Annotated in this window: 81 protein-coding genes, 2 tRNA genes and 3 pseudogenes (1 of these 86 running past the window's edge); 48 read left to right on the top strand and 38 right to left on the bottom strand. The window is 73.6% G+C overall.

The window, feature by feature from the left end; genetic code table 11:
* On the bottom strand, nucleotides 1-102 hold the 5' portion of the coding sequence (mltG, locus tag AC5K6T_RS18680; protein WP_493210440.1) for an endolytic transglycosylase MltG. It extends 774 nt beyond the left edge of the window; only the first 102 of its 876 coding nucleotides appear in the window; its start codon is at nucleotides 100-102; its stop codon lies off the left edge, out of view.
* Between the two features lie 43 nt (nucleotides 103-145).
* Complete coding sequence (locus AC5K6T_RS18685; RefSeq protein ID WP_493210442.1) at nucleotides 146-1,954, bottom strand: ABC transporter ATP-binding protein; 1,809 nt, start codon at nucleotides 1,952-1,954, stop codon at nucleotides 146-148.
* Between the two features lie 124 nt (nucleotides 1,955-2,078).
* Here AC5K6T_RS18685 and AC5K6T_RS18690 point away from each other — a divergent pair.
* From AC5K6T_RS18690 to AC5K6T_RS18700, 3 genes and pseudogenes are all read left to right on the top strand, one after another.
* Nucleotides 2,079-2,507, top strand: a pseudogene (locus AC5K6T_RS18690) (MarR family winged helix-turn-helix transcriptional regulator); the annotation flags it as partial.
* A 606-nt stretch (nucleotides 2,508-3,113) separates the two neighbouring features.
* The gene (locus AC5K6T_RS18695; RefSeq protein WP_493210444.1) at nucleotides 3,114-3,578 is read left to right on the top strand and encodes a DUF5709 domain-containing protein; all 465 of its coding nucleotides are present in this window, start codon (nucleotides 3,114-3,116) and stop codon (nucleotides 3,576-3,578) included.
* 69 nt (nucleotides 3,579-3,647) lie between these two features.
* A complete protein-coding gene (locus AC5K6T_RS18700; RefSeq protein ID WP_493210446.1) occupies nucleotides 3,648-3,911 on the top strand; it encodes a type B 50S ribosomal protein L31 in 264 nt (87 codons plus the stop codon).
* A 65-nt stretch (nucleotides 3,912-3,976) separates the two neighbouring features.
* Here AC5K6T_RS18700 and AC5K6T_RS18705 read toward each other — a convergent pair whose 3' ends face one another.
* Nucleotides 3,977-4,771 carry a metal-dependent hydrolase gene (locus AC5K6T_RS18705; RefSeq protein ID WP_493210448.1) on the bottom strand — a complete coding sequence of 265 codons (795 nt, stop codon included), beginning with the start codon at nucleotides 4,769-4,771 and terminating at the stop codon, nucleotides 3,977-3,979.
* A gap of 145 nt (nucleotides 4,772-4,916) precedes the next feature.
* On the opposite strand from AC5K6T_RS18705, the gene AC5K6T_RS18710 reads away from it, so the two are divergent.
* Together AC5K6T_RS18710 and AC5K6T_RS18715 are read left to right on the top strand one after the other, a co-directional pair.
* A complete protein-coding gene (locus tag AC5K6T_RS18710; protein WP_493210450.1) occupies nucleotides 4,917-7,430 on the top strand; it encodes a DEAD/DEAH box helicase in 2,514 nt (837 codons plus the stop codon).
* A gap of 19 nt (nucleotides 7,431-7,449) precedes the next feature.
* Nucleotides 7,450-8,316, top strand: coding sequence for an acyl-CoA thioesterase (locus AC5K6T_RS18715; protein WP_493210451.1), 867 nt, complete (start codon nucleotides 7,450-7,452; stop codon nucleotides 8,314-8,316).
* 440 nt (nucleotides 8,317-8,756) lie between these two features.
* Here the strand turns inward: AC5K6T_RS18715 and AC5K6T_RS18720 are convergent, their stop codons facing one another.
* Entirely contained in the window at nucleotides 8,757-9,170 is a 414-nt protein-coding gene (locus AC5K6T_RS18720; protein WP_493210453.1) for a roadblock/LC7 domain-containing protein, read from the bottom strand.
* Between the two features lie 94 nt (nucleotides 9,171-9,264).
* Here AC5K6T_RS18720 and AC5K6T_RS18725 point away from each other — a divergent pair, with 94 nt between their 5' ends.
* On the top strand, nucleotides 9,265-9,693 hold the full coding sequence (locus AC5K6T_RS18725) for a PPOX class F420-dependent oxidoreductase (RefSeq protein ID WP_493210455.1): 429 nt from the start codon (nucleotides 9,265-9,267) through the stop codon (nucleotides 9,691-9,693).
* 40 nt (nucleotides 9,694-9,733) lie between these two features.
* Here AC5K6T_RS18725 and AC5K6T_RS18730 read toward each other — a convergent pair whose 3' ends face one another.
* The 5 genes from AC5K6T_RS18730 to AC5K6T_RS18750 all read right to left on the bottom strand — a co-directional run bounded on the left by AC5K6T_RS18730 (nucleotide 9,734) and on the right by AC5K6T_RS18750 (nucleotide 14,868).
* Nucleotides 9,734-10,339, bottom strand: coding sequence for a GTP-binding protein (locus AC5K6T_RS18730; RefSeq protein WP_493210457.1), 606 nt, complete (start codon nucleotides 10,337-10,339; stop codon nucleotides 9,734-9,736).
* Between the two features lie 247 nt (nucleotides 10,340-10,586).
* Nucleotides 10,587-11,000 (bottom strand): DUF742 domain-containing protein, encoded by a 414-nt coding sequence (locus tag AC5K6T_RS18735; RefSeq protein ID WP_493210459.1) that lies wholly within the window; start codon nucleotides 10,998-11,000, stop codon nucleotides 10,587-10,589.
* A 21-nt stretch (nucleotides 11,001-11,021) separates the two neighbouring features.
* Nucleotides 11,022-11,459 carry a roadblock/LC7 domain-containing protein gene (locus AC5K6T_RS18740; RefSeq protein WP_493210460.1) on the bottom strand — a complete coding sequence of 146 codons (438 nt, stop codon included), beginning with the start codon at nucleotides 11,457-11,459 and terminating at the stop codon, nucleotides 11,022-11,024.
* A complete protein-coding gene (locus AC5K6T_RS18745; protein WP_493210461.1) occupies nucleotides 11,456-14,041 on the bottom strand; it encodes a sensor histidine kinase in 2,586 nt (861 codons plus the stop codon). Before AC5K6T_RS18745 ends, AC5K6T_RS18740 begins: the two co-directional genes overlap by 4 nt.
* Before the next feature lie 59 nt (nucleotides 14,042-14,100).
* The gene (locus tag AC5K6T_RS18750) at nucleotides 14,101-14,868 is read right to left on the bottom strand and encodes an MHYT domain-containing protein (RefSeq protein WP_493210463.1); all 768 of its coding nucleotides are present in this window, start codon (nucleotides 14,866-14,868) and stop codon (nucleotides 14,101-14,103) included.
* Between the two features lie 150 nt (nucleotides 14,869-15,018).
* Between AC5K6T_RS18750 and AC5K6T_RS18755 the strand changes: the two genes are divergently transcribed.
* Nucleotides 15,019-15,618, top strand: a complete 600-nt coding sequence (locus tag AC5K6T_RS18755; RefSeq protein WP_493210465.1) for a class I SAM-dependent methyltransferase — start codon at nucleotides 15,019-15,021, stop codon at nucleotides 15,616-15,618.
* A 325-nt stretch (nucleotides 15,619-15,943) separates the two neighbouring features.
* Here the strand turns inward: AC5K6T_RS18755 and AC5K6T_RS18760 are convergent, their stop codons facing one another.
* Nucleotides 15,944-16,840, bottom strand: a complete 897-nt coding sequence (locus AC5K6T_RS18760) for an oxygenase MpaB family protein (RefSeq protein ID WP_493210466.1) — start codon at nucleotides 16,838-16,840, stop codon at nucleotides 15,944-15,946.
* Between the two features lie 408 nt (nucleotides 16,841-17,248).
* Here AC5K6T_RS18760 and AC5K6T_RS18765 point away from each other — a divergent pair, with 408 nt between their 5' ends.
* Complete coding sequence (locus tag AC5K6T_RS18765) at nucleotides 17,249-18,088, top strand: hypothetical protein (protein ID WP_493210468.1); 840 nt, start codon at nucleotides 17,249-17,251, stop codon at nucleotides 18,086-18,088.
* Between the two features lie 251 nt (nucleotides 18,089-18,339).
* Nucleotides 18,340-19,725, top strand: coding sequence for a tannase/feruloyl esterase family alpha/beta hydrolase (locus AC5K6T_RS18770; protein ID WP_493210470.1), 1,386 nt, complete (start codon nucleotides 18,340-18,342; stop codon nucleotides 19,723-19,725).
* Nucleotides 19,726-19,729: 4 nt separating this feature from the next.
* Here the strand turns inward: AC5K6T_RS18770 and AC5K6T_RS18775 are convergent, their stop codons facing one another.
* Together AC5K6T_RS18775 and xylA are read right to left on the bottom strand one after the other, a co-directional pair.
* Entirely contained in the window at nucleotides 19,730-19,912 is a 183-nt protein-coding gene (locus tag AC5K6T_RS18775) for a tail-anchor membrane protein (RefSeq protein WP_493210472.1), read from the bottom strand.
* A gap of 1,070 nt (nucleotides 19,913-20,982) precedes the next feature.
* Complete coding sequence (gene xylA, locus AC5K6T_RS18780; protein ID WP_493210474.1) at nucleotides 20,983-22,149, bottom strand: xylose isomerase; 1,167 nt, start codon at nucleotides 22,147-22,149, stop codon at nucleotides 20,983-20,985.
* A 335-nt stretch (nucleotides 22,150-22,484) separates the two neighbouring features.
* Here xylA and xylB point away from each other — a divergent pair, with 335 nt between their 5' ends.
* From xylB to exaC, 4 genes are all read left to right on the top strand, one after another.
* On the top strand, nucleotides 22,485-23,933 hold the full coding sequence (xylB, locus tag AC5K6T_RS18785; RefSeq protein ID WP_493210476.1) for a xylulokinase: 1,449 nt from the start codon (nucleotides 22,485-22,487) through the stop codon (nucleotides 23,931-23,933).
* Between the two features lie 259 nt (nucleotides 23,934-24,192).
* Nucleotides 24,193-25,404 (top strand): ROK family protein, encoded by a 1,212-nt coding sequence (locus tag AC5K6T_RS18790; protein ID WP_493210477.1) that lies wholly within the window; start codon nucleotides 24,193-24,195, stop codon nucleotides 25,402-25,404.
* 1,250 nt (nucleotides 25,405-26,654) lie between these two features.
* The gene (locus AC5K6T_RS18795) at nucleotides 26,655-28,064 is read left to right on the top strand and encodes a GAF domain-containing protein (RefSeq protein ID WP_493210479.1); all 1,410 of its coding nucleotides are present in this window, start codon (nucleotides 26,655-26,657) and stop codon (nucleotides 28,062-28,064) included.
* Nucleotides 28,065-28,280: 216 nt separating this feature from the next.
* Nucleotides 28,281-29,804 (top strand): acetaldehyde dehydrogenase ExaC, encoded by a 1,524-nt coding sequence (exaC, locus tag AC5K6T_RS18800; RefSeq protein ID WP_493210481.1) that lies wholly within the window; start codon nucleotides 28,281-28,283, stop codon nucleotides 29,802-29,804.
* A gap of 503 nt (nucleotides 29,805-30,307) precedes the next feature.
* Here exaC and AC5K6T_RS18805 read toward each other — a convergent pair.
* Together AC5K6T_RS18805 and AC5K6T_RS18810 are read right to left on the bottom strand one after the other, a co-directional pair.
* Nucleotides 30,308-30,526 (bottom strand): hypothetical protein, encoded by a 219-nt coding sequence (locus AC5K6T_RS18805; protein ID WP_493210483.1) that lies wholly within the window; start codon nucleotides 30,524-30,526, stop codon nucleotides 30,308-30,310.
* A 173-nt stretch (nucleotides 30,527-30,699) separates the two neighbouring features.
* Nucleotides 30,700-36,948, bottom strand: a complete 6,249-nt coding sequence (locus AC5K6T_RS18810) for a DNRLRE domain-containing protein (RefSeq protein ID WP_493210485.1) — start codon at nucleotides 36,946-36,948, stop codon at nucleotides 30,700-30,702.
* 929 nt (nucleotides 36,949-37,877) lie between these two features.
* Between AC5K6T_RS18810 and AC5K6T_RS18815 the strand changes: the two genes are divergently transcribed.
* Nucleotides 37,878-38,495 (top strand): hypothetical protein, encoded by a 618-nt coding sequence (locus AC5K6T_RS18815; RefSeq protein WP_493210486.1) that lies wholly within the window; start codon nucleotides 37,878-37,880, stop codon nucleotides 38,493-38,495.
* Nucleotides 38,496-38,640: 145 nt separating this feature from the next.
* Nucleotides 38,641-39,729, top strand: a complete 1,089-nt coding sequence (locus AC5K6T_RS18820; RefSeq protein WP_493210488.1) for a GNAT family N-acetyltransferase — start codon at nucleotides 38,641-38,643, stop codon at nucleotides 39,727-39,729.
* 166 nt (nucleotides 39,730-39,895) lie between these two features.
* Here the strand turns inward: AC5K6T_RS18820 and AC5K6T_RS18825 are convergent, their stop codons facing one another.
* On the bottom strand, nucleotides 39,896-41,887 hold the full coding sequence (locus AC5K6T_RS18825; protein ID WP_493210489.1) for a heavy metal translocating P-type ATPase: 1,992 nt from the start codon (nucleotides 41,885-41,887) through the stop codon (nucleotides 39,896-39,898).
* 157 nt (nucleotides 41,888-42,044) lie between these two features.
* On the opposite strand from AC5K6T_RS18825, the gene AC5K6T_RS18830 reads away from it, so the two are divergent.
* Entirely contained in the window at nucleotides 42,045-42,428 is a 384-nt protein-coding gene (locus tag AC5K6T_RS18830) for an ArsR/SmtB family transcription factor (RefSeq protein WP_493210491.1), read from the top strand.
* A gap of 148 nt (nucleotides 42,429-42,576) precedes the next feature.
* Here the strand turns inward: AC5K6T_RS18830 and AC5K6T_RS18835 are convergent, their stop codons facing one another.
* The gene (locus AC5K6T_RS18835) at nucleotides 42,577-43,629 is read right to left on the bottom strand and encodes a phosphatidylinositol-specific phospholipase C domain-containing protein (protein ID WP_493210493.1); all 1,053 of its coding nucleotides are present in this window, start codon (nucleotides 43,627-43,629) and stop codon (nucleotides 42,577-42,579) included.
* Nucleotides 43,630-44,022: 393 nt separating this feature from the next.
* Between AC5K6T_RS18835 and AC5K6T_RS18840 the strand changes: the two genes are divergently transcribed.
* The 9 genes from AC5K6T_RS18840 (at nucleotide 44,023) to AC5K6T_RS18880 (ending at nucleotide 58,633) form a co-directional block, all read left to right on the top strand.
* A complete protein-coding gene (locus AC5K6T_RS18840; RefSeq protein ID WP_493210495.1) occupies nucleotides 44,023-46,791 on the top strand; it encodes a helix-turn-helix transcriptional regulator in 2,769 nt (922 codons plus the stop codon).
* 696 nt (nucleotides 46,792-47,487) lie between these two features.
* A complete protein-coding gene (locus AC5K6T_RS18845) occupies nucleotides 47,488-49,272 on the top strand; it encodes a S8 family serine peptidase (RefSeq protein ID WP_493210497.1) in 1,785 nt (594 codons plus the stop codon).
* Between the two features lie 294 nt (nucleotides 49,273-49,566).
* A complete protein-coding gene (locus tag AC5K6T_RS18850; RefSeq protein WP_493210498.1) occupies nucleotides 49,567-50,172 on the top strand; it encodes a cyclase in 606 nt (201 codons plus the stop codon).
* A gap of 774 nt (nucleotides 50,173-50,946) precedes the next feature.
* Nucleotides 50,947-52,599, top strand: a complete 1,653-nt coding sequence (locus tag AC5K6T_RS18855) for an alkaline phosphatase D family protein (protein ID WP_493210500.1) — start codon at nucleotides 50,947-50,949, stop codon at nucleotides 52,597-52,599.
* Nucleotides 52,600-52,842: 243 nt separating this feature from the next.
* Nucleotides 52,843-53,610: a thioesterase II family protein gene (locus AC5K6T_RS18860; protein ID WP_493210501.1), complete on the top strand. Its 768-nt coding sequence runs from the start codon at nucleotides 52,843-52,845 to the stop codon at nucleotides 53,608-53,610.
* A 457-nt stretch (nucleotides 53,611-54,067) separates the two neighbouring features.
* Nucleotides 54,068-54,853: a pentapeptide repeat-containing protein gene (locus AC5K6T_RS18865; protein WP_493210861.1), complete on the top strand. Its 786-nt coding sequence runs from the start codon at nucleotides 54,068-54,070 to the stop codon at nucleotides 54,851-54,853.
* Nucleotides 54,854-55,064: 211 nt separating this feature from the next.
* Nucleotides 55,065-55,937, top strand: a complete 873-nt coding sequence (locus tag AC5K6T_RS18870) for a lysylphosphatidylglycerol synthase transmembrane domain-containing protein (RefSeq protein WP_493210862.1) — start codon at nucleotides 55,065-55,067, stop codon at nucleotides 55,935-55,937.
* Nucleotides 55,938-56,198: 261 nt separating this feature from the next.
* Nucleotides 56,199-56,963, top strand: a complete 765-nt coding sequence (locus AC5K6T_RS18875) for a crotonase/enoyl-CoA hydratase family protein (RefSeq protein WP_493210503.1) — start codon at nucleotides 56,199-56,201, stop codon at nucleotides 56,961-56,963.
* 578 nt (nucleotides 56,964-57,541) lie between these two features.
* On the top strand, nucleotides 57,542-58,633 hold the full coding sequence (locus AC5K6T_RS18880) for a mechanosensitive ion channel family protein (protein WP_493210505.1): 1,092 nt from the start codon (nucleotides 57,542-57,544) through the stop codon (nucleotides 58,631-58,633).
* A gap of 7 nt (nucleotides 58,634-58,640) precedes the next feature.
* On the opposite strand, the gene AC5K6T_RS18885 is transcribed toward AC5K6T_RS18880, so the two are convergent.
* A complete protein-coding gene (locus AC5K6T_RS18885; RefSeq protein WP_493210507.1) occupies nucleotides 58,641-60,173 on the bottom strand; it encodes a M1 family metallopeptidase in 1,533 nt (510 codons plus the stop codon).
* A gap of 451 nt (nucleotides 60,174-60,624) precedes the next feature.
* Between AC5K6T_RS18885 and AC5K6T_RS18890 the strand changes: the two genes are divergently transcribed.
* The 3 genes from AC5K6T_RS18890 (at nucleotide 60,625) to AC5K6T_RS18900 (ending at nucleotide 65,317) form a co-directional block, all read left to right on the top strand.
* Complete coding sequence (locus AC5K6T_RS18890; protein ID WP_493210508.1) at nucleotides 60,625-62,844, top strand: NADP-dependent isocitrate dehydrogenase; 2,220 nt, start codon at nucleotides 60,625-60,627, stop codon at nucleotides 62,842-62,844.
* A gap of 265 nt (nucleotides 62,845-63,109) precedes the next feature.
* Entirely contained in the window at nucleotides 63,110-63,967 is an 858-nt protein-coding gene (locus AC5K6T_RS18895) for an N-formylglutamate amidohydrolase (protein ID WP_493210510.1), read from the top strand.
* 126 nt (nucleotides 63,968-64,093) lie between these two features.
* Nucleotides 64,094-65,317, top strand: a complete 1,224-nt coding sequence (locus tag AC5K6T_RS18900) for a cytochrome P450 (RefSeq protein WP_493210512.1) — start codon at nucleotides 64,094-64,096, stop codon at nucleotides 65,315-65,317.
* A 147-nt stretch (nucleotides 65,318-65,464) separates the two neighbouring features.
* Here the strand turns inward: AC5K6T_RS18900 and AC5K6T_RS18905 are convergent, their stop codons facing one another.
* The 3 genes from AC5K6T_RS18905 to AC5K6T_RS18915 form a co-directional block, all read right to left on the bottom strand.
* Nucleotides 65,465-65,926 (bottom strand): hypothetical protein, encoded by a 462-nt coding sequence (locus AC5K6T_RS18905; protein WP_493210864.1) that lies wholly within the window; start codon nucleotides 65,924-65,926, stop codon nucleotides 65,465-65,467.
* Between the two features lie 218 nt (nucleotides 65,927-66,144).
* Nucleotides 66,145-66,783, bottom strand: coding sequence for an RNA polymerase sigma factor (locus AC5K6T_RS18910; protein WP_493210513.1), 639 nt, complete (start codon nucleotides 66,781-66,783; stop codon nucleotides 66,145-66,147).
* A 142-nt stretch (nucleotides 66,784-66,925) separates the two neighbouring features.
* Nucleotides 66,926-68,353 carry a S8/S53 family peptidase gene (locus AC5K6T_RS18915; protein ID WP_493210515.1) on the bottom strand — a complete coding sequence of 476 codons (1,428 nt, stop codon included), beginning with the start codon at nucleotides 68,351-68,353 and terminating at the stop codon, nucleotides 66,926-66,928.
* A gap of 149 nt (nucleotides 68,354-68,502) precedes the next feature.
* Here AC5K6T_RS18915 and AC5K6T_RS18920 point away from each other — a divergent pair, with 149 nt between their 5' ends.
* On the top strand, nucleotides 68,503-71,067 hold the full coding sequence (locus AC5K6T_RS18920) for a CHAT domain-containing protein (protein WP_493210866.1): 2,565 nt from the start codon (nucleotides 68,503-68,505) through the stop codon (nucleotides 71,065-71,067).
* 297 nt (nucleotides 71,068-71,364) lie between these two features.
* Here the strand turns inward: AC5K6T_RS18920 and AC5K6T_RS18925 are convergent, their stop codons facing one another.
* The gene (locus tag AC5K6T_RS18925; protein WP_493210516.1) at nucleotides 71,365-73,422 is read right to left on the bottom strand and encodes a LuxR C-terminal-related transcriptional regulator; all 2,058 of its coding nucleotides are present in this window, start codon (nucleotides 73,420-73,422) and stop codon (nucleotides 71,365-71,367) included.
* A gap of 338 nt (nucleotides 73,423-73,760) precedes the next feature.
* Between AC5K6T_RS18925 and absR1 the strand changes: the two genes are divergently transcribed.
* Nucleotides 73,761-74,846: a beta-glucuronidase AbsR1 gene (absR1, locus tag AC5K6T_RS18930; RefSeq protein ID WP_493210517.1), complete on the top strand. Its 1,086-nt coding sequence runs from the start codon at nucleotides 73,761-73,763 to the stop codon at nucleotides 74,844-74,846.
* A 403-nt stretch (nucleotides 74,847-75,249) separates the two neighbouring features.
* Here absR1 and AC5K6T_RS18935 read toward each other — a convergent pair whose 3' ends face one another.
* The 3 genes from AC5K6T_RS18935 to AC5K6T_RS18945 form a co-directional block, all read right to left on the bottom strand.
* Nucleotides 75,250-76,293 (bottom strand): hypothetical protein, encoded by a 1,044-nt coding sequence (locus AC5K6T_RS18935; protein WP_493210518.1) that lies wholly within the window; start codon nucleotides 76,291-76,293, stop codon nucleotides 75,250-75,252.
* Nucleotides 76,294-76,332: 39 nt separating this feature from the next.
* Complete coding sequence (locus AC5K6T_RS18940) at nucleotides 76,333-78,276, bottom strand: DNA/RNA non-specific endonuclease (RefSeq protein WP_493210520.1); 1,944 nt, start codon at nucleotides 78,274-78,276, stop codon at nucleotides 76,333-76,335.
* A 200-nt stretch (nucleotides 78,277-78,476) separates the two neighbouring features.
* On the bottom strand, nucleotides 78,477-81,746 hold the full coding sequence (locus AC5K6T_RS18945) for an ALF repeat-containing protein (protein WP_493210521.1): 3,270 nt from the start codon (nucleotides 81,744-81,746) through the stop codon (nucleotides 78,477-78,479).
* A 652-nt stretch (nucleotides 81,747-82,398) separates the two neighbouring features.
* Between AC5K6T_RS18945 and AC5K6T_RS18950 the strand changes: the two genes are divergently transcribed.
* Complete coding sequence (locus tag AC5K6T_RS18950; RefSeq protein ID WP_493210523.1) at nucleotides 82,399-82,947, top strand: hypothetical protein; 549 nt, start codon at nucleotides 82,399-82,401, stop codon at nucleotides 82,945-82,947.
* Between the two features lie 30 nt (nucleotides 82,948-82,977).
* Entirely contained in the window at nucleotides 82,978-84,855 is a 1,878-nt protein-coding gene (locus AC5K6T_RS18955; RefSeq protein ID WP_493210525.1) for an FG-GAP-like repeat-containing protein, read from the top strand.
* Between the two features lie 349 nt (nucleotides 84,856-85,204).
* Here the strand turns inward: AC5K6T_RS18955 and AC5K6T_RS18960 are convergent, their stop codons facing one another.
* Nucleotides 85,205-86,791 carry an IS1182 family transposase gene (locus AC5K6T_RS18960; protein ID WP_493204868.1) on the bottom strand — a complete coding sequence of 529 codons (1,587 nt, stop codon included), beginning with the start codon at nucleotides 86,789-86,791 and terminating at the stop codon, nucleotides 85,205-85,207.
* Between the two features lie 371 nt (nucleotides 86,792-87,162).
* Here AC5K6T_RS18960 and AC5K6T_RS18965 point away from each other — a divergent pair, with 371 nt between their 5' ends.
* The gene (locus AC5K6T_RS18965) at nucleotides 87,163-87,297 is read left to right on the top strand and encodes a hypothetical protein (RefSeq protein WP_493210526.1); all 135 of its coding nucleotides are present in this window, start codon (nucleotides 87,163-87,165) and stop codon (nucleotides 87,295-87,297) included.
* Between the two features lie 221 nt (nucleotides 87,298-87,518).
* Nucleotides 87,519-87,740: a hypothetical protein gene (locus AC5K6T_RS18970; protein ID WP_493210528.1), complete on the top strand. Its 222-nt coding sequence runs from the start codon at nucleotides 87,519-87,521 to the stop codon at nucleotides 87,738-87,740.
* Between the two features lie 245 nt (nucleotides 87,741-87,985).
* On the opposite strand, the gene AC5K6T_RS18975 is transcribed toward AC5K6T_RS18970, so the two are convergent.
* Nucleotides 87,986-88,059 (bottom strand) — tRNA-Pro (locus tag AC5K6T_RS18975).
* Between the two features lie 180 nt (nucleotides 88,060-88,239).
* On the opposite strand from AC5K6T_RS18975, the gene AC5K6T_RS18980 reads away from it, so the two are divergent.
* On the top strand, nucleotides 88,240-88,584 hold the full coding sequence (locus AC5K6T_RS18980) for a cupin domain-containing protein (protein WP_493210529.1): 345 nt from the start codon (nucleotides 88,240-88,242) through the stop codon (nucleotides 88,582-88,584).
* A 38-nt stretch (nucleotides 88,585-88,622) separates the two neighbouring features.
* Here AC5K6T_RS18980 and gad read toward each other — a convergent pair whose 3' ends face one another.
* Nucleotides 88,623-90,005, bottom strand: coding sequence for a glutamate decarboxylase (gene gad / locus AC5K6T_RS18985; RefSeq protein ID WP_493210530.1), 1,383 nt, complete (start codon nucleotides 90,003-90,005; stop codon nucleotides 88,623-88,625).
* 393 nt (nucleotides 90,006-90,398) lie between these two features.
* Nucleotides 90,399-91,061 carry an NUDIX domain-containing protein gene (locus AC5K6T_RS18990; RefSeq protein ID WP_493210531.1) on the bottom strand — a complete coding sequence of 221 codons (663 nt, stop codon included), beginning with the start codon at nucleotides 91,059-91,061 and terminating at the stop codon, nucleotides 90,399-90,401.
* A gap of 132 nt (nucleotides 91,062-91,193) precedes the next feature.
* On the opposite strand from AC5K6T_RS18990, the pseudogene AC5K6T_RS18995 reads away from it, so the two are divergent.
* Nucleotides 91,194-91,404: pseudogene (locus AC5K6T_RS18995) on the top strand (tyrosine-type recombinase/integrase); the annotation flags it as partial.
* A gap of 100 nt (nucleotides 91,405-91,504) precedes the next feature.
* Here AC5K6T_RS18995 and AC5K6T_RS19000 read toward each other — a convergent pair.
* Nucleotides 91,505-91,578 (bottom strand) — tRNA-Pro (locus AC5K6T_RS19000).
* A 103-nt stretch (nucleotides 91,579-91,681) separates the two neighbouring features.
* On the opposite strand from AC5K6T_RS19000, the gene AC5K6T_RS19005 reads away from it, so the two are divergent.
* Both AC5K6T_RS19005 and AC5K6T_RS19010 read left to right on the top strand, forming a co-directional pair.
* Nucleotides 91,682-92,206: a DUF309 domain-containing protein gene (locus tag AC5K6T_RS19005; protein WP_493210532.1), complete on the top strand. Its 525-nt coding sequence runs from the start codon at nucleotides 91,682-91,684 to the stop codon at nucleotides 92,204-92,206.
* A gap of 270 nt (nucleotides 92,207-92,476) precedes the next feature.
* Nucleotides 92,477-94,066, top strand: a complete 1,590-nt coding sequence (locus tag AC5K6T_RS19010; protein WP_493204997.1) for an IS1182 family transposase — start codon at nucleotides 92,477-92,479, stop codon at nucleotides 94,064-94,066.
* Between the two features lie 698 nt (nucleotides 94,067-94,764).
* Here the strand turns inward: AC5K6T_RS19010 and AC5K6T_RS19015 are convergent.
* The 3 genes from AC5K6T_RS19015 to AC5K6T_RS19025 form a co-directional block, all read right to left on the bottom strand.
* Nucleotides 94,765-95,400 (bottom strand): 4'-phosphopantetheinyl transferase family protein, encoded by a 636-nt coding sequence (locus AC5K6T_RS19015; RefSeq protein ID WP_493210533.1) that lies wholly within the window; start codon nucleotides 95,398-95,400, stop codon nucleotides 94,765-94,767.
* Between the two features lie 416 nt (nucleotides 95,401-95,816).
* Nucleotides 95,817-96,047 carry an acyl carrier protein gene (locus AC5K6T_RS19020; RefSeq protein ID WP_493210868.1) on the bottom strand — a complete coding sequence of 77 codons (231 nt, stop codon included), beginning with the start codon at nucleotides 96,045-96,047 and terminating at the stop codon, nucleotides 95,817-95,819.
* 101 nt (nucleotides 96,048-96,148) lie between these two features.
* Entirely contained in the window at nucleotides 96,149-97,015 is an 867-nt protein-coding gene (locus AC5K6T_RS19025) for a class-II aminoacyl-tRNA synthetase family protein (RefSeq protein ID WP_493210534.1), read from the bottom strand.
* A 424-nt stretch (nucleotides 97,016-97,439) separates the two neighbouring features.
* Here AC5K6T_RS19025 and AC5K6T_RS19030 point away from each other — a divergent pair, with 424 nt between their 5' ends.
* From AC5K6T_RS19030 to AC5K6T_RS19050, 5 genes and pseudogenes are all read left to right on the top strand, one after another.
* A complete protein-coding gene (locus AC5K6T_RS19030; RefSeq protein WP_493210535.1) occupies nucleotides 97,440-98,618 on the top strand; it encodes a phytanoyl-CoA dioxygenase family protein in 1,179 nt (392 codons plus the stop codon).
* Nucleotides 98,600-99,904: pseudogene (locus AC5K6T_RS19035) on the top strand (DUF6271 family protein); the annotation flags it as partial. The gene AC5K6T_RS19030 and the pseudogene AC5K6T_RS19035, both read left to right, overlap by 19 nt.
* Nucleotides 99,905-99,919: 15 nt before the next feature.
* Entirely contained in the window at nucleotides 99,920-101,641 is a 1,722-nt protein-coding gene (locus AC5K6T_RS19040) for a condensation domain-containing protein (RefSeq protein ID WP_493210870.1), read from the top strand.
* Complete coding sequence (locus tag AC5K6T_RS19045; protein ID WP_493210536.1) at nucleotides 101,638-102,927, top strand: MFS transporter; 1,290 nt, start codon at nucleotides 101,638-101,640, stop codon at nucleotides 102,925-102,927. The genes AC5K6T_RS19040 and AC5K6T_RS19045 overlap by 4 nt, the downstream gene beginning before the upstream one ends.
* A 273-nt stretch (nucleotides 102,928-103,200) precedes the next feature.
* Complete coding sequence (locus AC5K6T_RS19050) at nucleotides 103,201-104,436, top strand: phosphodiester glycosidase family protein (protein WP_493210537.1); 1,236 nt, start codon at nucleotides 103,201-103,203, stop codon at nucleotides 104,434-104,436.
* Nucleotides 104,437-104,714: 278 nt separating this feature from the next.
* Here the strand turns inward: AC5K6T_RS19050 and AC5K6T_RS19055 are convergent, their stop codons facing one another.
* From AC5K6T_RS19055 to AC5K6T_RS19080, 6 genes are all read right to left on the bottom strand, one after another.
* Nucleotides 104,715-104,909, bottom strand: a complete 195-nt coding sequence (locus AC5K6T_RS19055) for a hypothetical protein (protein ID WP_493210538.1) — start codon at nucleotides 104,907-104,909, stop codon at nucleotides 104,715-104,717.
* Nucleotides 104,910-105,064: 155 nt separating this feature from the next.
* Nucleotides 105,065-105,931: a phosphatidylinositol-specific phospholipase C/glycerophosphodiester phosphodiesterase family protein gene (locus AC5K6T_RS19060; protein ID WP_493210539.1), complete on the bottom strand. Its 867-nt coding sequence runs from the start codon at nucleotides 105,929-105,931 to the stop codon at nucleotides 105,065-105,067.
* Nucleotides 105,932-106,110: 179 nt separating this feature from the next.
* Nucleotides 106,111-107,196: an acyl-CoA dehydrogenase family protein gene (locus tag AC5K6T_RS19065; RefSeq protein WP_493210540.1), complete on the bottom strand. Its 1,086-nt coding sequence runs from the start codon at nucleotides 107,194-107,196 to the stop codon at nucleotides 106,111-106,113.
* Entirely contained in the window at nucleotides 107,193-108,374 is a 1,182-nt protein-coding gene (locus AC5K6T_RS19070) for an acyl-CoA dehydrogenase family protein (RefSeq protein ID WP_493210541.1), read from the bottom strand. Before AC5K6T_RS19070 ends, AC5K6T_RS19065 begins: the two co-directional genes overlap by 4 nt.
* Nucleotides 108,375-108,411: 37 nt before the next feature.
* Nucleotides 108,412-109,377 carry an NADPH:quinone oxidoreductase family protein gene (locus AC5K6T_RS19075; RefSeq protein ID WP_493210542.1) on the bottom strand — a complete coding sequence of 322 codons (966 nt, stop codon included), beginning with the start codon at nucleotides 109,375-109,377 and terminating at the stop codon, nucleotides 108,412-108,414.
* A 172-nt stretch (nucleotides 109,378-109,549) separates the two neighbouring features.
* The gene (locus tag AC5K6T_RS19080; RefSeq protein WP_493210543.1) at nucleotides 109,550-110,122 is read right to left on the bottom strand and encodes a helix-turn-helix domain-containing protein; all 573 of its coding nucleotides are present in this window, start codon (nucleotides 110,120-110,122) and stop codon (nucleotides 109,550-109,552) included.
* A 189-nt stretch (nucleotides 110,123-110,311) separates the two neighbouring features.
* Here AC5K6T_RS19080 and AC5K6T_RS19085 point away from each other — a divergent pair, with 189 nt between their 5' ends.
* The 5 genes from AC5K6T_RS19085 to AC5K6T_RS19105 all read left to right on the top strand — a co-directional run bounded on the left by AC5K6T_RS19085 (nucleotide 110,312) and on the right by AC5K6T_RS19105 (nucleotide 115,339).
* Nucleotides 110,312-111,310 carry an NAD(P)/FAD-dependent oxidoreductase gene (locus AC5K6T_RS19085; RefSeq protein ID WP_493210871.1) on the top strand — a complete coding sequence of 333 codons (999 nt, stop codon included), beginning with the start codon at nucleotides 110,312-110,314 and terminating at the stop codon, nucleotides 111,308-111,310.
* Between the two features lie 298 nt (nucleotides 111,311-111,608).
* Nucleotides 111,609-113,147 (top strand): ATP-dependent DNA ligase, encoded by a 1,539-nt coding sequence (locus AC5K6T_RS19090; protein WP_493210544.1) that lies wholly within the window; start codon nucleotides 111,609-111,611, stop codon nucleotides 113,145-113,147.
* The gene (locus tag AC5K6T_RS19095) at nucleotides 113,144-113,611 is read left to right on the top strand and encodes an NUDIX hydrolase (protein ID WP_493210545.1); all 468 of its coding nucleotides are present in this window, start codon (nucleotides 113,144-113,146) and stop codon (nucleotides 113,609-113,611) included. Before AC5K6T_RS19090 ends, AC5K6T_RS19095 begins: the two co-directional genes overlap by 4 nt.
* A gap of 77 nt (nucleotides 113,612-113,688) precedes the next feature.
* Entirely contained in the window at nucleotides 113,689-115,083 is a 1,395-nt protein-coding gene (locus AC5K6T_RS19100) for an NADP-dependent succinic semialdehyde dehydrogenase (RefSeq protein WP_493210547.1), read from the top strand.
* A gap of 25 nt (nucleotides 115,084-115,108) precedes the next feature.
* The gene (locus AC5K6T_RS19105; RefSeq protein WP_493210548.1) at nucleotides 115,109-115,339 is read left to right on the top strand and encodes a DUF6213 family protein; all 231 of its coding nucleotides are present in this window, start codon (nucleotides 115,109-115,111) and stop codon (nucleotides 115,337-115,339) included.
* Nucleotides 115,340-115,343: the final 4 nt, after the last annotated feature.

The raw sequence follows: 115,343 nt of genomic DNA on the forward strand, positions 1-115,343 counted from the left end.
CGCCACGGCGGTGCCGGCCACGACGGCCCCGGTCGCGATGAGGGCGATGCGGCCCCGGCGCGTCAGTCGGATCGTGCTCCGTGGCGGAGTGTTCGTCTGCATGCGGGCACGGTAACCCGCTATTCACCGCAAACCCGGCATATCGTCATCTTGTCGGCGCCAGTCGGGCGTCCCCTCGCACCAGTGCGGCGTACCGTCCGTCGAGCCGCAAGAGGTCCTCGTGCGTGCCCTGTTCGACCGCGCGGCCGGAGTCCAGGACCACGATCCGGTCGGCGCCCCGAATGGTGGACAGGCGGTGCGCGATCGTGAGCGTCGTACGGCCGGCCGAGAGCGCGTCGATGGCCTCCTGCACCGCGCTCTCGGTCCGCGTGTCCAGCGCGCTGGTGGCCTCGTCGAGGATCAGCACGGGCGGGTCGCGCAGGATGGTGCGGGCGAGGGCGAGACGCTGTTTCTCGCCGCCGGAGAAGCGGTGGCCCCGCTCGCCGACGACCGTGTCGTACCCGTCGGGCAGGGACGCGATGTGGTCGTGGATCTGCGCCGCCTTCGCCGCCGCGTGCAGTTCCTCGTCGGTGGCGTCGGGCTTGGCGAAGCGGAGGTTGTCGGCGACCGAGGCGTGGAAGAGGTACGTCTCCTGCGAGACGACCCCCACCGCCCGGGCGAGGGTGGCGAAGTCGAGGTCGCGCACGTCGACCCCGTCGATGGTGACCCGGCCGCCCGTCACGTCGTAGAGCCTCGGCACCAGGTAGCCCAGGGTGGACTTGCCCGCACCGGTGGGGCCGACCAGTGCGAGGCTGCCGCCCGGCGGGACGGCGATGTCGATGCCGTCCAGGACCGGGCGGCCGGTGTCCTCCCCGTCGTAGCGGAACTCCACGTCCTCGAAACGGACTTCTCCCCTGACGTGGTCGAGGTGGACGGGACGGTCGCGTTCGGTGATGTCGACCGGCAGGTCCAGGTACTCGAAGATGCGCTGGAACAACGCCAGCGAGGTCTGGATCTGCACCCCGGTGCCGAGCAGGCTCACCGTGGGCCGGAACAGGCCCTGCTGCAGCGAGACGAAGGCCACGATCGTGCCGAGGGAGACACCGGGGCCACCCAGGTGCAGGGCGAGGCCGGCCGTCCAGTAGATGACAGCGGGCATCGCGGCCATCACGATCGTGATCACGGCCATCCGCCAGCGACCCGCCATGCTGGAGCGGACCTCCAGCCCGACCAGGCGCTCGGACTCCTCGGAGAACGCCCTGGTCAGCGACTCCGAGCGGCCCATCGTGCGCCCCAGCAGGATGCCGCTGACGGACAGCGACTCGGTGACGGTGGCGGCCATCGCAGCCATCTGCTTCTGCCGCTCACCGGTGATCCTCTTGCGTTCGTCGCCGACCCGGCGGCTGATCCACACGAACACCGGCAGCAGAACCAGCGAGACGACCGTGAGCCGCCAGTCGAGGGCGAGCATGGCCACGACGGTGGCGACGACACCGGTCAAGTTGGAGACCAGCGAGGTGGCCGTGGAGGTGACCGTCGCCTGCATGCCGCCGATGTCGTTGGCGATGCGCGACTGCACCTCACCGGTGCGCGTGCGGGTGAAGAACGCGAGGGACATCCGCTGGAGGCGGCCGTAGACGGCGGTGCGCAGGTCGTGCATCACGCGCTGGCCGACGGTCGTCGAGATCAGCGTCTGCAGGACACCGAAGACGCTGGTGAGTACGGCACTGAGGATCATGCCCAGGGCCAGCAGGGTGAGCAGACCGGTGCGCTGCTCGGGGATCGCCGTGTCGAGGATCGCCTTCAGCAGGAAGGGGGTCGCGACGGACACCAGCGAGGAGGCGCCCACGAGCAGGCCCACCACGGTCAGCCGGCCGCGGTAGGGGCGGAAGAGGGACAGGATGCGGCGCACCTGCCGGGGCTGCGCCGCGGCGTCGGCGGGCGGCTTCCAGGCGGCTTCATGGTCGGGATGCATGGGCTCCTACGGAGGGAAGGGGGCCGGCGGCCGTGCTCACGGGACGGATGCCTACGGTGACTGACGGATCATAGCTCATTGTTACCTATGCTCACAATGAATGTTGTCCTGATATTGTTCCTGCATGACCTCCCCCGACCCCGAGGGCCTGCTCGCCGAACAGCTGCTGCGGCTCACCCGCCGGGTGCATCGCATCCAGAAGCGGCATCTGGAATGCCGCGACCTCGGTATCACTCCAGCCCAGTCGCGCCTCCTGCGCACACTGGCGCACTTCGGCTCCCCGCCGCGGATGGCCGATCTCGCCGAGCGGCTGGAAGTGGTGCCGCGCGCGGTGACGACCCTGGTCGACGGGCTGGAGGCGAGCGGCAGGGTGCGCCGTGTTCCCGACCCGGCCAACCGCCGCGTCATCCGGATCGAGGTCACCGAGGAGGGACGCGAGGCCCTGCGCGAACTGCGGCAGGCCCGACGGTCGGCGGCCGAGGAGATCCTCGCTCCGCTGACCCAGGAGCAGCGCGCGGCGCTGGGAGGGCTGCTGGACGTCCTGATGGACGGCTGCGCGGGCGGAGGGGCGCCCGGTGGTGCCCGGACCGAGGGTGTGCACGGCGCCGCCCGTGCGGGTGCCGCGCACGACGACGCCCATGGCGGAGGCGCCCGCGACGGGGGCGGGCCCGGTGACGCCCGGGGCGGTGGGCCGGCCGGCGGGCACCGGGGTGTGTCCGGCGCCGGGCACGGCGAGGCCGGGCACGGCGGCTGACCGGCCCGGCTCGGTCGGGGTGTCGGTGGAGCGGTGAGCACGCCTGCGAGGGCCGAAGCGCGTTCGGGCGGCTGATCACCGGAACGGGTTCGGCGTCGTGGTGGCCGGCCGCAGCGGGGCGCAGGGCGTGCGGGAGACCGTCGCGGGACTCGGAGACGGCGGGTGCCGGGGAGAACGGGGGTCGCGCGGAGCGGGGAGGGCGCCGCGGCCTGTGCCAGGTACCGCCGCTGCCCCTGTGGCGTTGCGCGGTCGCGAAGAACAGTGGAAGGCTGGAAGGCGGAACCGGCTCCGGAGAAGTCCGCGGGCCAGGTGACGCGGTGACGGCTCGGGGCCGCGCCCCGCGCGGCGACGACGCCCCGCGGCCCGAGGTGTGAACGGCACCGTGCCCACCCACTGGAGGTACTCGTGAACAGCGCCGACGGATGGGGAGACGACGTCTATCAGCCCGACGGGTCGGACGTGCAGGACGACGCGGGTCTGCTCGATGCCGAGGACACCCTGATGAACGACGGTGTCGGCGACCCTCTCGACCGCGGCTGGTCCCCTCCGGAGCGTCCGTGGGCCGTGGAGCACTCGGGTGTGACGGCGGCCGAGCGGACGCAGGGGGAGAGCCTGGAGCAGCGGCTGGCCGAGGAGGTGCCGGACGTTGCCGCGCCGGACGGGGACGGCATCGGCGACCGCGACACCGACGGAGAGCCTCTGGACAGCGAGGTCGGCGCGGTGCGCTCGGGCCGCCTCGTGGCTCCCGACGAGGGTGTCCACGAGGACGAGGAGAGCGCGCTCGTCGCCACGGACGTGGGCATCGACGGTGCGGCGGCCTCCGCCGAGGAGGCGGCCGTGCACATCGTCGACGAGGAGCTGTCCGGCTGACCCTCCCCGCGACCCCACTGCCCCACCGGACCAGCCCACCGGACCAGCCCCACCGGACCAGGAGGCCTCATGCCGCAGGACCAGCACCCCGACTACCGGCCCGTCGTCTTCCGCGACCGCGCCGCCGGGTACGCCTTCCTCACCCGGTCCACGGCGTCCAGCGACCAGACCATCGAATGGGACGACGGCGCGACCTACCCGGTGGTGGACGTGGAGATCTCGTCCGAGAGCCACCCCTTCTACACCGGCAGGGCCCGCACCGTCGATGCCGAGGGCAGGATCGCCCGCTTCGAGCGGCGCTACGGCGACGGCACGCCCGGCCGCACCGGCTGAGTCCCCTGCGCGCCCCACGCGCTGTCGCCCGGCGCCCGCGCAGGTGCGCAGGCCGCCCGGACGCCTCAGAGGACGTTGAGCGCGACGACCCCTCCTACTCCGCCGAGCACCATGAAGGCCGGCATCAGCACCTTCAGCTCCACCCAGCTGCCGGCACGGAACCGCATGCCCTTGGGCGGCCCGAGCGGGTACCAGCGCTTGCGGCCCAGCGGGATCGGCCACAGGATCGGGCATCCCGAAACGGTCAGGGCGTCCCCGATGTCGTGCACGAGCGCGCCGAGGACCACGGGCAGGCCCAGCCACAGGTACTCCTGGCCGGGCTCGGTGAACAGCCAGTCCGCACCGCTGCCCGGCTTGTCGAGCACTCCGGCGAGGATCCAGGCGCTGGTCGCGGCCAGCAGCCATACCAGCACGTCGCTGCTCGATCCCCGGGCCGCACGCCACAGCAGTCCCTCGATCGCCAGCACCATGTGCACGAAGAGGATCCCCAGCACCGCCCAGCGACCGCCGGTGATCGCCAGCACCGAGAAGGACGCCCCGATCAGCACCGCCCACAGCCAGGTGTGCGTCAGGGTGCGGTGCCCGCCCGAGCGGCGCGTGTCGCCCGGCTTCCGGGTGGCCTTGTAGACCGCGTAGGAGAGCTTGTCCACGATCTCGCACAGGCCGCGCGACAGCGGACCGAAGGCGCGCGAGATGGTGGCGGCCTTGTGGTCGAGGTCCGGGGCGAGGGCCGCTCCGGCGCAGATCAGGGAGCCGACGAGGAGCACCGGCCACGGCATCGGTGCTCCGGCCGCGGCGGCCGCCGCCCCGACGCCGAGCCAGGCCGCCGCCCCCGACAGTGAGTGTGCTGGTCCCATCATCGCCGGTTCCCGCCCCGTTCCTCGTGTGTCGCTGTCCTGTTGACCGCGTGGGCTGACGCCACGTCGGCGCCACAGCGTAGCGGTCCCGATCTTCACGCAGGCATCCGATTCCCCGCTGGGGCCACAGGCCAGGCAAGATGGGGGCGTGACCCTCATCGATCAGCTCCCGCCGACCGCCGACCCCGACGCCCTGTACGAAGCCTTCGAGTCCTGGACCCAGGAGCGAGGTCTCACGCTCTATCCCCATCAGGAAGAGGCGCTGATCGAGGTGGTGTCCGGCGCGAACGTGATCGTGTCGACGCCCACCGGCTCCGGCAAGAGCATGATCGCGGCCGGTGCCCACTTCGCCGCGCTGGCCCGCGACGAGGTCACTTTCTACACCGCTCCGATCAAGGCACTGGTGTCGGAGAAGTTCTTCGAACTGTGCAAGATCTTCGGCACCGAGAACGTCGGGATGCTCACCGGCGACGCGTCCGTCAACGCGGACGCCCCGGTCATCTGCTGCACCGCGGAGATCCTGGCCTCGATCGCGCTGCGCGACGGCAAGGACGCCGATGTCGGCCAGGTCGTCATGGACGAGTTCCACTTCTACGCCGAGGCCGACCGCGGCTGGGCCTGGCAGATCCCGATCCTCGAACTGCCGCAGGCGCAGTTCATCCTGATGTCCGCGACACTCGGCGACGTCTCGATGTTCGAGAAGGACCTCACCCGGCGCACCGGACGCCCCACCTCGGTGGTGCGTTCCGCCACCCGCCCCGTGCCCCTGTCCTACGAGTACCGGCGCACGCCGCTGACGGAGACACTCACCGAGCTGCTGCAGACCCGGCAGGCGCCGGTGTACATCGTGCACTTCACCCAGGCTCAGGCCGTGGAGCGGGCTCAGGCGCTGATGAGCATCAACATGTGCTCGCGGGAGGAGAAGGATCAGATCGCCGGGCTGATCGGCAACTTCCGCTTCACCACCAAGTTCGGCCGCAACCTCTCCCGCTATGTGCGGCACGGCATCGGAGTGCACCACGCCGGCATGCTGCCCAAGTACCGGCGGCTGGTGGAGAAGCTCGCGCAGGCCGGTCTGCTGAAGGTGATCTGCGGCACCGACACCCTCGGTGTGGGAGTCAACGTGCCCATCCGGACAGTGCTGTTCACGGCTCTCACCAAGTACGACGGGAGCCGGGTGCGCACACTGCGGGCCCGGGAGTTCCACCAGATCGCCGGCCGGGCCGGACGCGCCGGGTTCGACACGGCGGGCTTCGTGGTGGCCCAGGCCCCGGAGCATGTGATCGAGAACGACAAGGCACTCGCCAAGGCGGGCGACGACCCGAAGAAGCGCCGCAAGGTGGTGCGCAAGAAGGCGCCCGAGGGTTTCGTGGCCTGGAGCGAGGACACCTTCGAGAAGCTGATCGCCTCCCAGCCGGAGCCGCTGACCTCCCGGTTCCGGGTCACGCACACCATGCTGCTGTCGGTGATCGCGCGTCCCGGCAACGCGTTCGAGGCCATGCGGCATCTGCTGGAGGACAACCACGAGCCGCGCCGGCAGCAGCTGCGTCACATCCGGCGGGCGATCGCGATCTACCGCTCGCTGCTGGACGGCGGGATCGTCGAGAAGCTCGACGCACCCGACACCGAGGGCCGGATCGTCCGGCTCACGGTCGACCTCCAGCAGGACTTCGCGCTCAACCAGCCGCTGTCCACGTTCGCCCTGGCCGCCTTCGAACTCCTGGACCCCGAGTCGCCGTCCTACGCCCTGGACATGGTCTCGGTGGTGGAGTCCACCCTGGACGACCCGCGTCAGATCCTGGCCGCCCAGCAGAACAAGGCCCGCGGCGAGGCCGTGGCCGCGATGAAGGCCGACGGCGTCGAGTACGAGGAGCGCATGGAGCGCCTGCAGGACGTCACCTACCCGAAGCCGCTGGAGGAACTGCTCTTCCACGCCTACGACACGTACCGCAGGAGCCACCCGTGGGTCGGTGACCATCCGCTGTCGCCGAAGTCCGTCATCAGGGACATGTACGAGCGGGCCCTGTCCTTCACGGAACTCGTGTCGTTCTACGAGCTGGCCCGTACCGAGGGCATCGTGCTGCGCTACCTCGCCGGCGCCTACAAGGCCCTGGACCACACCGTGCCCGACGACCTGAAGTCCGAGGACCTCCAGGATCTGGTGGAGTGGCTGGGCGAGATGGTCCGGCAGGTCGACTCCAGCCTGCTGGACGAGTGGGAGCAGCTCGCGAACCCGGAGGAGATGACGGCCGAGGAGGCGCAGGAGAAGGCCGACCAGGTCAAGCCGGTCACCAGCAACGCGCGCGCCTTCCGGGTGCTGGTCCGCAACGCCCTCTTCCGGCGTGTGGAGCTGGCCGCCCTGGACCAGGTGGACGAGCTCGGCGATCTGGACGCCGGATCCGGCTGGGACGCGGACGCGTGGGGCGAGGCCATGGACCGCTACTGGGACGAGTACGACGACCTCGGCACCGGCCCGAACGCCCGTGGTCCGAAGCTGCTCGTCATCGAAGAGGAGCCGCAGAACGGCCTGTGGCGCGTCCGGCAGATCTTCGACGACCCCGCCGGGGACCACGACTGGGGCATCAGCGCCGAGATCGACCTTGCCGCCTCCGACGCGGAGGGCCGCGCGGTGGTCCGGGTGACGGACGTCGGTCAGCTGTGAGAACTGGAGGAACCCGCCCGTGACGAACCCTGCCGAGCGACTCGTGGACCTGCTCGACCTGGAGCAGATCGAGGTCGACATCTTCCGCGGCCGCAGCCCCGACGAGTCCCTCCAGCGGGTTTTCGGCGGGCAGGTGGCGGGCCAGGCGCTGGTGGCCGCCGGGCGGACCACCGAGGGCGACCGCCCCGTGCACTCGCTGCACGCGTACTTCCTCCGGCCGGGGCGGCCGGGCGTGCCGATCGTGTACCAGGTCGAACGGGTACGGGACGGACGGTCGTTCACGACGCGGCGGGTCACGGCCGTGCAGCAGGGCCGCACGATCTTCAATCTCACCGCCTCCTTTCACAAACCGGAAAAGGGGAGTTTCGAGCACCAGCTGCCGCCCGCCCGCCAGGTGCCGGGACCTGAGGCGCTGCCGACGGTCGCGGACGAGATCCGGGAGCATCTGGGCACGCTGCCGGAGCAGTTGGAGCGGATGGCGCGACGGCAGCCGTTCGACATCCGCTATGCGGACCGGCTGCGGTGGACCGAGGAGGAGATCGCGGGTGCCGAACCGCGCAGCGCGGTGTGGATGCGCGCGGTCGGTCCGCTGGGCGACGACCCGCTCGTGCACACCTGCGCGCTGACCTACGCCAGCGACATGACGCTGCTGGACGCCGTGCGGATCCCGGTCGAACCGCTGTGGGGCCCGCGCGGTTTCGACATGGCGTCGCTGGACCACGCCATGTGGTTCCACCGGCCGTTCCGCGCCGACGAGTGGTTTCTGTACGACCAGGAGTCGCCGGTCGCCACGGGCGGGCGCGGTCTCGCCCGAGGCAGGATCTACGACCTCGACGGCCGCCTGCTCGTCTCGGTCGTCCAGGAGGGGTTGTTCAGGGCGCTGTAGGCCCGCGTCCTGGGGCGGGGCCGCGGACGGCCCCGGTGGTGGACGCCGGCCCGCGCGCACGCGGCCGCGCCGGCACACCGGTGCGGACCGCCGGTGCCGTCCGCGCACCCGGTGGGCGCCGGCGTCCGGGCGGTACGGCCTTCCGAAGGCCTCCTCCGCCCTCGTCGGGCACGGTGTGGATCCGCCCGGGTCGGACCGCGGGACGGAACTCGTCGCGCCCGGAACCCAGTTCGCGGGTGGCCCGGCCGGGCGGGCCGGCGGCGTGGCCGGGCGTGCGGGAAGAGTGTTCGGAACCTGTGACGGTGTCGCCGGACATGAGCGGTCTCCCCCGTGGAGTCGGTGGCTCACGCGGTGTGCGTGGCCGTACGAAGACGGTAGCCGCTGCGGCCGCTCTCGCGGGACCCCTGTGGATAACTCCGCGGGAGAGGAGAGAACGCAGGTCAAGGCTCTAAGTGTGGCCCCCGGGCGGACTCTCGGACATCCACTGCGAGGTGCTCCCCGACCCGGTTGACGAGCAGGGTCATCTCGTAGCCGATCCGGCCGATGTCGGCCTCGGCGTCGCTCAGGACGCACAGGCAGCTGCCGGTGCCCGCGGCGGTGACGAACAGCACCGCCTCGTCGAACTCGACCATCGTCTGGCGGACCTGTCCCGCGCCGAAGTGGCGTCCGGATCCCCTGGCCAGGCTGTGCAGCCCGGATGCGACGGCGGCGAGGTGCTCGGCGTCCTCGCGGCGCAGCCCGGTGCTCGCCGCGGTGACGAGGCCGTCGGTGGACAGCACCAGCGCGTGCCGTACCGCGTCGACCCGCTCGGTCAGATCGTCCAGCAGCCAGTCCAGTCCGTGGTTCTGCGCCATGTTCCGGTCTCCCCGTGTGACGACTCCCCCTCCCCGGAGGAACTCTCCGCCAGCCTTCCCCACCGGCGGGCCGCCGGGCAAGGAGGATGGGGACATGGCACACAAGATGACCGACGGGGAATGGCGGGAGTTCGTCTCGTACGGCACCCGCACCGGCAAGCTGTCCACCGTCCGCGCCGACGGCAGCCCGCATGTGACGCCGGTCTGGTTCCTGCTGGACGGGGACGACCTGGTGTTCAACACGGGCAAGGACACCGTCAAGGGCCGCAATCTGGTGCGGGACGGCCGGGTCGCCGTGTGTGTGGACGACGACCGGCCGCCGTTCGACTTCGTGGTGCTCCAGGGGCGGGCCCGGGTCTCGGAGGACCCCGCGGAGTTGCGTCGCTGGGCCGCCCGCATCGCGGCCCGGTACATGGGCGAGGACCGCGCCGAGGAGTTCGGCGCGCGCAACGGGGTCCCCGGGGAACTGCTCGTCCGCGTGGCGGTCGACAGGGTCGTCGCGCAGAGGGCGGTGGCCGACTGAGGCGGGGGCTCTCACCCCTGCCGTGAGACCGGTCGTGCGGTCAGCCCACGGATTCGAGCAGCCGGGCCGTGTGCATCCGCCCGGCGTGCTCGACGAGGCGGATCAGCACGTCCTTCCCGGACTCCCTGTCCCGTGCGTCGCACAGGACGACGGGTGTGCCCGGGTCGAGGTCCAGGGCGTGTGAGACGTCGTCGGCGGCGTGCGCGCGGGCGCCGGAGAAGCAGTTGACGGCCACGACGAACGGGATGTGCCGGTGCTCGAAGTAGTCCACCGCAGGGAAGGAGTCCTCCAGCCGCCGGGTGTCGGCGAGGACGACCGCGCCCAGTGCGCCCTGGGAGAGTTCGTCCCACAGGAACCAGAAGCGGTCCTGCCCGGGAGTGCCGAACAGATAGAGGGACAGCCCGGAGCGGATCGTGATCCGGCCGAAGTCCATGGCGACCGTGGTGGTGGTCTTCCGGTCCACGCCGTCGGTGTCGTCCACCGACCGGCCGGCCTGGCTGAGCGGTTCCTCGGTGCGCAGCGGCCTGATCTCGCTGACCGCGCCGACCAGGGTGGTCTTGCCTGCGCCGAATCCGCCGGCGACCAGGATCTTCAGGGCCAGCGGGGCCGACTCGTCGCCGGGAGCGCAGGAGTGGTCGTGGGCCATGGATCACTTCTCTCAGGAGTTGCGGAATGCGGGCGGCGTGCGGGGACCGGCGCGCCCGGGCGGACGGACGCGCGGATGCGGAGCGGATGTACGAAGTCAGCATGATGACAAGAATGGCCCCTCTTCGGGGGATTGGACGGAATATGGAGTGATGTGACCACCTCGGACCCGTTCGATACGTGGTCGGTTCGCGGGGCGGCCGCGGCCGGTGTCCTTGTGGCGGTCCGCGGCTCCCGTCCGCGGTCCGCTACAGGGCCCGCAGGCCCGCGATGACCTCGCGCAGAACCCGTTCGTCGGGGAGCTGCGCGGGCGGCACCGGACGTCTGACGGTGACGGAGCCGAGTTCCAGGAGGTCGCCGAGGAGCACGCGCACCACACCGACGGCGAGGTCGGCGCCCGCCGCGAGCTCCGCGACGGACTGCGTGTCCGTGCGGCACAGGTCCAGCAGAGCCCGGTGCTCCGGCCCGAGCATGATGTCGTCCCCGGCGGCCGGCGCCTCCGGGCCGTGGGTGACGAGGGCGATCAGGTCGAGACGTACGCCGGCGGGCCCGGGCCGGGTCCGTCCGCCCGTCACGGCGTACGGGCGGACGAGGGGGCCCGCCTCCTGGTCGTACCACTGTCCGCCCGGCGGGCCGGGGGCGTCCTGCGCGGCATCGGTCATGGTCGGGACCGCCTTCTCGTGTCAGCCCGCGGCGGGCGGCTGTGCGGTCGCACGCGGGGGCGTGCGGAGGTGCTCGCCGACGCGCCGGACGAGTCGCGCCATCTCGTAGGCCACCAGTCCGATGTCCGCGGTGGCGGCGGTCAGCAGGGCCAGACAGGAGCCGTCGCCCGCGGCGGCCACGAAGAGGAAGCCGTCGTCCATCTCCACCATCGTCTGGCGCACCCCTCCGGCGCCGAAGTGCCGGCCGGTCCCCTTGGCGAGGCTGTGGAACCCCGAGGAGACCGCGGCGAGGTGTTCGGCGTCCTCGCGGCCCAGGCCGCTGGAGGCACCGACGGCGAGTCCGTCGCCGGAGAGCACCACGGCGTGCCGGACCTCGCGTACACGCAGTACCAGGTCGTCCAGGAGCCAGTCCAGTTCACCCGGCCGCTGCCGGGCCGTCGTGCCGGGGTCCTGCGTCATGTGGGATCTCCTTCTCTGCGGCCACCGGCCGGACGGTCGGCGGGGGCCGTGGCGCGGCCGGGCTGTCCGCCGCCGCCCCGGACCCAGCCGGCGCGGTAGGCGGCCATGCGGGCCCGTACGAGTTCGGGTGTGCGGTGGTCGTCGGCGTCCGGACCGGAGGCCGGGGCGGCCTCGTCGCGGGGTGCCGCGCGAAGCTGGGGTGCCAGGGAGGCCTGGCGGACCCGGCGCGGCAGGCCGGCCGCGGGTTCGGGCTCGTCCGGTATGCGGTGCGGGTGCAGGGCCGTCACTCCTGGTGGTGTGGTGTCGGGCGGCGCGGCCTCGGGCCGGGGCCTCTCGGACGGGGCGGTCCCGACCGGTACCGGGGTCCCCGGGGCGAGGGGAGCGGGCAGGTCCCTGGTCCCCGGCGCCGCCCGTTCGGGCGGGCACGCCGCGGGTACGCGTGCGTACCCGGCTCCGGCGGGGCGCGCGAGGCCGGTCACCTCACCGGCGGAACGTTCCGCCGCACCGTTCTGCAGCAGTGCGACGGGCAGCAGGACGACCGCCGTGGTGCCTCCGTAGGGTGAGGGCCTCAGATGGACCTTGACGCCCTGTCGCGCCGCGAGCCGGCTCACCACGAACAGGCCCAGCCGGTCGCTGTCGAACAGGTCGAGATCCTCGGGCCTCGCGATCCGCCGGTTGGCCTCGGCGAGGGTCTCCCGGCCCATGCCCAGGCCCCGGTCCTCGACCTCGACGGCGTAGCCGTTGCCGACGGGCTCACCGGTGATCCGTACGCGCGTGTGGGGCGGCGAGAACTGCGCGGCGTTCTCGACGATCTCGGCGAGCAGATGGGTGAGATCGGCGACGGCGGCCCCGGCCAGGAGGACCTCCGGCAGCCGGCGCACCTCCACACGCGCGTAGTCCTCGATCTCGGAGACCGCCGCGCGGATCACGTCGGTGAGCGGGACCGGTGCACGCCAGGCCCGCCCGGGTGCCGAGCCGGAGAGGATGATGAGGTTCTCGGCATGGCGGCGCGTGCGGGTGGTGAGGTGGTCCAGCCGGAACAGGTCGCTCAGCTCGTTCGGGTCCTCGGCCCTGCGCTCCATGGCGTCGAGCAGGCTCAGCTGGCGGTGGACGAGGACCTGGCTGCGGCGGGCGAGGTTCACGAACACCCCGGCGACACCCCCGGCGAGCTCGGCGCGCTCCACGGCCGCGTGCAGGGCCGCCCGGTGGACGGTGCCCAGGGCTTCGGCGACCTGGCCGGTCTCGTCCTCGGCGCGCGGCCCGGCCGGAGCCTCGGCTCGGATGTCGATCTCCTCGCCCGCGCGCAGCCGGCGCATGGCGTCGGGGAGTCTGCGGCGGGCGACCTCCAGGGCGCCGTCGCGCAGGCCGACCAGGTCGAGGACGAGGCCTCGTCCGATGCGGACCGAGATGACCAGGGAGGCTGCGACGGCGGCGAGGCCGAGGAGGACGGCAGCCCCGGCCGGGGTGAGCAGTCCGCGGGCGAAGGGGCCCGCGCGGCCGGCGACGTCGCGGGCCGGCGCCCGCTCGATGGCCCGCACACCGCTCAGCACGCGCGCGTGGGCGCTGGTCCACGCCTCCTGTGGGGCCGCCGCGAGGGCTGCGCTGCCCGGCGCTGCACGCAGGGCGCCGTCCTCCAGAGCGACCAGCGCGGTGTAGGCGTCATCGTCGGCAAGCTCCCGCCACGCGGTGCGCGCGGGGCCGCGCAGGTCGGGCGCTGCGGACTCGACGAGGGTGCGGCGCGTGTGCACGGCGCCGGTGAACAGGCGCAGCCGCTCGCCGGAGAGTTCCCCGGCCGGGCGCGCGCCGTCCATCAGTACGGCCTCGCGGGCCAGTGCCTCGCCCGCGAGGGAGAACTCGAGCCGCACGCGAGCGTCGGAGCCGGGTCCGGAGTCCTGGATTCCGCTGAGGGCTCCGCCCACGGTGAAGGCGGTCGCGATACTGCGGGTGTAGTGCTCGTAGGCGCCGCGCCAGTCGACCTCTCCGTCGGCGAGCCCGGCGCGGAGCGCGCCCAGCCGCTCCGTTCCGCTGACGAACTCCTCCAGGCGCCGTCCCACGGCGTCGGGCAGGTCCTGGCCGTCCGCGACCGTGTGGCCGGAACCGAGACGCAGTGCCCGCACCGTGCGCTCGGTGGTCCGGGCGAGCCGGTCGAGTTCGGTGGCGCGGGTCGCGGACGGGGCGGACGCCTGGCGCACCGCCGCGGCGCGTTCGGCCTGGAGAGCGGCGACGGCCGTGGTGAGGGGGGTGCGGATCTCCGCGTCCACCCGTTGCAACTGCCGCAGCCGGGACACGTCCTGGGCGGTGGTCACGGTGGCGTGGCCCCACAGCGCCAGCAGAGACACCACCGGCACCATCAGCAGGCTGATGACCCTGGCGCGCACGGTGCGGGGGCGTATGCGCAGTCGACGCGCGGGTGGGGGCGTGCCCTCCGGAGTGTCCCCCGCGGGCTCGTCGGGTCCTTCGTCGGCGGCGGGTCCGGCGTGGGCCCGGCGGCCGCGCGGGGGTGTGGGAGGCGGCGGCCCGGTGCCTTCCGCGAGGGTGCGGCGGGGAGGGGACGGCGGGGAGGGTGGGGCAGTTGGGGACATGGCCTCCTCGTTCGGACGGCGGGTCAGGGGCGTGTCGTGGGGGCGCGCGTCCGGCGCGCTCACCGGGCGAGCTCCGCCGGCCGCGGGGCGGCCACCGCCCCGTACCGTCCCGCGGCCGGTGACAGGGCGACGAAGGCCGAGGTCAGGAACAGGTACGACCCGAGGCCGACGGCGAGGGGGAAGATGAACTGCATCGCCGTCGCCCCGGGCAGTTCCTCACCGGAGGGCGTGACGTGCACACTCACCGCGAACATGGCCGTGTAGTGCATGCTGCTGACCGCCGCGCCCATCACGAGGGAGGCGACCGCGACCGCGGCCGGCGATCTGATGTTCAGGGCCGCCCACAGGGCGGCGGTGGCCGCGACCACGGCGATCAGGACCGACAGCGCGACCCGCACGGGGTCGTAGGTCGTCTCACCGTGCAGGCGTACCGCCGCCATGCCCAGGTAGTGCATGCTGGCCACGCCCAGACCGGTGGTGAACCCTCCGATCACGAGCGCCCGGCCCCGGTCGCGGACGTGGCCGACGACGAAGACACCGGCGGAGACGACGGCCATGGCGACGAGCAGACTGAGGACGGTCAGCGGCACGTCGTAGCGGATCTCGGTGCCGTGGACGGCGAAGCCGAGCATGGCCACGAAGTGCATCGTCCAGATGCCGGTAGCGATGGCCGAGGCTGCCGTCAAGAGCCAGTTGCGGCGCGAGCGCCCGGTGGCGCCGAGGGCGCGTACGGTGCAGCGCAGTCCGAGTGCGGCGCCGGTGCAGGCCATCACGTACGACAGCACCGGGGTCAGCCAGCCGAACGCGGCGTGGTCCATGTGTCCCATGGCCCAGGGACGCTAGCCGGGGCACGGAGTCACACAGGGGGCGCATTTCGAAAGCTGCCGCAATGTGACACGGAGAGGTCGTGGAACGATCGCGTCTCGTACGGACCTGCGCGCGAGTTGTTGCCCCTCCCGTAGGGGATCATGCGAGGCATGAGCGAAGACCGTACGCGCGTCCAGGCGTTCTTCACGGCGCGCGCAGCTGACTGGGACGCCCGCTTTCCCGACGACGGCCCGGCCTACGCGGCCGCCGTCACCGAGCTGGGGCTGCGGGCCGGGGACCAGGTGCTCGACGCCGGCTGCGGCACCGGCCGGGCGCTGGCCCCACTGCGCGCGGCCGTGGGCCCCTCGGGCGTTGTGGTGGGCGTGGACCTCACCGGGGCCATGCTGCGGTCGGCCGCCCTGGCCGGACGGCGCCGTGCGGCGTCCCTCGTCCAGGCGGACGTCGCCGCGCTGCCGCTTCGTTCGGCTTCCTTCGACGCCGTGTTCGGCGCGGGCCTGATCTCCCACCTCACGGAACCGGAGGTCGGTCTGAGGGAGTTGGGGCGTGTGGTGCGCTCCGGCGGCACCCTGGCCCTGTTTCACCCGCTCGGGCGAGCCGCCCTGGCCGCACGTCAGGGGCGGCGGATCACCTCGGACGACCTGCGGGCCGAGTCCGTTCTCGGCCCGCTGCTGGCACGTTCGGGCTGGCACCTGACGTCGTACGTCGATGAGGACGCCCGCTTCCTCGCACTGGCGGTGCGCGAGGGCTGAGCCCGGGCGGGCGGGGTGTGGAACAACCCGGCCGCTGAGGCAGCCTCCGCTGGGACGGTGCGGCCTGCGACGCCGCGTGCGCGGCACCCGGTGCGGCGCGCAGGCGTCGCGATCGGGTGCCGGGCCGCCCGACGTCGCGCCCGGACGCGGGATGCCGGGCCCGGACGCGGGATGACGCGGGATGACGCGGGATGACGCGGGATGACGGGCCCGGAACCCGGATGCCGGGTCCCGGAGGCCGGTGCGGGGCGAACGGGCGGGCATCGCTGCGGCCCCACGCCGGGCACGCGCCGCCGGGCACGTGCGGCCGGGCGGCTTGTCCGGCTCAGTCGGAAGCGGAGGTGTCCAGATGCCGCACAGGGCAGCCGCGCACACCGGGAACCGGCCGCGTCCCCAGTTCGTTCACTTCATAGCCGTCGGGATAGCCCTTGATCTCCCAGTTCTGTCGCGCGTGGTGGGGCGCGCGACGCGGGGGCATCAGCCGGACGGCCCGCCCGCGCAGCCGTACCGCCCGGCGCACGAGCGTGCGCGCGGCGGGAGAGGGAGGCGCGTAGCGGAAGGCCCGCAGCAGCGGGTCGTCGAGCAGCGCGAGCGTGGCCGTCCGCAGCAAGGGGGTGAGGACACGCGGATACCAGGAGGTCATCAGGCCGAGCGTGGCGTCGGAGACCCGGCGCCCCTTCTCGTCCCATGCGAAGTGGGCGGCCTCGTAGGTGTCGAGGAGGTCCGCGAACTCCTCGTAGGTCTCCGGCATGTCCTTGATGCCCATGTGCCGTCCCAGAGTGCGGAAGTGGACGGTTGCGGCCACCGTCTCGTGCCGTGACAGCCGGCGCCAGCCGTAGGCGTCGATCCATCGCCTGGGCATCACGATGAACGTGCTGAGGACGTACCGCATGTCGTCGTTGCTGATGTCGTAGCTGCGGTGCATCTGGTTGATGCGGCGGATGGCGGTACGGCCCTGCGTGCTGCCGAAACCGTGCTCCACGACGGCGTCGAGGAGCAGCGAGGTGTCGTCGTAGCGCTTCTGGGTGCGGTCGGTCAGCTCCGCGGTGTCGGCCAGCAGCCGTCCGATGGAGGGAACGGCGTACGTGCGGTACAGCGCGAGTTCCAGGGCCCGCGTGTAGTCCCACGGGAACTCGCAGGCCGAACTGAGCAGGTAGATCTCGGTCGCCTGCCCGTACGGGTCCATCTGCCGGATCTGTCCGAGCCTCTCGTAGCGCTTCACCGCGCCGTCCCCCTTCAGCCGTCGAAGCTCCGACTCTACGTCGAGCGGCAGCGGGTGGACGATCACCGGGGTCTGCCGGAGGAGGTGAAGGAGTAAGGGTGGCCGTAGGGGTGGCGGTGGCCGTGGCGGTAGAGGGGATGCCAGACCTCCGGACGGTGTGCGGCGCCCGGGGCGGTGGGTTGCGAGGGTGCCGGGCGGGTGGCTGTCCGGGGTGGTCGGCCTGGTCGCCGTATCGGAGGCCAGCAGGGCCGGCGGGTCCGGCGGTGGCTCGCGGGAACGTCCCGGGCTGTGGGCGTTTCGTCCCGGCGCGCCGGGAAACCGCAGCTCCGGGTGCACTCGGTGGTCGTGACAAGGGAGTGCGGCTCGCACTAGGGTGCGCGCGATCGGACGAACCATGGGGAGGCTGTCATGGCCGGGACGGACGAAGAGGCCGTCGCCGCCGAGGATGAGCTGTTCGTGCTCACGGCGGTGCTGCTGACGCCCGCGCAGTTCCCGAGCGTGCTGGGCGACGACTATCCGGAGGCCTGTGCGGCGCTGGGGCTGGCGCCGCTGGCCGACGGGTACGGCCTCGTACTCGGCCAGGACGGCGAGGGGGCCCGGTGGACCATCGCCACCGACGACGTCTCTCTGGCGGCGGTGGCCATCGCCTCCTGGGACTGCGGCATGGAGTACGACCTGTCGCCGGCGGAGCACACGGTCGTGGCCGCGCTGCCCGGCTGGCCGCTCGCGGTCGCCGTGGCGGCACCCGGAGTTCCGGCGCCTCATGATCCCGACCCGGAGCTGGTGGACATCACCGCGCTGGCCCCGCCGGACGCCGGCGTCTGGGGTCCGGCGCAGCGCCGCATGGGAGCGGACGAGGTCGCTCTGCAGTGGTCGGTGTGGCGGGAGCAGATCGACGACGACGCATTCGCCGCGGCGGGTACGGCGTCCGGTCGGGCGGACACGGAGGCCGGTGGCGGCACGGGGCGGAAGCCCGGCGGTCACAGCGGTGTGCGGAGAGTGCTCGCCGAAGCACGGGCGTACGTGGACTCGCCCCCACCACTCGGCCGTGTCCGGTCCTCCTTCGCGCCCGGCGACGCGCGGACGCTGCGCGCGGACGGTCCCGGCTGGTCGCTGGTGGCCAGGACCGACGACATCGCGTTCGTGCTGCTCGACGAGGCGCCGGGAGAGGTACTTCCGGTGGGCAGGGGCCCGGAGTTGCCGGGGCTGCTGGAGGCACTGGACAGACTGGCGGTACGCCCCAACTGACGCGGGACCCGTTTGTGGGATTCGGGCCACGATTCCCCGGTGTCCGGGGCGTCTTCCGGCTCCGGTCCTCCGCAAGGGCTGTCTGCGTGGTGTGTGCGGCTCGGGGTTGATGCCGTGTGTTGCGGCTCTACGTAGGGGTGCGCTGAGGTGTGGTGCGAGCCTGTGGCTGGGGGTGGGGCGCGGCTGCACGATGGGGCTGCCCGCGGCTGATTCGCCGTGTGGACCAGCCGTAGCCGCTCCGGAGGTCTGCCATGCGTCTGTCCCGAGGTGTCCCGCTGGTCGCCGCGCTGCTTGCGGTGACCGTCACCGGGCCCGCTCCCGCCGCCGGGGCGGTGACTGATCAGGGCTGTGCGCGCCGGGAGCGGGTGCACGTGCCGGGGGCGGAGTTCCAGCGGGCCGCATGCCTGGCCGACCTGACGACGACCGGCCTCGCCGGTACGCCGTACACCGACATGGCCGACCAGGCGGGGCTGACGGCGAAGAACACACACGGGCCGTCGGGGATTCCGGGGGTCCAGGTGGACGGCTATTTCCCGGACACGTCCGGCTTCAACACCACGCACGGGTGGCGGCATGACGCGCAGTTCGTGATCCGGCTGCCGGAGCGCTGGAACGGCGGTCTCGTCGTCACGGGGGCTCCGGGCACTCGCAGGCAGTACGCGACGGACCGGGCCATCTCGGATCGGGTGCTGGCTCTCGGGTACGCCTATGCCGCGACCGACAAGGGCAACAGCGGGACGGATTTCTACCGCGACGGGGTGCGCCCGGGGGACGCGGTCGCCGAGTGGAACGAGCGCACCACCCAGTTGACGCGCGCGGCCCGGCGTGTGGTGGCGCAGCGCTACGGGCGTGCCCCACGCCGCACGTACATGACCGGCGTCTCCAACGGCGGCTACCTCACTCGCTGGCAGTTGGAGAACCATCCGGAGTTGTACGACGGCGGCGTCGACTGGGAGGGAACCCTGTGGACGGCGCGCGGGCCGAGTCTGTTCACCGTCCTGCCGGCCGCGGTGGCGTGGTCGGCGGGATCCGCCCGGGACGAGGATCTCTACGCGGCGGGGTTCGCACGCGGCTCGGAGTTCCTGTGGCCCTATCACGAGAAGGCCTACTGGGGTGTGACGCAGAAGATCTACCGTGCCGAGTTCGACCCGGCGTACGACCGGGAGTGTCCCGGGCCGTCCGCGGGGGACACGCTGGAGGAGATCCTGGCGCCCTGCGCCTCGGACGCCTTCTACGACTACGCCGCGCGGCCCGCTTCGGTACGGCGCGCGGTGGCCCGGGTCGCCCTCAGCGGGCGCATCGGGCGGCCGATGATCACGCTGCACGGCGATATGGACGCGCTGCTGCCGAAGGCGGCGGACTCCGACGTGTACGCCCGTATGGTCGACCGGCGCGGACGGGGCTCTCTGCACCGCTACTACACGGTCCAGGACGGCACGCACGTCGACGGTCTGTACGACACCTATCCCGGCCGGCTGCGGCCGATCCTGCCCTGCTATCGCGCAGCGTTCGACGCGCTGGTGGCGTGGGTGGAGCGGGGAACGCCTCCGCCTGCCGATCACATCGTGACGAGGCCGGCAAGCGGTGACGTGGTCGACTCGTGCGCCCTGGACGACGGCGCCGCGCGCGGGCGGTAGCGCGTCAGCGGCCGATCTCTTTGCGGGTCACGCGGCGCAGGCGGCGCCGCTGTGCCGGGTCGAGCGCGAGGTACGCGGCGGCCGGGACACCCAGCACGATCAGCAGCGCGGCCCACCAGGGCAGCCAGATCAGCAGGATGAGCCCGACCGCCACGCCTCCCACGGCGATCTTCGCGTTGTTCGACATGGTGTCGCCTCCTTGGCGGGCACTGCGGTTGTCTGCTGTGAGAACGGTCCCAGCTTCTGCCGGAGTTCCGGAGGCTGACCCTGAGACGTCCCTGAGAAAAGGCCCCTACTCCACCCTGATACCCGCCCGGGCGCCCTCGATCGTGCCGACCCGGTAAGGATCTCCTCACACGGAGTGACCGCGCACCCACCCGGCGGGGCGGGGGCGGCCGGGCGTCAGAGGTGGCCTCCCGTAGGAGACTGCCTCCCGTCCCCCGTCGTACCCGGCCTCACGTGCCGGCGGGGCTGCCCCGTTCCGGGCGGGGCTGCCCGGTTCCGGGCGGTGGGCAGCGATCACCGGACCTATGACAGCAGGTCGTCGGCCCATGACGGGATCACCGGCCCCAGCCCGCCGGGAGAGTGACCGGGGACGCCTGTTGCCGGGACCGAGGGCGCCGGCGGCCGCGGCCACCCGGCCGACCCCGCCGGCCGGGCCGGAAGCCCCCCGGGCGAACTGCCGGGCAGACCGGTCGGGATCCCTGTCGGGATCCGCGTCGGCATCCGCGTCGACCCCCAGGTGGGGACCCCCGTCGGAAGCGCGTACGACGGCGCGGCCGAGGGGCGTGCCGAAGCGCTCGTGAGCGGCGCGCCCGGCGCACCGGGCGCCCGGTCCTCGGGGCCGGCGGGATCTTCGCCCGGCGTGCCCGCGATGACGACGGCGGCCACGGCGCCGGTAGCGGCCGCGAAGACCAGCAGACTGACGAGAAGAGGAAGGCGGCGGGGCCCGGGCGGCCCGTGGCCGCCGCCCCGGCTGCCGGTTCCGCCGGGCGGCGGTCCGAAGGCACCACGCGCGCGTGGGGTGGAGTCGTCCGGAGGACGGGGCGGTTCGGGCGGCGTGACCATACCGACAACCATCGCGGCGGGCACGCCGGAAGGCGACCCGCGTGCGGGAGCCGAAACCGAGGTATCACACGGGCGTCACGCCTCCCCCACGCCCCGGCGCCCGCCGCGCCGCCCACCCGGGGAGACCCGAACCACGGCACCCCGCGCGGGGGCCGGCGGTGCTCGGCCGGGCAGGGCGGCGGATGATCCTCAGTGCCGGGCACCCAGCAGGTGATCCATGGCGAGTTGGTCGAGCCGTTCGAAGGCCATCCCGCGGGCACCGGCCGCCTCCACGTCGAACTCCTCGAAGGCCGCGGGGTCGGTGAGAAGTCCCTGGAGGCCGTCCGCGGCGGTGGGCCGGGCCAGTTCGTCGAGACGGGAGGTGCGCAGGGCCTCCCGGACCTCGGGATCGGCCCGGAAGGCCGCCGCACGCTCCTTGAGGATCAGGTAGTTGCGCATACAGCCCGCCGCGGAGGCCCAGACCCCGTCGAGGTCCTCGGTGCGCGGCGGCTTGAAGTCGAAGTGCCGGGGCCCGGTGTAGCCGGCGGTTTCGAGCAGGTCGACGAGCCAGAACGCGGCGCGCAGGTCGCCGGCGCCGAACCGGAGGTCCTGGTCGTACTTGATGCCGGACTGCCCGTTGAGGTCGATGTGGAAGAGCTTGCCCGCCCACAGGGCCTGGGCGATGCCGTGCGGGAAGTTCAGCCCGGCCATCTGTTCGTGACCGACCTCGGGGTTGACGCCGTACAGCTCCGGCCGCTCCAGGCGCTCGATGAACGCCAGGGCGTGGCCCACGGTCGGCAGGAGGATGTCACCGCGCGGCTCGTTCGGCTTCGGTTCGATGGCGAAGCGCAGGTCGTAGCCCTGGGAGGTGACGTACTCGCCCAGAAGGTCGAAGGCCTCCTTCATCCGGTCCAGTGCCGCGCGGACGTCCTTGGCCGCGCCGGACTCGGCGCCCTCACGGCCGCCCCAGGCGACGTAGACCCCGGCACCGAGCTCGGCGGCCAGGTCGATGTTGCGCAGGGTCTTGCGCAGGGCGTAGCGGCGTACGTCGCGGTCGTTCGCGGTGAAGGCGCCGTCCTTGAAGACGGGGTGGGTGAAGAGGTTGGTGGTGGCCATCGGCACGGTCAGGCCGGTCGCGTCGAGCGCCTGGCGGAATCGCTTGACGCAGGCCTCGCGCTCGCCGGTGGAGGCCCCGGCGGGGATGAGGTCGTCGTCGTGGAAGGTCACCCCGTAGGCACCCAGCTCGGCGAGGCGCAGCACCGTGTCGACCGGGTCGAGACCACGCCGCGTGGCGTCGCCGAAGGGGTCCCGCCCCTGCCAGCCGACGGTCCACAGGCCGAAGGTGAATCTGTCCTCGGGGGTGGGCTGATAGCTCATGCCACGGCTCCTCGTTCTCACTCGGCCTATTTCGTCATGGCACTTTACAAACTAGTATGCCGACGCGCCACGGGGAAGAAGGCGGGAGACACGGCAGGCTGCGGCGGACGGACCACACCCGGACCGTCACCGCACCTCGCGAGCGAGGCTCCGCGGGCCCTTCCTGGGCCCTTCCTGGGCCCGGGCTCCCGCAGGCGTCCTGAGACCGGGCCCCGGAGCCGCAGGCCCCCCGCACCCCCGGCCCGGGACGAACGCGGGCCTGCGGGCACCGCCCGGGAAACAATCGAAGAGCGGCAGGCCGGACGCCGCAGAGCCGTACCGAGAGGGAGAGTCCGATGTCAGCAGCCGAGGGTCCGCTCGTCGTCGGCGTGGACACGTCCACGCAGTCCACGAAGGCGCTGGTGGTCGACGCATCGACCGGCCGGATCGTGGCGAGCGGACAGGCACCGCACGCCGTCTCCGCCGGGCCGGCCCGGGAGAGCGACCCCCGCCAGTGGTGGGACGCCCTCGGTGAGGCGCTGCGCCAGTGCGGCGACGCCGCCCACGAGGCGGCCGCCGTCTCCGTCGGCGGCCAGCAGCACGGTCTCGTCACCCTGGACGAGCACGGCGAACCGGTGCGCCCCGCCCTGCTGTGGAACGACGTGCGCTCCGCGCCCCAGGCCCGCCGGCTGGTGGGGGAACTGGGCGGTCCCGCGGCCTGGGCCGAGCGAACCGGAAGCGTGCCCGCGGCCTCGTTCACGGTCACGAAGTGGGCGTGGCTGACCGCGCACGAGCCGGACTCGGTCCGCGCGACCAGGGCCGTGCGGCTGCCGCACGACTACCTCACCGAGCGTCTGACCGGCGGAGCGACCACCGACCGCGCTGACGCGTCCGGCACGGGATGGTGGAACTCGGCGTCGGAGTCGTACGACGCCGAAGTCCTGCGGCACGTGGGGCTGGACCCGCTGCTGCTGCCGCGAGTGGCCCGGCCCGGTGAGGTGGTCGGCACCGTGCGCGACGGCCACGGGCTGCCCTTCTCCAAGGGGACCCTGGTCGCGCCGGGCACCGGCGACAACGCGGCCGCGGCGCTCGGGCTGGGACTGCGCCCGGGGGTGCCCGTCCTGAGCCTCGGCACGTCCGGGACGGTGTACGCCGTGTCCGCGCACCGCCCGGCCGACCCCGGCGGCACGGTGGCGGGCTTCGCCGACGCCCGCGGCGACTGGCTGCCGCTGGCCTGCACCCTGAACTGCACCCTCGCCGTCGACCGGGTCGCCGCGCTGCTCGGCCTGGACCGCGAGGCCGTCGAACCCGGCTCGGACGTCACCTTCCTGCCGTATCTGGACGGCGAGCGGACCCCGGACCTGCCGGACGCTTCCGGACTGCTGCACGGGCTGCGCCACGACACCACCGGGGGCCAGCTCCTCCAAGCCGCCTACGACGGTGCCGTGCACGCCCTGCTGGGCGCTCTCGACCTGGTGCTCGACCAGGACGCCGACCGCTCGACGCCCCTGCTCCTCATCGGCGGCGGTGCCCGCGGAACGGCCTGGCAGGACACCGTGCGCCGGCTGTCGGGGCGGCCCGTCCAGGTGCCCTCGGCCCGCGAGCTGGTCGCGCTGGGTGCGGCCGCCCAGGCTGCCGGCGTCCTCACCGGTGAGGACGCGGCCGCCGTCGCGCGCCGCTGGAACACGGCAGAGGGGCCCGTACTGGAGGCGGTGGAGCGGGACGAAGGAACCCTGGACCGGATCACCGGGGTACTCTCCGATGCGGCCCCGCTGCTCGAACGGGAAGCCGGCACCGCCGGGTGAGGCGCCCGGCCGCCGGGACGCCGAACGCAGGGACGGAGACCGGGACGGAACCCGGGACGGACGCTTCGACCGGGCAGCGGCACGGGCGCCGGACGAGGGGCGCGTACGCCGCCCGTGGAGTCCGTCCCCGGACACCGCCCGTACGGGGACTCGACCAGGCTCGGGGGCAGGCACAGGCACAGACACAAAGACAGGCACAGACACACACAGGGCAGGTGAGTCGACGACGGGAACCGAGGACTGGAGGACTGACGGAGGCATGACCGCACCACAGACAGCACGGCCCGGCGGTCCGGGGCGCGCACTGGCCGACACTCAGCAGGGCATGCGCCGGCGCAACCTCGCGCGGGTGATGCACACGGTGAGCGAGGAGGGGCAGCTGTCGCGGGCGGCGGTCGCCTCGCGCATCGGGCTGACCCGGGCGGCGGTGTCGACGCTCGTGGACGAGCTGATCCGGGCCGGTCTGCTCGAGGAACTCGGCCCGGAGCGCGCCGGGCGGCCGGGGCGGGTGGGGCGGCCCGGTTCCGCCCTCGCGGTCAGCGGGCACGGCCCCGCCGGGATCGGGGCGGAGATCGGCGTGGACCACCTTGCGGCGTGTGCGGTCGACCTGCGCGGGCGGGTGCGCGCCCGGGCGGTGCGGCACGGCACCAACCGCGGCCGCTCCCCCGAGCCCGTCGTCGCGGAACTCAGCGCGCTGGCCCGGGAGGTGATCGCCGAGGCGGACGAAGCGGGTCTGTGGCCCGCGGGCCTCGCCGTCGCCGTTCCCGGGCTGGTGGCCCGTGACGCCCGTACCGTCGTCCGGGCCCCGAACCTGGGCTGGCGGGACGTCGACCTCGGCACGCTGCTGCCGCGGGAGTACCCGCTGACCGTGGACAACGAGGCCCACTTCGGCGGCCTCGCCGAGCTGTGGCTGGGCACGGACACGCCAGGCGACTTCCTGCACGTCTCGGCGGAGATCGGCATCGGCGCGGCGGTGGTCGTGGACGGCCGGCTGTTGCGCGGAACGCGCGGCTTCGCCGGCGAGCTGGGACATGTGCCGGTGCGCCCGGACGGTCCGGAGTGCACCTGCGGCGGGCGGGGCTGCCTGGAGCAGTACGCCGGCGAGGAAGCCGTGCTGCGCGCGGCCGGGCTGGAGCCGCACGAGGACGGCATCGGCCAGTTGGCGGAGAGGGCCACGTCCGGTGATGCCGCCGTGCGCCGTGCGCTGCGCGACGCGGGCGAGGCGCTCGGCATCGCCCTGACCGGGGCCGTCAACCTGCTCGACCCGCGGAGTGTGGTGCTCGGTGGGGCGCTGGCCGCGCTCGCGCCTTGGCTGCTCCCGACGCTGGAGGCGGAGTTGGCGGACCGCACGGCCGGCCCGGCCTGCCCGGTGTCGGTCTCGGAGCTGGGTCGCGAGGGGCCCCTGCTGGGCGCGGCGCACTGGGTGGTGCGGGGGGTTCTCGACGATCCGGCGGGGGTCGCCCGGCGGTAGGGCGTGTACCGAAGGTGGCGTCGTCCGCCCGGAGGGCGGAGGCCCGCGGCGTCCGGTGGCGGGGGTACCTCCCACGCCCTTGATGCCCTGACGGGGGCACCGCAAGGCGGAGGGGCTTCGCGTGACGCGCGTACGCGGCCGGTCCTGACAACGAACGCGGCGAGGTGCCGGGCCGGCGCCGGGGGCCGGAGGCCGGGGGCCGGGGGCCGGGGGCCGGGGGCCGGGGGCCGGGGCCGGGGGCCGGGGCCGGGGGCCGGGGCCGGGGGCCGGGGGCCGGGCGGGACTTTCGAGGCACGCCCCGGCGGTCCGGCCGGCCGTGCGAGGCGGCGTCCGAGGCCGCTCACCCGTCCCGGTGCGGTCCCCCGCCGGGCTGCTGCGCTCACCGGACGGGCGGGAGAGCGGTGCGGAGTCGTGCGGCGTGGGATGCCGTCGTCCGAGGGCGGGTGCGGGGCGGACCGTCGGCAACCGGATGCGGCGGGGTCACCCTTCCGGGTGAGCGAGTTGTCCACATCGGCGCCGTCGTCCACGGAAGCCGGCCGGTTCGACGGGCCGAACGGTTACTCGCCGTACGGTGATTCACACGAGGCGCCCGTGGACCGACTGCCATATGAGGCACCGGTCGGGCACCTCCCACCCCTCACGCACCTCGCACGCCCGCCCACCGCGGTCTGCCGCAGAACGGAGCCGTACCTCCATGGACCTGCCCGACACTCCCACCACCGCCCTCGGCCCGGCCGCTGCTCCCGTGCCGCGGAGGGCCGGTTCCCGGGACGGCACGGCTCAGGCCGCGGCGCCCGCGTACAGGGCGCGGCCGCCATCCGCACCCCGGGCCCCTCCCGGCGCGGCCCCCTCCCCGCCCGGGAGCTCACTGGGACCGGGCGCGGTACCTGCGACTCGTCCAAAGCGGGCCGACGCGGGCCCACCCGGACCGACGCGGGCCCACCTGGGCCGACGGCCTGACCTGACACCCGCACCAGCTCACACCGCCGCCCCCTGGCGGGCCGCCGGCACGGGCTCTCCCGCCCGGCCGCGACCCGACCGGCTCACCCGTGGCACGGAGTGCATCAGCCACACACGTGGCATGGCGCTGCGGACATCGCGTCCCCCACCCGGAAGCCACCTGACTCGCCGCAACCGGACATACCGGCTGGAAGTCGAGTCACCGGCGGAGTGAGCCGCGTCGAAACGGTTGTCGGCGCAGACACCCGGAGTGACGATGTCCGCATCACGTCGCTTTCCGGGAGGCCGAGTTGGCGGATCCCTGGGTTGCCCTGGAGCCGGGGACGGACCCCGTCGAACACGCGCGGGCGCTGCGCCGGGCGTACCAGACGTTCACGGAGGCGGGCCGGGTACCGCGGCCGGTGCGGTCCGTGGTGGCGCAGTCGTGGCGGCGCTCGGCACGGGCCGGGGTCGGGCCGGACGGCACGGCGAGCGTGGAGCTGACAGAGGGTGCGCTGGGCACCTACCGGGCGGAGCATCCGCTGGCGCGGGTGATGCCCCTGTTCCGGGAGCTGATGGGCACGTTCGCGGTGGACGGAGAGCACCTGGTCGCGGTCTGCGACGCACAGGGCCGGCTGCTGTGGGTGGAGGGGCATCCGACGACGCGCCGCAAGGCGGGCCGGATGAACTTCGTACCGGGTGCGCGCTGGGCGGAGAGCGCGATGGGCACGAACGCGCCGGGCACGGCGGTGGCCGTGGACCGGCCGGTGCAGGTGTTCGCGGCGGAGCACTTCGCACGGCGGGTCCAGCCGTGGACCTGTGCGGCGGCGCCGGTGCACGATCCGCGTACCGGGCAGGTGCTGGGCGCGGTGGACATCACCGGCGGGAACGAGCTCGCGCATCCGCACAGCCTCGGCTTCGTGAAGGCGGTCGCGCGGGCGGCCGAGTCCCAGCTCGCGCTGCTGGCCCCGGATCCGCCCGCGGCGGAGGCCGATGTGCTGGAGCTGAGGGTGCTCGGCCGGGACGAGGCCCGGCTGCGCCGCGGGGGCCGTGTCGTCCGGCTGGGCCGGCGGCACAGCGAGATAGCGGTGTTGCTGGCCTGTCATCCGGAGGGGCTGACCGGGGACGAGGTGCTGTGCGCGCTGTACGAGGACGAGTCGGTGACGCCGGTGACCCTGCGGGCCGAACTGGCCCGGCTGCGCGGGGTGCTGGGCCCGGGGCTGCTGGTTTCGCGCCCGTACCGGCTGGCGCTGCCGGTGGAGTCGGACCTGGGGGTGGTGGAACGGCGGCTGGCGGCCGGGGCGGTCACCGCTGCCGCGACGGGGTACACCGGTCCCCTGCTGCCCGGATCCCGGGCTCCGGCGGTGGTGCGGCTGCGGCGCCTGCTCGCCGACGGGATGCGCGCGGCGCTCATCGAACGCGGGGACCCGGACCTGCTGGCGGACTGGGCGTACGCGTCCTGGGGCGAGGAGGACCTGGAGGTGTGGCGGGCGCTGGCCGCTCTGCGTCCGTCGGGGGCGGTGCGGGCCCGGCTCGCCGCGCTGGAGGCCGAACTGGAGGGCCCGGTCCCCACCGCGCCGGGTGCCGCCCGGCACGGGGTCCTCGGCCCGGCCCCCCGCTCCGGCGGCCGCACCCGCGCTCCCGCGCCCGGCGGGCCCCGCGGGCCGGCCGGTCCGCCACGTGGGTCCGCCGCCCCAGCGGAGCCGGGCGCACCTCCCTAGCGGGCGGCACCGGAGGGGAGCCGGAGACGGAGCGGCCGCAGGGGCGGAGTCCGGGGCCGGGCCGGGGCCGCTGTCCGTGCGTTCGGCCCCGGGCGCCCGGCCGCGTGCGCCCCGGCCCGCTCACCTCGTGTGCAACCTCCGTGCAACCTCGGCCTCCCTAGCCTCCCCCCGAGGCCGTCCAACGGCGGGCGGCGGTGCACCGGGAGGCGAGGGAAGATGACGCGTTACGCGGCACCCGGCAGTGACGGCGCGATCGTGTCGTACCAGGCGCGGTACGACCACTTCATCGGCGGGCAGTACGTGCCGCCGGTGCGGGGCCGGTACTTCGAGAACCCGTCTCCGGTGAACGGGCAGCCGTTCACGGAGATCGCGCGGGGCACGGCGGAGGACGTGGAGCTGGCGCTGGACGCGGCGCACGCGGCGGCTCCGGGCTGGGGGCGCACCTCCGCGGCGGAGCGCGCCGAGATCCTGCTGCGGATCGCGGACCGGATGGAGGGACACCTCGAGTCGCTCGCGGTGGCGGAGAGCTGGGAGAACGGCAAGCCGGTGCGGGAGACACTGGCCGCGGACATCCCGCTGGCCATCGACCACTTCCGCTACTTCGCGGGGGCGATCCGCGCGCAGGAGGGGTCGCTGAGCGAGGTCGACGACGACACGGTGGCCTACCACTTCCACGAGCCGCTGGGTGTGGTGGCGCAGATCATCCCGTGGAACTTCCCGTTGCTGATGGCGGCGTGGAAGCTGGCGCCGGCGCTGGCGGCGGGCAATGCGGTCGTCCTCAAGCCGGCCGAGCAGACCCCGGCCTCGATCCACTACTGGCTGGGTCTGGTGGCGGACCTGCTGCCGCCGGGCGTGGTGAACGTCGTCAACGGGTTCGGCGAGGAGGCCGGCAAGCCGCTGGCGTCCAGTGCGCGGGTGGCGAAGGTGGCCTTCACCGGGGAGACCTCGACGGGCCGGCTGATCATGCAGTACGCCTCGGAGAACATCAAGCCGGTCACCCTGGAGCTGGGCGGCAAGTCGCCGAACATCTTCTTCGACGACGTGTGGTCGGTGGACGACGACTTCCGCGACAAGGCGCTGGAGGGCTTCACCATGTTCGCCCTGAACCAGGGCGAGGTGTGCACGTGTCCCTCGCGGGCGCTGGTGCAGGGCGGGAGGTACGGGGAGTTCATGGAGGCCGCGGTGGCCCGCACCGAACTGATCACCCCGGGGCATCCGCTGGACACGGACACGATGATCGGCGCCCAGGCCTCGGGCGAGCAGTTGGAGAAGATCCTCTCCTACCTGGCCATCGGCCGGGAGGAGGGCGCCCGGGTGCTGACGGGAGGTGAGCGGGTCGAGTACGACGGTGAGCTGAAGGGAGGCTTCTACGTCCAGCCGACGATCTTCGAGGGCGACAACCGGATGCGGGTCTTCCAGGAGGAGATCTTCGGACCGGTGGTGTCGGTGGCGTCGTTCAGCGGGTTCGACGAGGCTGTCGGGATCGCCAACGACACGCCGTACGGCCTGGGTGCGGGCGTGTGGACGCGGGACATCAACACGGCGTACCGGGCGGGCCGTGCCATCCAGGCGGGGCGGGTGTGGACCAACTGCTACCACGCCTATCCGGCGCACGCGGCGTTCGGCGGCTACAAGCAGTCCGGCATCGGCCGGGAGACCCACAAGATGATGCTGGAGCACTACCAGCAGACGAAGAACGTGCTGGTGTCGTACTCGCCGAAGAAGCTCGGCTTCTTCTAGGGCGTGTTTCGCCCTAGGGGAAGGGGACGATCCGGTGTGATGCGCCGGACGGGGCAGGGCCCGGCGACCGGCACCCTGGCCGGGTGCCCGACCTGATCCGCCGGCCTGTCCGCCGGTCCGCCTCTCCCGCGGCTGGAAAGCCCGGCACGTTGACCGTGCACGGGTCCCGCGCTCCGCCCGCAGGCCGCCACCCACCGGAGCGTAGGCTCACCAGGAGTCCTGGCCGGGTGGTCGCGCCGGCTGCGGGCACCGGAGTGTCCCGAGCCTGACGGAAGCCGCCCCCGGGAGGACGGGGACAAGTCCGGAGACGGACGGTTCAGGCGGCGACGCCGCGTTCGACCGGTGCCCGTGGCGCGGCAGGGCCCGGTCGGCGCGTCGGCCGGTGGTTCACCGGAGGCCCGTCTCCACGACACGGACGAGTCGGATCCGCCCCGTCCGCGAAGGCGAATGGGATCCGCCCCGTCCGTGAAGGCACCGGGACGGACCCTCGGACGGCCCGGGTGTCACCCCTCCGGGTGCGGCGGGGTCCCGCGTTCCTTCGCGTTCGCCGTCTGGTGCCTCTTGCCGATGATTCCGATGCACAGCCAGGCCACGAAGAGAACACCCGCGGCGACGTAGCCGGCGGGGGAATCCGTGAACAGCAGCCCCAAAAGCACCAGGCACAGGACCACGAACCAGGGCCCGGACGACGTGACGGCGTCGATTCTCAGAATCCAGCGCATTCCAGTGGACGGGGAATCCGACGGGGACTTACCCATGAGCATCCTTGTCTCCCGAATTCGCCGCGGCCGCCGCGAGGCGCCCGCGTGTACGGGGGGACCGCCCGGGCGAGCCCGGCCGGTCCCCCTGCGAGGGTGCACCCCGGCGATTCACCGACGGTGTGTCACCGAGTGGTTCACCTGATCCAGCGGGTTCCGAATCCCCAGTGCACGTTCACCTTGCGGCGGTGCTTGCCCCAGCTCTTCTCCCGGCGGAAGTTGTCGATCCAGCGCTTCGGGCTCTGCGCTGCGCCGCGGAGCCGGAAGCGGGACCAGATGCCGGGTCCGACGACGGCCGCGGCACCGTAGATCATGTTCTTGCGGTATCCGGCGCGGGTACGCCGACTCTCGCTGATACGGTACCTCGCCGCGCCACCTGCCGCGCCGAGGGCACCGCCGATGAGCAGGCCGCCGGCTCCCGCGCAGATGCCCGCAGTGGCGGCGACGCAGGCTGATGCCGCGATGCCGATACCGATACCCGCGGCCCAGCCGTAGAACTGGCGGTTCCTCCTGATGTGCTGGCCGACGCTGCTCCGCTTGAAGCGGTTCCACTTCTTCTTGCACCAGCCGCAACTCCACTTGCCGTCCAGGTCGTAGCTGTTCAGCGGGTCCGCGTTGACGTAGTCGTACGCGTTGGCGCTGCCGCCGTAGACCGGGTCGAGGGAGAGGAAGCGGCCGGTGGTGGGGTTGTAGAGGCGGACGCCCATCATGGTGAGGCCGGTGAGGGTCTCCGTGGAGCGCTGCTTGGCCCCGAGCCAGTTGTAGCGGGTGGCGGCCTGGCCCGCGCGGGGGTTGCCGTACTCGTCGCCGTCCTGGGCGGTGGGGGCCTGGCCCGCGGCGAGCGGGAGCCGGAGCGCCACGTCGCCGTGGATGGTGGTCAGCTGCAGGACGGTGTCGCCGGTCTTGGTGGTGGTGGCGGCCAGGTCGCCGGACGCGGACTCCACGTTGCGGGTCAGGGCCCCGGTGGCGGTGTCCTCCACGATCCAGCGCGGGCTGTCCCCGTCGCCGTCGTAGTGGTTGAGCTTCGACCCGGTCTGGGTCCAGGTGCTGCCGCTGCCGGTCTCCGTCTTCCAGGAGCGGAAGCGGTGGTTGGCGTCGAGCTGCCAGGTCTGGCGCTTGCCGTCGGCGGTCTGCTGGTACGCCAGGTCGTTGACGTAGTAGCCGATCGTGCCGTTGCCGGGTGCGGCGGTGGTGCGGCCGAACGCGTCGTACGCGTAGCCGGTGTCGACCAGGCGGTCGGCGCTGTCGTAGGTGTGGCTGGTGGTGGTGCCTCCCGTGGCGGGGCAGTCGTTGCCGGGGGTGCCGGCCGCGGTGGTCAGCGTCTTGCGGTTGGTGCGGTTGTCGAAGGTGTAGGTGCGCTTGGTGCAGACCGTGTCGTAGGTGTCCTCGACGGCGGCCAGGCGTCCGACGGCGTCGTACCGGTGCTTCTGCTCGCCCCAGCCGGCGTGCGAGGTGACCTGGCCGTGGATGGACTCGGTGACGGTGTCGGAGTAGACGACCGTCCCGTCGCTGTCACGGGTGTAGGTGCGGTCGACGGCCGAGCCGGTGGTGTCCTCGGTCTGCCTGACCGTGTAGCCGCCCGGCAGCTTCTCCGAGCTGACCGAGCCGTCCGCGTCGTACGTGGCCTGGAAGCTGCCCGCGACGGAGTCGGTGGTCTTCGTGGCCAGGCCGCGCGGTTCGGCGGTGTGGTCGTAGGTGTAGGTGACCGTGGACGGGACGCTGTCGGTGGTCTTGACCGGGCGGTCGAGCAGGTCGTACTCGGTCGTGGTGGTGGCGCCGTCGGCGTCGGTGTACGAGACCAGGCGGCCGAGCTTGTCGTACGTCCGGCTGATCGTGCCGCCGGTCGGGGAGACGGTCTTGACGGCCTGGCCGGTGGCCGGGTCGTACTCGGTGGTGGCCTCCGGGACCGCCTGGCCGGTTCCGCCGGTGACGGCCACCTTGACGGCGCGGCCCGCACCGTCGTACGTGGTCGTGGTCGTACGGGTGACGCCGTTGGCGGTCTCCGTGACCTTGGCGGGGTTGCCCCACCAGTCGTACTCGGTGGTGGTGGTCGGCAGCTGGGCCGGGTTGGCACCACCGTTCGTGATGGCGCCGGCCGGGCCCGTGGAGCAGATCATGTCGGCCCATTCGGGGCGGCCCTGGCAGGTGCCGGTGCCGGTGCCGGACCAGTACGTCGTCACGCGGGTGGCGGCGTCGGTGCCGGTGGCACCGGGCGGCATCTGCTTGACGAGGCGGCCCTGGGCGTCGTACTCCATGCTGTCGGTGAGCGCCAGACCGCCGGGGTCCTTCACCGTCCTGGCCGGCAGGCCCTTGGCCCAGTCGTAGACCGTCTGGACCGCGCGGGTCTCACCGTGGACGGTCGGGTGCTCGCGCACCTGCGCGCCGGTGGTGGCCTGGGTGACCTGGTCCTTGATCTTGGCGGTGCCGTCGGTCGGGCGGCCCGCGTCGTACTCGTTGACCGTCCAGGTGCGGGCGGTCACCGAGGTGCCGGACGGAACCAGCACGGTGGTGCCCGACTTCAGGTCCGCGGTGAGGTCGATCCGCCGCAGCGGGCCGAACTCCTCCAGCTCGCGGGTGCCGGTCTCGTTGTAGAGCGACTTGGTGGCCAGCAGGTCGGCGCGTTCGGCGGCCGGCAGCGCGGCGATACCGAGGTCGGCCTGGACGGCCTGGTCGCCGGCGGTCAGGCCGAGCGCGACGGCCCGGTTGCCGGCCGACAGCTCGCGCACCGTGTTGCCGAAGCGGTCGTACTCCGTGGTGGAGATGTGACCGCCCGGGGTGGCGGTGTTGACCTCGCGGCCCGAGACGCCCAGGTACGTGATGCCCGCGCGCTGGTAGTCGGTGGCCCCGAGGGAGTCACCGGTGTGCGAGGCCGGGACGGCGTCGGCGGGGAAGACCGCGGCCGCGTCCGTGGGCGCGTCCAGCTGACCCCACGCCTTCACGTCGGCGGCGCCCAGCTTGTAGGGGGCCTTGGTGCCGGTCAGCGGGACGTCGTAGACGACGCTGGTGGCGGCGGTGCCGGACTCGGCACCCGTCGTGCCCTGCTGCAGGCCGGGGCGGGACGCCTTGAGCAGCATGCCCTCACCGGCCGTGGCGGCGTTGCCGGCCTTGCCGTAGACGAAGGTCCAGGGCAGTTGTCCCGGCGAGGTCAGGCCGGTGACCCGGCCCGCGCTGTCGTAGGCGTACTCCGTCTTCAGCGACGGGGTGATCAGCGGGCTCCATGCCTGGCGCAGGCGGCCCTGGTCGTCGTACGCGTAGGTCTGCACCGTCTTGGACGTCGCCGCGGCGGCGCCCAAAGTGGTGGACCAGGCGCGGATCTCCTTGACCTGGCCCGTGAAGTCGCCGTACGCGTTCGTGGTCGCGGTGGTGGCGGTGGCGTAGACGAACTCCAGGGCCCGGCAGCCCTTGGTGGCCGGGTCGCCGGTGCAGGCCGCGGCGGTGGCCGCCGAGGTCGGGGCGATGACCCGCCTGGGGCGGGACAGCTTCTTGCCGTCCACGGTCACCGTCTCGGAGACCACGGTGGTGGTGGAGTTGGCCAGGCCGTCCAGCAGGGTGCTGGAGACCTGCCAGGTGGTGGCGGCCGCGTCGGGCCTGGTGAACTCCGTCACCGTGCCTTCGGTGTCGGACAGGGTGAACGAGCCCGTGGTGCTGCCCTTCAGCGTCAGGGCCTCGGCACCCGGCTCGGGTATCCACCCGGTCCTGGCCGCGTTCGCGGTGAAGTGGGTCTCCTCGCCTTCGGAGTCCACGACCGCGACGGCGGTGTCGGAGACCTTGCGCAGGTGGGAGAAGTCCGACTCGGTGGCCTCCGCGGTGGTGCCTGCCACCCACTCCTTGCCGAAGATCGCCGCCTGGCCCTCCTGCTGCGCGCCCTTGTCCGGGGTACGGGAGGAAGCCGTGCGGGAGACCGACAGGTCGAACAGGGAGGCGTCGGTGGCCGAGAGGCTGTAGTCACCGGTCAGCAGGTTCACCGAGCCCGGACCCACCCCGCTCGTGGCTGCGCCGGAGGCGTTGCGGTCCACGACCACGGTCAGCGGCAGGGTGCTGCCCGAGGCGCTGTCCGGGCCGGTGAAGTCGGCCTTGATCTGCACCGTGCCGTCGGGGTCGACGGTGTTCGTGGCGTTCCACACCAGGGCGGCGTTCTTGCCGTTGGTGAGCGGGACGGGCCATGTGGTCAGCGCCGTGCCGCCGGCGGTGACGTCACCGGCGGGGATCTTCACCCACGCATCGGCCTCGGAGCGCCGCCAGGAGAAGGAGACCTGGTCGTAGGTGCCGGCATCGGCCTCGGCGACCAGGGGCAGGCGGCGGGCGGTGCGCTCGCCCTCGGTGGGCTGGATGAAGCCGCCCGGACCGGCGTGGAAGGTGTGGTCGACGGCCTCGGACTTGTTGTCGGCCTTGTCGACCTGCCGCACCTGCAGGGTGTGGGTGCCGTCCTTGGGCGGGGCGATGCTGATGGCCTTGGCGGCGGTGGAGCCGCCGGTGGCCACCTTGGTCCAGGTCACACCGTCCAGCGACCACTCGAGCCAGTTGTGGTCCGATCCGTTCGGGGTGACCGTGAAGGTGCCCGCCTGGCCCGCGCCCTTGACCCACTGCCCGGTCGGGTAGTCGGTGGAGGCGATGGACAGCGGGGCGGACGGGCCGGCGGTGTCGACGGTGAAGTACTTCCACTCCGACCAGCCGGTGTTGTAGTGCGTGCCGTCGTACGGGGAGGTGCGGAACCGGTAGGTCCTGCCGTTGGTCAGCACCCCGGCCGGGACGGTCACCGAGGCGACCTGGCCGGAGGCCACCCACGGCGAGACCAGCACGTTGCCGACCTGGGTGTTGGTGGCATCGTCGAAGATCTGGAACGTACCGTTGACCTTGTCGCCGTTGGCGTCGACGAAGGTGTCACGCAGCGTCGGCGCGGTGGTGTTGACCACGTACCGGCCGCCGTAGGAGAAGTACGGCGGGCCCGCCTCCTGCTTCGTGCCGGTCTTCGGCCGGTAGTTGTAGGTCACCACCAGCTTCGGCGGATTGGACGCCGCGTTCGCGGAGTTCACCCGCTTCCACTGCGCCACCACCGACTCGCTCGCAGCACGCAGTCCCATGCCCGAGTACGACCACTTGTTGTTCGCCCAGTGCTGGACGAGGTCGGTGACGTCGGCGTTGATCCAGCCGTCCGCCGTACAGGCCGGGTTGCCCTTGGTCTCGGTCGAGGTGGCCATCTTGGTCACCATCGACGGCTGGTTCGTCCACCGCGAGGACGTGGAGGCGTTGTTCGCCGTCCACACCTCCCACGGATACGCCTTGCAGTCGGTGTTGCCCGAGTGGAAGTTCCACAGCGACAGCGTCGCCTTGGAGACCAGCGCGTCCGCGACGGGCGCCGTGTTCCACGTGATGAACGACCGCGCCGTACGGTAGGTGCCGTCGGCGTTCTTCGTCCCCGGGTTGCCGAGGTCCAGCTCGGTGTCGGCCGACCAGTCGACCGTCTCGCCCTGCTGCACATAGGTGTCGAACAGGTTGCCCAGCGACGACGTGGACGGGTCGACGACGACCGGGTACTTCGTCTCCGGGTCGGCGAGGAAGTCCGCGTCCGGGGTGACGACCAGGTCGATCGTCGAACCCTTCTGGACCACCTTCATCGCCACCGGCACTCTGCGGGTGTGCTCACCCGACACCGGGTCGACGGTGGAGTCCCACATCACCGGTGCGGGCATCACCGCCCGCTTCTTGTTCTTCCTGTCGGTGAACACCACACTGCCGTCGGACTGCTGCTTCGCCCTCAGGTCCCGGGACTTCAGCGGCAGCGTGTAGGTGTAGCCGTCCGTCGTCGGCCTCTGCTTGATCTCGACGAACTGCTCGAACCCGGTACGGGTGGCCTCCACCACCACATCCGCGCCGGGCACGGCGTTGACGTACTCGGCTCGGTTGCCCTCCAGCTGCGGCGCGGGCAGCCCGCCCTTCCACTGCAGCGTGATCCGCTGGTCGCCCTCGCCCAGGGTGACCAGGTCCACCGGCTTGCTCTTCTGTGCCGCCCGAAGCGACTTCGCCGGGCCTCCGCCGGACCTGCCCGCCAGCGTCAGACCTTCCGGGTGCGCCTTCGGTTCGACGGCGCCGTCCGCGGTGACCAGGTCCAGGTCGACGTCCCGCCACCGGCCGGACGCCGAGTCCTCGAACCGGACCGGGCCGGCGGACAGCTCGGTGGTGAGTGAACCGTCCTTGTTCACCCACGTCGTCGACGTCTCCGTACGCTCCGACAGCGCCTCGACGCGCTTGCCCGACAGGCGCGCCGCCACCCGCGCCGAAGCGATGTCCGCCGCCTGTGTGGCCGCGGCCGCCTCCTGCGCCGGCTTCCTGCTGCTCTCCCCCGAGGGAGTGGCCACCGCCACGCCCTCAAGCAAAGTGATGGCCAAGGCCAGGGAGAGGCCCCCCGCGATATAGCGAAGGCTCCCCCCGGACCACAACCGCCCCCGTTCCTCGGGGCCGGATATGTGAACCGACATGCTTCCTCGGTTTCTTGATGCCCAATCGCGTCACGGTCGTGACACTGTCGTGAACATACCGAGGGGGTAATGATCTGAAAGCGCGTCAAGATCACCCAGATAGGGCGCCGTAAACCAACTCTGCCCCAGTGATCTGCGCCACAGAATACAATTCTGGAAGCGTCTACCCGACACTCCCTCAAGTAAACCTCAAATATGGCGCACGGGGCAATGTCCTTCCGTCATACTCGTGCGGGAACCCGCATACTCGTGCGGGACCCGACGGCCGCACGACGCCCGGAGGGCGGACCGGCCCTTTCCCGGCCGGCTCCCGTGCCGCCCGGTTGACCCCCACCGGCCGCACGCCGACCTCGCCGCCGACGGGAACGCCGCAGGGACTCCTCGCGTCCCGCCCCACCGGTACAGGTACCCCGTCGGCTCCGTGCACCGCCGCAGCGCACCGTTCGCCCGAGCCGGGACAGCGGTCGGGCGGAACGCTGGCCCGGCTGAGGTCCTTTCGGGTTCCTGTCGGGTTCCTGTCGGGTTCCTGTCGGATGCGCCGCGGATCCGTATCGGCCCCTCAGCGCACGGCCGTCATCGGCAGAGCAGTCCCGCCCGCAGCGGTGCCGCGTCAGGGGCGGACTCGTGAGGGTGCCCCGGCCTCCGGAGCGGACCGCGTGGCGCACCTTCCCGCCGGGGTCTGCCGCCCGGCGCGGACACGGAGCTGCCCGAGGTGCGGACCGGCGGCCGTCTGCCGTACGGCCCCACTCGCCCCGGTGACTCCTCGATCAAAGATCCCCATGCCCGAACTCTCCGTTCACCGGCGCGGGCGGAGCCCGTCCGCCCACCATGGAGAGATCATGACGGCACGCCCCTCGCTCCGGTCCCGGCCCGACCGTCCGCTCCTGAAGGGAGCGGACCGGCGGGGCAGGATGAGGGCCGCCCGCTTCGCCGTACCGGCGGCGGCCGTCGCCGGCATCGGATGCCACCCGGCCTTCGCAGGCAGGCCCGTGCCCGCCGTGAGCCTGGGGGCGGCACTCGTCCTGCTGGGGCTCGGGCTGACTCTGCCTGCCGGAACCAGGCCCCGGCCCGGGGACCTCGCCGCCGTGACGCTCGCTCCGGCGTCGGCCGGCTGCTGGGTCACCTGGATCGGCGCGGTGGCCGGCCGGCCGGCTCCGGGCCTCCACGGTGCGCACGGCACCGGGGTCTACGCCGTGGTGACGGTGGCGGGCACCTGCGGGCTGCACGCCGCCGCGTCCCTGCGGCCCTGGCCGGCCTGCCGGATCCGGCCAGGCACCCGCATGCAGCCGGGACCGGGCGCGGTCGCGCGGTGCTGTCGCGCTCTGGGGCTCGCGCTCGCCACTCCAGCCGTCGCGGCGGCGGTGGGCTTCGCGCCGGTCGCCCGCGACGACGGGGACGAGAAGGCCGCCGTCAAGGTGCCGCCCCCGGGAGCGACCGGGCGCCGCGGGCCTCCCTGAACCGCAGCGCGACTCCCCTGCCCGGCCCCTCCGAGCGCTGCCGCACCCTCGGGACGCCCGGGACACCCAACGGCAGTCGCCGCGCCGCCCGTCGGGGCACGGCCACGCTGCCCGCTCGCCCTGCGCACCGCATTCAGGAGACCCCTTGAACATCCGCATCGACGTCGTGCATCCCCGTGAACTCGCCTCCGCGGACCTCGCTCTGTGGAGCGAACTGCAGAACACGACCGCGAGTACGGCCCTGACCAACCCCTTCATGAGCGCCCGCTTCACGCAGGCCGTCGGCCGGGTGCGGCCCGACACCCAGGTGGCGGTGCTGCGCCGGGGCCACGAGACGATGGGCTACTTCCCCTTCCAGCGAGACCGCTGGGGACACGGCCGCGCGGTCGGCCAGGGCGTCTCCGACTGCCAGGGGGCCGTCCTGCGCCCCGACGCCCACCCCGATCCGCTGCGCCTGATGCGCGCCTGTTCGCTGAACGCCTGGGAGTTCAATCACCTCGGCAGCGGCCAGCGGCTCTTCCTCCCGTACGCGACGAGCCGGTTCGCCTCGCCCGCCGTCGACCTCACGGCCGGCTTCGCGCCCTACGAGGCCCATCTGCGCACGCACTCGCGCGGCTTCCTCAAGGCGGCACGGGCGCAGGAACGGCGGATGGGCCGCCGCCTCGGCCCGTTGCGCTTCGTCCACGGCGCGCAGGACCCCGCCGCCCTGAAGACCCTCATCGCCTGGAAGTCCGCCCACTACCGCCGCACGGGCCGTCGCGACCCGTTCGCACAGCCGTGGATCAACCGGCTCGTGCACCTGCTGTCCGGCAGCACCGACCCCGAGTGCTCGGGCGTCCTGTCGGTGCTCTACGCGGGCGAACGGCCCGTCGCCGCCCACTTCGGCCTCCGCTCGTCCACGGTCTTCTCCTGCTGGTTCCCCTCCTACGACAGGACGGCCGCCGCCTACTCGCCGGGCCGGGTGCTGTATCTGCGCATGATCGAGGCCTGCGCCGCGTCCGGTGTCCAGCTCTTCGACTTCGGACGAGGCGACGCCGTCTACAAGAACTCCTTCAAGACGAGGGACCTGTCCGTGCACGAGGGAGTCCTGCGCACGACCGGCCCCGGCGCCGCCCTGCACTGGCTCCGCCGCGAACCCGTCCGGGCCGCGCACGCTCTGGTGCGCGGCAACCCCGTACTGAAGAACGCCGTGCTGAGGACCTTCGAGGCGGCCGGAAAGCTCCGTATGCGGTGATCCCACGGCGACGGCGTGCGCGGGGTGCGCGGCGGGGCGCTGCCGGGCGGAGCGCTGCCGGCGGCCCGCGCACGGCGCGGACCGCGTCCTGCCGCCCGCCGACGGCGCCCCGGGGCGCGGGGACCCGAACCGGTGCGGCCGGCGGGAGCGGAGAGGCCTGCGGGGTTCAGCCGGCGGCCCTGCGCCAGGCCGACTCGCGGAGCAGGCGCAGGCCGTTGAGGCCGACGAGGACGGTGGAGCCCTCGTGGCCGGCGACACCGAGCGGCAGGGGCAGGTGCCCGGCGAGGTCCCAGACGACCAGCCCGGCGATGAAGACCCCGGCGACGGCGAGGTTCTGCACGACGAGCCGACGGGCCCGCCGGGACAGCGCGACCACCGCGGGCAGGGCGCCCAGTTCGTCCCGCACGATCACCGCGTCGGCGGTCTCCAGCGCCAGGTCGGAGCCCACCCGCCCCATGGCGGCTCCGCAGTGGGCGGCGGCCAGGGCGGGGGCGTCGTTGACGCCGTCGCCGACGAACAGGACTCTGCGCCCGGCCGCCTGCAGTTCCCGGACGGCGCGTACCTTGTCCTCGGGGAGCAGCCCGGCCCGCGCGTCCTCGATGCCGGCCTCCGCGGCGACACGGGCGGCGGCGCGCGGGTTGTCCCCGGTCAGCAGCAGGGGTGCGCCGCCGGTGAGGCCGGTGAGTGCGGCCACCGTGCCGGCCGCATCCGGACGAGGCCGGTCGGTGACACCCAGCACGCCGGCGGGGGCGCCGTCGAGGCTGACGAGGACGGCGGTACGGCCGCCGTCCTCCAGTTCCGCGGCCAGCTCTGCGGCCTCGGCCGCCGCGTGTGCGGACGCGGTGCCGCCGTCGGTGCCCGCGAGCCGGGCCGGCGCACCCACCGCGACCACGCGCCCGCCGACGACGCCCCGGACGCCGACGCCCGGTGCCGAGGCGAAGTCCCGTACCGGCACGAGGGTGATCCCCCTGTCCCGCGCCGCGCTGACGACCGCCCGGGCGAGCGGGTGCTCGCTGGGCTCCTCCACCGCGGCAGCGAGCGAGAGCAGCCCCTCCTCGTCCACACCGCATCCCGGGAGCGGGCGGACGTCGGTGACGTGCGGGTCGCCCGCGGTCAGCGTGCCCGTCTTGTCGAGCGCGACCGCGTCGACCTCGCCGAGCCGCTCCATGGCCACGGCCGACTTGACGAGCACCCCGTGGCGGCCGGCGTTGGCCATGGCGGACAGCAGCGGCGGCATGGTCGCCAGCACGACCGCGCAGGGCGAGGCCACGATCATGAACGTCATCGCCCGCAGCAGCGCGTCGGTGAACCCCGCGCCGAAGGCGAGCGGGACGAGGAGGACCGCGAGGGTCGCCACCACCATGCCGAGCGAGTAGCGCTGCTCGATCCGCTCGACGAACAGCTGGGTCGGCGCCTTGGTCCCGGAGGCCTCCTGCACCATCCGGACGATCCGCGCGATCACCGAGTCGGACACGTCCCGTTCGATCCTGATGCGCAGCGCACCCGTGCCGTTGAGCGAGCCGGCGAAGACCTCGTCGCCCGCACCCCGGGCCACCGGGAGGGACTCGCCGGTGATGGCGGCCTGGTCGACGTCGCTCGCCCCGTCGAGCACCCGGCCGTCGGCACCGATGCGCTCTCCGGGGCGTACCCGGACGGTGTCGCCGACGGCCAGTTCCCCGACCGGGACCACGCTCTCGGCTCCGTCGGCGCCGACGCGGACGGCGGTCGCCGGAGCGAGGTCCAGCAGACCGCGCACCGAGTCGGCGGTACGGGCGGTGGCCAGTGCCTCCAGGGCACCGGAGGCCGCGAAGATCACGACGAGGAGAGCACCGTCCATCACCTGGCCGATCGCGGCGGCCCCCAGCGCGGCGGCGATCATCAGCAGATCGACGTCGAGCGTCCGCTCCCGCAGGGCCCGCAGACCGGCCCGGGCCGGTTCCCAGCCGCCGGCCGCGTACGCCAGCGCGTACAGCGGGCCCCAGGTCCACGCCGGCGCCCCGGTGAGCTGGAGCGGCAGCGCCGCCAGGAACAGGAGCGCGGCAGCGGCGGCCCAGCGCACCTCGGCCAGCGCGAGGGCCCGGGTGCGCCCCCTGGAGCCTGCACCCGCACGGGAGGGCGCGGATCGGTCCGGCACGGGCCGGACAAGGGTTGTGGTCATCGCAGAAAGGCCCTTCGGAACGGCATCGCGGAACGGCATCGGGGGACGGCATCGCGGGACCTCCGCCCCGAGGACGCGGCGCCGCGCCACCTCACGATACAGGACCACATGAAGACTCATTCATGTGTTCATGATGCGGTCTCCGTAGGATGACTCCATGGGCCATGGAGCTGACGCCGAGACCACCGCGACCGCCCGCGAGCGCCTGGAGACGGTGGGCGCCGCCGAGGTGGCCGCCACCCTCCAGGCGCTGGCCACACCGTCCCGGCTGCGCATCCTGGCCCGCCTCCAGGAAGGACCCTGCGCGGCCACCGAACTCGCGGACGCCGTCGACATGGAGCAGTCGGCCTGCTCCCACCAACTGCGCCTGCTCCGCAACCTCGGCCTGGTCGTCGGCGAACGCCGGGGCCGCTCGGTGATCTACGCCCTCTACGACAACCACGTGGCCGAACTCCTGGAGCAGGCCCTCTACCACGTCGAGCACCTCCGCCTCGGCCTGCGGGACGCCCCCGCCGCGGCCTCGTCGGGCGAGAGGGCCTGACCGCGCCACGGGATCTCACCGTCCGTCACGGGCCGGCCCGCTGCGGGCGGCGACGTCCGCGCGGCGCCCGGGAGCCGGCGGGGCCGCTCCCCGGGAGCGGCGGCGGACGGCCGACCCGCCCGGCCACGCCCGGAGGGCGGCCACGGCGCTACGCCGACGGACCCCGCGGCAGGACGAGGGACTGGACGGCGGGGAGCGCGTGCCAGTCGCTGGTGACGATGCTCGCGTGCGCCGCGGCCAGTCGGGCCACCCGGGCTCGCGCCTCCTCCTCGGTCGGCCTGGTGCTGCTGATGGGCGGCTGGACGGCATGGGCGCTGGTCATCACCAGCACGTAGTGGCGGGTGTCGTACCACGACGTGTCCACCGAGCCGCCGAGCCAGGCCGAGGCGCTGGAGTCGAACAGCACGAACCAGGGCCGGATGCTGCTGTCGTAGGCCGTGCGGGGGTCGCCGGTCCCGAACCTCGCCGCGGGGAAGATCTGCGCCTCCGCGAGCCTCCCCTTCCCGGCGAGGTCGCGCAGTCGGCCCGCGTACTGCTCGTTGGTGGGCCAGAAGTCGAACGGGTTCCTGTTCTCGACGGTCCCCGGGATGACGGACAGCACCACCCGTCCGGCCAGCTGCCGCCGGGTGGGCCAGTTCCCGGCGCGCGCGGCCTCGTCGAGGGAGGCGTACGTGCCGCCGCCGGGCCTGGCCAGCAGGTCGGCGGGGCGGAAGACGCGCGACCCGAGGTGATCCCGGATCAGCCCGTCCAGCTGCGCCGGGCCCATACCGAAGGCCGTGGCGTACCCCAGCTTCAGTTCCAGCTTGATCATCAGCGGACCGCTGCCGGGGTGCGCTTCGAGCCAGACGCGCACGTCGTCCAGGCAGTGTTCGAGGTACTTGCTCGTAGCGCCGGTGTAGAGGTCGCCCGGACCCGACGCCGTGGTGCAGTTGTTGTCGTTGGCGAGCGGCTTCTCATGACTGACGTGCCATCGCCTCGTGAAGACGTCGGGCCAGGCGTCGATCTCGATGAGGCCGGTCCCCGTGTCCAGGGCCTGGGCGAGGTAGGAGAACGCGCTGCGCTCGTAGGTGTTGTGCATTCCGACGGTCGTGGCGGAGGTGAAGGGCACGTCGTCGGCGGGAGCACCCGCCGCCGACTGGGCGGGTAACGCCAGGGTGGCGATCGCCAGGACTGCGGCGACCAGGGCGCGACGGAGCAACATGGAGCCTCCTGGGGGGAGACCGGCACGGACAGCCGCAGAGCATAGGAGCAGCGGGCCGCATCCGACAGAGAACTGACATGGCCATGACTAAGATGGCGCGATGGTCAGCCTCCGTGCGACCCGGCCGCCGCTCGCCCGGCCGCAGGGGCACAGCTCACGGACCGCTCCGCGCGGCGGGCCGCCGGGGTGGCCGCGGCGTCCGAGGGCGGCTCTCCGGCCAGGGGCCCTGCGCGGCTCCGCGCCGGCGCCCGTCCCCGCACCGCCGGGGAGGGAATGCCCGCCGTGCCGGGCCCGGCACCGCTCCCCCGTCCGCACCGTGCCCCCGGTGAGGCAGACTTGGCGCCCGCGAGGGGCCGGGAGGCCCGGTGGACCGGCAGGAGGAGGACCGGACGCGTGGACACGCCGGGCTGGGAGCGCCGACTGCTGCGGACGCTCAGGGCGGAGACGGCCGACTCGGTGCTCGTCCTGGCGGCCGGGGCGGCCGGAACCGGAAAGAGCCGTCTCGCGGACCGGCTCGCCGGGCTGGCCCGGACAGCCCGCTGCGAGGTGCTCACCCGGACCTGCGGTGAGGCAACACCCCTGCCCCGGCCGGACGGTGACGGACCCGCCCTGCTGCTCGTGGACGACCTGCACCGGGCGACCGCCGCCGAAACGGGCGAGCTGCGCCGCCTGCTGGGCCGGCCGCGGCCCGCCCTCGCGGTCGTCCTGCTGTACCGGCCCGAGGAACTCGCCTCGGCCGGACTGCCGTTGGGCGCCCCGCCCGTGCGCTATCCCCGGGATCTGGTCGTCCTGGAGCATCAGGTCGCGCCGTGGACCACCGAGCAGGTCCGCGGCGCCGCTGCGGACGCCCTCGGCGACCGGTGCACGCCCGAGGCCGTGAGCCGGCTGCACGAACGGTCCGGCGGCGTGGCACAGGTGGTGGCCGACCTGCTGACCGTGTTGCGGGACCGGGACGCCCAGCGGTGCACGGCGGCCGACGTGGACGACGCGGGCGTGCCCGTTCGCCTCACCGAACTGGCGCTGAGCCGCACCGTTTCGCTGCCCGCCGCCCAGCGCCCCGTCGCGTGGGCGGCGGCGGTCCTGGACGAGCCGGTGACACGGGAGGTGCTGCTGGCCGTGGCCTCCGCGGCGACGCCCCACGGGCGCCCGCCCGGCGGGGCCCGGGACCGGGGACCGGCACCGGCGGGCAGGCCCGGGCAGGGCCCGGCGCTCGACGAGGCGTTGGTCGCGGCGCTCGACCTGGGCCTCCTCACCGAGCACCCCGGGAATCGGTACGGGTTCTTCGTGCCGCTGGCCGCCGAGGCCGTACGGCGGACGGTGCCGGGCCCCGTACGCCAGAGGCTGCACGCCAGGGCGGCCGACGTGCTCGTGCGCGGACAGCCCGTGCCCTGGGCGGCACTGGTGCGGCACCGTCGCGAGGCGGGCCGGGTGCGGGCCTGGCTGCGGGCCGTGGAACAGGCCGTGGCGCTGGCGACCGGCGCCGGCGACCACCAGACGGCGATCCGGCTCCTGGAACAGACCCTCGCCTCCCCCGGCGTACCGCGGCACGCACGGGCAGCGCTGGCTCCGCAGCTGGCCGACATCGCTGTCAACGGGCTGCGCTCGGACCAGACCGTCGAGGTCCTGTCGCAGATCGTGGAGGACGAGAGCCTGCCCGTCGTGCTGCGCGGCGAGATCCGGCTCGACCTCGGGCTGCTGCTGTGCAACCAGGTCGGGATGGGCGGTACCGGCTGGACCGAACTGGAGCGCGCCGCCGAGGAACTGCGCGGCGAGCGCCCCGCGTTGTCGGCACGGGCCATGTCGGCGCTCGCGATGCCCTACTGGCCCGCCTCCTCCATCGACGCCCACCGCGCCTGGCTCGAGGGTGCGCAGGCGGCCGCGGACGACAGCGGGGACGAGGTGGTGCGCGCCGCGGTGCAGGCCAACCGCCTCGGGCTGGCCATGAGTTGCGGCGATCCCCAGGCGTGGGACCTGCTGAAGTCGCTGCCGGCCGACCACCCCGAGCCCGCCATCCGACGGCACGCCGCCCGCGGGATGTGCAACGCCGCCGACTCGGCCGTGTGGCTCGGTCACCTCGGGCGGGCGGAGGACCTGCTGCGTGACGGGCTGGAGCTGTCCGCGCGCAGCGGTGCTCCGTACACGAAGCACACCGCACTCGGGGCGAGGCTGCTGCTGGAGTGGTTCACCGGCCGGTGGGCGGGCCTGGCCGAGCGCTGCGAGGAGTTCGTCGCCGCCACCGCCGACATGCCCGTCATCAGCGCCGACGCCCGTGTGGTCCGCGGGCTGCTGGCGCTCGCCCGGGGCGCGTGGAGCGCCGCGCTCTCCTGGCTGGCCGGTCCCGACGCGCCGTCGGCCGAGCATGCCGCCGCCCCGCTCGCGGCGGCCACCTCCGGCGCTCTGGTCCGGCTGGCCCTCGCCCGTCAGGACGTGCCGGCGGCGGCCGAGGAGGCCCGGCGCGGCTGGGCCAGGACCGCGGCGAAGGGAGTGTGGGCGTGGGCCGCGGAGCTGGCACCCTGGGCCGTCGAGGCGACGGCGCGGGCGGGAGACGGGGCGGCGGCGCGGACCATGGTCGAGGAGCTGGCGACCGGCCTGGCCGGAGTGGACTCGCCCTCCGCCGGCGCCGCACTGGCCTGGAGCCGGGCGGTACTCGCCGAGGTGACGGGCCGGCCGGGGGACGCCGCGGCCCGGTACCGGGAGGCGGCCGGGCTGTTCGGCCGGGCGACGCGGCCGTACGCCCGCGCCCTCGTGGCCGAGGGCGCGGCACGGTGCGTGCTCGGGGCCGCCGCCGCGGACGGGCCGGCCGCCGCGCACCGGGGCGGCGCTCCGGCGGACCGCGGCGGCACCGACGCCGTCGACGAACTGGAGCTCTGCGTCGCGGAGTTCACTGCACTCGGGGCGGTGTGGGACGCGGCGCGGGCCCGGGCGGAGCTGCGCCGCCACCAGCCGTCCCGGGAGGGCCGCCCGCCGGGCCGCCCCGCGTACGGGACGCAGCTCTCGCCGCGCGAACGCGAGGTCGCCGAACTCGCCGCCGCCGGACTCACCAACCGGGAGATCGCGGCGACCCTGCATCTGTCACCACGGACGGTCGAGCAGCACGTCGCCCGCGCCATGCGGAAGCTGGGCACCCCATCGCGTCAGGACCTCTCCCCGCACGGGAAGTGACCGGGCCGGACGCGCCGTACGGGACCGGGAGGCCCAACGGGCCGCACCGGGCAGGGCCACACCGGACCGAAGGACCGGACAGGGCCACACCGGACCGAAGGACCGCACGGGGCCACGCCGGACCGAAGGACCGCCGCGCGGCGGCGGGGCCCGCGGGACGCCGCAGCGGGGGTCCGGCGCGCGCCGGTGAGCGCGGGCCCGCCCCGGCCCGGGTGCGGACACGAGGCCGGACCGGACCGCATGCCCATCCGCCGCCCCACATGCCCACCTCCTTCCCGGGGGCGAAATACGCCGGTTCAGCTGCTCCGTCGGTGCCGCATTCCGTGATCAGCCGGACACGCAAGCGCTTGCTCAGGAATTAATCACGTATCCGTGGCCGCCCGGTCCCGGATATTCGCCCGCGGACGACGGCTGTACGTTCCTCCCACCCGACCGGCCGACCGTGCCTCTGCAGCGCAGAACCCGACGACGCACGCGACGGCCGGCCGGTGCCGGACGCAGGGGCACTCCCCAACTCCCCTGCCCGGCTCGGCCGCATCCCCCACCCTGAGCGGCCGCAGGGCCCGGCTTGTCATGCACTGACCACGACTGGTCCGTTCCGGTCGGCCGGGAACCAACCCGAAAGGCAGCACCTTGAGCAGATCGAGCAGATCGAGCAGAACAAGCAGATCGAGGTCTCTTCGCATAACCGCGCTCGTGGCGACCGCCGCGGCGCTGGTCTCCGCGGGCGCCGCGCCGGCCCTGGCCGCGCCGTCCGCCGCCGCGCCGGGGCCGTCGGCCCGCGCCGCCACGCCCGGCGCGCCCACCGCCGAGGTCCCCGTCGAGCGTCTGATCGTCGGCTACAGGCCGGGGGCGGCGGAGGCCGCTTCGAACTCCGCGGCCGGCCGGGACGCCACGGCCAAGGGCCGCAGGACCGGCAAGGACCTCGGCTTCGACCGCCGCCTGGGCACCGGCGCGGCGCTCGTGGACCTCGGTGACGAACTGGACGCGGACGAGGCGGCCGCCGTCATGGCCGCGTTCCGCGCCGACCCCGACGTCGCCTACGTGGTCCCCGACCGGCGTGTGTTCGCCACCGCCGTGACCCCCGACGACACCAGGTACAGCAGCCAGTGGGACCTCTTCGAGAGCACCGCGGGCATGAACGTCCCCGCCGCCTGGGACAAGGCCACCGGACGGGGCGTCAAGGTGGCCGTGATCGACACCGGTTACGTCGCGCACTCCGATCTGGCGGCCAACGTCGTCAGCGGCTACGACTTCATCTCGGACCCGTTCATCTCGCAGGACGGCGGCGGACGGGACAGCAACCCGGCCGACCCCGGCGACTGGACGCGACGGGGCGAGTGCGGCGTCGACGAGACCGGCCAGCCGTGGCCGCGGCAGGACCTCGACAACTCCTGGCACGGCACCCATGTCGCCGGCACCATCGCGGCGGTGGCGGGCAACGGCAAGGGCATCGCGGGCATCGCGCACGACGCGACCGTCCAGCCGGTGCGGGTGCTGGGCCGTTGCGGCGGCACCACAGCCGACATCATCGACGCCATCACATGGGCCTCCGGCGGCTCGGTGCAGGGCGTGCCGAGCAACCCCTACGCCGCCGACGTCATCAACATGAGCCTCGGCGGGCCGGGCAGCTGCGACTCCGGCACCCAGAGCGCGATCAACGCGGCCGTGGGCCGCGGCACGACGGTCGTGGTCGCGGCGGGCAACGACGCCGACGACGCCGCCGGGTACAACCCGGGCAACTGCGACAACGTCATCACCGTCGCCGCCGGCGACCGCCAGGGCAACAGGGCGTACTACTCCAACTACGGCAGCTCGGTCGACATCACCGCCCCCGGCGGCGAGACGGCGGTGTCCGGCAACGGCATCCTGTCCACGCTCAACACCGGCACCCGCAGTGTCGGCAGCGAGACCTACGTCGCCTACCAGGGCACCAGCATGGCGGCTCCGCACATCGCGGGTCTCGCCGCGCTGATGCTCGACGCCGACCCGTCGCTGACCCCGGCCCGGATCGAGTCCACGATCAAGAGCACGGCCCGCCCACTGCCCGGCTCCTGCTCCGGGGGGTGCGGGGCCGGCCTCGCCGACGCCGCGGCCGCGCTCGGCGTCGGCGGAACCACCACACCGCCCGCCGGCCCGACCGTCTTCAGCAACGGCACGAACGTCGGCATCCCCGACAACGGCACCTGGGTGACCTCGTCGGTACAGGTGACCGGCATCGCCGGCAACGCCCCGTCGGACCTCGAGGTCGCGGTGGACATCAAGCACCCGTACCGCGGTGACCTGGTCGTCGAGATCGTGGCGCCGAGCGGCGCCTCCCTGCGCCTGAAGGAGGCCTCGAACGACAGCGGCGCCGACCTGGTCACCACGTACGGCGTCGACGCCTCCGGGGTGGCCGCCAACGGCACCTGGAAGCTGCGGGTCGCGGACGCCTACCCGGGCGACACCGGATACATCGACTCCTGGAGCCTGACCTTCTGACGGTCGCGCCCCGGTGTGCCGGTGCCCGCCCCCGCGGGCACCGGCACACCGGCCTGTCCCGCGTCCGTCCGCGCCCTCGCGCCGTCCTCCCCTCCTCCGGTCCGCGACCGCGCCCCCGCACCGCCGCCCGCACCAGCGCCCGCACCAGCGCCTGCACGGCCCTGTACATCACACGCCGAAGGTGCTGTCATGCACGCGACATGCCGACGTCTCGTGCGCCGGCGCTCCGCCCGAGGCACCCGATCCCCGAGGAGGACGGTCATGAGCCCGAGACCAGCACACTTACGCCTGCCGATGGCAGCGGCCGCGGCTCTGGCACTCACCTGCCTGGCCATGAGCCCCGCCGCAGCGGCCGGCACCACCCTCGACATGGACTGCCAGGCCAGCCCGCCGATCGGCTCCGCGCAGCAGTTCGACCTCTCCGCCGGTGTCGACGCCGTGGCGCCGGACACCGTCGCCCCCGGCAGCGCCCTCTCCGTCACCCTGGCCACCGAGCCGATGACCGTGCCCGGCTCGGTCAGCGGCTACACGGTCAAGTCGATCAAGAACATCACCCTCAAGGCTCCCGTCCCCGCGAACGCGACGCTGACCGGCACCCGCCTCACCGGCGGTTCCGGACTCGGGTCGGGAACCCCCAGCGTGAAGGTGAGCGGCGGGGAGGTGGTCATGTCGGTGCCCGGTCCGATCGGAGGCGGGAAGACCTTCACCCTGCCGACGCTGACCCTGGACCTGACGGCCGCGGCCTCCGGTGTCATCGAGACCCGCCTCTCCGGCACGAGCTACGGCAGCCCCGGCCTGACCTTCACCGCCAGCGTCCCGATCCTCTTCGTCACCGTCAGCGTGCCGACGGCCTGCTACCCCTCTCCCAACCCGGTGCTCACCTCCACGGCCATCGGCTGAGCCGGCCGATCGGAGGCCAGGTCCGCGGGGCGCGGGGCGCGGCGTACGAGGCCGCGACCCGGGCGCGGAGGCGCCTTGTCGGGTCCTGGGCGGTCCTGGCGGCGCCCGGTCCGCCTCTGACGGGGCGGCGCCCCGGCCGTGGCGTCGGCCGCGCAAGGCGACCGGCGTCGCCGGACCGGGACGCCGGACCGCCTCCCGGCGGGCCGGCCGGTGTCCTCGGGGAGGGCGGTGAGCGGCCGCTCGTGCCGCGCGGTGCCCGGCCCGCTGCCGCGCCGCCCGGGACCGCGCTGCATCCCGTGCAGCGGTGCTCCGCCGGGCCGGCGGGGCACCTCCCGCCGCACCTCACGCCCCGTCCCCGGCCCGGCCCGGCGCGGCGGGCCGGGCCGCCTCCGGCGACACGGCGGTCCGCCGGCCGGCGGACGCCTCCCGGCCGCCCCACAGGCGACCCCGTGCCGGGCGGGGCCGGCCGGAAGGCGCTGCACGTCCCCGCCTCGCCCGGCACCGGCAGCGGACCTCCGGGGGCCCGCGGGCCGGGCCGCAGCACGGGAAGCGGTGCACGGCAGCACCTGCCCGACCGCCACGGGCGCCCGTCCCCGCTCCCGGCGGCGCGCCGCTCGACCCGCATCCGTGTGCCGCCGCGCCCGAAGGCGCCCGGCTCGGCGTCCAAGCGGCGCAGCCGAGGTGTCTTCAGCTTCTCGCGCGTCGCCGACGAGAAGGCGGACCCACCCCGCGTCGCCCACCAGTCGACCGATCCAGTCAGGAGCCTCACCGGACGTGAACAGCAGAGTCCGCACCACCACGAGCCGGCGCACGGTCGTCAAGGCCGCGGCCGGCACCGCCGTCGCCGGGTCCGTCATGGCCGGCACCGCTTCCGCCTCCCCCGCGCTCGCCGCCGAACCGGCCCCCGCGTTCCTCCACGGAGTGGCCTCCGGGGATCCGCTCCCCGACGGCGTGCTCCTGTGGACCCGGGTCACCCCGGCCCCGGACGCCGTGCCCGGTTCCGGCAGCGGCCCGGACACCGACGTGGACTGGGAGGTCGCCGAGGACAGCGGGTTCACCCGGGTCGTCGCCCGGGGCCGGACCACCACGACCGCCGCCGACGACCACACGGTCAAGGCGGACGTGCGAGGCCTCCGGCCGGCCACCGCCTACCACTACCGCTTCTCCGCCGGCACCGTGCGCTCCCCCGTGGGCCGCACCCGCACCGCGCCCGCCGCCGGATCCACGGCTCCCGGCCTGCGCTTCGGCGTGGCATCCTGCGCCAACTGGGAGTCCGGGCACTTCGCCGCCTACCGGCACCTGGCCGACCGTGCCGACCTGGACGCGATCATCCACCTCGGTGACTACATATACGAGTACGGGACGGGCCGCCTGCCCGCCGAGGAGTACGTCGTACGGCGACACGAGCCCCGGCACGAGATCCTGACGCTCTCCGACTACCGCATCCGGCACGGCACGTACAAGACGGACGCCGCCCTCCGGGCGATGCACGCCGCACACCCGGTCATCGCGATCTGGGACGACCACGAGACGGCGAACAACAACTGGTCCGGCGGTGCGGAGAACCACACCCCCGGCACCGAGGGCGACTACGCCGACCGCGCCGCGGCCGCCAAGCGGGCCTACTTCGAGTGGATGCCCGTCCGCCCCTCCACCGAGGGCACCGTCTACCGCCGCCTGCGCTTCGGGAAGCTGGCCGACCTGCACCTGCTGGACCTGCGCTCGTTCCGCTCGCAGCAGGCGTCCGTGGGCAGCGGCAGGGTCGACGACCCGGACCGTACGATCACCGGCCGCGCCCAGCTCGACTGGCTGAAGGCGGGCCTGGCCTCCTCGGACGCCACCTGGAAGCTGGTGGGCACCTCGGTGATGATCTCACCGCTCGCCTTCGGCTCGCTCCCCGCCCATCTCCTCGGGCCGCTCGCCGAGTTGCTGGGGCTCCCCGCAGAGGGGCTCGCGGTCAACGTGGACCAGTGGGACGGTTACACGGACGACCGCAGGGAACTGCTCGGCCATCTGACGCACCGGGGCATCGAGAACACCGTCTTCCTCGCCGGGGACATCCACACGGCCTGGGCGAACGACGTCCCGGTGAAGGCGGCGACATATCCGTTCTCGCGGTCGGCCGCCACCGAGTTCGTGGTGGCTTCGGTGACCACCGAGAACCTGGACGACCTCCTGCACGTGCCCCCCGGCACGGTCTCACCGGTGGCGAGCGCCGCCATCGAGCTCGCCAACCGCCATGTGAAGTGGACCGACCTGGACCACCACGGGTACGGCATCCTGGACGTGACGGCCGAACACGCGCAGATGGACTACTACATCCTCTCCGACCGGACGAAGGCCGACGCCACGGCCGCCTGGGTCCGCTCCTACCGGACCCGCAACGGCACACAGCGGGTCGAGCGGGTGGACCAGCCGGTGCGCTGACGTCCGCCACGGGTGGCGGTCCGGCCGGCCCGGCACGCCCGACCGCGCCGCGCCCCGCAGGGCGCACCCGGTGCCCCTCCCGCCAAGGCCCCGTACCGGGCACGTGTTCGACGTACCCGGCGGACGGGGCGGGCCCGCGCTGACAGCCGGATGTCAGCGCGGGCCCGCCCTGTCAGTGGGGTCCGGCCGCGTCGTACGCACGCTCTAGGGTGGTCGGCGACGTACGGCGGAGAGGAGCGGACCGTGACCGAGACGTCCCTGAGGAGTGCCTGGATCCGGCGCTTCCACCCGGCCCCGCACGCTCCCGTCCAGCTGGTCTGCTTCCCGTACGCCGGCAGTGCCGCCTCCGCCTACCACCCGCTGTCCCGCGCCCTGGCGCCCGACGTGCAGGTGCTGGCCGTCCAGTACCCCGGCCGCCAGGACCGCGCCGAGGAGCCGTGCATCGAGGACATCGGCGGCCTCGCCGACCGGGTGGCCGAGGAGCTGCCCGCCCGGTGCGACCGGCCGTTCGTCCTCTACGGGCACAGCATGGGGGCCGCGGTGGCCTTCGAGGTGGCCCTGCGTCTGCAGGAGCGCGGAACGCCGCCGCGGGGCCTGGTGGTGTCGGGACGCCGCGCGCCCTCGCTGCCCCGCGACCGGCGCATCCGGTTCGCCGACGACGCCGGACTGGTGGCGGAGCTCAAGCGGCTCAACGCCGACAACGACCAGGTGTCCCGGCTCCTCGCCGACGAGGCGCTGCTGCGGATGGTGCTGCCGACCATCCGCAGCGACTACCGCGCCATCGAGCGGTACCACAACCCGACGGCTCCGCCGCTGCCCTTCCCCGTCGTCGCGATGGGCGGGGACGCCGACCCCGTCGCGCCCGTCGCCGAGGTCGAGGCGTGGGCGCGGCACACGTCGGCGTCCTTCCGGATGCGGGTGTTCTCCGGCGGCCACTTCTTCATCGACGAGCACGCCGACGCGGTACGGGCGGAGATCCGCGAGCACATCGCCGCGGTCGCCGTGCGCTGAAGCCCGCCCGGCACGGCGGCCGGGACCGGCGGTCGTCGAGGGGGACACGGGTCCGGCCACGGCACGGCGGACGCACCGCGAGCACGTGAACCCGTGCAGGCCCACCACGGCAGGCGGCCCCGTCGGGGAAGCGGGGCCACCACGGCAGGCGGCCCCACCGCGCAAGCGGCTGCCACCGGTGAGACGAGCCGCCCGCGAGGAAAACGGCTGTCGCCGGAAGGGGGCCGGCTGTGACAATATGCGGCGTTCGTCCCCGGGCGTCGCGCGACGCGGCGCCCGCCTTCCCCCAGGAGCCCGCCCCGTGTCGTCCCCGCACCCTCCCCCTTCTCCCCCGGAAAGCCGCACACGGCCCTCCGCCTCCCGGAGGCCGGGCCGGACGACGGACGCCCCGGAACACACGGAACACACGGAGCGCACGGAGCGCACGGACCACGCCGTCCGTACGGACCGTACGGGCCTGCGCGCCGACTGCGCCGGCTGCTTCGGCCTGTGCTGTGTCGCGCTGCCGTTCGCCCGGTCCGCCGACTTCGCTGCGGACAAGCCGGCCGGGCGGCCGTGCGGGAACCTGGACGACGGATTCCGCTGCGGCGTCCACGCCCGTCTGCGGGAGGAGGGCTACCGGGGCTGCACCGTGTTCGACTGCTTCGGCGCCGGGCAGCAGGTGTCGCAGGTGACGTTCGGCGGAGTCGACTGGCGCCGGGCGCCCGCCACGGCGTCGCAGATGTTCGCCGTGTTCCCCGTCATGCGGCAGCTGCACGAGTTGCTCTGGTACGTCACCGAGGCGCTGGACCTGCCCGTGGCGCGGCCCGTGCACCCCGGGCTCCGTCGGGAGCTGGCCAGGCTGCGGGACCTCACCCGGGGCGACGCGGACGCGCTGCGGGAGCTGGACACCGACGCGCTGCGGGGCGAGGTGAACCTTCTGCTGGTGCGGGTCGGCGAACTGGTCCGCGGGCAGGTGCCCGGCCCCACCCGCCGGCACCGCGGGGCGGATCTCATGGGCGCCCGGCTGGCCGGCGCCGATCTGCGGGGAGCCTGTCTGCGGGGAGCCCTGCTGGTCGCCGCCGACCTGACCGGTGCCGACCTGCGCATGGCCGACCTGATCGGCGCGGACCTGCGCGACGCCGACCTCGGCGGGGCCGACCTCACCGGCAGCGTCTTCCTCACCCAGGCCCAGGTCAACGCGGCCCGCGGGAACGCGGCGACCCGGCTGCCCGGCGCACTGACCCGGCCCGCGCACTGGTGAGACACCGGCGAGGGAGCGGCGGGGCCGCGCGGGCGGGGGCGTCCGGTTCCGGTCGTGTAAGGCGCCGTCCGCGCGGTCGCAACCCGCAGTTGGCGCGGCAGGGAAAACCTGTCCGGATGTGACAGAGGTTCGCTTCTTTGCGGGACGGCTCGCCCGGCGCGTCCCCGTCCGCCAGGTCCTGTGCCTGCTCCCGGCCGCGCTGGTCGTCGTGATGGCGGTACGCCATCACGACGTGCTCGCCGACGGCTTCGGGCAGCTGGCGCACGCCCGGTGGCCGTGGCTCCTGGCGGCGGGCGGCGCCACCTGTCTGACCTGGGTCGCGGCGGCCGTCAGCCGGCAGGGCGCGGTCGTGGAACGGCTGCCCCGGCGGCGGCTGCTCGCCGCGCAGTTCGCCGCGGGTGCCGCCAACCACCTGCTGCCGACCGGGCTGGGCGCAGGCGCCGTCAACCTGCGGTTCCTGACCGTGTGCGGGCTGCCGCTGGCCCGTTCCTCGGCCGCGCTCGCGCTGTTCCTTCTCGCGGAGAGCGTGGCCCGGGTCGGGCTGCTCGCGATCCTGCTGCTGGCGTTCCCGCACGCGCTGCGGCTGGGCGGCCTGCTGCCCGAGGGGGCCGGGGGGCCGCTGCTCACGGTGCTGGGTGCCGGCGGACTGCTCGCGCCGGCGGTGGTGCTGCTGGTACCCCGGCTGCGGCGGGCCGTCCGCACGTTCCTGCGTACCGCGCTGGGCGAGGCCCGTTCGGTGCACACCCGGCCGGCGCGGGCGTTCGCCCTGTGGGGCGGCTCGCTCGCCTTCCCCGCCCTCCAGGCCGGGGGGCTCGTCGCGGTGGGCGTGGCACTGAAGCTGCCGGTGCCGCCCGCGCACATGGTCGTCGCCTATCTGGCGGCCACGGTCGCCGTGGCCCTGGTGCCCACCCCGGGCGGACTCGGTTCGGTGGAGGCCGCGCTGGTCCTCGCGCTGGTGGCAGCGGGCGGCCCGGCCGCCGTCGCCACGGCGGTCGTGCTGGCGTACCGCATCATCACCGTGTGGGTGCCGCTGGTGCCCGGGGCCCTGACACTGGGCGCGCTGGTGCGGCTGAAGGTCATCTGAGGTCCGGGCGGTCCGGGCGGTACGGCGGTACGGGCGGTACGGCGGTACGGCGGTACGGGCGGTACGGCGGTACGGCGGTACGGGCGGTACGGCGGTACGGCGGTACGGCGGTACGGGCGGTACGGCGGTACGGCGGTCCCCCGTGGAACACTCCCCCTGCGGTGCCGGGGCGGCGCTTCGGCGGTCCGCCGCCCGGCGGCGATCCGCCCTCCGTCCGACGCCCCGCGCCGCTCACTGCTCCCGAGCCGAAGGGAAACGCCCATGCCGGTCCGAGTCGAACGCCGGGGTCCCGTCACCACGGTCGTCCTCTCCCGCCCCGAGGTGCGCAACGCGGTGGACGGCCCGACCGCCGCGGAACTCGCGGCGGCCTTCCGCGGGTTCGAGGCCGACCGGCAGGCCCGGGTGGCGGTGCTGTGGGGCGAGGGCGGCACGTTCTGTGCCGGTGCGGACCTCAAGGCACTCGGCACCGAGCGCGCCAACCGGGTCACCGAGGACGGCGACGGGCCGATGGGACCGACCCGGATGGCACTGTCGAAGCCGGTGATCGCAGCCGTGGCGGGACATGCCGTGGCCGGCGGGCTCGAACTGGCCCTCTGGTGCGATCTGCGGGTCGCCGAGGAGGACGCCGTCTTCGGGGTGTTCTGCCGTCGCTGGGGCGTGCCGCTGATCGACGGCGGCACGGTACGGCTGCCGCGGCTGATCGGCACCGGCCGCGCCATGGACCTCATCCTCACCGGACGCCCGGTCCCGGCCGGGGAGGCCCACGACATCGGCCTGGTGAACCGCGTCGTGCCCGGCGGCGGCGCCCGCACCCACGCCGAAGCGCTGGCCGCGGAGATCGCCCGCTTCCCGCAGGCCTGTCTGCGCTCGGACCGGGCGTCCGTCCTGGACCAGCAGGGGCTGGACGAGGCGGCGGCCCTGCGGGGCGAGCTGCGGCACGGCTCCGGAGTGCTGGCGGAGAGCCTGCAGGGCGCGGCGCGCTTCGCCGCGGGCGCGGGCCGGCACGGGGCGTTCGACGGGCCCTGACCGCCGCGGCCGCACCGGCGGCACCGGCGGCAGCAGCGGACCCGGCCGCCGGTACGGCCGGGTCCGGCGCCTCGGACCGTCCGCACCCCGCCGGGCCGGACACTCCCGGACGGCGTTCGGCGCACCGCGCCCGCAACCGGGCGACGGCGCACGGTCGGGCGGCGCCGGGCGCACACGGCTGCCGGCTCACGCCGTACGCCGTCGCGGCCCCCACCGAGGACCGGTCCGGACCCGACGGTGCCGCGGCGTCCCCGGGCAGCCTGCAACGGGGGGGGCTTCCGCTCCGGGTCCGAAGCCGGGTCGGTACACCGGTCCGGGCCCGGGCGGGAGTCCGGACCCGGGCACCGCTCCGGGTCCGGGTCCGAGTGCCGGTACCGGTGCCGCTGCCGCTGCCGGCGGGACGTGTGCGCGAACCGGCCCCGCGGATACGGCAGGATGAGCGCTCGCGCCGGTCCGCGGCATGCCGTCCGGCCCGCGCACGCGCACATCCCGAGACGAGCAGGTGATCAGGTGACGACACTTCACATCCGGCCGTCGGCGGCCCGTTCCGCCGCAGAACGCGCCTCCGGAGGCGACCGATGACACGCGCGCTGGTCCTGGACGACTGCATCGTCGCCGGTATCGCCCTCGCCGCGGGCCTGCTGGCGGCGTTCGTGCTGCGCGTCGTGGTGCGCTGGCTGGGCCGGCAGGCGGACCGTACCCGCTGGGGCGGCGACGACGTCATCGTGGACGGTCTGCGCACCGTGCTGCCGTGGGCGGCGGTGCTGGGCGGTGCGGCCGCCGCGGGGGCCGTGCTGCCGCTCACCCGGACGGTGCAGCGGCATGTGAACCAGGTGCTGACCGTGCTGCTGATCGTCGCGGTGACGGTGGCGGCGGCCCGGGTGGTCGGCGGGCTGGTGCGCATGGTGACCCAGTCCCGGTCGGGGGTCGCGGGCTCGGCCACGATCTTCGTGAACATCACCCGGGTCGTCGTGCTGGCGCTCGGCTTCCTGGTGATGCTCCAGACGCTGGGCATATCGATCGCCCCGATGCTCACCGCGCTCGGCGTCGGCGGCCTGGCCGTGGCGCTGGCGCTGCAGGACACCCTCGCCAACCTCTTCGCGGGCATCCACATCCTCGCCTCCAGGACCGTGCAGCCGGGCGACTACATCCGGCTCAGCAGCGGCGAGGAGGGCTATGTCACGGACATCAACTGGCGCCAGACCACCATCCGTTCGCTGGCGAACAACCTCGTCATCATCCCCAACGGCCGTCTGGCGGGGACCAACATGACGAACTACAACCACCCCGAGCAGGAGCTGACGGTCCTGGTGCAGGCGGGCGTCGGCTACGACAGCGACCTGGAGCACGTGGAGCGGGTGACGGTCGAGGTCGTCGCCGAGGTGATGCGGGAGATCACGGGCGCGCTGCCCGAGCACGAACCCGCCGTGCGGTTCCACACCTTCGGCGACTCGCGGATCGGGTTCACGGTGATCCTGGGCGTCGGGGAGTTCAGCGACCAGTACCGGATCAAACACGAGTTCATCAAGCGGCTGCACCACCGGTACCGGATGGAGGGCATCCGTGTCCCGGCGCCGACCCGGGCGGTGTCGCTGGAGCCGGGCGGGGTGGTCATCCCGCAGCAGCGCGCGGGCGCGGCCGAGCCGGGCGAGGTGTCCCGGCTGGGCTGAGGGCGGCTCACAGGGTCGCCGAGTTGTCGCGGCCGTGCCCGCCCCCGCGCAGGTGCGGGACGGCGAACGGCCCGCCCACGGGTGCGACCCGCCAGTCCGGGTGACCGGGCATCCGCGGCGTCCTGGTGCCGTGCAGCCAGTCCCGCAGGAAGCCGGACTGGTCCTCGCCGGAGACCTGCGAGGCGACGGCGGCGTAGTCCTCGGTGGACGCGGTCCGGTGGCGGAAGCGCCGCAGGAAGGCGCGTTCGACGGCGTCGAAGGCCGCCTCGCCGATCCTTCGGCGCAGCGCGTACAGGACCAGGGCCCCGCCGAGGTAGCGCTGGCTGTCGAAGAGGTTCGCCGCGTCCGGTTCCGCGACCGGGCCCGACGCGGCACGCCACTGGTCGCCGCGGGCGTAGGTGTCCCTCATCCGGGCCTCCATCGTGGTGAGGCCGAGGGAGTCGGGCCAGCCGCGCTCGTAGCGGTACAGCAGCCCGTAGTAGTCGGCGTGGCCCTCGTTGAGCCAGAGGTCGGCCCAGGTGGCGGGGGTGACGCTGTTGCCGAACCAGGAGTGGGCCAGTTCGTGCACCATGTGCGCGGCGATCTCCCGCTCCGGGCGCAGCAGGAAGTCCGGCCGGTAGAGGGTGAGGGTCTGGGTCTCCAGCCCTGTGAAGCCGAACGCGTCCGGCACGTCGGTGTTGCAGGGCAGCAGGCCGTACGTCTCGAAGGGGTAGGCCCCGAGCCGCTCCTCCAGCCACGCCAGCAGGCCCGGGGTGAGCGACAGCGCGGGTTCCAGGGCGTCGGCACGGGCGGCCGGGACCACGTCCCGCAGGGGCAGGCCGTGCGGGCCGGGCCGCTCCCTGACCAGGTAGTCGCCGACGGTGATCTGCACCAGTTCGGTGGCGATCGGCTCGCGGGACCGGTAGGAGTACGCCGTCCGGCCGCCGCCGAGGTCCACGGCGGACACCAGCCGGCCGCTCGCCACGCCGCGCAGCGCCGCGGGGACGGTGATCCGCACCGTGAGGTCCGCCTTGTCCGACGGGTGGTCGTTGCAGGGGAAGACGGTGTGCGCCGTGTCCGGCTGGGGGCACACCGCGAAGCCGTCCGGGGTGGGCACCCAGGCGGTGCGCGGCAGGGCGCGACGCGGGTCGGCCGAGTAGGCCACCCGGACGTCGGCGGTCTCCCCCTCGCCCAGGGGCCGGGCCGGGGTGATCCGCAGCTTCTCCCCGGCCTGCCCGAAGGCCGCCGCGGCCCCCGAGACGGTCACCGCGCCGATGTCCAGACCGAGCGCGTCCAGGGAGAGCCGGCTCAGCGCCTGCGTGGTGGTGATCGTCAGTGCGGCGGTCCCGTCGACGCGCCGGGTGGTGGCGTCGTACGCGAGGTCGAGGTCGTAGGCCGAGACACGGTAGCCGCCGTTGCCCAGGCCCGCGAAGACGGGATCGCCCAGGGTCTCCGGGCCGGGGGCGCTCGCGGGGCGGGCGCGGGCCGGGGGCGCGGCCGCGGCGACGGCGGCCGCACCGAGGAGGGCGGCCGGGGCGGTGAGTCGGGTGCGATATCTCATGGCCCGCTTTCGTCGTGTCGTGGCCGTCTTCCGACCGCCGTGGCCGTCTTCGGCGCCTTCGGCGGCCTTCCGCGCTCCATGGCTGCTCTCCACCTGCTGTCGGATGCCGGACTGCTCGCGTCGACCGGTCCCGGACCACCCCGGACCACCCGGGACCACCCGGGACCACCCGGAACGGCCCGGAACGGCCCGGGACCGTCCGCGGGCCGCCCTCGGGCCGCCCTCGGACCGCTCCCGCTCTCGCGGGGGCGGGCGGCCGGTTCCGGCCGCCGGAGGACGACCCGGCGCTGGCCCCACTGGTGATCGTCGCGCATGACCGCGCGGAGCGCCCGTCCGGTCGCGCGGGGCCGTCCCGCTCCGTGGCCGGGTTCGGCCGGACCCCTGTCGAGACGGGGCCGCGCACGAGATATCTTGATATCGAGCAATGTTGCAGACGTGGAGCGGAGCACCGGTGACTGACTCGACCATCATCTACACGCACACTGACGAGGCCCCGGCCCTGGCGACGTATTCCTTCCTGCCGGTGGTCCAGGCGTACGCCTCGCAGGCGGGTGTCTCTGTGGAGACCCGGGACATCTCGCTGGCCGGGCGCATCATCGCGGTGTTCCCGGAGTACCTGAGCGAGGACCAGCGCATCCCGGACGCGCTGACCGAGCTGGGCGAGCTGGCCAGGACACCCTCGGCCAACATCATCAAGCTGCCGAACATCTCGGCGTCCATCCCGCAGCTCAAGACGGCCGTCGCCGAGCTCCAGGGCCAGGGCTACGCGCTGCCGGACTACCCGGACGACCCGAAGACCGACGAGCAGCGGGAGATCAAGGCCCGCTACGACAAGGTCAAGGGCTCGGCGGTGAACCCGGTCCTGCGCGAGGGCAACTCCGACCGGCGCGCCCCCGCCTCGGTGAAGAACTACGCCAAGAACCACCCGCACCGCATGGGCGCCTGGACCTCCGAGTCCCGGACGAACGTGGCGACGATGGGCGAGCACGACTTCCGCTCGACGGAGAAGTCCGCGGTGGTCGCCGAGGACGGCGCGCTCCGCATCGAGCTGGTCGCCGAGGACGGCACCACCACCGTGCTGCGCGAGTCGGTGCCGGTCCTCGCCGGTGAGGTCGTGGACGCCTCCGTGATGCGGGTCGCGCACCTGCGCGAGTTCCTCACCGCGCAGATCGCCCGCGCGAAGGCGGAGGGCGTGCTGTTCTCCGTCCACCTGAAGGCGACCATGATGAAGGTCTCCGACCCGATCATCTTCGGCCACGTGGTACGCGCCTTCTTCCCGCGCACCTTCGAACGGTACGGTGCGACACTGGCCGCGGCCGGCCTGTCCCCGAACGACGGACTCGGCGGCATCCTCAGGGGCCTGGACAAGCTGGCCGAGGGCGCCGAGATCAAGGCCTCCTTCGAGGCCGAGCTCGCCGAGGGCCCGGCCCTGGCGATGGTCGACTCCGACAAGGGCATCACCAACCTGCACGTGCCCTCCGACGTCATCGTCGACGCCTCGATGCCCGCCATGATCCGCACCTCCGGCCACATGTGGGGCCCGGACGGCGAGGAGGCCGACACCCTCGCGGTGCTGCCCGACTCCTCCTACGCGGGCGTCTACCAGGCCGTGGTCGAGGACTGCCGCGCCCATGGCGCCTACGACCCGGCCACCATGGGCTCGGTGCCGAACGTGGGCCTGATGGCGCAGAAGGCGGAGGAGTACGGCTCCCACGACAAGACCTTCGAGATCCCGGCCGCGGGCACCGTCCGCCTCGTCGACCGGGCCGGGCAGGTCCTGATCGAGCAGCCGGTCGCCGCGGGCGACATCTTCCGCGCCTGCCAGACGAAGGACGCTCCGATCAGGGACTGGGTGAAGCTGGCCGTCACCCGGGCCCGCGCCACCGGCGACCCGGCCGTGTTCTGGCTGGACGAGACCCGCGCCCACGACGCCGCCCTGATCGCCAAGGTCGACACCTATCTGCGGGAGCACGACACCGAGGGCCTGGACATCCGCGTCCTGGACCCGGTCGCGGCCACCAGGCTGTCGGTGGAGCGCATCCGCCGCGGCGAGAACACCATCTCGGTGACCGGCAACGTGCTGCGCGACTACCTCACCGACCTCTTCCCGATCCTGGAGCTGGGCACCAGCGCCAAGATGCTGTCGGTCGTCCCGCTGATGGCGGGCGGCGGCCTGTTCGAGACGGGAGCGGGCGGCTCGGCGCCCAAGCACGTCCAGCAGCTGGTCAAGGAGAACTACCTGCGCTGGGACTCGCTGGGCGAGTTCTTCGCGCTGGTGCCGTCCCTGGAGCAGTACGCCGAGGCCACGGGCAACACCCGTGCCAAGGTCCTGGCCGACACCCTCGACCGCGCCACGGCGACGTTCCTCAACGAGGACAAGTCCCCGACCCGCCGCGTCGGCGGCATCGACAACCGCGGCAGCCACTTCTACCTGTCCCTGTACTGGGCGCAGGAGCTGGCCGCGCAGACCGACGACGCGGACCTGGCGAAGGCGTTCGGCCCGCTCGCCGAGTCGCTCGCGGCGAGCGAGCAGAAGATCGTCGAGGAGCTGATCGCCGCCCAGGGCCGGCCCGCCGACATCGGCGGCTACTACCAGCCCGACCCGGCCAAGGCCGCCGCCGTGATGCGCCCCTCCGCCACCTGGAACGAGGCGCTGGCGTCCCTGAGCTGACGCTCCCGGACACCACCCGGTCACTCCCGGTTCCGCCCCGGCAGGCCCGCCGCCTGCCGGGGCGGACCCGTACCCGCGCGGACCCGTACCCGCGCGGACCCGTACCCGCGCGGGGCCGCACAGGAAGGACCCGACGCGGAGGGGCTGGGTTCCCGGGCCGGCCCGGGAAACGGCTGCGTCCCGGCCGGGCTGTGTGGCATCGTGATCATGTGCCAGGCCCGACCGCGTCCGATTCCGCCCCCGCCCTCACCCGGGGAGCCGGCCGATGACCTCCGCCGGACCGTCCCCCGCCGTGCCGTCCCCTGCCGGACCCCCCGGTGCCGGACCGTCCTCCGCCCGGCCGTCCTTCGCCGTCGAGCCCGGTGCCGCCGACTCGCCCGTGATCCTGCACGTGCCGCACTCGTCGCGGGAGATCCCGCCGGACGTGCGGGCCGGGATCGTGCTGGACGACGCCTCGCTCGCGCGGGAGCTCGACCACATCACGGACGCGCACACGGCGGAGATCGCCGCGGAGGGCGCCCGACGGGCGGCGCTGACGCCCTGGCGGTTCGTGAACCGCCTGTCGCGGCTGGTCGTCGACCCGGAGCGGTTCCCCGACGAGCGCGAGGAGATGCGCGCCGTCGGCATGGGGGCGGTGTACACACGGACCACCCACCGGGAGGTGCTCCGCGCGGGCGACGGCACCCCCGGTCCACTGCTCGACCGGTACTTCCGGCCCTACGCGGGCGCCATGACCGCCGCCGTCGCCGGCCGGCTGGCCGCGACGGGCCGGGCCGTGATCGTCGACGTCCACTCCTACCCGGCCCGGGCCCTGCCCTACGAGCTGCACGCAAGCGGGCCGCGGCCGCCGGTGTGCCTGGGCACCGACCCGTTCCACACGCCGCCGGAGCTGCTCGCGGCGGCGGCGGAGGCGTTCGCACCGGTCGGGGAGACCGGCCTGGACAGCCCGTTCGCGGGCACGTACGTACCGCTGGAGTTCCACGGACGCGACCCGCGGGTCTCCGCGCTGATGGTGGAGATCCGGCGCGACACCTACATGAGTGAGCCGGGCGGGCCGGCCGGCCCCGGTCTGGTCCGGCTCGCCGCCGCCCTGGCCCGCCTGGTGGACGCCGTACCGAGGTGACCGCACGGACCGTCCTCGCGGCCCGGCGGCCCGGCGGCCCGCACCGGCCGGTGGGACCGGACGCCCGGCCAGCCGCCTGGAGCACCACCGCGCGACAGGCGGCGCAGGGGCGGCGAGGGTGAGGTCATGACCGAGGAGACCACCACGCTGACCGGGCAGGCGCCGCCGCCCGTGCGCGACTGGCCCGCGCTGGACATGACCGGTACGGACTTCGATCCGGTGCTGGCCCGGCTGATGCGCGAGGGCCCGCTGACCCGTATCCGACTGCCGCACGGCGAGGGCTGGGCGTGGCTGGCCACGCGCTACGACGACGTACGGCAGATCACCAACGACCCGCGCTTCGGACGCGCGGAGGTGACCCGGCGTCAGGTGACCCGGATGGCCCCGCACTTCAAGCCGCGGCCGGGCTCACTGGCGTTCGCCGACCAGCCCGACCACAACCGGCTGCGCAGGGCGGTCGCGGGCGCGTTCACGGTGGGCGCGGCGAAGCGGCTCCGGCCGAGGGCTCAGGAGCTGCTCGACGAGCTGGTGGACGGTGTCGTCCGGGACGGCCCTCCCGCCGACCTGATCGAGCAGGTGCTGGAGCCGTTCCCGATCGCCGTCGTCAGCGAGGTGATGGGCGTGCCGGCGGCCGACCGCGAGCGGGTGCACACCTGGACCCGGCAGATCATCTCCACCGCCGGCGGTGCCGAGGCCGCCGAGCTGGCCAAGCAGGGGCTGTACGGGTGGATCACCGAGACCGTACGGGCCCGTGCGGACGGTGCCGGAGACGACGTGTACGCGCTGCTGGGCCGGGCGGTCGCCCGGGGCGAGGTGCGCGAGGAGGAGGCGGTCGGCCTGGCCGGGCCGCTCCAGATCGGCGGCGAGGCCGTCACCCACAACTGCGGCCAGATGCTGTTCCTGCTGCTCACGCGGCGCGACCTGCTGCGCCGGATGCGCGAGGAGCCGCAGGACCGCGGCCGGGTCCTGGACGAGCTGCTGCGGTTCGTGCCGCACCGCAGCAGCGTCGGCCTGGCGCGGATCGCGCTGGAGGACGTCGAGGTGGCCGGGCAGCTCATCGCCGCCGGGGAGCCGGTGTACGTGTCCTACCTCGCGGCCAACCGCGACCCCCGGGTGTTCCCCGACCCCGACCTGATCGACCCCGGCCGGGAGCCGAACGCGCACCTGGCCTTCGGCAACGGCCCGCACTTCTGCACGGGTGCGGTACTGGCCCGCATGCAGACCGAACTCCTCCTGGACACGCTGCTGGACCGGCTGCCGGGGCTGCGGCTCGCGGTCCCGGCCGAGGACGTGCCCTGGCGGACCAGGACGATGATCAGGGGGCCGCGCAGCCTGCCGTGCACCTGGTGACCGCGGCGCACCGGCTCCGCGGCCGGCCTCGCCGACGGGACCAGGCGCCCGCCGTACGAGCCCGGCGGGCGGTGCTGCCGGACCCGTACCGCGACACCGCCGCCGGGAGGGCCCCGGACGGGCGGGGCCGCCGCGCGCCGGTGCCGCTCAGGCCCGCAGCCACTCCGTGACCACGACCTGCCCGCCGGCCCGCAGCCGCAGGGCGAACGGCCCGGAGGGCGGCACCTCGCTGCTGAAGCGCCCCAGTTCGTCCGCCGCGAGCGTGCCGGGAGCGGCCGGGTGGGGGCCGCCCAGCACCTCGATGCCGGCCGGCTGGGGCGGCAGCACCTGCCCCATCAGGCCGTCCCCGGTGACCTCGACGTCCACGGTCAGGTCCCCCGCCCGGAAGGTCAGCATCCGCGGCGGGTCGGTCACTCCCCGGACCGGGATGGCGTCGACCAGCGAGTCGAAGGTGAGCTCGGCGATCCGGGCGTCGAGGTCGTGCAGGGCGAACGCCTCGACGGCGATCCGCCGCAGCTCTGCGGGAACCGGGTCGAGAACGGCCGCGGCGCGGCGCAGCTCCTCCTCCAGCAGGGCGGTGTCGTAGGAGTCGTCGGATGCATCGGACACATCGGATGCATCAGGTGCATCGGGTGCATCGGCTTCGTGGGAGCCGGCGGCGCGGACGGCGTCGGCGCGGTGGCCGGAGAGGCCGCCGGCCGGCACGTCGCGGCCGGCGCGGCTCACGCCGCTGTCCCGGTCGTCCCGGCCGTCCCGGCTGTCGCGGCCGGCGTTGTCGGCGTTGTCGGTGTGACCGCCGTGCTTGGCGTGGTCGTCGTGGTCGTCGTTCACAGCGCTCCCCGTGCGTCGATTCGGGCGCGCAGCCGCCGCAGGCAGCGCTGGCGCAGCGGTCCGATGCTGCCCACGGCGATCCCCAGGGCCGCGGACACCTCCTGGTACGTGGGCGGCGGCGAGGCCATGAGCACGCGCAGCAGTTCCCGGCAGCGGTCGCCGAGGGCCTCGAACTCCTGCCACATGCGGCGGATCCGCTCGGTCTCGGCGGCCGCCTCCTCGGAGTCGAGCACGGACTGCTCGGGGGTGCGGTCCTCGCTGACCCGGTCCAGCAGGTGCGGGTCGTCGGTGGGGGTCAGCCGCTTGTGGCTCTTGATGACCTTCAGGCTCTCGTGCCGCGCCGTGCTGGCCAGCCAGGAGCCGGCCTTCGCGGGTTCCCGCAGCCGCCCCAGATGCTGGGTGAAGCGGAACCACACGGTCTGGTACACCTCGTGCGCGTCGGCGTCCGACAGCCGGTGGGCGCGCACCACCGACCACACCAGCGGGCTCATGCCCTCCACCAACGCTTTCCAGGCCGCCGCGTCGCCGTCGGCGGCGGACTGGACGAGCGTGCCGACATCTGCTCGGTCCACGGCCCCACCCCTCGTGTACGGCCTGTCATGGTACGCCGTGGTGGGGCATGCTCCGGTCCACATCTGGTCCTCGTCGGGTTCTCTTCCGGCCGTGGTCCGAACGGCCTCGGGCCGTGCTCCCGCTCCGGCCGGCCTCGCCCGGTCCGCGGGTCCGGGGCCGCCCGTTCCGGCACGGTCTGCGAACGGGGCCCGTCCCCCACGCCGTTCACGAGGTGGCCGTGACCGGAACCGGGCGCCAGCCGGCCGGCCGCAGTGCGGGCACGTGTGCGCCCCGGACCTCGGCGAACCCGGTGTTCTCCGCGAGGAGCCGGAGCCGGGCGGCGCGCGGGTCCGGCTCCTGGCCGGCGGTCATCAGGGCGGCGATCATCGCGGCGGCGACCGGGGTGGCGAACGAGGTGCCGCTCCAGCTCGCGCACCCTTCGAACATCACCTGGTCGGGTTTGCCCGCGTTCTCGCTCCGGCTCTCCGACAGCACTCCGGTGTGACTGGGTGCCTGGCATGTGCAGGCGTAGGTGAAGCCGTAGCGGCAGGCGTCGTAGGTGGAGTGCTGGTAGACGTACGGCACCGGTGTGCCGAAGCCGGTGAAGGCGCTGACCAGCCGCTCGCCGGGGGCGTACGCCCGCACCCAGGAACCGTGGTTGGAGAAGCAGGCGCCGTGTTCGCCGTCGCCGCGCAGCGCTCCGACGGACAGCACGGCGTCCTCGTACTCGGGCAGTCCGGCGTAGGCGGCGGGCCAGAAGGGTGTGGCGCTGGCGTTGTTGCCGGCGGCGGCGACCAGCAGGGTGCGCTGTGCGCGCAGTTCGCGCATGAAGTTCTCGATGCCGAGGAGTCCGTCGGTGCGGCCGTTGGAGGTGCCGGCGGACAGCGAGAGGATGTCGGGCCAGCCGCCCCGGTCGACGGCCTCGAAGAGTCTCTCCCCGAACTCCGACTCCAGCACGGCGCCCGCGTCGGTCAGCGCGTTGCTCACGGTGATCTCGGTGTTGGGGGCGACGGCGGCGACGAGCCCGGCGATGAACGTGCCGTGGCCGACGTACTGCTGCAGGACGCCGTCGTCGTCCATCTCCCTGAGCTGGGCGTCGCCGTCGGTGTGCGCGAGGGGCGGGTAGGAGCGGTAGTCGTGCATCAGGCCGGTGTCGACGACCAGTACGCCGACGGCGGTCGCGGCGTCGTACGGGGTGCCGTCCAGGCCGGGGTTGGGGGTGTCGGTGGGTGCGACGGGCGCGGGCTCGTCGCCGGGGCAGGCGTTGACCGCGATGGACACGACATGGTTGCGGCTCACCAGCCGGCGTCCGGCACGGCCCTCGGTCTGCCGCAGCGCGCGCAGGGCCGCGGCGACGTCGCGGTCGGCGCCGAGGATGCCCTGCCCGGGGTCGCCGACCTGGATGCGGGTGATGCCGGAGCGGTTGGTCTGCGGCCCGGCCCGCCGTACCGTGTCGGCGGTCAGCGAGGGCGCCTCGGTGAAGTGGGCGCGCACGGTGTCCTCGACCAGCCGGGCCTCCTCGCCGTCGCGGGCGAGGACGACGCCCTTCTCGTAGATGAACTCGGCGGAGTCGTCCGGTCCCATGGCCAGGGGGACGTCCGGCAGCGAGCGTTGGATCTGGTCGAACTGCTCGTGGAAGCGCTGTGGTGCCATGGCGGATCCTCCCGGTGGGGCATCGGTCGTCAAAGAGAGCCGCGGGGCCGTTGCCTGATACAGACCCCGGCCCGTGTGACACGGTTCCACGGGCCACTACCATCCGTGGGGTGACGGCGGGAAGCGACTCGGTGCTGGAACTGCTGCCGATGGTGTTCGCCGCCCCGAAGGAGGCTCTGGCGCGGGCTCGGGGCGTGCTGGAGTCCGACGCGCCGCCGCTGCACGCCTCGGTCGCCCACCAGGTGATCGGCATCTGGCAGCGGGACTTCGGTGACATGCGGCTCGCCCTGCACCATCTGCGCCGGGCGCGGGACTGCGCGGCGCGCGCCGACTCGGCGGAGCGGGAGGCGGACGTGCTGGGCACCCTCGGGGTGGCCCTGGTGCATGCCGGGCGCACCCGGCAGGGGCTCGCCGCCTTCGAGCGGGGCATGCGGCGCGGCAGCGGGCACACCCGGGCACGGGTGCTGTACCGGCGGGCGTACGCCTGGTGGGTGCTGGGGCATCACCGGCAGGCGCTGGAGGACGTACGGCGGGCGGTGCCGGTGCTGCGGCAGGCCGATGACGTGATCTGGACGGCGCGGGCGCTGACGCTGCGGGCCACGGTGCACCTGGCGCAGGGGTCGGTGGACCGGGCGGAGGCCGACTTCTCGGCGGCGGAGGCGCTGTGGGACACCACCGGCCAGGAGCACGACAAGGCCGACGCGGTGGAGAGCCGGGGGCTCGCGGCGTTCCGCGCCGGGGACATCCCGGCGGCGCTGCGGCTGCTGGACGAGGCGGAGGGGCGCTATGCGGCGCTGGGCACGCCGACGTTCATGCTGGACATCCGTCGCTGCGAGGTGCTGATGGCGGCGGGGCTGGCGCCGGAGGCGCTGGCCGAGGCGGACGCGGCGATCGCCGCGCTGGACGGGATCGGCGGGCAGTCCACCCGCAAGGCGGAGCTGTTGCTGACGGCGGCCCGTGCGGCCCGGCTGGCGGGCGACGCGCACACCTCGACGGCGCGTGCGGCGCTGGCGGTGCGGCTGTTCGCCGGGCAGCGGCGGGTGTGGTGGGAGACGCACGCCCGGCTGGTGCTGATCGAGGCGCGGGTGGCGGCGGGGCGGCGTGCGGGGCGGCTGGTCGCGGACGCCGCCGCGGTCGCCGAGCGGCTGGAGTCGTTCGGGGCGCCGGCCGCGCCGGAGGCGTCGCTGCTGGCGGGCCGGATCGCGCTGGCGCTGGGCTGGCAGGCCGACGCCGAGCGGCATCTGGCGGTCGCCGCGCGCAGCCGGCACGGCGGTCCGCCGCTGGCCCGGATCACCGGCTGGGCGGCGCAGGCGCTGCGCGCGGAGGCGGCCGGGTCGGGGCGCGGGGTCCTGGAGGCGTGCCGGCGGGGCCTGGCGGTCCTGGACGACCACCGGACGACACTGGGCGCCTCGGAGTTGCGGGCCCGCGCCACCGAACAGGGCGCGGAGCTGGCGGCGTTGGCGCAGCGGGCCTCGCTGGCGGCGGGCGGGCCGCGGAGGCTGCTGGAGTGGAGCGAGCGCTGGCGGGCGACGGCCCTGTCGGCGCCGCCGACCCGGCCGCCGGCCGACCCGGCGCTGCAGCGGGAGCTGACCGCGTTCCGGGAGATCGCCGCCCGCGCGGAGGAGGCGCGCCGCGAGGGGCGGCCGGTGCCGGCGCTGGAGCGTGAACAGCGGCGCCTGGAACGGGACATCCGGTCGCGGACGCTGCGCATGCGGGGCGGCCGGTCCGGTGACGGGGGCCGTTTCGACGCGGGCCGGCTGCTGTCGGCCCTCGGGGAGACCCGGCTGGTGGAGCTGGCGGTGGTCGACGGCCGGGTGCATGTGCTGCTGTGCGGGGACGGGCGGGTGCGCCGCTTCGAGGCCGGGCAGCTCGCGCAGGCGGAGACCGAGGCGGAGCATGTGCAGGCGGCGCTGCGGCGGTTGGCGCATCCCGGTGCGGAGGCGCGGCTGCCGCTGGTGGAGGCGATGGGGCGGCGGCTGGAGGAGCTGCTGCTGGGCCCGGCCGCCGGCCGGCTGGGGGGTGGCCCGGTCGTGGTGGTGCCGCCGGGGCGGTTGCACCGGGTGCCGTGGGCGCTGCTGCCGTCGCTGCGGGAGCGGGTGCTGAGCGTGTCGCCGTCGGCGGGCAGCTGGCTGCGGGCGCGGGAGACGGCGCCGCCGCCGGGGGGCCGCCATGTGCTGGTGCGCGGGCCGGGCTTGGCGACGGGTGGTGCGGAGGTGCCGGAACTCGCCGGGCGCTACGGGGCGCCCACGGTCCTGGAGGAGGACGAGGCGAGGGCGCCGCGCGTGCTGGCGGAGCTGGACGGGGCGGCCCTCGCGCACATCGCGGCGCACGGCGCGTTCCGCGCCGACAGCCCGCTGTTCTCGTCGCTGCGGATGGCCGACGGCCCGATCGTGGTGCACGACTTCGAGCGGCTGGCGCGCAGCCCGTACCGGATCATCCTGTCCTGCTGCGACACCGCGCGGTTCGCTTCCGTCGGTGCGGACGAACTGCTCGGTCTGGTCACGGCGTTGCTGCCCCTGGGCACGGCGGGCGTGGTGGCGTGCACCGCTCCGGTGAACGACGAGGCGGTGGTGCCGCTGATGCTGGCGCTGCACAAGGGGCTGGCCGCCGGGCTCTGCCTGGGCGAGGCCCTGCGCGACGCCCGCGCCGCCGTCCCGGACGATGCCGTGCACCAGGCGACGGGGTGGGCGTTCACGGCGTTCGGCGCGGCGTGAGCGCGGTTCTGCCGCGGGGCGGGGAGTGGCCGGGGGCTGGTGAGGCCCCCGGCCGGCCCGTCACACCTCTCCTACCGGGGTGCCTTCTGTCGCAGCCGGTTCGCCGGCCTTCGCGGCAATGGGCTCGATGTTCCCGGATCCACCTGATCGGTCTCCCTCGGTTCATGCCCTCTGTGGGGCGGTGGGTTGAAGGGAGACCGGCACTTCGGCGCAGCGAGCGACTCCATTGTGCCCGTCCCGTCGGCGTCTTGTGCGGCATCCTCGCCGGCTTGCCCCGTACCGGAGATCACCCGTGTTTCAGGCCGGCTCGGGATCCTGCGGGGTCACCAGGCAGGGCAGGGCCCGGCGGTCGCCGCCGAGGCGGGTGTAGGCGCTGTGGAGGTGGTTGCCGACGGTCCGCACGGACAGGGTGAGGCGTTCGGCGATCTGCCGGTTGCTGAGTCCGGCGGCCGCCAGGGTGACGATCTGGCGCTGGCGGGCGGTGAGTTCGCCGAGCACCAGACCGGTGAGGGCGGGGGTGCGGGCGCCCTGGCAGCGGCGGGCCAGGGCGGCGGCGCGGGTCCGTGAGGTGCGGGCGGCGAGCGGGTCGCGGTGTGCGCGCACGGCCTGGGCGTGCGCCTCGGCGGCGAACAGCAGGAAGCCGCGCTCGGTGAACGCCTCGGCCACCCGGTCCAGGGCCGGTCCGTCGGCGCGTGCCAGCGCCCGCGCGTGCTGCGCGAACACGCCGTCCCGGGGCAGCCGTCCGACCGCGCGTTCGGGCGCGCCCAGGCGTACGGCGTCGTAGGGGCTGTCGTCGCCGAGAGCGGCGAGCGCGCCGTCCAGGTCACCTCGGGCGGCGGCGCGCCAGGCTGCCGCGGGCCGCGGGTCCGCCGGGCGGGTGCCGTGCGGACGGGCGGTGCACCGCGGGCGGGTGCCCTCGGGGGCGTGGGCGGGCCGCGCGGCCCGCAGCCGTCCGGCGGCGGCCTGGCCGGCGCCGTCGCGCCGCGCTCCGGGCCCGTTCCGGAGACCGTCCGGGTGCGGAGGGCGGGCGGAGGCCACGTCTGTCTCCGGGTCCGTCTCCCGGTCCGTCTCCGGACCCGTCTCCGCGTCCGCAGCCGGGTCCGCAGCCGCTGCCGGGTCCGTCTCGCCGACGGCGCCGGACTGAGCTGTGCTCAGGGCGAGTTCGAGGCGGCAGGGGCCGTCTCCGGGGGTGTGCCGCAGGCCCGCGCGGGCCCATGCCGCGGCGTCGCGCAGCTCGCCGCGCAGACGCGCGTACCCGGCTCGTACGGCGGCGTAGGCGGCGGGCACCGGTTCTCCCGCCTCGGTCAGCCGGTCCCCCACGGGCGTCGGCGTCTGCCGTACGTCGGCCCGGTCGATGCGCTGACGCAGTGCGGCGGCCTCCGAGGCGAGCGCGTGGCCGACGTCCTCGTGGGCGCGGGCGAGCCGTGCGGCCCGCAGCCGGCCGGCGGCGGCCCGCAGGGCGGGGCCGTGCAGGGGGTGGGCGAGCCGGACGGTGTGCCCGTCCCGGCCGGGTGTGCCGACGTGGATCAGCCCGTCGGCCTCCAGGCGTTCGAGGACGGCGAGATCGCAGCTGCCGGAGTCGAGCGGCAGGGGTTCGGCGAGGGCGAGCCGGTCGAGGGTCTCGCGCTCGGCGGCTCCGGTGCGGTGCAGCACGGCCGCGGCGTGCTCGCGCACGGCGGGGGTGAGCGGCGGCGGCCCGTCCCAGGTGTGTTCCCCGGTGTCGGGGTCGGGGAGGAGCGAGCCCTGGGCGCGGACCGCGCCGAGCAGCTCGCGCAGGAGCCTGAGGTCGCCGTGCGCGAGACGGTGCAGCCGGTGCGCGGTGAGCGGTGCGACGGGGCCGCCCGTGCCGGCCGCGAGGAGCACCGCGGTCTCGTCCCGGGGCAGCGGCTCCAGGGCGAGGCGGGGCAGGAGTTCGCCCGCCCACAGGCGTCGTACGGCGTCGGGGGCGGGGGCGTCGTCGGCGGCCAGCACGATCAGCCGGGTCGGGGCGTGCGCGGCGAGACGGTGGACGAGCGCGGCGGAGGCGTCGTCCAGGAGGTGGGCGTCGTCCACGACCAGCAGCCGTGTCCCGGAGAGCAGACGCGCGGCGCGGTGCAGGGTGACGGACTCGGGCAGCAGGTGGGCGAACGCGGCGAAGGGGATGTCCCGGGCGTCCGGGGTACCGGCGGCCCGGACGCAGCCGGTGCCCCGGACGGCCTCTTCCGCCAGGCGCGTCTTGCCGCAGCCGGCCGGTCCGGTGACGACGACGCCCGGCCGTCCCGCGGCCACCGACCGCCGGACCAGCTCCAGTTCCTGCTCCCGGCCGGTGAACGGCCAGGGCCGCTCCAGGGTCCGGGAGCCCGGCCCGGACGGCACTCCTCCGGGGGGCGCCGGTGCGTCACGGGGCGCCGGTGCGGACGGGCCGCCCCCGGACGGCGCGTCGCCGGAGGACACGGCCCCGGAGAACACGGCCCCGGAGGACACGGTTCCGCCGGGGTCCGGGTCCCTCATGGTGGTGCCGCGTGCTGTCCCGGGTGTCGTCCCGGCCGGGCGCGGCGCCGCCCCCGGGCGGGGCACCACGGTCCCGGAACACGGCACGACGGTGTCGAAAGGTGTCACGACAACAGGAGTCCGCCTGCTCACCTCTGATACAGCCCGACTTGAGTAGACCCCGACTCAGGCGCGGCCAGGCGCCCGGACGGCAGGCTTGTCCCATGACCGGACGCTACTGCGCGCTCACGCAGGCGTCGGCCCCCGTGCACGCGCCGGGGCTGACAGCCGAGCGGCTCGGCGCGCTCGTCGCAGGCCGGTCGATGTGGGTGAACGGCACCGTCCTGCACTACCACTTCTTCGACGGCGACTCCGACGGCTCCGTCATCCACGTGCCCGGCTCCGGCCGGACGCGACGGGTGTCCTGGGCCGGTTCCCAGGACCAGCGGGACGTGGTCCGCGCCTGCTTCGCCGAGTGGCGCGACCTCGGGACAGGGCTGTCCTTCACCGAGGTCGGGGAGCGTTCGGAGGCGGAGCTGCGGATCGGGTTCCAGTGCGGCGGCGGGTCGTGGTCCGCGGTGGGCAAGGACGCCCTGAGGGTGGGCATCCACGAGCGCACCATGAACTTCGGCTGGGACCTGACGGCGCCGGACGGGCACGGCACGGCGCTGCACGAGATCGGGCACGCGCTGGGGATGCGGCACGAGCACCAGAACCCGCACGCGGCGATCCACTGGGACGACGAGGCGGTCTGCGCGGAGCTGGCCGGCCCGCCGAACCACTGGAGCCGGGACACCACGTACGCCAACGTCCTGGACAAGCTGAGCCCGGCCGAGGCCGGCGGATCCGTCTGGGACCCGCAGTCGATCATGCACTTCGCGTTCCCGCCGGGTCTGATCCTGGAGCCGGAGGAGTTCCGCGGCGGTCTCACCCCGCCGGGGACGCTGTCGCCGCGGGACAAGGAGTTCGTGCTCCGCTGGTATCCGCCGCCCGGCCCGGAGCGGCCGCCGCAGCTGGTGCCCTTCCGGTCCGCCCCGCTGCGCCTCGGGCCGGGCGAGCAGGCCGACTTCACCGTCGAACCGGCCGAGACACGCGAGTACACGGTCGCCGTGTTCGGCGAGTGCGACACGGTCGCCGTGCTGTTCGAGGAGCGCGACGGCGAACCCCGCTACCTCGCCGCCGACGACGACGGCGGCACCTCGCGCACCGCCAGGATCGCGGCCCGGCTGGTCCGGGGCCGCCGCTATGTCCTCCGTGTACGCCTGTACTCCAGCCGGGGTCCGGGCGAGACGGCGGTCATGTGCTGGTGACGGCACCGCCGTCCGGCACGCCGCCGCACACGGGGCAACGGACCACAAGTCCGGCACCGGGGGGCAGCCGGGGTCCGTCTCCTTCGGGGGAGGGAGACGGACCCCGGCCGCACGCCCGGCCCAAGACGCCCTGCAGGCCGACGTCCGCGGTCCCCCGCCCGGCGCGCCCGGCCGGCTCCCCGCAGTCCGTCAGCAACCCCACTACTCCGGTTACACCGCTCGATTGACCCGCGCCGGTGACCGGCCTCGCCTACAGGGTCGCCGTTCCGGCCGCACCGATGGCTGATGCGTCGGCTTCGTGTCGGTGAGAGTACGTCAGTCGCGGTCGGGTGAAAAGGCCTGTTCTTGGAGGTTCGCGTCGCCAGGCCGGAGACAAGGGCATGGCGCGGCGCGACCGCTCGCTTCACGGGACCAGTGCGATGTGGGGGTGGGACGGGTCGGCCGGACAGGCCTGGAGCTGGAGGTTGTTGCCGCCGGAGATGTCGATCAGGGTGAAGTTACCGTCCCGGGCGCCCAGGGGAGGCGGGCCCGGGTTAGTCCGGTCATCCTTGGCGATCCAGGACTTGGTGACGCTGTCCCATTCCGAGGACGCGATGGTGAGCAGCGGGACCGTCTCCGCGCCGCACTCGGCGCAGAAGCCATCGCCGGGATCGGTGACGTCCCAGTTGGTCCAGCCACCGGTCTTCCAGCCGGGAGCAGTGGAGAGGTTGCCCAGGTAGAGCTCGCCCAGATCGTCCGTGTACATGCTGTACCGCGCGGGGTCGATTGTCTCCCACCGGCTCACGTCGTCCAACTGCTCCCGAAGCTCGTCGTCCAGATCCCTGGGACTGGGATATTCCGTGACCTGCTCCGGTGAGAACAGACACGGCTCCGGGAGGTAGTAGCTGCTCTGGACGATGGGCGGCTCGGGCGGTGTGCCGAAGACGTCAGTGACGGTGGTGGAGGAGCGCCAGAAGAGGGCGGTCCTGGGGTGGGCGTGTTCCGCGTGATCGAAGGGGCACCATAGGACCTGGAGGAGGTCTGCGCCGGACGGGCACGCGAAGGGGACGTCGCGACCGTAGAGTTGGGCGACGGGCAGAAGAGGGATGGGGCCGTCGAACCACGGGCGTCCCGCCTTGAGCCGTTCCAAGGCCTCCAGTTCCTCAGGGGTCCACTGGGCGGCCTCGGGATCGAGATGCAGCCGCTCGGCCGATGCGGCGTGGATGCGGCGTTGGAGCCGGATGTCGTCCGGTGAGTGGACCACCCGGGCCGCTCGGCTGTCGTGCGGCTCGTCGCAGTACGGCCACGGTTCGTCGGCGGGCCACAGGAGCGGCCCGCCGACCGAGCTGTCGTGCAAGGTTGGCGACCCCGGCCGCGGGTGCAACCGGGTCGCCGAGCGCGCCAACGGGGCCAGCTGAGGGAAGAGCGCGGTGACGTCGAACGGCCGCGGTGGGGTGGTGAAACTCATGCCGACTCCCGTGGGTGTGCAGTGGTGGATACCTGCGAATCAGTTCCCGAGGTTGAGCGTCCCAGTATTCATCAGGGTGTTGGTGACGTAGACGTTGGGGAACAGGTCCTCGGTCGTCCCGTTCGCCCGTTGGACGTCAGCACGCATCGTGACGCCCACCGGGATGGTGCTGTTCGCGTCCTTGTAGACGGGGGTCACCTGATAGAAGATCGCATCGTCCGCTCCGAGAGTGGAGTTGGGGTCCTGGACCATCCTCTGCGCGATGTCCTCGTAGGTTCGCATGCTGGGCGTGCCCGTGTTCATCCCGGACTGCCAGCAGGGAACCAGGTTGAAACGAGTCAGCGCAGTCGTTCCCTTTCCGCCGAGGATCCTTGCGATGAGATGGCACCGGGCCAGCCCGTTGGGGACTGAGTTCGCCTTCCTGAACTCCTCAGCGTCCCTCCACCCGGTGATGGGATCGCTGGTTCCGCTCCCCTTGGAGGTCTTCTTCCCCAGGCATGCCTGTGCCTGGGCCGGCCGCTTACCGGCCCCGCTCGTGGGGATGGTCTGGTTGACGAGGGGAACCGACTCGGTGGTGTTCTTGAACCAGCCGTCCCCGTTGGGAAGCGAGTTGGCCGGCGGGGGGCCGTCCAGACAGCTGGCCTGCGGGCCGGTGTCCGGTGTCGAGACCGTCAACTCAAACTGGTCGGCGTCGATCACCCGCTGGTCCGCGAAGCCGTTGGCGAGCTGCGTCTCGGCGAACTGCGCCTCGGCGGGGGTGACGTGGGCCTGCACGCACGGCGAAGTGGGGTCCAGAGCATGGCCGTCGTTGAGGACGTAGGTGTCCCATTCGCCATTGCCGAGGTTGGGGATCACCTCGACGCACCGGTCGCCGGGGGCACCACCCTCCTTGGCCTCGCCGAAGGGGAAGTCGCCGCAGCTATCCGCTTCGACGAGTTCCGTCTGCGCCAGGAAGCCGCTGCACGTGCTGGCGGTGCGGCTGGCCACTCCGCTCGTCGACCGGGTCAGGGGGGTGCCTTTCTTGCCCCAGGCGCCCTTGAGGTTCTTCTGGGCCCAGCCGTATGTGGCCACGGCGCCGCCCGCGTCCGCGCTCGTTGCCTTCATCGGCACGACGGCCATGACGGAGGGAACCGCACAGCCCGCCACGGAAGTGCCGCCGACGGAGTCGTCGCATCTGATCTGACGCGGGTTCTTCCACGACGCGTTCGGGTCGGTCGCCGTCGCGCCCGGGGACGTCACGTACATCGCGTACGCCGTGAGGAAGGAGACCGAGGAGCCCGGCGTCTGCGCCGAGGAGAAGGTGACGTTGCCGGTGAGGGTCTGGTTGAGAGTGATGGCACCGCCGTACCAGGGGGCGGTCCTGATGGCCGTGCAGCCGGCGTCGCAGGACGCGCGGAACTTGGCGTTCAGGGCCGTGACATCACCCGACGCGAACGTCATGGTGACGGAGACCTGCTCGTTCCAGGTCGTGGCGGTCGCGGAGAGGTCTGCGCTGGTGGAGACCGCCAGGATGCCCTGACCGATCTCCGCACCTCTGCTGTCGCGGAGGATGTAGGTGACGTTGATGCCGGTCACGCAGTACGAGAAGCGTTCGTAGCTGTAGTTGCCGGGGTTGGTGGTGTCGCAGCTTCCGGCGGCAGCGGCAGTTGTGGCAGGAGCGGCGCGGGCTGCGCGGGTCTTCGACCTCGCAGGGACGGGGGTGACCGTCACGCAGGACTCGACGGCACCGGCGCGGCCCTCCTTGGAACCCGGCGCGATAGCGGTGCAGCCCTCATAGGAGTTGGCCGTGAACCTGCTGGTCCCGGTGGTCTCTGCCCCGGGTGCCGCGGGCTTCGTGGTGGACGAGGTCTTCGTCGTCGCGGGCGGCTCGGCCGCCTGGCTCGTCGCGGCTGCCGTAAGGACGAGGGTCAGAGCCGTGAGGACGGTCGGGACCGTAGAGCGGGCGCGTCTTCTCGTGGCGCGCCCGCCACGTATTTCATGCATAGGAGCTGGACCTTTCATCGATTCATCGACAGGAAGCGGACGGGGTAGCCGCTCGATCGCGGCACCCCCGGAGAGGTGGGAGGGGAATCAGGCCGCAAGGTCCCAAGGGTTGCTGAGGCGCGAAGCCGCTGGTCTCCAACTGAGGGGAACGCCCATCTCGGGTGCCTGGGCGCTGCACACAAGGCCGGGCGGGATGGCGGTCAGAAGACTTTTGACAGTCCGCTGGTGATCGAGGACACGAGTTCCTTGCCTTCCTCCGCGACCCTGTTGACCACGGGCGACACTGCCTTCTTAGCGGCAGGGGCCAGTCCCTTGCCCATGCCGCGGGTGAATACGCTCACGGCGGTACCGATCGCGGAGTCGTAGAACTCACTGCTCGAGAAGCCGTGCTCGATCCCGGTGAACACGGAACTCAGCGCGGCAGCACCAAACGAGACGGCGCCGAAAACCGCCGCAGCCGCGCCCACGGGCGGGAAGACGAGGGCAGCCAGACCAAGGCCGACAGCGACGAATCCCGTTCCGATGCTGATGTAGCTGAAGGCATCGGCGTAGAACTGGGCGTCGTTCCACCACTCGTCGTTGTCGCCGCCGCTTCCGTTGGGGTTGACCTGGTCATGGGTCTCGCTGTCGGCCGGGTTACGCCCGCTCTCCCGGTCCTGCTTCGCCTTCTCGGCAGCCTCGCGAGCGGCCTCCGCGATCTCGGCCTGACGCGCCTGTGTGGCAACGGAGCGGGCCTCGCTGGCTGCGGATGCCGCCGCATTGGCGTCCCGGCCGGCGGCGAACGCGGACTGGCGGGCACTGGCTGCGGATGCCTGGGCGCTGTACGAGGAGTTCACGGCCGAGCGGGCGGCGTCGATGGCCCTGTTCGCCGAGTAGTTCGCTGACCGGGCCGCTCCGCGGGCGCTCGCCGCCGCGGATATCGCCTGGTTCGCCGAGGCCTGGGCATCCGCGGCGGACTTGTCTGCGGCGTCGGCATTCTGCCGCGCCTGCACGGCATAGTCGTCGGCCTGCTGCGCAGACGCCAGCGCCTTGTCTGCCCACTCCTGCGCCTCAGCGCCCGCCTGGCGGGCCTCAGCCGCCGTCTTCGACGCCAGCGCCGCGTTCTTCTGCGCGGTATGTGCGCTCTTGGCCGCGGCCGCGATCGCCCCGCGGATCGCGGCGATGTGAGTGGCGGAGTCGTGGTCGAGCTGCGCCGCCGTGTACTGCACGACCTGGACGAAGTTCCTGCGCATCCACGTCGGTCCCTCCAGGGCGACCTCCGCGTACGCCTTGGTGTACTCGCCGCCAGTGGCGAGCCGAGTCGAGGTGGTGACGGCGTCGTCCTCCTGTGCTGCTTCGGGGTAGGTGCGGTTGAAGAAGTCCTGCAGGGCCTCCGGGGTATCCGCGTCAAGAGCGTCATTGCAGGCCTTGGTAACGGCTTTGCCAGGCTTCTGAGTGAGGAGGCGGGCGATCTGCACGCGGTTGTCGTCCTTGGCGGCCCGGATCACTCCGGAGGTGATGAAGTCGCCCACCGCCACGGAACTGGAGCTCTCCAGAGCGGCCTGCGCAGCTTCCGCGACGGCGGGGCTGGATATCTGGGCGATGTAGAGGACGGTTTCGCGGTCGTCCTGGTGCTGGGCGATGCCCCGGTCCAGGTCGATCCAGGAGAGTACGTCGTAGTCGCTGCCGGCCAGCGCGAACTGGGCCGCCTCCCGCGTCCACGCTCCCTTGGCCCCGAGCAGGCCAGCGGCGGCCTTGCGACCCAGTGTGGCCGCGAGTGCGAGGTCGCCCGCCCACAGTGTCTGCTCGGCTTGGGCGATCAGGTCCTTGAGTGCCTGTTCGGTCTGTGCTTCCTGAGCTCGCTTGTTCTCGTACGCGACCCGCTCCTCGGTCTCGAGTTGAGACAGCAGCCGGGCCTCATCCAGGGCCTGCAGCTTGTTCTCTTGCAGGCGGGCCAGTTCGGCCTCCCGTGCTGCCTGCTCCACCGAGAGGGCGTTGCCTACGGCCTTGGTTGCGATGTTGGCAGCCTTCACGGCCTCGGCGGCTTGCGCAGTTGACTTGTTCGCGTAGTCGATGGCCTGGCCCGCGTACTTCACAGCCTCGTCTGCGGCGTCGGCTGCCACTTCCGCGTGGTCGGCAGCAGAGTTGGCGGCGTCTCGTGCGGTGCGGGCCGCGGAGGCCGCAGTGCTGGCGAGTGCCTGGGCGGTGGAGGCGGCGTCGGTGGCGCGGTTGGCAGCAGCGGTCGCGATGCTGGCCTGGCGCTTGGTCTCCGCAGCCTGCGACTGGGCGATACCGGCTGAGGCCGCGGCCTGCGCGGAGGCACTGGCCGCGGCAGCAGCGTTGTGGGCGGCGGCGGCGGCCGTGGAACCCGCGCGGGCGGCCTGCGCGGAAGCGGCCGCTGCGTAGTCGGCGGCCTTCGCCGCGGATCTGGCCTTCGCGGCGGAGTTGCGCGCGATGACCGCGGCGTTCTTGGCCGCTTCGGTCTGAGAGGCGTCCTTGGAGGCTGCAATGGCGGCGTTGTAGGCGCGGGCCGCGGCGGCGCCAGCGGTCGACGCAGCCTGGGAGGCCGCGGTGGCCGCCCACGAAGCACGGCGGGAGGCAGCCACCGCGGCGCTGGAGGCGTTAATTGCGTTTCGGGCGGCGTTGGCCGCGCCCTTGGCGGCACTAGCCCCCTTGCGGGCGGCGGCTGCGGACTTCTGCACGTCCTCCTTGGCGGCCGCTGCCTCTGCAGCGGCCGTCTCCGCCGCCTTCTTGGCCTCCTGGGCTGCGGCCTGGGCCCGCTCGGAGTTCTCGACAGCCATGGCGGTCTCGGCCTGCGCGCGCCTGCCCTCCCGCTCAACGACCGCGACGAGTTCCTCGATAGTCGCCGTCTCCTGGTCGCGGGCGCGGGCAATGTGCTGACCTGTATCGAGGAACCACTGGATGTCTGAAGCCGTGCCGCTCAGGGCGCGGTCCGCGTACTTGCGCACCTCGGGACCACCATTGAACAGTACGGTGGAGACTTGGACCCTGGCGTCCTCGAGACGGGCCGTGTACTGGCCTTCCGTCAGGAAGTCTTCCAGCGACTGCTGCGAGTCCGCGTCCAGAGCGGCGGACGCCTCCCGCTTGACCGCCTTGCCGCCCGTGGACGCCACAGTGGAGGCCGCCACGCGCAGGTCTTCCAGGAGAGCGGCCCTGAATCCGTCCTTGAGGAAGGAGGCGATGGCGCTGTCACCGTTGTCGAGGGCTGCGGAGGCCTCGCGGCGCATGCCCTTGCCGGCATGGGCGAGGGCGCTGGCGATGGCGACGCGGTTGTCCTCCAGCGTTACCTTCGGCAGTGTCTCGGCGAGAAAGGTCTGAATCTCGCCGTCAGTACCGAAAAGGGCGTCTGCCGCTGCCGCCTTGGTGGCCTTTCCGCCCGTCATCCACGCCTTGACCACCTTCGCCCGTTCGGTGTCCGGCAGCGCGAGCGGGTCGATCGCTTCACCTCCCTCAACGGCAGCGCGGGCCACGGGCGCCAACCCCGCAGGGGAGACAGCGACAGCCGTGGCGGCGGCGAGGGCTCCGAGGACACGGCGCCGACTCCAAAACATTGTCTGCATAGGGGAAGTTCTCCTCCAGTACTTGCCCGTCAGGCAGCGCAGTGAGCACTGCTGCGACACGCTCCTGCGTGTCCGAACTGCCACCTGCGGACGAATAAAAGGCATGCGCTGTCTGCGCATTGACGCGAGATGACAACAACACCCTTTCAAACATACGCCAATCAGCACTGCAAGAGAAAACTACACCGAGTGAAAGCAACGATGACGAGTCGTCAGGTATCACAGGGTCGGCCGACCAAAGAGCCTTCACACCTTCTTCACGTTTACATGTACAACCTTTTCAGAAGGTGCCGGAGGTCACAGCTGTGCCTACATTTTCGCCCAGTTTAGGCGGTTTTACGTAGTAGACAAAGATCAAGATGCAGGGTTCCATGGTGAAGCCGAGATGACTCCCGGAGTAAGGGTGAGGTCTTCTCTCAGCACACCACGCCGAAAAGGGAAGCCGCCAAAAGGACATGCCCGCGCCGAGGGCGAGAGGGCTCTATTCCGATTCCGGTCGACTCCACATCCCCTTGAGTCATGTTCGGCCGATCGACCAGAACCGACGATTTTAAGGGCTGTAATGAAGGCGCTTACCACACATGCAGCAAAGCCGCGGCGGAAGAGATTCATAGTACGCACCTTCAGCGCCGCGGCCGCAGCCAGCACCCTGGCATGGATCGCGCTTGCGGGCGGCGCCCCCACCGGGGCCAGCACCAACACCGAGGCCGCCAGCCCCGTCGCCGACGAAGCACCCGGCTATGCCATCGAGGACTTCGACTACCCCGGCGCAGACAGGATCCTGGCGGAGCGGAACATCGTGCTCAAGCGCGGTGACGGTCACATCACCTTGGCGGACTGCGCGAGCGGTACCGGGTTCATCGAGGTGCTGGCCCGCCAGCAGGCCCAGAAGACCTGCTTCAAGGTAGCTGGCAACTCCGGCTGGCTGACTCTGGAGATGCCCGCGGTCCACGCGGTCAGGGGCAATGACTACACGACGCAGATCGACATGACCGTCGGCGCCGAGGAGAAATCGTTCAAGATCGCCAAGAACGCCTGGACCGGGGTGGGCGAAAGCGCGGACGAGCAGGGACGCGATTTCATGCTCGTAGAGATCAGGTCCACCAAGTAGCACCCGGTCAGCACCACGCGAAGGAACCCCATGACCACTCATCGTCCGCGCCGGACCCTGGCCTCTGGCACACTTGCCGCGCTCGTCGCTCTGGTGGCCGCAGCCCCCGCCGATGCCCTTACCGGCACAGCGGCCGTGCAGCCCACCTTCATAGCCAAGATCAATATCGGCGAGCAGGCTGCCTGCACGGGCTCCCTGGTCGCCCCTCAGTGGGTATTGACCACCGCCACCTGCTTCGCCGCCGACGGCAAACCAGCTATCGGCAATCCGAACACGACCACCACCGTCACTGTTGGACTTACCAACCTGACGCAGGCCGGTGGAAGCGTCCAGCACGCCGTCGATCTCATCCCCCACCCTGACCGCGACCTTGTCCTGGTCCGTCTCGCCACTGCCATCACCGATCCGGCCATCAAGCCCGTCAAACTCGCCACCACCCCCGCTGCCGCGGGCGAGGAGCTGACGCTAGCCGGTTTCGGGCGTACCAAGACGGAATGGGTGCCGAACAAGCTCCATACCGGCACCTTCACCGTCACCTCCACAACAGTCACCGACGTCCACCTCAACGGCTCCGGCACCGCTACCGTATGCCGCGGCGACGCCGGTGGGCCGGCCCTGCGCACCGTCAACGGCGTCCCGGAGCTCGTCGCGGTCAACGCACGCTCCTGGCAGGGCGGCTGCCTGGGAACCGATCCCGACGAGACCCGTACGGGCGCGGTCGACACCCGGGTCGACGGTCTCGGGCCGTGGGTCGCGATGGCGACCGGCGCACGCTGGGGTCAGGCGAGCGAGGGCGCCGGCGCGTCGCAGGAGCTGTCAGGTGACTTCGACGGTGACGGCAAGACGGACACGGCAGTGCTGCACAAGTACGCGCCGACCACGAGCGGGGCGAACCACACCGCGCTGTGGAAGTTCACCAGTACCGCTACCGGTTCCTACGACCCGGTGCGCGGGTGGGACAGCGTGGCCGCGGGTTCTGGATCATGGGACTGGGAGCGGTCCAAGGCTGTCGCGGGCGACTTCAACGGCGACGGCAAGGATGACATCGGCATCCTCTACAACAACGGCCAGAACGCGCAAGGCATCAACCAGGTCCGGCTGTGGACCCTCAGCAGCAACGGCGCAGGATTCGACAAGCCGGTCGTCCAGTGGAACTCCACCTTCTCCTGGGACTGGGACCGTTCCGAGGCGTTCGCGGGCGACTTCAACGGAGACGGCAAGACGGATGTAGGCGTCCTCTACAACAGCGGAAGGGCCGCCGACGGCCGCAACATGACAACGCTGTGGACCTTCACCAGCAACGGCACAGAGTTCGCAGCGCCCGCCGCGAAGTGGACCTCCACCTACTCGTGGGACTGGAACCGGTCCCTGCCCATGTCCGGCGACTACAACGGCGACGGCAAGGACGACATCGGCATCCTCTACAACAACGGCCAGAACGCGCAAGGCATCAACCAGGTCCGGCTGTGGACCCTCAGCAGCAACGGCGCCAGCTTCGACGCCCCGGTCGAGCAGTGGTACTCAGGCGCGACGTCCTGGAACTGGAGCCGGTCCAAGCCGTTCGCCGGCGACTACAACGGCGACGGCAAGGACGACATCGGCATCCTCTACAACAACGGCCAGACCGCCGACGGCCGCAACCAGACCAGGCTGTGGACCAGCAACGGTGACGGCTTCGACGCTCCCGTCACCAAGTGGGAATCCGGCAACGGCTCCTGGGACTGGAACCGCTCCAAGCCCGTCACCGGCGACTTCAACGACGACGGCAAGGACGACATCCACGTCCTGTACGACTACGGCCAACAGGCCGACGACTCCTACCGCGCCGCCTGGTGGCGATTCACCAGCACCGGCCCCGGCTTCGACAACCCCTACCGCGTCTGGGACAGCACCAACATCACCCCCTGACGCGGACACCCGTCAACGACAGACCTCTGCCAGGGCGTGACCACCTACCCGGGGCCTCCAGGCAGCAGTAGCTGCCTGGAGGCCCCGGTCGCAGTTCGAAGCGCCCGAAAAACTTACCCGTCGGGGTGGTCCACAAGCCTCTCTCTACAGCCTCCGACGTCGGCCGCAAGTGGAGGCGCCGTTGGCGTGCGCCAGCCCTTCAATGCGCCCAGGCCATGGACGACGACGCCCGCTGGGCCACCGGCCGCCGTCTGCTGCACGACGACACCATCCGCACCGAAGACCGCCTAGAAGGCTGCTGAAAATCTTGTTGGGGGCTGTCCGGCCTGAGGCCGGATGGCCCCTTTCCCTATGCGGTGGCGGGGGTGAGGTGCCAGGTAGTGCTGGTCCGGGTGAGTCCGAGGTTGATCAGTCGGCGGAGGTTGAGGGCGGCGGCGCGGTGGTGGAGCCAGATGTTGTTGGCGATCACGCCGCGGTGGGGGACTCTGCGGTTGCCTTTGCCGACGAGCCAGGCGATGGCGCGTTCGACGGGGGGCCGCCATCGGCGGTATTCGTCCTGCCAGGCGGGGTCGGTGGCGGCCTGGTGGCGGGCGGCGGCCAGCAGTTCGTGCTGGGGGTGGACGTTCACGGTGCGTCCGGTCTTGGAGGTGGTGCAGCGTTCCCGCAGGGGGCAGTCGGCGCAGAGGCGTTTGAACTGGGCGGTGCGGGCGCCGTCTGCTTTGACCTGCCCGAGGTTGGCGGTGTGTCCGGCCGGGCAGGTCGCGGTGCCGGCGGCCAGGTCGAGGCGGAAGTCGTCGATGGTGAAGCCGCCGGGGACGGCCGTCCGGATCGGCGGCGGTTTGATCACCAGGGTGTGGCCCTGGCCTTGAAGGCGCTCGCGCAGTTCGCCGGTGCCGTAGGCGGAATCGCCGAGCACGGTTAACTCCGTGCCCTCTTCTTCGTCGGCCAGCAGGTCGGCGGCGATGGCGGCCTCGTGGTTGCCGGGCCCGTAGCCGCCGGTCAGGGCGACGGCGGTGAACAGTGCGGTCTCCGGCTCGAAGGAGACATGTCCTTTGAAGCCGTCCTGGTGGCGGGTGCGGTTCTTGTGGATGTGCCGGGCGTCGGGGTCGACGGTGGACACCGTCCGGTCGGGTGCTGTGCGCTTGGCGATGCGCCAGCGGCCGTCGCGGCCGTCGGAGTCCTTGGCGGGTTCCACGTCCTGTCCGGCGACCAGGGCCAGCAGGCCGACGGCGTCCGCCGCCTTCTCGCCCAGGTTCTGCTCGGGCAGGTGTCCGAGCAGGTTGAGGGCGTCGGTGACCAGCGCGTCGACCAGCGCGGCGCGGGCCGTCTCGTCGTCCCAGGCGATCCTCGGTTTGCCCGGGTTGGTGTAGTCGTGGGCCGTGCACCACCGGCCGGCCGTCTCCTGGCCGCCGGGAACCTCTCGGATCACCCGCCGGATCGCGGAAATGATCTGGGTGACGGTGTCCTGGGTGGCCACCGCGTCATCGAGGACGGTGGAGTCCAGCGCCCGCCGCTGCTTGCCCTTGAGCACCCCGGTCGCGGCCACGACCTCCTTGACCTTGGTGAAGATCCGCGTCGGATCGGCCGAGTTGCGCAGGCGGCGCCGGAAGTACGTCAACAACGACGGATCGAACGCGGTGTCGTGCAGGCCGAGCCCGCAAGCGGCCTTCCACCGCAGGTCACACCGCAATTCCTGAACGACCTCGAAGTCCGACAGCCCGTGCAGGCTCTGCAGCACCACGGTCGCGGCCAGGACCTGTGGCGGCAGACTTGGACGGCCGTTGGACGAGGGATACATGTCCGCGAACATCTCCGCCGGGAACAGCACCTCGCGGTGCTCGGCCAGGAACGCGAACACACTCCCCGCCGGGATCAGCTCCCGGCACGTCTCCCACACATCCGGCCCGACCGGCTCCCCGGCCCATTCCCCCTGCATGCCTACAAGACTGGCCCCGACTCCACGGAGCCGGGGCCAGAACACCAGATTTTCAGCAGCCTTCTAGTCGGCCTGCTGTTGCTCCTCTATGCCCAGTGGCCAGCGTCGATCTCCCGGCTGACCACCGGTCATATCGAGGAGACGGCGGCGACGGTCCGCATCCGCCTGGGTGATGTCGCAGTGGCCCTGCCTGGGCCCGTCGCCGAGCTGGCCCTGCAGTAGCTCTCCGCCCGCCGCAGCCACGCGGTCCTCGCCCAGACCGACTCGCCTCGGCTCATCACCGTCGCCGTCAAACGGCAGCGGGCCGCCGTCGGCGACCGGGCCGCCTACCGCCGCCGACGTCAGCAACCGCTCTCGAATGGCTCCAGCCCGTGACCTTCCAGGATCATCTCCGAACCCTTGCCGAGCGAGCGATCAGCTCGATCCCGGCCGGCGAGGCAGAGGACATCTATGTCATCTCGTTCTTCATCGACAACGAGAGGGACGACCACGACAGCCCACCCTGACCATCGGATACGACACCGAAGCCCAGTTCCGACGCACCATCGCGGACGCCTCCGACGAGGCGGAAGCCCGCTGGAACTACGCCTTGTGGCTACAGAACGAGCTCACTGTCATCGGCGACCTCACCCGAGACCCCGATGGAGCCGCAGCACGCCACCAATGGATCAGCGAACTCGGACTTTGGTAAGACGAGCCCACCCGTCCCGAGGACCGGACCGCAACCGTGGAGCCGACCGCCGAGCTGATCGAGGCCAACTTCAACCAGGCATGCGTCCAACTCGCTCGCGACCTCCACAACGACGGCGTCATCAAGAATGCCATCGGCAACCCAGTGCCCGTGATCCTCCACGAACTGGAGTACTGCGAGAGAATCGCCCGCCGGACCGAGGCCGCCAACCCGCCCGGACTCGCCGACGACTTCACGACCTGGGGCCACAGCGGCTGAGGCATTCGAGCAGTTCCAATACCCGACTCCACCATCACACGCGGACATACACAAGATCACGGCCGCCGGAGTAGCGCTCTCCGCACACCACAGTGTGCTCCGCGCGCCGCGCTCGCTGACGGGGACCGATCGTCATGGCTCGCTGACCTCGGTCACGGGCGTCGGTCCCCATCTGGTCCTCAAGAATGATCAAGGGCCGGTTTCGGATGCCTCCGAAACCGTCCCTGACCTGCGACTCTCTCGAGTCGGGACGACAGGATTTGAACCTGCGACCCCTTGACCCCCAGTCAAGTGCGCTACCAAGCTGCGCCACGTCCCGGTGCTGCGACCAGCGGGTTCGGCCCCTTGATCGCGCGGTCAAACCCTACCTCATGGCCACGGCCCGGCCGGTCGCGGCCGGCGCGTCGGGCCCGGGCCCGACGGACTGTCCGGTCAGGGGCGGCGACACCCCACACTCTGTCTGCGGCACGGGGCCCGGCAGGCTGGCTAGGGTCGCCGCATGACGCACAGCTTCGCTCTCCACATCCCTTCCGCCGAGCTCGAACCGGAGCCGCTCGACCCGGCGCAGATCGTGTCCGGCACGCCCGAGGTCACCGGCAAGGTGGTCTGGGAGTCGGCGGACGGACGGCAGATCCGGGGCGTCTGGCAGATCACCCCGGGGGTGGTGACCGACACCGAGGCCGACGAGCTGTTCGTGGTGGTCAGCGGCTCGGCGACCATCGAGGTGGAGGGCGGGGACACGTTGCGGGTCGGGCCGGGCGACCTGGCCGTCCTGCGCGCGGGGGACCGTACGACGTGGACGGTCCACGAGACGCTGCGCAAGGCGTACGCGATCTCCCTCTGAGCCGCTCGGGTGAGCCGCTCGGGCCCCGCCATCCGGCGTCAGTGGTGGAACACCGACCGCTCCTCCACGTGTCCGACCGGCCCGTGGCCGAGGTGCTCCACGGCCTCCCGCAGGTCTCGCAGCAGCAGGGCGATCTTGTCGTAGCCGATGCCGTGCCGGACCAGAACGCGTGCGATGACGGTGTCCTGGCGGTCGGCCGGCAGGGGGTAGGCGGGGACCTGCCAGCCGCGCCTGCGCAGCTGGTCGGTGAGGTCGTACAGGGTGAACGGGCTGGCAGCGGGGTCGGTGAGGGTCCAGGAGACCGCGGGCAGCCCGTCCCGCCCGTCGTGGAGCACGGTGAAGGGGCCCATCTCCGCCAGTTCGCGGGCCAGCATCCGGGCGCTCTGCGCGCACGCCCCGTGCACCTTGGCGTAGCCCTCGCGTCCCAGGCGCAGCAGGTTGTAGTACTGGGCGACGACCTCGCCGCCGGGCCGGGAGAAGTTCAGGGCGAAGGTGGGCAGGTCGCCGCCGAGGTAGTTGACGCGGAACACCAGGCCCTCGGGCAGCAGCGCCGAGGAGCGCCACACGATCCAGCCGACGCCTAGCGGAGCCATGCCGTACTTGTGTCCGGAGGCGTTGATGGAGGCGACCCGCGGCAGCCGGAAGTCCCAGACCAGGTCCGGCTGGAGGAAGGGTGCGACGAATCCGCCGCTGGCCGCGTCGATGTGCAGGGGGATGTCGAGGCCGGTCTCCTGCTGGATGCGGTCCAGTTCGGCTGCGATCTCGGCGACGGGCTCGTAGGCGCAGGTGTAGGTGACGCCGAGGATGGCGACGACGCCGATGGTGTTCTCGTCGACGTAGTCGCGCAGCTGGTGGGGGCGCAGGCCGACCGCGCCCTCCTCCATGGGGACCTGGCGCAGTTCGACGTCGAAGTAGCGGGCGAACTTCTCCCAGCACACCTGGACCGGTCCGGCGACGATGTTCGGCCGGTCGGTGGGCTTGCCCTCGGCCCTTCGCCGTTCCCGCCAGCGCCACTTCAGGGCCAGGCCGCCGAGCATGCCGGCCTCGCTGGAGCCGGTGGTGGAGCAGCCGACGGTGGCGCCGCCCTCCGGGGAGTTCCACAGGTCGGCGAGGATGTGCACGCAGCGGTTCTCGATCTCCGCGGTCTGCGGGTACTCATCCTTGTCGATCATGTTCTTGTCGAGGGACTCGTCCATGAGCTCGTGCACCTCGGACTCGGCCCAGGTGGTGCAGAACGTGGCGAGGTTCTGTGAGGCGTTCCCGTCGATGGTCAGCTCGTCGTGGATCAGCGCGCGGACCGCTTCGGCGTCGTTGGGGCCCTGCGGAATCCGGTAGCGCGGCAGCGCCTGTTCGCTGATGGGGAGGGAGTACACATCGTCGAACGGTCCGGCGCCCGGGCCGTTCGTCTGGTGCAGTGCCATGCGGAGGTCACCCCCGGTCGAGGACGTGGTCGAGGGAGGCCGGAAGCGATCGCCCGAGCAGCACATGTGGACTGCGTCGCCGCCACCGGCCCCCTCTTGTCCGAAATCTCCCACAGGGTGCGCGGGGCCGCCCGCCGAGGGCGGCCGGTCGGGCGCGGCAGCCGAGGGCACGCCCGCCCGCGGCACACCGGACGGTGGCACACCGTGCCTCCCCGGCTCCCCGGACGGTGGCACACCGTGCCTCCCCGGCTCCCCGGCCCATGGCACATCGTGCCTGCCCGATACGCACCGCCGCCGGGGCACCACCCCGGGCGCAGCGGCCGACGGTACGCCGGACCGCGCGGGCCGGTCCGGCACGACGCCTCGCAGGGGCGGACCGACGGGCGCCGGGGCTCAGCGGGCGAACGGGCCGTCCAGAGCGGCCCACTGCAACAGCATGATCGTCTTTGCGTCGGCGATGTCACCGGTCCGGATCATCTCCAGGGCCCTGCGGAAGGGCAGTTCGAGGATCTCGATGTCCTCGCCCTCCTCGCGGAGTCCCCCGCCGTCATGGGTCCGGGTGGAGGGACCGTACACGGCGGCATAGAAGCTGACCCGCTCGGTGACCGAGCCGGGGCTCATATAGACGTCGAAGACGTGCCGGACCGCGCCGACGGTGTGGCCGGTCTCCTCCGTCACCTCGCGCCGCACGGCCGCCTCGGGGTGTTCGTCCGCGTCGTCGAGAAGGCCGCCCGGGGTCTCGACGAGCATCCCGTCGGGGTGACCGTTGACGTACACGGGGAAGCGGAACTGCCGGGTGAGCAGCACGGTCTCGCGGCGGGGGTCGTAGAGCAGCACGGTGGCACCGTTGCCGCGGTCGTGCGTCTCACGCTGCTGGGTGGTCCAGGTGCCGTCGGCACGCTGAAGGTCGAAGGTGGTGGCGCGTTCCACGTACCAGTGACTGGACAGCAGCGTCACCTCCCGCACCTTCACGCGCGGGTTCCCGGTCAGATCCAGTCCGGTGCGGTCGAGTCCGGTGCGCCCCCGGCGGTCGGGGGTGTCGGTCCCGGCGGTCATCGGAGCGGTGAAGCGGTCGCGTCGGTCATGCCCGTGCTTCTACCACACGAACGTCTCGTCCTCCGGGTCACCTCCGCCTGCGCGGAGCGGACTCGGAGCCCTGCACGCCCTCGATCGCGAACTCCGGGTCACCTCCGGCACACCGGACTGACCTGGTTCGCCGACGCCGGAGTCCAGGTGCACGTCCTGCGCAGGATCGCCGGCCACGGCTCCCTGACCACCACTCAGCGATACCTGCACCCCGACGTACACGATCACGGCCGCCGGGGCGGCGCTCTCCGCACACCTCGGCGTGCTGCGCGCGCCGCGCTCGCTGCCGATCCCGATCGTCGTGACCCGCTGACCCCGGTCAAGGCCCCCTGGTCCCCAACTGGTCCCCAAGAATGATCAAGGGCCGGTTTCGGATGCCTCCGAAACCGGCCCTGACCTGCGACTGTCTCCAGTCGGGACGACAGGATTTGAACCTGCGACCCCTTGACCCCCAGTCAAGTGCGCTACCAAGCTGCGCCACGTCCCGGTGCTGTGATCAGCGGTGATCCGCGTGATCGCGCGGTCAGTACTTTACCCCACGCTGCCGGGCGGTCCGAAACCGTCCGCCCGGCAGGGCGGACAATGGCCGTATGGCGGATACGACGGGCCGGGGACGGGACCCGGACAGCGGACGGGACCGGGACGGTGAGGGGCGGGCGCGCAACGCCCGGCCGCGGGACGGCCTGGGCAGGCCGCTGCCGTACGGCGCGGACGGGGTGGCCCGGCAGCCCGAGGGCGTACGGCGCACCCCGGACGCGACGGTCGACGAGGCGCAGGCGCTGCTGTCCGCGGGCAGGCCGTTCCACGCGCACGAGGTCTTCGAGGACGCCTGGAAGACCGGCCCGGAGGAGGAGCGGGGCCTGTGGCGCGGCCTGGCCCAGCTCGCGGTCGGGCTCACCCACGCGGCCCGCGGCAACGCCACCGGGGGCGCCCGGCTGCTGCGGCGGGGCGCCGCGGCGGCCGAGCAGTGGGCGGCACGGAGCCGCCGGCCGCGGCCCCACGGGCTGGACCTGGCGGGCCTGGTGGGGTGGGCGGAGGAGTTGGCGGAGGACGTGGAGTCCGCGTCCGGGCCGGTGGACCCGGCCGCCCGCGCGCCTCGGCTGCGGGGCGACTAGGGCGTGTTTCGAAAGTCCCGCCTGCCTGGCGGCGTCTGGCACGCACGCTCGCCGCGTTGTCGGGCTCGCCCCGATACATCCAGTATCGGGGCGACCCTCCGCCTTGCGATCGCACACACCAGACGCCGCCAGGCCTGCCCTTCGGGCAGACGACGCTACTTTCGAAACACGCCCTAGGTGACTGGTGTTAATCGTGTGAGCTCGCGTCGGTTCTTCAACGTGTGCCAGGCTGCTTGGTGTTGGTCGCTGGGTGTGGGGAGAGGTTGAGCGATGGCAGTGGGCCGGACCCCGATGCAGCCGGGGTTGCTCTCCTCCACGGCGGGTTTCTGCGAGGGTCGGCTGGCGCCGAACTCGATCTACGCGGTGCTGCACCGCGAGTGCCGGGCGTTGTTCCCCGATGAGATGTTCGCCGATCTGTTCGCCGAGGACGGCCGCAGGTCGGTGCCGCCGGTGATCGTGGCGGTCGTGATGGTCCTGCAGCGCCTGGAAGGCTTGTCCGACCGTGAAGCGGTCGAGCGGTTCGCATTCGATGTCCGCTGGAAGTACGCCGCCGGCGGGCTGGACTTCGATCATCCCGGGTTCGTGCACACCGTCTTGGTGGACATGCGCGCGCGGCTGGCCGCGTCCGCCCGCCCGGACCGGATCTTCGAGCGGACGGTGGACGTGGCCGCCCAGGCCGGGCTGGTGGGTCGTCGGCGGGTGCTGGACTCGGCTCCGGTCTATGACGCCGTGGCCACGCAGGACACCATCACGCTGATCCGCTCGGCCGTCCGCGGCCTGCTGCGGGCGGCCGATCACGGGCTGCGGGCCGAGCTGCGGGCGCAACTGACCAGCGGCGATGCCTACACCGACACGGCCAAGCCGGTCATCGACTGGACGGACGCCGGTGAGCGGGAGGCGCTGATCGATTCGCGGGCCCGGGACGGGTACGCGCTCTTGGCCGTGCTGGAGGGCCGGGTGCTGGAGCCGGAGGCGGACCAGGCCGCGCGCCTGCTGGCCACCGTGCTCGGCCAGGACCTGGACCAGGACGGTGACGGAGTGTTCCGGATTGCCCGGAAGGTGGCCACGGACCGGGTCATCTCCACGGTCGATCCCGAGGCCCGGCACGGGCACAAAACCGTCAACCGGTCCTTCGACGGCTACAAGGGGCACGTGGCCGAAGACCCCGACAGCGAGGTCATCACCGCAACCGCAGTCACTGCGGGCAACGCCGGCGACGCCGAGCCCGCCGCCGAGCTGCTGGCCGACGTCCTGAACGCGCCCGCCCCGAACGAAGGGGCCGCGGGTGAGCGGGCCGAGGTCTACGGCGACGCCGCCTACGGGACCGGACCGCTGCTGGCCGAGCTGGACGGGGCCGGCGTCGAGGTGATGGTCAAAGTGCAGGCCGCCAACGCGCCCGGCGGACGGTTCTCCAAGGACGCCTTCACCGTCGACCTGGGGGCGGGGCAGGTCACCTGCCCGAACCAGGTGACCGTCCCCATCCGCCCGAAGTCCGACGGCCGTGGGGCGGCCTGCTTCAAGGCCGCCTGCGCCGCCTGCCCGCTCGCGGCCCAGTGCACGACCGCCAGGGACGGACGCGTCATCACCATCGGCCCGCACGAGGAACACCTGGCACGCGGCCGGGCACGCAGCGCCGACCCGGCCTGGCTGGCTACCTACCGGGCCACCCGGCCCAAGGTCGAACGCAAGATCGCCCACCTCATGCGGCGGCGACACGGCGGACGCCGGGCCCGGGTGCGGGGGCGGGCCAAGGTCGCCGCCGACTTCTCCCTGCTGGCCGCCGCCGCCAACATCGCGCGGCTCGGCGTGCTCGGAATCATGTCCACAGCCGCTGGAAACTGGGCCATCGCCACCGGCTGACCGGCCAGCAAGGCCCAGGGCACACACGAACGACCGCACCCGGACGCACCAAACCCTCAACAGCCTCAAGACCAGGCCACGGGCCGCCCGGAGCACCGCCCCGGCGACACGCCCCTGACGCCCCAGTGACGACACCGCACGCCCAGGAAGCCCCGCTTAACACCAGCTACCTAGGCCGCGGCAGGCGACGGTCGCCCGTCGGGGAGCGGCGCCCGGTGCGTGCTCTCGGCGGGCTGGCCGGAAGCCCTCGTACGGACGTACCCGGGCTGTCGGGCGGCGCGGCGGGAGTGCGTGCCTGGTGCCGCGACAGGGCGAACGGCGCCTGCCGCGGCACCAGGGCGCCCTGCGACCGGCGCACTCCTGCGTTTCCCCGGTTCGACGGCCTGACGGTGGGGAGTACAGCAGGGGTGGGGCAGGAACGGGGCAGGAACGGGACGGTCCTGGAGCGACCGCCCCGCCACCGTGCGCGCCCGCGGCGCCAGCGCCGGGCATGTGCCCGGGGGCGGCGTCGCCACCGGGGCCGGTCCGGCCGTCCGGTCCCGGCCGGGGGCGCGTTGCCCTGGGGCACGTGGGCTTTTCTGTCGGTGCGGACGCGCCGCGGTCCGCCGGACCGGAAGGCCCTCACCCGTTCCGGGTCCCCCGGCCGGGGCCCGGCTCACCCGTCCGCGGTCTCCCGGGGCGGTGCACCTGGCGGTACGTCACAGCGGCGACACCGCCCGGGCGATGGCCGGGCCGGTGCCCGCCAGGGCGGCCACGGCCCCGCGGTCGAGGTCGGTCCACTCCAGCAGGTGCAGGGCGCCGCGCGGGCCGTCGTGGTCCTCGGCGTCGTTCCACCCGGCCTTGAACAGGGCCTCCCGGCGTACCCAGGCCCGCAGCAGGGCCGCGCCGTCGTACGGGTCGGTGTCGGGGAACAGGCGGCGCAGCACCGGCAGGGGGCCGGGGCGGCGGGTGCGGGGTTCGACGTCGATGCCGACCGCGCCGGGCCCGGCGGCCGCCGCGACGAGGCCGTCGGCGTGGCTGAGGCTGACGCCGACGGCCGGGAGGCCGGGCAGACCGGGGCGGCCGTGGCCGGAGCGGCCGCATCCGGCGCAGTGCTGGGCGAGTTCCGTCGCGCCCGGCGGCTGCCCGGTGAGGCGGGCGACGCACAGCCTCAGCAGCAGACGCGCCGCGAGCACGTCGTCGCGGCGCCGCGGCACCCGGATCCGCGTCAGGCGGTGCAGTTCCCAGGGGGCCAGCAGGTCCGTCGCGAGGTCCGGGCGGGCCAGAACCTCGGCAGTGGCGGCGACCGCCGCGAACACCACCTGGTCGCCCTCCGGTCCGCCGGCTCCGGCCACCGGGGCACCGATCGCCCCGGTGGCTGCCGCAGCCCGGGCGCCCTCCGCCCCGGTGGCTGCCGCCGCCGGGGTGCCCGGCCCGCCGGTGCCGAACGCTCGGGCGCGCCGTCCCCCGGCCTCCTCCGCCCCGGCACGCGCCCTCGCGGTCCCGGCCCGCCCGGCGGCCTCCGGCCGGCCCGTGGTCGTTGCACCGGACCTCGCCCCGCCGGGCGTCGGCCCTCCGGCCGCCGCGCGGCCCTCGGCAGCCCGGGGTGCGGCCACCGTACCGCCGGCCACGGGTTCCCGGCCCGGCGTCCCTCCGGCGAGGGTCCGGCCGGCCGGCGTTCCCCTCGCGGGGGGCGTCCGGCCGGACGCTGCCCCGTCGGTCCCGGCCGGGCCGGGCACCGTCCGGTCGGCCACGACGCCGGCGGCCGGGCTCACGCCGCGGTGCCCAGGAAGCGTTCCCGGACGCGGGTGAGGGTGCGGAAGTCGTCGATGGTGACGTCCTCCAGGTCGATGGAGCTGCCGGAGATCTCCTCCAGCAGGTCGACGAACTCCAGGAAGTCCATGGAGTCGATGAGACGGGCCTCGATGAGGTCCTCGTCGGAGGCGATCGGTCCGTCGAGGCCGGGATTCTTCTCGTGGATCCAGGCGGCGACACGTTCCATGGCCATGGGGAGGCTCCACTCCTTGCGTGTGGGTGTGTGGTGGGGATCGGAGGAGCGGCGGGCCCGGGGAGAGCCGGGGGCCGGTTGACCGGGGGCGCGGTTCAGGCGGGGGTGCCGGTGGCGGCACGCAGGCGGTCCAGGGCCTGTTCCGGGCTGCCGTGGGCGAGGATCATCGCGTGCACCCAGCGTTCCAGGCCGAACGCGACACAGGCGCTGTAGGCGGGGCCGTGGGAGCCGGCGCGGATGCCGAGCCGTTCGCCGAAGAAGTTGCGGTGCCGGTTGACGGAGGCGATGGCGGTGCCGTCGGGCGCGCTGAACTCGTGCTTGACGGGGTCGAGAGCCATCAGCCGGGCCCGGGAGCCGCCCTTGTCGTAGAAGGGGTCGTCGGCCGCGGCGCGGGTGAGGGCGAGCCCGAGTCGCCCGGCGGTCTCCTGGATGAACTCCGAGCCGCGCGCGAGGTGTTCGAGGGATCCGTCCTTGGTGCCGAGGTACAGGACCTCACGCATGTGGAAGCCCCAGAGGCGGCGCAGTCCGTCGTAGTGGGTCTCGTTGCGGAAGCAGCGGCCTGTCGCGGACAGCCGGAGCCCGCCCTCGCCCACGTCCCGGCCCTCCAGGCAGAGCAGCAGTCCGTAGCAGGTGGCGGAGGGCAGCAGATGCCCGGTCGGCTCCAGCGGCAGGTCGGCCGGTGCGGTGTCGGCGGCGACGTCGTCGTGGGTCCGGGCGGGGAAGCGGGCGGCCGAGACGCCGAGGTGGGGGAAGTTGCGGAAGTAGTCGAGCCGGGCGAGTCCGGCCGCGGACAGCATCGGCGGGCCCACCACCTCGGGGGCGGCGAGCCGGGCGGCGAGTGAGGTGAGCAGGTCGTCGAGCCCGCGCAGCAGGGCCGTGCGGACGGGGTCGAGGGCGATCAGGCCCGGTCCGGGGCTGCGCAGGAGGCCGTCGGGCAGGGCGGTGGTGCTGGGCGTGCTCAAGGGAACCGTCCCCTCTCGGCGCGACGGACCCGCCGGGCGCGCCGGCCGGGGGGTCGGGCCCGGCCCGCGGGGTGGTCCGCCGCTGTGTCGTGGTGGCGCACACGGCGCCGCGGGTGGTCGCCGTCGACCGCGGCGCCGTGCGGAAGCCGGCTCGCTCCGGGTCGGGGTCCGGGGCCGCACAGGGGGGACGTTAGGTCAGCCGTCCACTCGATGTCTAGACCAATCCGATAAATCTTCCGGGCGCGAACGCCCGCCCTTCGGGCGGAACTTGACCGGTGTGCGCACATACGCACCGCATACCGCCGGGTCACTTGACATCACGGTTGGTCTACACCAATTCTGCTACTCCGGGGCGTCGCCACCGCCCCTCCGCATCAGCGCGCGTCACCCGTCACCCGTCCGCGAACCCGCCTGGAGGGACCCCATGACGACACCCGCACCCGGCACCCGTCCACGCCCGCACCCGTATCTGCACCGTGCCGCCTCCGACCGCCCCTACTTCAGCACCGACGGCGAGTCCTACCTGGCCCGGACGGCCCTGCGGGAGCTGTCGAAGTCCCTGCCGCTGCGGGTGCTGTCCGAGGAGGACTTCGCGCACTGGCAGACCTACGGCTACGTCGTCGTACCCGAGGCGATCCCGGCGGACGCCGCGCGCAGGCTGCTGGACTTCACCTGGGAGTTCCAGGGCCTGGACCCGGACCGCCCGGACAGCTGGTACGAGGACCGGCCGTTCCGCAACCAGCTGGACCGGCAGCTGCACATCTACGGCTTCGTGGAGGCGTACCACCACCAGCTGCTGTGGGACAGCCGGCAGAGCCGGCGCGTGTACGACGCCTTCGTGGACGTGTGGGACTGCGAGGAGCTGTGGGTCACCCTGGACCGGCTCAACCTCAACCCGCCCAACCGGGGCAACCGCGACCGGGCGCTCATCGAGCCCACCGAGCGGGGCTTCGACATCGAGCTGCACTGGGACATCGACACCGTCCTCGCGGTGCCGCCGCAGCGGGTGCAGGGCATCATCGCGCTCAACGACACCACCCCGGAGACCGGCGGCTTCCAGTGCTGCCCGGAGCTGTTCCGGCACTTCGACGCGTGGAAGACCGGCCAGAGCGCCGGCCGCGACCCGCTCCGGCCCGATCTGGACCGGCGGGAGTTCCCCGTCGTCCGGCCCGGACTGCACCCCGGCGACCTGCTGATCTGGAACGGCCTCCTCGCCCACGGCGTGGCCCGCAACCTCTCGCGGAACGGGGTCCGGGCGGTGCAGTACCTGTCGATGATGCCGGCCCTGGAGGAGCACGAGCGGCTGAGGCGCTCCCGGGTCGAGTCCTGGCGCCGTCTGCGTACGCCGCGCTGGAATCGCACCCTGGTCGGCGACCCCGTACTGCACGAGTCCAAGCGCTACGCCACGGCCGAGCTGACCGGTCTCGGCAGCCGCCTGCTCGGCCTGACCTCCTGGCGGGACGCCCCGGACGGGCAGGACGGCGCGGACCGGACGGGCCGGGCGGACCCGGCGGACCCGGCGGACCAGCACGGGCGGCACGGGCAGCAGGGCCGGCGGGACGAGCGGCAGAGCGGGGAGCCGGCGTGCGCCGTGTCTGTCTGACCCTCCCCACCCACCGCGCCTGTCCGCGGACCATCGCCGCCGTCGCGGAGGAAGCCGCCTACGGCGCCCGGCGGTTCGGGGTGGAGGTGCGGCTGCTCATCCTCGACTCCTCCGGCCCGGCCGCCCTCGCCGCGCACCGTGCGGCCGTCGCGGCCCTGCCCGCGGCGCCCGGCGTGATCGTCCACCACCTCGACGAGGACGAGCAGCGGGACTTCCTGCGCGAGGTGATCGCGCGTTCCGCGCTGCCCCGGCCGGAGCGGGTGCTGGACCTGATGCTGCCGGACGCCGTCTCCTACGGCGCCTGCACCAACCGGGCCTTCCTCCTCGCCGAGGCCCTCGGCTGCTCGTCCGTGCACCGCCGGGACTCCGACAGCCGCTACCCGTACCTCGACGGCGAGCCGGTCTTCCCCCTCCACCACGAGCTCGCCGCCCTCGGCCGCCCGGCCGCGGAGGCGGCCGGGCTGGTGACCCGCAGCAGGCTGGACCCGGCGTGCGCCGACCGGCGCGTCGCCCTGGTCGGCGGCTCCTTCACCGGGGCGATGTCGGTGGACGTCGAGGAGATCCACCGGCTCGACCCCGCCGTCTACCACGAGGTCGTCGGCCTGTCCCTGCCGGACGGCATACCGGAGATCTGGCGCCGCAAGCTCGTCGAGGAGGCCTTCCGCGGCGCCGGGAGCACGCCGCCCGGCACCGACCACAGCACCCTCACCCACGTCGCCGCCACCCGCGTCGACATGTGCAACATCAGCCTCGACCGGGCGGTGTACGCACGGGTGCCGCTGCCACCCGCCACCGACACCATCGGCAGCGACTACTTCCTCGTGCACCTCGTGCACGACGCGCGCCTGCCCGGTGTGCTGCACAACCGGCACATCGTCAACTACCACACCGGGGAACGCCGTTCGGATGCGGGCTTTCTCGACTACCAGTGGCGTTTCGCCAAGTTCCTGCTGGCGAGCCCCTACCTGCACGCCGTGTACGCCCGTACCGCGGAGGCCGGCGCGGAACTCCTGGACGCCGACGGCCGGATCCGCGCCGGCGCCGTCTCCGCACTCGTCCGGGAGAGCACGGGGCGCGACACGGCCGCCGACGCCGGACGGCTCGCCGTCCTCGACCGCGCCTACCGCACGCTCGGCGGCCGGTACGCCGAGGCCGCGGACCGGTTCGCCGCGCACCGCCACCGGCTGCTCACCGAAGCACGCACCGACATGGGGGACTTCGCCGACCTCATCGACGCCTGGGCCGCGCTCACCGAGCACGCGCGACGCACCCCCGTCCGGGTCAGCCGCACCACGACCGTCCTGCGTGCCCGCGCGGACGGCGGGGAGCGCCGGGGCCCGGTCACCATGGGGCAGGCCAACATGATCCGGTGCATCCTGCGGGACGAGCCCGACCAGATCAACATCCACGACGTGTGGCTGGTCCCGGCCGGCACCGCCACCGAGGACGCCCTGGACGGGCTGCGCGCCCTGGCCGTACGGCACGAGGCGCTGCGCACCACCTTCCCGCACCCGGTCGGCGCCGCCCCGCGGGAACAGGCCGTCGCGGCCGAGGTCGCCGTGCCGGTCACCGTCCTCGACCACGAGGAACTCCCCCGCCACCACGCCCGCTACGCCGAGGAGGTGGCCCGCGCCTCCCGCGCGCAGGCCTTCCGCCTGGACCGGGACTTCCCGCTCCGCGTCACCGTCGTCGCCCGGCGCGGCACCCCGCACCATCTCGCCCTGGCCGCCAGCCACGCCGCCACCGACGGCGGTGCCCTGGCCGTGCTGCGGGAGGAGTGGCTCGGCCTGCTCGCCGGCAGGGAGCTGCCGGACGTCACCGCCCTCACCCCGCTCGGCCTCGCGGCCGAGGAGGCGTCCCCCGCCGGGCTCCGCAGGTCCGAGGCGTCGCTGCGGCACTGGGAACGCATCCTGCGCACCGGACCGCAGGCCATGTTCGCGGAGCCGGACGCCCACGGCACCGAGACCGAGGCCCCCGGCCTCACCCTGCGGTCGGTGCGCGGTGCCCGCGCCCTGGCCCGCACCGCCGAGCGCACCGGGGCGCTGCCGTCCACCGTGCTGCTGACGGCCTGGTGCGCGCTGGTCGCCCACCGGGCCGGGCAGCGGGCCTGCGTGGCGGCCGTACCGACCTCCAACCGGTTCCTGCCGCGCCTGGCGCGCTCCGTCACCACGGCCTCCCAGGACGCGCTGATCTGCCTGGACACGGATGTGGCGTCCTTCGACGCGCTGCTGCGCAAGGCCTGGGGAGCGGCCCTCAACGCCTACCGGCACAGCCGGTTCGACGCGCTGCGCCTGTGGGACATGATCGGCCGGGTCACCTTCGCCCGCGGCAGCCACTTCGCCCGCGACGTGGTCTTCAACGACATCAGCGCGCTGCCCGCGGCGCCGGCCGGCGCCGCTCCCCCGGACACCACCGCCCCCGACCTCGAACTGACCTGGGGACCGGCTCAGGCGCTGCCCACCCGCGTCCTGACCTTCGTGTACCAGACGGACCCGGTGCTGCGGCTGGCCACCTGGACCGACCCGGCGCTGTTCGGCAGGGACCGGGCGGAAGGTCTCGCCACCGGGCTCGTCCGGCTCCTGGAGGCGGCCGCCGAGGGGGACGTGCCGCTCGACGCGCTCACCGGGGTGTCGGGGGTCCGCCCCGTCGAACGCGGCGCCGACTGGGTCCGGGTGGACGGCTGCTGGGTCTCGCCGCCCGCCGTCGCGGCCGCGCTGGGCGAGGCACTGGGCGGGGCCCCGGGCGCGGGCCCCGGCGCCCTCCGGGACGGTCACGCGGTCCATGTCGCCACCGGCGCCGACGGGCATCTGACGGCGTACGTCGCCTCCGGTGCGGCACCGCTCACCCCGGCCGGCGTGCACGCCGCGCTCATGGCCGTCCTGCCCGGCCGCCCGGGCGTGCTGGCGCCCCGGCGGTATGTCGTCGTCGCGGACCCGCCGGAAGCGGCGGACCGCACCGACGCCTGGCTCCAGCAGCGCATCCTGAGGGAGGGAACCGGCCGGGAAGCGGCCGACACGACATGACGCACGATGCGACGGGACGGGCGACCGCACCTCAGGACGCCCCGGCCCCCCTCCCCAGCCCGTGGCGCTCCTCGCGCTTCCGGCTCTTCTTCACCGCCCGCAGCACCTCGCTCCTCGCCGACGGCATGCTGATGGTCTCGCTCACCGCCGCGGTGCTCGGCGCGGGCCACGGGGCGGGCGGCGTCGGCTACGCGCTGGCCGCCTGGATGGCACCGATCGTGCTGCTCGTGCTGCTCGGCGGGGTGCTCGCGGACCGTTTCACGCCCCAGGTGATGATGGTCGGCGCCGACCTGGTGCGGATGCTGGCCATGCTCGCCATGGCCGTGCTCCTGTACGCCCCCGGTTCCCCCGTGCCCCTGTGGCAGATCATGGCGCTGATGGCGGTCAGCGGCGCGGCGACCGCGATGTTCCAGCCCGGCCTGGCCGGCATGGTCCCGCAGCTCACCGAGGACATCCAGCGGGCGAACGCCCTGCTGCGGGTCTCGGAGGCGATGAGCGCGCTGATCGGCCCCGGCCTGGCCGGCTTCCTGGTCGCGTACTGGCAGGTGGCCGGTTCGTACGTGGTCATCGCGGCCGCCTACGCCCTGAGCGCGCTGGGTCTGGCGCCGCTGCGCCGGCTCGCCACCGTCCGCGACGAGAGCGACGCCCCGCTGTGGAACCGCCTCGCCACCGGCTGGCAGGAGTTCCGGGCCCGGTCCTGGCTGTGGGGGGTGATCTCGCTGTGGGCGGTGTACGGGCTCTTCGTGTTCGGCCCCGCGCTGCCGCTGGGCGCGGCGCTGCTGACCGAGCAGCACGGGGCCACCGGCTACGGCTGGATCGCCTCCGCCGACGGGGCCGGCACGATCCTCGGCGGTCTGCTCGGCATGCGGGTGCGGCCGCGCCGGCCGCTCGTCGCGGGCGCCTGCGCCATGTTCCTCTTCGCGCTGAACCCCCTGGCGCCCGCGCTGGGCTGGTCCTTCACCGTCACCGCGGTCACCGGTGTGCTGGCCGGGTGCGGATTCGCGTTCTGGGGCGTGATGTGGGCGACGAGCATCCAGTCGCACATCCCGCTGGCCGTGCTGAGCCGGGTCTCCGCCTACGACGTGGCCGGCTCCATCATGGTCATCCCCGTGGGCCGCGCCCTGGCCGGGCCGGCCGCGGCGGCCTTCGGAGCCGACCGGGTGCTGCTGTTCTCCTCGGCCGTGTCCGTGGTCTGCCTCGCCGGGATGCTCTGCGTGCCCGCGATCCGCGGCCTCGGCCGCGCGGCCGGACCCCGGCCGCGGGCGGCAGCGGAGGAAGCCGCCTGAGGCGGCGGCACCGGCCCCTGCCGCGCGGTGGGCCGGCCTCGGCGGCCACGGCCCGCGCCCGCGTCGCCGGGCGGGGCCGGTCCCCCGGAGCCCCCGCGCCCGTCCGGCGTCCGCCGCGCGGGAGGCCGGCGGCGGACGCCGGACGGGGCACGTTTCCCGGCCCGCTCCCGCCCGCTCGGCGCGTGGCCGTCCGCAGCCGCCGACGCCGTGGTCCAATCGCCCTGCGCCAGAGCGCATCTGACGAGCACTCAGCGAGGTTGGAGGCAGGCGTCCATGGCTCCACACCGCCGGTCCGGGGCGGGCAGAACGGCACTGGCCCTCCTCACGGCACTTGTGACGTGGGCCGGTACGGCCCTCGCCGGGGCCGCGCCGGCCGCCGCGGCCGAGCCGGTGGTGTCCGTCGCGCCGGGCGTCACCTACCAGCGGTACGACCTCCGGGCGGCCCGGGGTCCGGCCCGCGCCCACGTGCTGAGCGTGGACCTCGCCGACCCCCGGGTGCACCTGGACCTGCTGCACCCCGGGGTGGTCGCGGCGCGCGGGACGGTCTCCGCCCTGGCGCGGGCCCGTGGCGCGGTGGCGGGCGTCAACGGGGACTTCTTCCACATCACCGAGACGCAGCACCCCGGGGTCCCGGCCACCGGGGCGAGCGTGGGACCGGCGGTCGCGGAGGGCCGGGCACTGAAGGCGGCGGTCCCGAAGGGGCAGCGCTTCGGCCCGGAGCTGCCGCCGGGGACGGGCACCGAGGACGTGGTCGGCGTGGGCCTGGACCACCGGGCCCGGCTCGACCGGCTCACCCTGGAGGGCTCCGTGGAGAGCCCCGAGGTCCGGCTGCCGCTGGGCGGGCTGAACCAGTACGCCCTCCCGGTCGGCTCCGTCGGGGCGTTCACCGCCGACTGGGGGCCGGTGTCCCGGCTGCGCGCCACCTGCGGCACCGACACCGACCGGGCGGCACCGTGCAGCGACGACACCCACGAGGTGACGGTGCGCGACGGCCGGGTCGTCGCGGCGTCCGGCTCCCCGGGCGGCGGACCCATCCCGGCCGGCACGACCGTACTCGTCGGCCGGGAGGCGGGCGCACGGCAACTGCGGGCGTTCCGCCTCGGCGAGCCCGTGGAGATCAGCCATCGGCTGCGGGCGTCGGTCTCCGCGGTGCCGCTGCAGTTCGCCGTCGGGGGCTGCCCGGTTCTGCGGGGCGGGCGGCCGGTGACGGGGCTGGAGGACCGCACCTCCGCGGTGCGTACGGCGGTGGGGATCACGGACGGCGGGCGCCGCGTGCTGCTCCTGGGCCTGGACGGCTCGGCACGGTACCGCACCGGCCTGACGATGGCCGAACTGGCCGCCACCATGCGGGACCTGGGGGCCCTGGACGCCTTCAGCCTGGACGGCGGCGGCTCGTCGACCCTCGTCGCACGCACCGGGGACGGGCCGGGCGTCACCGTCCTGAACCACCCGAGCGCCGGTGCGGAGCGCGCCGTGCCCAACGGCATCGGCGTGTTCAGCGCCGGGTGAGCACCCGCACGGCCCGCATGACCCGAACGGCTCTCATGACCCGAACGACCCGCACTGCCCGCACTGCCTCCACTGCCTCCACTGCCTCCACTGCCCTGACAGCCTGCCGGGCCGGCTCGGACCACGGCGCCCGCGCCGCGGCACGCACGTCGCGCCGGCGCCGCGGCCGGAAGGTTCGCCGGCGCACTCCGCACGGCACACCGTCCCGGCCACGGCCCGGCCCGCCGCCCGCGCCGCCTGCCGCCCGCGCCGCCTGCCGCACCCGGCCGGCCCCGTGCTCAGGGCCGCAGGCCGCTCACGATGTCAGCCGTGGCCGTGAGGCCGCTGTACACGGTGGGGGCGATGCTGGTGCCCGCGAGGCAGAAACCGAACAGCGCGCACACCAGGGCATGGGAGACCTTGAGCCCTCCACTGCGCAGGAAGATCACCGCAAGGATCAACAGCAGCAGGACCACAGAGATGGAAACGGCCATCGTCAACCTCCTCCGCCACGCCGGTCGCGTCCGGTTCACGGCGTCCGGCCGCAAGTGTGGCGCAGCGGAGGGGTCGTCCGGGCCGCTGACCTGTCCTCCGAACGTGTGATGTGCGGGCGTGCGGGTGCCGGTGCCGCTGCCGCTGCCGGTGCGGCTCAGCCGGTGCGGCGGGCGTCCAGGAACGCCTCCAGGCCCGCGAGGTCGTCGGTGTTGAGGAGGTCGACGCCGGCCGCGAGGAGCTCGGCCCACAGGGCGTCGCGGGCCGGTCCGGGGGTGTCCGGGGTGGCCCAGAAGCGGAGGGTCCGGCCGCGACGGTGGGCCGCCGCGGTGAGGGCGTGCAGCGTCTGCCGCTCGGCGGCGGGGAACGGCCCGACGCCCTGCCAGGTGAAGATCCTGGTCGAGTTGTCGCTGACGAGGGGCACGAACGAGGCGGGGGCGGGGCCGCCGAGGTCGGTCAGGCGCCCGTCGTAGAAGGCGTGGCGCACCCGCTGGGCCTCCATGGGGGTCCGGGCCGCGCGGTCGCCGGAGACGACGGCGGTGACCGGGCCGGGCAGCACCCTGCCGTGGGCGTAGGTGGTGAACAGGTGCCGGTGGCGGCGCAGACGGCGGTCGAGCTCCAGGTAGGTGGAGGCGCCTTCGGTCTTGATGTCGACGAGCAGCTGGAAGGGCCGCCGGTGGCCGCGGTACACCGAGCCGTGGTGGGTACGGACGCGGGCGGCGAGCGGGTCGAGGTAGAGGGACTCCAGGGTGCGGGCGGGGTCCAGGTCCTCGGGCCCGTGGGCGACGAGCAGTCGGCCGTCGACGAGGTGGATGTCGGCCTCGACGCTGCCGAAGCGGTGGTCGAGGGCGTCGAGAAGGGGGCGGGGGTGCTCGTAGTCGTTGTGCGCGTGGGCCTGCCGGAGCGGGGCGCGGCGGCGGGTGCCGCCCTCGCTCGCGAAGGCGGTGGCGCCGGGCAGGGCCACCGTGCCCGCGACGGCGGCGCCGAAGGCGGTGAGGACTCTGCGGCGGGTGGTGAGGGCCATGCGCTGCCTCCCGTGAAGATGCCGGTGTGGCTCCCCGGCGAGTATGCGGCAGGGACACCTCAAGCAGGGGCGGGCGCACGGGAGTTGGCCGGACCGCCGTCAGCCGTTCACCGGGGCCGCGGCGGGACGGGAGAAGCCCGCCCCCGGACGGGCGGGCTTCCGAGGGGGCGCCGTGCGCGTCAGGGGGCGGGCAGGTCCACCAGGCCGGCCAGCGCGGCACGGTGGGCGCCCGCCGTGCCGTAGGCGAGGGAGTCGGCCTTGGCCCGTTTGAGGTAGAGGTGGACGGGGTGTTCCCAGGTCATGCCGATGCCGCCGTGCAGTTGCAGCGCCTCCTCGGCGGCCCGGACGGCGACCGGGGCCGCGTACGCCTGGGCCACGGCCACCGCGAGGTCCGTCTCCTCGTCGGAGGCGCCCTGTGCCAGGACCGCGGCGGCGTTGCGGGCGGCGGCACGGAGGTTGACGACCTCCAGCCACAGCAGGGCCAGCCGGTGCTTGAGCGCCTGGAAGCCGCCGACGGGCCGGTTGAACTGCTTGCGCTCCTTGAGGTGGCGCACGGTCTCGGTCAACGCCCATTCGGCGAGGCCGAGTTGCTCGGAGGCGAGCAGTCCGGCCCCGGCGCGCAGGGCCCGCCGCACGGCGGGTCCGGCCTCGCCCAGCGGCACACCGGGCGCGCCGTCGAGGGTGACGGTGGCGAGCGGACGGGTCAGGTCGAGGGACACCTGCAGAGTGACGGTGGCCGCCGGCGCGTCGACCGCGTACAGGGTGCCGTCGTCGGCCGGCACCAGCAGCACGTCGGCGGCCACCGCGTCCGCGACGGCGGTGAGTTCGCCGTGCAGCAGCCCGCCGTCGTGCCGGACCGTCCTGGGGGCGGTGCCGGGGGCGGTGCTCAGGGAGACGGCGAGTACGGCGATGCGCCGGCCGGCCGCCAGCTCCGCGAGCAGGTCCGTTCCGGCAGCGCAGGCCAGCAGGGCCTCGGTGGCGACGACGGCGCCGGAGAGGTAGGGCACGGGGGCGACGGCCCGCCCCAGTTCCTCCAGCACGACGGCGGCCTCGCGGTGGGTGGCACCCTGGCCGCCGAGGTGCTCCGGCACCAGGAGCCCGGCCAGGCCCATCCCGTCGGCGAGGGCCTTGAAGGCCCGGAGGTCGTGCGGGGCGTCGGACTCGGTGCGGGCGATGACGCCGGGCGCGTCGCAGTGGTCGGCCAGCAGGCGCCGTACGGCCGCGCGGAGGGCGTCCTCCTCCTCCGAGTACAGCAGGTCGGTCATCGGGCGAGGTCCTTCCAGGCGACGTCCTTGTCGGTGCGCGGCTCCGCGGGCAGGCCCAGGACGCGCTCGGCGACGATGTTGAGCAGGATCTCGCTGGTCCCGCCCTCGATGCTGTTGCCCTTGGACCGCAGGTAGCGGTAGCCGGCCTCGCGTCCGGTGAAGTCCACGAGTTCGGGGCGGCGCAGCGTCCAGTCGTCGTAGGCCAGGCCCTCCTCACCGAGGAGTTCCACCTCCAGGCCGCTGATCTCCTGGTTGAGGCGGGCGAAGCCGAGCTTCATGCCGGCGCCCTCGGGGCCGGGCTGGCCCGACGCGAGCTGCTGGCGCAGGCGTTCGCCGGTCAGTCGGGCCACCTCGGCCTGGACCCACAGGGTCAGCAGTCGCTGGTGCAGGTCGTGGGTGCGCAGCTCGGGGCGCTCGCGCCAGGTCCGCGACACGGGGCCGATCATGCCGCCCTCACGGGGCAGGCGCATGCCGCCGATGGCGACCCGTTCGTTGTTGAGGGTGGTCTGCGCGACCCGCCAGCCGTCGCCGGCCTCGCCGAGGCGCTGGGTGTCCGGCAGGCGTACGCCGGTGAGGAACACCTCGTTGAACTCGGCCTCGCCGGTGATCTGGCGCAGCGGCCGGACCTCGACACCGGGGTCGGTCATGTCGCAGACGAAGTAGGTGATGCCCCGGTGCTTGGGCACGTCCGGGTCGGTGCGGGCGATGAGGATGGCCCAGCGGGCGAGGTGGGCGCTGGAGGTCCACACCTTCTGACCGTCGACCACCCAGTCGTCGCCGTCGCGGACCGCGCGGGTGCCGAGGGCGGCGAGGTCGGAGCCGGCGCCGGGTTCGCTGAACAGCTGGCACCACACCTCCTCACCGGTCCACAGGGGCCGCAGATAGCGCCGCTTCTGCTCGGGTGTGCCGTACTGGAGGATCGTCGGTGCGGCCATGCCGAGGCCGATGCCGATGCGCCGCGGGTCGTTGTCGGGGGCGCCGGCCGCCTGGAGTTCGGCGTCGACAACGGCCTGGAGGCTGCGCGGGGCGCCGAGGCCGCCGAGGCCCTCGGGGAAGTGCACCCAGGCCAGTCCGGCGTCGAAGCGGGCGCGCAGGAAGTCCCGGCGGGTGGTGCCGGCCGGCGGGTGCGCGGCCAGGAACTCCCGGGTGAGGTCACGCAGTCGTGCCGTGTCGGTCATGCCCGCTCCTGCTGTGTGGGGCCGTACTGGGGGCGGCTCACGCGGCGCCCTCCGGGAGGACGGCGATCCGGCCGGTGGTGGTCCCGTCGGCGACGCGCTGCACGGCGGCGGCCGCCTCACCGAGCGGGACGCGCTCGCTGACCAGGGGCTTGATGGCGCCCCGCGCGGCCAGTTCGGTGAGCTGCTCGTGGCAGTGCCGGACCAGCCGGGGGTTCTTGGTGTTGTACAGGCCCCAGTGCAGGCCGAGGATGGCGTAGTTCTTCACCAGGGCGTGGTTGAGGGCGGGGCTGGGGATGGTGCCGCCGGCGAAGCCTACGACCACGATCCGGCCCTCGAAGGCGACGGTCTTGGCGGACTGGGTGTAGGCCTCGCCGCCGACGGGGTCGAAGACGACGTCGGCGCCGTGTCCGCCGGTGGCCTCCTTCACGGCGGCGACGACGTCCTCGGCTCGCCGGTCGATCACCGTGTCGCAGCCCAGTTCGCGGGCGACGGCGGCCTTGGCGGCGCCGCCGACGACGCCGATGACGGTGGCGCCCGCCGCCTTGCCGAGCTGGACTGCGGCGCTGCCGACACCGCCGGCGGCGGCGTGCACCAGCAGCGTCTCGCCGGCCTCCAGCCGGGCCCGCCGGTGCAGCGCGAACCACCCGGTCTGGTAGCCGATGTGCAGGGCGGCGGCCTCGGCGTCGTCCAGCGAACCGGGCGCGGACAGCAGCGCGGCCTCGTCCGCGACGGCGTACTCGGCGAAGCCGCCGTGCGGCAGGGCCGGGGTGGCGATGACGCGGCGGCCGTCCTCGGTCTCGCCGCAGATCTCCACGCCCGGCGTGAACGGCAGCGGCGGGCGGACCTGGTAGTGGCCGCGGCACATGAGCGCGTCGGGGAAGTTGACGTTGGCGGCGCGCACCCTCAGCAGGACCTGGCCGTCGCCGGGCGCGGGCCGCTCGACGTGGTCGAGCCGCATCACCTCGCCGGGCTCGCCGTTCTCGTGCACCTGCCATGCCTGCATAGGGGCCTCCACGGACTGCGTCGTACGACCGGACCAACCGCATACTAAGCGGTCGCTTGCCGATCAGGGAACAGTCCGCCCCGCAGCGGCCCCGGCGACGAGCCGCGCGCCCCGCCGTCCGGCTCCGCCGACCCGTCGTCCGGCTTGCTCCGCCGCCCGCACCGCCCGGCTCTCAGGCCCGTTTCGGACGCGCTCTCACGTGCATCCGCTCGCCCTGCGGTCCGAACAGGCTCAGAAACTCCACGGGCCCCTCCCCCGTCGACCCGAACCAGTGCGGCACCCGCGTGTCGAACTCGGCCGCCTCTCCCGCCGTGAGGACCACGTCGTGCTCGCCGAGGACCAGCCGCAGCTTCCCGGAGAGCACGTACAGCCACTCGTAGCCCTCGTGGGTGCGCGGGTCGGGTTCCTGGGCGCGCTGCGGTTCGAGCACCTTGAAGGCCTGCAGGCCGCCGGGGTGGCGGGTGAGCGGCCAGTGGGTGCGCCCGTGCCGCGCGATCGGTGCGGCCCGCACCCGCGGATCGTCCACCGGCGGCGCGCCGACCAGCTCGTCCAGCGGGACCCGGTGGGCCTGCGCGATCGGCAGCAGCAGCTCCAGCGAGGGCTTGCGCTGCCCGGACTCCAGCCGGGACAGGGTGCTCACGGAGATCCCGGTCGCCTCGGACAGCCCGGCGAGCGTGACCTCCCGCTCCTTGCGCAGGCGGCGCAGCCGGGGGCCCACGTCCGCGAGAACGTCTTCGGTGCTCATGACGGACATTGCAGTTTCGGCAAACCGGTTTGTCAATCCGTCCGCGGTCGCGCGACGGTCTCCCCGGAGGTGGTCACGATGACCCGGAACACGCAGAGCACGGGCACCGCCGAGCGGGCGGACGGGGCGGACGGAACGGATGGAACGGATGGAACGGACGGGATGGACGGGATGGACGGGACGGACGGAATGGGCGGAATGGGCGGGACGGACCGGTACGAGGTGGTCGTCGTCGGCGCGGGCGCGGCCGGCCTGTCCGCCGCGCTGGTCCTGGGCCGCGCCCGGCGGCGCACGCTCGTCGTCGACGCGGGCGAGCCGCGCAACGCGCCGGCCGCACACATGCACGGGTACCTCACCCGGGACGGCATGGCGCCCGGGGAGTTCCTGGCCGCGGGCCGGGAGGAGGTCGCCCGCTACGGGGTCGAGCTGGTCCGGGGCCGGGTGACGGACGTGCACCGGGAGGCGGTGGCAGCCGGCAGCGGGGCGGCGCGCCGCGGGACGGCCGGGCCCGCGGCGGGGGACTTCGCCGTGGCGCTCGACGACGGGCGGACCGTGCACGCCCGCCGCCTGGTCGTCGCCACCGGCCTGCGGGACGAGCTGCCCGCGGTGGACGGCGTCGCGACACGGTTCGGACGGGACGTGCTGCACTGCCCGTACTGCCACGGCTGGGAGGTCCGCGACCGGGCCTTCGGCGTCCTCGCGGCCGGGCCGCAGAGCGTGCACCAGGCGCTGATGGTGTCCCGGTGGTCGAAGGACGTCACGTTCTTCCTGCACCGGGTCTCCGCGTCCGAGCTGCCCGAGCAGGACGTCCGCCGGCTGGCGGCGGCCGGCGTGACGGTGGTGCCCGGGGAGGTGGCGGGGCTCGTGGTCGAGGACGACCGGCTGACCGGGGTGCGCCTGGCGGACGGCACGGTCCACGGCCGGCAGGTGCTGTTCGTCGCGCCCCGGGCCGTCCCGCGCACGGACCTGCTGGTGAAGCTGGGTGCGGAGCTGAAGCAGACGCCGTTCGGCGACTACCCGGTGATCGACGAGCGGGGGCTGACCAGCGTCCCCGGAGTGTGGGCGGCGGGCAACGCCTCGGGCCACTCCGAGCAGGTGGTGAACGCGGCGAGCCGCGGCTACCGGGCCGCCGCCGCGCTCAACGGGGAACTGCTGATGGCCGACCTGGACGCGGCGGCCGGGCAGTAGGCACTCCGGCGGGCCCGGCCGGACGCAGCCGTACCGCGTCCGGCCGCCCGGCCCGGCGCAGCCCGGCGCAGCCCGGCCCGGCGCGGCCCGGACGCCGCCGGGAAGCGGTGCGGGCGCTCAGGCGGCGCCGCGCGATCCGGACGGCGCCCGGACACACGCGCCCGGGGACGGCCCGGCCGCACGGCACCCGCACCCGCACCCGCAGCCGCACCCGCAGCCGCACCCGCACCCGCACCCAGGTGGGGCGCTCCGCCCCGGCCGGGGTGTGCCCGGCGCCGGGGCGTTGCACGATGGCTGCATGCTGCTGGCCCGGCTCGCGGAGGTGTCCCGGGAGGTCGCCGCCACCTCGGCGCGGTCCCGCAAGATCGCCCTGCTCGCCGGGCTGTTCCGGGAGACGGAGGTGCGGGACGTGCCGGTCGTCATCCCGTATCTCGCGGGCCGGCTGCCGCAGGGCCGGCTCGGCCTCGGCTGGAAGGCACTCGCCGAACCGGCGGCGCCCGCCCTCGCACCGCGCCTGACGGTACGCGAGGTGGACACCCGGCTCAGGGCGCTCGGCACGGTCTCCGGACCTGGCTCCCAGGCCGAACGCTCGCGTCTGGTGGGCGAGTTGATGGGTGCGGCCACGGCGGGCGAACAGCGCTTCCTGCGCGGACTGATCACCGGCGAGGTGCGGCAGGGCGCCCTCGACGCGGTGGCCGTGGAGGCCCTCGCGCAGGCCACCGGGGCGCCCTCCACCCAGGTGCGGCGCGCGGTGATGCTGGCCGGGTCGCTGCCGGCGGTCGCCCAGGCACTGCTCGGGGACGGCCCGGCCGCGCTGGACCGCTTCCGGCTGACCGTCGGCCGCCCGGTGCTGCCGATGCTCGCGCACACCGCGTCCTCGGTGGCGGAGGCCGTCGGCAGGCTCGGCGGCTGCGCGGTGGAGGAGAAGCTCGACGGCATCCGCGTCCAGGTGCACCGCGACGGCGCGGACGTCCACGTGTACACGCGGACCCTGGACGAGATCACGGGCCGGCTGCCCGAGGTGACCGCGCTGGCGCTCGGGCTGGCGGGCGAGCGGTTCATCCTGGACGGGGAGGTCGTCTCCTACGGCGCCGACGGCCGGCCGCGCTCGTTCCAGGAGACCGCCGGCCGGGTGGGCTCGCGCGTCGACGTGGCCGCGGCCGCCGAGGCGGTGCCCGTCTCCCCCGTCTTCTTCGACGCGCTGTCCGTGGACGGCCGCGACCTGCTGGACCTGCCGTTCGCGCGGCGGCACGCCGAACTCGCCCGTCTGGTGCCGGAGCCGGCCCGGGTGCGGCAGGCCCTCGCGGCGGGCCCCGGGGACGTGGCCCGGGCCGAGGACTTCCTCGCCGCGGCCCTGGCCCGCGGCCACGAGGGCGTCGTCGTCAAAGCCCTCGACGCCCCCTACAGCGCGGGCCGGCGCGGCGCGTCCTGGCTGAAGGTCAAGCCCGTGCACACGCTGGACCTGGTGGTACTGGCGGCCGAGTGGGGCCATGGCCGGCGTACCGGCAGGCTGTCCAACCTCCACCTCGGGGCGCGCACCGACGACGGCGGCTTCGCCATGCTCGGCAAGACGTTCAAGGGGATGACCGACGCGATGCTGGCCTGGCAGACCGAGCGGTTGCGGCGGATCGCGGTGCACGACGACGGCCGGGTGGTGACCGTACGCCCCGAACTCGTCGTCGAGATCGCCTACGACGGCCTGCAGCGCTCCACCCGGTACCCGGCCGGCGTCACCCTGCGCTTCGCGCGCGTCGTCCGCTACCGGGAGGACAAGCGGGCCGAGGAGGCCGACACCGTGCGGACGCTGCTGGCCGCGCACCCGGGAGCGGCGCCGTGACGTCCGGCCGGCGCAGCGCCGGGCTGCTGCTGTTCCGCCGCGCCGGGGGCAGCCTGGAGGTGCTGCTCGGCCACATGGGCGGCCCGTTCTTCGCGCGCAGGGACGCCGGCGCGTGGACCGTCCCCAAAGGTGAGTACGGTCCCGGGGAGCCGGCCTGGGAGGCGGCCCGGCGTGAGTTCCGGGAGGAGTTGGGGCTCGACCCGCCCGACGGTGCGGCCCTGCCGCTCGGCGAGGTCCGGCAGAGCGGCGGCAAGACGGTCACGGTGTGGGCGGTCGAGGCCGACCTCGACCCGTCCGCCGTGGTCCCCGGGACCTTCACCCTCGAGTGGCCGCCGCGGTCCGGGCGGCTGCGGGAGTTCCCGGAGCTGGACCGGGTGGCCTGGTTCGGCCTGGACCGGGCCCGCACCCGGCTCGTCTCCGCGCAGACCGCGTTTCTGGACCGCCTGGCGGAGCACTCGCCCTGAGCAGACGCGTACGCGTTGCGGCCCCGGCCACGGCGCGGGATCGTCGAGAAACAGCATGCTCCCAGGGAGGTCCGGTCATGCCCATCGCTACGGTGAACCCGGCGAACGGCGAGACGCTCAAGACGTACGAGGCCATGGGCGAGGAGGAGCTGGAGCGCCGGCTCCAGCTCGCCGAGGCCACGTTCCGCACGTATCGCACGAGCGCGTTCACCGACCGCGCCCGCCTCATGAACCGGGCCGCCGAGCTCCTGGAGGCCGACCGGGACGACATCGCCCGGGTGATGACCACCGAGATGGGCAAGCCCCTCGCCCAGGCCCGCGCCGAGGCCGCCAAGTGCGCCAGGGCCATGCGCTGGTACGCCGAGCGCGCCGAGGGCCTGCTGGCCGACGAGGAGCCCGCCGCGCCGGACGTGTCGGACTCCGGCGCGTCCCGGGTGCGGGTGCGCTACCGCCCGCTGGGGCCGGTGCTCGCGGTGATGCCGTGGAACTTCCCGCTGTGGCAGGTGATCCGGTTCGCGGCGCCCGCGCTGATGGCGGGCAACGTGGGCCTGCTGAAGCACGCCTCCAACGTGCCGCAGACCGCCCTGTACCTGGAGGACCTGTTCCACCGGGCGGGCTTCGCGGAGGGCTGCTTCCAGACCCTGCTGATCGGCTCCGGGCAGGTCGACGCGGTGCTGCGCGACGACCGGGTCCGGGCCGCCACCCTCACCGGCAGCGAGCCGGCCGGTCGGGCGGTGGCCGCCACCGCCGGGGAGATGATCAAGAAGACGGTCCTGGAGCTCGGCGGCAGCGACCCGTACGTGGTGATGCCGTCGGCCGACCTCGACCGCGCCGCGCAGGTCGCGGTGACCGCGCGCGTGCAGAACAACGGGCAGTCCTGCATCGCAGCGAAGCGGTTCATCGTGCACGCGGACGTCTACGACGCCTTCGCCGAGCGCTTCACCGCCGGGATGCGGGCGCTGCGGGTCGGCGACCCGATGGCCGAGGACACCGACGTCGGGCCGCTCGCCACCGAGCAGGGGCGCACGGACCTGGAGGAACTGGTGGACGACGCCGTACGCTCCGGAGCGAGCGCGCTGTGCGGCGGGCACCGGCTGCGCCGGCCGGAGCTGCCGGGGTGGTACTTCGCGCCGACCGTGCTCGCCGGGATCACCCGGCGGATGCGCATCCACCGCGAGGAGGCGTTCGGCCCGGTCGCCACCCTGTACCGGGCGGGCGACCTGGACGAGGCGCTGCTGATCGCGAACGACTCGCCGTTCGGGCTGAGTTCGAACGTGTGGACCCGGGACGGGGCCGAGGCGGAGCGGTTCGCGCGCGACCTGGAGGCGGGCGCGGTGTACGTCAACGGCATGACCGCCTCGCATCCGGCGTTCCCGTTCGGCGGGGTGAAGCGGTCGGGTTACGGACGTGAGCTGTCCGGGCACGGAATCCGCGAGTTCTGCAACATCACCACGGTTTGGCACGGTGCCTGAGGGCCGCGCCACTACGATCGCCGGTGTGCGCGAAGTGACTCTGCCGCTGATTGTCGACGACCGCGGCGCCCTGCAGGTGTCCGCGTCCGATGTGAGCAAGCTGCTGCGGACGGTGGGCGCGCGATGGGTGCATCTGGTCGAGGCCGGTGAGGACGGCCTCGACGAGGACACCGTGGCCGCGCTGACGATCGAGCTGGCGAAGCTGGCCGACCGGATCGACGTGGCCTGTATCGCGCACAGCAGCGGCCGGTCCTGACGGT

It is taken from the genome of Streptomyces sp. B8-7 (assembly GCF_058833805.1).

Excerpts from the sequence above, each read along its gene's own strand:
- AC5K6T_RS18960 (WP_493204868.1), bottom strand. The coding sequence starts at position 86,791 with ATGCAGGGGGAATGGGCCGGGGAGCCGGTCGGGCCGGATGTGTGGGAG.
- AC5K6T_RS18830 (WP_493210491.1), top strand. The coding sequence starts at position 42,045 with ATGGGCCATGGAGCTGACGCCGAGACCACCGCGACCGCCCGCGAGCGC.
- AC5K6T_RS19050 (WP_493210537.1), top strand. The coding sequence starts at position 103,201 with ATGGCTCCACACCGCCGGTCCGGGGCGGGCAGAACGGCACTGGCCCTC.
- AC5K6T_RS18705 (WP_493210448.1), bottom strand. The coding sequence starts at position 4,771 with ATGATGGGACCAGCACACTCACTGTCGGGGGCGGCGGCCTGGCTCGGC.
- AC5K6T_RS18915 (WP_493210515.1), bottom strand. The coding sequence starts at position 68,353 with ATGGCACCACAGCGCTTCCACGAGCAGTTCGACCAGATCCAACGCTCG.
- AC5K6T_RS19085 (WP_493210871.1), top strand. The coding sequence starts at position 110,312 with ATGGGCGGAATGGGCGGGACGGACCGGTACGAGGTGGTCGTCGTCGGC.
- AC5K6T_RS18790 (WP_493210477.1), top strand. The coding sequence starts at position 24,193 with ATGACCGCACCACAGACAGCACGGCCCGGCGGTCCGGGGCGCGCACTG.
- AC5K6T_RS18895 (WP_493210510.1), top strand. The coding sequence starts at position 63,110 with ATGACCTCCGCCGGACCGTCCCCCGCCGTGCCGTCCCCTGCCGGACCC.
- AC5K6T_RS18700 (WP_493210446.1), top strand. The coding sequence starts at position 3,648 with ATGCCGCAGGACCAGCACCCCGACTACCGGCCCGTCGTCTTCCGCGAC.
- AC5K6T_RS18815 (WP_493210486.1), top strand. The coding sequence starts at position 37,878 with ATGACGGCACGCCCCTCGCTCCGGTCCCGGCCCGACCGTCCGCTCCTG.
- AC5K6T_RS18880 (WP_493210505.1), top strand. The coding sequence starts at position 57,542 with ATGACACGCGCGCTGGTCCTGGACGACTGCATCGTCGCCGGTATCGCC.
- AC5K6T_RS19045 (WP_493210536.1), top strand. The coding sequence starts at position 101,638 with ATGACGCACGATGCGACGGGACGGGCGACCGCACCTCAGGACGCCCCG.
- AC5K6T_RS19070 (WP_493210541.1), bottom strand. The coding sequence starts at position 108,374 with ATGACCGACACGGCACGACTGCGTGACCTCACCCGGGAGTTCCTGGCC.
- AC5K6T_RS18805 (WP_493210483.1), bottom strand. The coding sequence starts at position 30,526 with ATGCGCTGGATTCTGAGAATCGACGCCGTCACGTCGTCCGGGCCCTGG.
- AC5K6T_RS18900 (WP_493210512.1), top strand. The coding sequence starts at position 64,094 with ATGACCGAGGAGACCACCACGCTGACCGGGCAGGCGCCGCCGCCCGTG.
- AC5K6T_RS18765 (WP_493210468.1), top strand. The coding sequence starts at position 17,249 with ATGGCCGGGACGGACGAAGAGGCCGTCGCCGCCGAGGATGAGCTGTTC.
- AC5K6T_RS18745 (WP_493210461.1), bottom strand. The coding sequence starts at position 14,041 with ATGTCCCCAACTGCCCCACCCTCCCCGCCGTCCCCTCCCCGCCGCACC.
- gad (WP_493210530.1), bottom strand. The coding sequence starts at position 90,005 with ATGGCACTGCACCAGACGAACGGCCCGGGCGCCGGACCGTTCGACGAT.
- AC5K6T_RS19060 (WP_493210539.1), bottom strand. The coding sequence starts at position 105,931 with ATGGCCCTCACCACCCGCCGCAGAGTCCTCACCGCCTTCGGCGCCGCC.
- absR1 (WP_493210517.1), top strand. The coding sequence starts at position 73,761 with ATGACCGGACGCTACTGCGCGCTCACGCAGGCGTCGGCCCCCGTGCAC.
- AC5K6T_RS18920 (WP_493210866.1), top strand. The coding sequence starts at position 68,503 with ATGGTGTTCGCCGCCCCGAAGGAGGCTCTGGCGCGGGCTCGGGGCGTG.
- AC5K6T_RS18730 (WP_493210457.1), bottom strand. The coding sequence starts at position 10,339 with ATGGCCCACGACCACTCCTGCGCTCCCGGCGACGAGTCGGCCCCGCTG.
- AC5K6T_RS18850 (WP_493210498.1), top strand. The coding sequence starts at position 49,567 with ATGGCAGCGGCCGCGGCTCTGGCACTCACCTGCCTGGCCATGAGCCCC.
- AC5K6T_RS18875 (WP_493210503.1), top strand. The coding sequence starts at position 56,199 with ATGCCGGTCCGAGTCGAACGCCGGGGTCCCGTCACCACGGTCGTCCTC.
- AC5K6T_RS18720 (WP_493210453.1), bottom strand. The coding sequence starts at position 9,170 with ATGGCGCAGAACCACGGACTGGACTGGCTGCTGGACGATCTGACCGAG.
- AC5K6T_RS19065 (WP_493210540.1), bottom strand. The coding sequence starts at position 107,196 with ATGACCGACCTGCTGTACTCGGAGGAGGAGGACGCCCTCCGCGCGGCC.
- AC5K6T_RS18885 (WP_493210507.1), bottom strand. The coding sequence starts at position 60,173 with ATGAGATATCGCACCCGACTCACCGCCCCGGCCGCCCTCCTCGGTGCG.
- AC5K6T_RS19020 (WP_493210868.1), bottom strand. The coding sequence starts at position 96,047 with ATGGAACGTGTCGCCGCCTGGATCCACGAGAAGAATCCCGGCCTCGAC.
- xylB (WP_493210476.1), top strand. The coding sequence starts at position 22,485 with ATGTCAGCAGCCGAGGGTCCGCTCGTCGTCGGCGTGGACACGTCCACG.
- AC5K6T_RS18955 (WP_493210525.1), top strand. The coding sequence starts at position 82,978 with ATGACCACTCATCGTCCGCGCCGGACCCTGGCCTCTGGCACACTTGCC.
- AC5K6T_RS18750 (WP_493210463.1), bottom strand. The coding sequence starts at position 14,868 with ATGGGACACATGGACCACGCCGCGTTCGGCTGGCTGACCCCGGTGCTG.
- AC5K6T_RS18825 (WP_493210489.1), bottom strand. The coding sequence starts at position 41,887 with ATGACCACAACCCTTGTCCGGCCCGTGCCGGACCGATCCGCGCCCTCC.
- AC5K6T_RS18835 (WP_493210493.1), bottom strand. The coding sequence starts at position 43,629 with ATGTTGCTCCGTCGCGCCCTGGTCGCCGCAGTCCTGGCGATCGCCACC.
- AC5K6T_RS19100 (WP_493210547.1), top strand. The coding sequence starts at position 113,689 with ATGCCCATCGCTACGGTGAACCCGGCGAACGGCGAGACGCTCAAGACG.
- AC5K6T_RS18940 (WP_493210520.1), bottom strand. The coding sequence starts at position 78,276 with ATGCATGAAATACGTGGCGGGCGCGCCACGAGAAGACGCGCCCGCTCT.
- AC5K6T_RS19075 (WP_493210542.1), bottom strand. The coding sequence starts at position 109,377 with ATGCAGGCATGGCAGGTGCACGAGAACGGCGAGCCCGGCGAGGTGATG.
- AC5K6T_RS18910 (WP_493210513.1), bottom strand. The coding sequence starts at position 66,783 with ATGTGGACCGGAGCATGCCCCACCACGGCGTACCATGACAGGCCGTAC.
- AC5K6T_RS19090 (WP_493210544.1), top strand. The coding sequence starts at position 111,609 with ATGCTGCTGGCCCGGCTCGCGGAGGTGTCCCGGGAGGTCGCCGCCACC.
- AC5K6T_RS18755 (WP_493210465.1), top strand. The coding sequence starts at position 15,019 with ATGAGCGAAGACCGTACGCGCGTCCAGGCGTTCTTCACGGCGCGCGCA.
- AC5K6T_RS18870 (WP_493210862.1), top strand. The coding sequence starts at position 55,065 with ATGGCGGTACGCCATCACGACGTGCTCGCCGACGGCTTCGGGCAGCTG.
- AC5K6T_RS18950 (WP_493210523.1), top strand. The coding sequence starts at position 82,399 with ATGAAGGCGCTTACCACACATGCAGCAAAGCCGCGGCGGAAGAGATTC.
- AC5K6T_RS19005 (WP_493210532.1), top strand. The coding sequence starts at position 91,682 with ATGGCGGATACGACGGGCCGGGGACGGGACCCGGACAGCGGACGGGAC.
- AC5K6T_RS18725 (WP_493210455.1), top strand. The coding sequence starts at position 9,265 with ATGGCACACAAGATGACCGACGGGGAATGGCGGGAGTTCGTCTCGTAC.
- AC5K6T_RS18685 (WP_493210442.1), bottom strand. The coding sequence starts at position 1,954 with ATGCATCCCGACCATGAAGCCGCCTGGAAGCCGCCCGCCGACGCCGCG.
- AC5K6T_RS18770 (WP_493210470.1), top strand. The coding sequence starts at position 18,340 with ATGCGTCTGTCCCGAGGTGTCCCGCTGGTCGCCGCGCTGCTTGCGGTG.
- AC5K6T_RS19030 (WP_493210535.1), top strand. The coding sequence starts at position 97,440 with ATGACGACACCCGCACCCGGCACCCGTCCACGCCCGCACCCGTATCTG.
- AC5K6T_RS18775 (WP_493210472.1), bottom strand. The coding sequence starts at position 19,912 with ATGTCGAACAACGCGAAGATCGCCGTGGGAGGCGTGGCGGTCGGGCTC.
- AC5K6T_RS19055 (WP_493210538.1), bottom strand. The coding sequence starts at position 104,909 with ATGGCCGTTTCCATCTCTGTGGTCCTGCTGCTGTTGATCCTTGCGGTG.
- AC5K6T_RS18935 (WP_493210518.1), bottom strand. The coding sequence starts at position 76,293 with ATGAGTTTCACCACCCCACCGCGGCCGTTCGACGTCACCGCGCTCTTC.
- exaC (WP_493210481.1), top strand. The coding sequence starts at position 28,281 with ATGACGCGTTACGCGGCACCCGGCAGTGACGGCGCGATCGTGTCGTAC.
- AC5K6T_RS18735 (WP_493210459.1), bottom strand. The coding sequence starts at position 11,000 with ATGACCGATGCCGCGCAGGACGCCCCCGGCCCGCCGGGCGGACAGTGG.
- AC5K6T_RS18980 (WP_493210529.1), top strand. The coding sequence starts at position 88,240 with ATGACGCACAGCTTCGCTCTCCACATCCCTTCCGCCGAGCTCGAACCG.
- AC5K6T_RS19010 (WP_493204997.1), top strand. The coding sequence starts at position 92,477 with ATGGCAGTGGGCCGGACCCCGATGCAGCCGGGGTTGCTCTCCTCCACG.
- xylA (WP_493210474.1), bottom strand. The coding sequence starts at position 22,149 with ATGAGCTATCAGCCCACCCCCGAGGACAGATTCACCTTCGGCCTGTGG.
- AC5K6T_RS18990 (WP_493210531.1), bottom strand. The coding sequence starts at position 91,061 with ATGACCGCCGGGACCGACACCCCCGACCGCCGGGGGCGCACCGGACTC.
- AC5K6T_RS19080 (WP_493210543.1), bottom strand. The coding sequence starts at position 110,122 with ATGAGCACCGAAGACGTTCTCGCGGACGTGGGCCCCCGGCTGCGCCGC.
- AC5K6T_RS18740 (WP_493210460.1), bottom strand. The coding sequence starts at position 11,459 with ATGACGCAGGACCCCGGCACGACGGCCCGGCAGCGGCCGGGTGAACTG.